The organism is Bradyrhizobium sp. LB11.1 (assembly GCF_040549385.1).
Lineage (GTDB): Bacteria > Pseudomonadota > Alphaproteobacteria > Rhizobiales > Xanthobacteraceae > Bradyrhizobium.
This window is the reverse complement of record NZ_JBEPTH010000012.1, coordinates 1-115,343: the sequence shown is the minus strand read 5'-3', so window position 1 is coordinate 115,343 and position 115,343 is coordinate 1. Positions and strand designations below refer to the sequence as shown.

Sequence of the window (115,343 nt, the reverse complement as noted above, 5' to 3'; positions counted from 1 at the left end):
GTGCGCTGGAGGCGGTGAAATTCCCGCGCGAAGGCGCAGGGCTACTGTCGTCATTGGTGGAGACTGACGGCCTGATCGAATTGGGCGAAGACATCACGCGCGTCGAGCCGGGCGAGAGCGTAGGTTTCCTGTCCTATGTGGACCTGCTCTGACGTCCTTGCGTTGACGTCATTGATCCCTCCCGCCATGTTGCACTCATGACCAGAACGACGCTCGATCTCACCGGACTCAAATGTCCGCTGCCGGCTTTAAAGACGCGCAAGGCGCTGAAACCATTGCAGCCGGGCGACCAGCTCGAAGTACATTGCACCGATCCGTTGTCGGTGATCGACATTCCGAACCTGATCCGCGAGACGGGCGACACGGTGGAGATCACCGAGCGCAACGAGGCGCGCATTGTGTTTTTGATCGAAAAGACCAATGGCTCGATAGAAATCGTGAATGACGCGCCGCACGCGTAGCCGCGCTCACCTATCGGATATCTACCATTTGTCTATCGACAGGGTTCACGTCTTCTGCCCCAATTGACATTGTCCGTGGCGACGCGGACGTTTGAGTCGTGCTCGTTACGCGGTGCAAGAGGCCGGCGAAGAAGCCTGCATCCGTGTCGGGCATAGACCCCTGCTGGAGGGGTTAACTTCTCGAATGTGCGCGACGATCGCGGCGCGCATCGAATGATTTGTGCGGGGCAACAGGGACCCAAGCTGCACCGCAACAGGGCTGAGGAACGCGATCGTAGCGGCAGTCTCGCTCAGAAGGGCGGCTGCAGGGGAGGAATGCATGGCTTCAATTGAGAGCGCTGGAACGATTTCAGGCGCCGGTGCAGGTTTACTTGATCGTGAGCGCACGATCGCCAAGGCTGGCTTCAATCGCTGGCTGGTGCCGCCGGCAGCACTGTGTATTCACCTGTGCATCGGCATGGCCTACGGCTTCTCCGTGTTCTGGTTGCCGCTGTCGCGCGCGATCGGAATCGCGGCGCCGAAGGCCTGTCCGGATATGTCGCTGTGGCAAGAGCTGTTCACCACGACTTGCGACTGGAAGGTCGCGAGCCTCGGGTGGATGTTCACCCTGTTCTTCGTCGTGCTCGGTGTCTCCGCAGCGCTGTGGGGCGGTTGGCTCGAGCGGGTCGGGCCGCGCAAGGCCGGATTCGTTGCCGCGCTGTGCTGGTGCGGTGGTCTGCTGCTTGGCGCCGCTGGCATCTACACCCATCAGCTCTGGATCATGTGGCTCGGCTCCGGCGTGATCGGGGGCGTCGGCCTTGGCCTCGGTTACATCTCGCCGGTGTCTACGCTGATCAAATGGTTCCCCGATCGTCGCGGCATGGCGACCGGCATGGCGATCATGGGGTTCGGCGGCGGCGCCATGATCGGCGCACCCTTCGCCAACCTTCTGATCAACTACTTCAAGAGCTCGACCGATGTCGGCGTGTGGCAAACGTTCCTGGTCATGGCCGTCGTCTATTTCGTCTTCATGACGATCGGCGCCTTCGCCTATCGGGTGACGCCGGCCGGCTGGAAGCCAGATGGCTGGACGCCGCCGAGCGAGAAGAAGACAATGATCTCCGAGCATAACGTCCATCTCGACAACGCGCACAAGACGCCGCAGTTCTGGCTGATCTGGTGGGTGCTGTGCTTGAACGTGTCGGCCGGTATCGGCGTGATCGGCATGGCCTCGCCGATGCTCCAGGAGATCTTCGCGGGCAAGCTGATCGGGCATCCGGAGCTCATCTTCGGTCAGCTTTCGGCCGACCAGAAGACCGTGATCGCCGGCATTGCGGCGGGCTTCGCCGGCGTGCTGTCGCTGTTCAACATTGGTGGTCGCTTCGTCTGGGCGTCGCTGTCGGACTACATCGGTCGCAAGAACACCTATTATACGTTCTTCATTCTTGGCATCGTGCTTTACGCGCTGGCGCCGACCTTCGCGGCGATGGGCTCGAAGCTGTTCTTCGTGCTGGGCTTCGGCATCATTCTGTCGATGTATGGTGGCGGCTTCTCCACGGTGCCAGCCTATCTCGCCGATATGTTTGGCACGCAGTTCGTCGGCGCCATTCACGGCCGGCTGCTGACGGCGTGGTCGACCGCGGGTATCATCGGCCCTGTTGTCGTCAACTACATCCGCGAGTTCCAGCTCGCGGCCGGTGTGCCGCGCGATCAGCTGTACAATACGACCATGTACATTCTCTGTGCGATGCTGATCGCGGGCATCATCTGCAACTATCTGGTCAAGCCGGTCGATTCGAAATGGTACATGAGCGAGGCCGAGGTCGCGAAGTTGCAGGCCGCGAACGCGGGTGCAGGGCCTATTCAGACAGGCTCGTTCGGGATCGGCACTGGCGGCCTCGACGCCAAGGCCGCGCTGTTCTGGCTCTTCGTCGGCATCCCGCTGGCCTGGGGCGTGTACAAGACGCTTGAGAGTGCGGTGAAGATCCTCTGATCGCAAACCCACATCGCCGCGGGATGCCGCATGTCGGCATCCGGCGGCACTCGCCTGACAAAATCATTGAAAATGGGACCTAGGGGGATTCCTATGCTTCGCACCCGTATCTGCCTTGCTGCCATGCTGCTGGCCGCGGGCCTCCACACCGCGTCTGCACAGACCGCAGCCGCACCCGCAACTCCTGCGACGACGGCCGCCAAGCCGCCGGGCAAGGTCAAGCTCACCATGCAGAAGTTGAAAGAGATGAAGGCCACGTGGGCGGCCAACAAGCCGAAGCTGAAGGCGTGTCGTGCCGAAGTGAAGGCCAAGGGGCTCATCGGCGACGATCGTTGGTTCTACATCCAGGATTGCATGGGCAAGACCTGAGGAGATACCCTATTCATTTCGGTGAGGGGCATGGGGCTTAGCTGAGCTGCATGCCCCTTAAATGCTTATTGGAACATACGAATTCTCTTGGCATCTGGTATGCCAAAAGGTAAGCTTGGACTCGTTCTAAGGAAGGTCTACGAGACGCAACGATGAGCCACGACGACGTTCACAAGGTTCGCGAATTCGAGCATCCGGGCGAGGGCCGCCGGCGCGCCAAGGCCACGCCCAAGGGCCGGCAGGTCGATCCAACCGCCTTATTTGAGATCGAGCAATTGCTCGGCGACAAGCCGCGGCGGCGCGATCTCCTGATCGAATATCTGCACCTGATCCAGGACAAATATCACCAGATCTCGGCCGCGCATCTTGCCGCGCTCGCCGACGAGATGAAGCTCGCCTTTGCCGAAGTGTTCGAGACCGCGACGTTCTACGCGCATTTCGACGTGGTGAAGGAAGGCGAGCCCGATATCGCGCCGTTGACGATCCGCGTCTGCGATTCGCTGACCTGCGCGATGCTCGGCGGCGAGAAGCTGCTCGCGGATTTGCAGAGCGCGTCGGGACCCGGCATCCGCGTCGTCCGCGCGCCCTGCGTCGGCCGCTGCGACACCGCACCTGCCGCCGAAGTCGGCCACAACTTCGTCGACCATGCCACCGTCGCCAACGTGATGGCGGCCGCGAAGGCCGGCGACAGCCACGCGCATCTGCCGGAATATGTGGACTACGACGCCTATGTCGCCGGCGGCGGCTACAAGCTGCTCAATCGCGTGCGCTCCGGCGAGTTATCGAAGGATGATCTCCTGAAGGCGCTCGACGACGCTTCGCTGCGCGGCCTCGGCGGCGCCGGCTTCCCCACGGGACGCAAATGGCGCGCGGTGCTCGGCGAGCCCGGACCGCGGCTGATGGCGATCAACGGCGACGAGGGCGAGCCCGGCACGTTCAAGGACCGCGTCTATCTCGAAAGCGATCCGCATCGCTTCATCGAGGGCATGCTGATCGGCGCGTATGTGGTGCAGGCCTCCGACATCTACATCTATCTGCGCGACGAATATCCGGCCTCACGCGAGATTTTGGAGCGCGAGCTCGCAAAACTGCCCGCGGATGGACCGACGCTGCACATGCGCCGCGGCGCCGGCGCTTATATCTGCGGCGAGGAATCCTCGCTGCTCGAAAGTATCGAGGGCAAGCGCGGCCTGCCCAGGCACAAGCCGCCTTATCCGTTCCAGGTCGGCCTGTTCGGCCTGCCGACGCTGATCAACAACATCGAGACACTGTGGTGGGTGCGCGACATCGTCGAGAAGGGCGCCGACTGGTGGAAGGGCAATGGCCGCCATGAGCGCCATGGCCTGCGCAGCTTCTCGGTGTCGGGCCGCGTCAAGAACCCCGGCATGAAGCTCGCACCCGCCGGCATCACCGTGCGCGAGCTGATCGACGAATATTGCGGCGGCATGGCCGCCGGCCATCAGTTCTACGCATATCTTCCGGGCGGCGCGTCCGGCGGCATTTTGCCGGCGTCGATGGACGACATCCCGCTCGATTTCGGCACGCTGGAGAAATATGGCTGCTTCATCGGCTCGGCCGCGATCGTGATCCTGTCGCGAGATGACAGCGTGCGCGCGGCGGCGCTGAACTTGATGAAGTTCTTCGAGGACGAGAGCTGCGGCCAGTGCACCCCGTGCCGCGTCGGAACCCAGAAGGCGGCGCAGCTGATGCAGAAGCCGGTCTGGAACCAGGCATTGCTGGAAGAATTAAGCCAGGCGATGCGTGATGCCTCGATCTGCGGGCTCGGACAGGCGGCATCGAATCCGCTCGCCACCGTGATCAAATATTTCCCTGACGAGTTCAAGGAAGCGGCCGAATGACGAAGATTACGTTCGAGCTCGACGGCAAGCAGGTCGAAGCGGGTCCCGGCGAGACGATCTGGCAAGTCGCCAAGCGCCAGGGCCGCGACATCCCGCATCTCTGTTACTCACCCGCGCCCGACTATCGCCCCGACGGCAATTGCCGCGCCTGCATGGTGGAAATCGAAGGCGAGCGCGTGCTGGCCGCGTCCTGCAAGCGTACGCCCTCGGTCGGCATGAAGGTGAAGATCGAGTCCGCGCGCGCGGTCTCCGCACAGAAGATGGTGATGGAGCTGCTGGTCGCCGACCAGCCGGCGCGCGCGACCTCGCACGATCCGGATTCGAAATTCTGGCATTGGGCCGAAACCACGGGCGTTACCGAAAGCCGTTTCCCCGCCGCCGAGCGCTGGGAGACCGACGCCAGCCATCCGGCGATGCGTGTCAATCTCGATGCCTGCATCCAGTGCGGCCTCTGCGTGCGCGCCTGCCGCGAGGTCCAGGTCAACGACGTCATCGGCATGGCTTATCGCAGCCATGGCTCGAAGATCGTGTTCGATTTCGACGATCCCATGGGCGAGTCCACATGCGTCGCCTGCGGCGAATGCGTGCAGGCCTGTCCGACCGGCGCGCTGATGCCGGCCGTGATGCTCGACGACAAGCAGACCCGCGTCACCTATGCCGACAGGAAGGTGGATTCGCTCTGCCCGTTCTGCGGCGTCGGCTGCCAGGTGACCTATGAGGTCAAGGACGAGAAGGTGATCTACGCCGAGGGCCGCGACGGCCCCGCCAATCACAATCGTCTTTGTGTGAAGGGCCGCTTCGGCTTCGACTACATCCACCATCCGCATCGCTTGACCAAGCCGCTGGTTCGGCTGCCGAATGCGAAGAAGGACTCCAACGACCAGGTCGATCCCGCCAATCCCTTCACCCATTTCCGTGAAGCGAGCTGGGACGAGGCACTCGACATCGCCGCCAAGGGCCTCGTCAAGATCCGTGACGAGAACGGCTCCAAGGCCCTCGCCGGCTTCGGCTCGGCCAAGGGCTCGAACGAAGAGGCCTATCTGTTCCAGAAACTGGTGCGTACCGGCTTTGGCTCGAACAATGTCGATCACTGCACACGGCTGTGCCACGCCTCCTCGGTCGCAGCGCTGTTCGAAGGCCTGAGCTCGGGCGCGGTGTCGGCGCCGTTCGCAGCCGCTATGGATGCCGAAGTCATCATCGTGATCGGCGCCAACCCGACCGTGAACCACCCGGTCGCCGCGACCTTCATCAAGAACGCGGTCAAGCAGAACGGCGCGAAGCTGTTCGTGATGGATCCGCGCCGGCAGACACTGTCGCGTCATGCGACCAGGCATTTGCAGTTCAAGCCGGGCTCCGACGTCGCCATGCTGAACGCGATGATTCATACGATCATCACCGAAGGCCTGACGGACGACCAGTACATCGCCGGCTATACCGAGGGCTTCGAGGATCTCAAGGAGAAGATCAAGGAGTTCACGCCGGAGAAGATGGAAGCGATTTGCGGGATCCCGGCGCAAACGCTGCGCGAGGTCGCGCGAACCTATGCGCGCGCCAAATCGTCGATCATCTTCTGGGGCATGGGCATCAGCCAGCACGTCCACGGCACCGACAATGCGCGCTGCCTGATCGCGCTGGCGCTGATCACCGGCCAGGTTGGTCGTCCCGGCACCGGCCTGCATCCGCTGCGCGGCCAGAACAACGTGCAGGGCGCTTCCGACGCTGGCCTGATCCCGATGTTCCTGCCGGATTACCAGCCGGTCGACCGCGACGACATGCGCGGCGCCTACGAGAAGCTGTGGGGCCAGGAGCTCGATCCCGTCCGCGGACTGACCGTGGTCGAGATCATGAACGCGATCCACGCCGGCGAGATCAAGGGCATGTATGTGGAGGGTGAAAACCCCGCGATGTCTGACCCCGATCTGCAGCATGCGCGCGGGGCGCTTGCGATGCTCGATCATCTCGTGGTGCAGGATCTCTTCGTCACCGAGACTGCGTTCCATGCCGACGTCATCCTGCCGGCTTCCGCCTTCGCGGAGAAGGAAGGCTCCTTCACCAACACGGATCGTCGCGTGCAACTCGCGCGCCAGGTGGTCAAGCCGCCGGGCGACGCGCGGCAGGATCTCTGGATCATCCAGGAGATCGGCAAGCGCATGGGCCTGCCGTGGAATTATTCCGGCCCGGGCGAGGTCTACACCGAGATGGCAGAGCTGATGCCTTCGCTCAAGAACATCAGCTGGGAGCGGCTGGTGCGCGAAGGCGCCGTCACCTATCCGGCCGACGATCCGAACAAGCCCGGCAACGAGATCATCTTCACCACGGGTTTTCCGACCGCCAGTGGCCGCGGCAAGATCGTGCCGGCCCATGTCATTCCGCCGGACGAGCTGCCCGACGCCGAATATCCGATGGTGCTGTCGACCGGCCGCGTGCTGGAGCACTGGCATACCGGCTCGATGACCCGCCGTGCGCAGGTGCTCGACCAGATCGAACCGGAGGCGGTCGCGTTCATGTCGCCGAAGGACATGCACAGGAAGAAGCTCGTGCCCGGGGATTTCATTCGCCTCGAGACCCGCCGCGGCGCCATCGAGGTCAAGGTCCGATCCGACCGCGACGTGCCCGAGAACATGGTGTTCATGCCGTTCTGCTACGCGGAAGCGGCAGCGAACCTGTTGACCAACCCTGCGCTCGATCCATTCGGCAAGATCCCGGAATTCAAGTTCTGCGCGGCGCGGGCCGAGCGCGCGGAGATGCGCGACGCGGCGGAATAGCAATCCGCGCAAAACAACCCCATGCACAGTAGAACGGGGTTGAAAGGCCGGAGGAATGTTCGGTCTTACCGAAATTGCTTGCGGCGTCGGGCAAAACACCTGTATAAAGGCATGATCACCAACAGCGCGTGGCTTCGCCGCCCGCACTGACGGTGGTAAACGTGACTCATGTCCAAAGTCACCCCAGCCACCCGCGCGCTCACAGCCGCCGGCGTCGCCTTCACCGTTCATGCTTACGACTACGATCCCGACGCCGAAAGCATCGGACTGCAAGCGGCTGCCGCCCTCGGTGAGGATCCGGCGCGCGTGCTGAAGACGCTGATGGCGCTGGTGGACGGCAAGCCGGTCTGTGTCATCGTTCCATCCGACCAGGAAGTTGCGATGAAGAAGCTCGCTGCAGCCGCGGGCGGCAAGTCGGCGCAAATGATGAAGCCGTCCGAAGCCGAGCGCGTCACCGGCTACAAGGTCGGCGGCATCAGCCCGTTCGGGCAACGCAAGCCGGTCCGCACCGTGATCGAGCAGAGTGCGTTCGCCCATGACCTGGTCTATCTCAATGGCGGTCAGCGCGGCCTGCAGGTGCGGATGAAGCCAACCGACGTGCGGGATGTTCTGAAGGCCGTCGCAGCAGACGTGCTGGCGTGAGCGCCTGCCCTATTGCTTCTGCAACAGCTTCAGCCGGCAGCGCAGCGCCTCGCGGATATGCCCGCGGGCGAGCTGCTCGGCCTTGTCGCCGTCGCGTGCGGCGATGGCGTCGATGATGGCCTGGTGCTCGCCATGGCTGGTCGAGGGACGACCCGTCACAGTGAAGGTGGTCGGGCCGAGCAGGGCGATCCAGTCCTGTAGCTCGCGCGAGGCGTTGTCGAGATAGCGGTTGCGCGCGGCGCGGCAGATCGCTTCGTGGAACGCGCGATTGAGTTTTGCCATCTCGGTGGCGTCGGTCTCGGACGTTTCGACAAAGGCCTGTTCGATATCGCGAAGCGCGTCGACCTCGGGTGCGGAGGCGTGCTCCGCGGCGAGGCGTGCGGCGGCGCCTTCCATGATCTCGCGCATGGCGTAGAGTTCGAGCACCTCGGAGATGTCGAGGTTGCGGACGATCAGGCCGCGTCCGCCGGCGGGCTCGACGAAGCCGCGCGCCGCGAGGCGACCGAGAGCTTCGCGCACCGGTGTGCGGCTGACTTTCAGCCGCTGCGCAACCTCTTCCTCGCGCAGGCGGTCGCCGGCGCGGTAGCTGCCGGCCTGGAGCGCCTCGCAAAGGGAGCGGAACACGGCTTCGCCGAGCGCGACGCCACTGCCGCGCGCAATCGATCCGCCTGCCTTTGCCGGGCGTCTGGCCATGATCCCTCGATGCGCATCCTGCCCATGCAGAGATGCCGCTTGCGCCACCTTTGTATATCTTTGTATACAAATGTACGCAATGGCTGTCAGCCTTGACCAAGGCCTTTTGCGGGCAGAATGTCTCTAACCTCGTCGCATCGGACGGACGACATGAGCGGCAAATACGATGTGCTGGTGATCGGCGGCGGCAACGCGGCGCTGTGCGCGGCGATCTCGGCGCGCCGCGGCGGCGCCTCGGTGCTGGTGCTCGAAGGTGCGCCGAAATTCTATCGCGGCGGCAATACCCGCCACACCCGCAATATGCGCTGCGCCCATGACGCCGCGACCGACATCCTGACCGGTCCCTACACCGAGGAGGAGTTCTGGGAGGATCTGCTGCGCGTCACTGGCGGCCAGACCGACGAGGTGCTCGCCCGCCACATGATCCGCGAGTCCAAGGACATCCTGAACTGGATCGTGGAGCAGGGGGTGCGCTGGCAGCCCTCGCTTGGCGGTACGTTGAGTCTCGGCCGCACCAACTCTTTTTTCCTCGGCGGCGGCCGCGCCATGCTGAACGCGCTCTATCTCACCGCCGAACGGCTCGGCGTGGACGTCGAATACGACGCCGAGGTCACGGACCTCGTGATCGAGGACGGCATGTTCCTCGCCGCGCGCGTGAAGCAGCCGATCAACGGCGAAACCGAGATTCGCGCGACCTCGCTGGTCGCTGCGGCCGGCGGGTTCGAAGCCAACATCGAATGGCTGAAGCAATATTGGGGCGATGCCGCCGACAATTTCCTGATCCGGGGCACACCCTACAATCGCGGTTCGATCCTGAAGATGCTGCTCGACAAGGGCGTGCAGGAGGTCGGTGACCCCACCCAGTGCCATGCGGTTGCGATCGACGCGCGCGCGCCGAAATTCGACGGCGGCATCATCACGCGGCATGACTCCGTCGTGTTCGGCATCGTCGTCAACAAGCATTCGCAGCGTTTCTATGACGAGGGCGAGGACATCTGGCCGAAGCGTTACGCGATCTGGGGCCGGCTGGTCGCGGCGCAGCCCGACCAGATTGCCTACATCATCTTCGATTCCACCGTCGTCACCTCGTTCATGCCGACGCTGTTCCCGCCGATCGCGGGGCAGACGATCGCCGAGCTCGCCGGCAAGCTGACGCTCGATCCGGCCGCGCTGGAAAAGACCATCACCGCATTCAACGCCGCGGTGCGGCCCGGCACCTTCGACCACACCATTTTGGACGATTGCGTGACCGAAGGCATCGCGCCGCCCAAGACGCATTGGGCGCGTAAAATCGAGACGCCGCCCTATCTCGCCTATCCGGTGCGGCCCGGTATCACCTTCACCTACCTCGGCACGCGTGTGAACATGGAGGCGCGGATGCTGATGGCTGACGGCAAGCCGTCGGCCAACATGTTCGCGGCCGGTGAGATCATGGCCGGCAACGTGCTTGGCAAGGGTTATGCCGCCGGCATGGGCATGACCATCGGCAGCGTGTTCGGGCGGATCGCAGGACGGGAAGCGGCGAAACATGCACGGAACTAGAATTCTGGACGAAGCCGACCGTCTGATGACGGTCTGTAATTCCTGCCGCTACTGCGAGGGTCTATGCGCGGTATTTCCCGCGATGGAGATGCGCCGCGCCTTCTCCGACGGCGACCTCAACTATCTCGCCAACCTCTGCCACTCCTGCGGCGCCTGCTACGTCGACTGCCAGTTCTCGCCGCCGCACGAATTCAACGTCAACGTCCCCCAAACACTCGCGGTCGCGCGCGCCGAGTCGTACGCGGCCTATGCCTGGCCGCAGGCGCTGTCCGGAGCCTTCGCGCGCAATGGGCTCGTCATTAGCATCGTGGCTGCGCTCAGCATGACCGCCTTCATCCTCGGCTTCGCCGCCCTGAACGACCGCAGCATACTGTTCGGCGTACACACCGGGCCAGGCGCGTTCTACAGGCTGATGCCGCACAACGCGATGGCCGCTCTGTTCAGCGCTGCCTTCCTCTATGCGATTCTCGCGCTGGTCATGAGCGTGCGCGCTTTCTGGCGCGATATCGGCACGCCGATCGGCGGACGCGCCGACGGTGGCTCGATCTTCCAGGCGATCCGCGATGCCGGCGAGCTACGTTATCTCCATGGCGGCGGTGTCGGCTGCTATAACGAGGACGAAAAGCCGACCGACCGACGCAAGCTTTTCCATCACCTGACGTTCTACGGATTCCTGCTTTGTTTCGCCGCGACCTCGGTCGCGACGCTGTATCATTATCTGCTTGGCCGCGAGGCGCCGTATCCGTGGTGGGATTTGCCTGTCGTGCTCGGCACGCTCGGCGGCATTGGCCTCGTCGTTGGACCGATCGGGCTGTTCATCGCGAAATCGCGGCGCGCGCCAGAACTTCTCGACGAGCACAGCTACGGCATGGATGTCGGCTTCGTCGCCATGCTGTTCCTGACCGGCTTCACCGGCATGTTGCTCCTTATTCTGCGCGAGACCGCCGCCATGGGGCCGCTGCTGGCGCTGCATCTCGGCGCGGTGTTCGCGCTGTTCATTACCATGCCCTATGGCAAGTTCGTGCACGGCATCTATCGCTTCGCTGCGCTGGTGCGTTACGCGCAAGAACGGCGGACGGAGGGCTAGCCGTCACGCCAGGCAAAACCGTCCGTCGTGCAGAAACGCGATCGTCTGCTCGATCGCAACGGCGTGACGCGGCAGCCCGGTATGCGACGCCCTCACGATGATGTGGTCGGCCATACCGTCCAGCTTCGCGCTCGCAACCGAAACCCGTCCGTCATTGGGGCGCGGCAGAACAAAGGCCGACGCGATCGGCGCGATGGTGCGGCATCCGGCGATGATGCCGATCGCATAATCCGGTGACGGCAGGTCCGCGAGCACCGGGTCTTGGGTGGTGGTAAGCTGCAGGCCGGCCGGGCCGAAAGCGGCGCGGTAGAGCGAGAGATCCTTCAGGAGATCGGCAACTTCGCTGCCTCCGTTGGGCGTCCCCAGCATGACGACGCGGCCGAGCCGCGCCGGTCGGTGTCGTGCGATGTAAACCCGCGTCAGCAGCCCGCCCATGGAATGGGCGACGAAGTGGACTGTGCCGTCGCATTGTTTGGCGAATGCGGCGATCGGCGCGTGGATCTCCTCTGCGAGTGCCTCAAGCGGATTCTTGCGGCTGGAATAGTCGAGATTGAGCGTCGCAAAGCCGCGATGCTGTAGCGCTCGATCCAGCTTCTTCAGCGTCCAGGAGCCGACGCCGATGCCATGCAGCAGCACCACGCTGTCGCGCCGCGCATGCGGCGGTGCGACAGCCATGGGTTGGACGTCACGCAACTTCCCGCTCCGATGCCGTCGCCTGCTCGCGGGCCATCGTCGTCGCCGTGACATAGTCGGTCTTTCCGGTGCCGAGCAGCGGCACCTTGTCGACGACCATGATTGCTGCGGGAACGGTCAGCTCGGACGCGCCGATTGTCTTGGCCTGGGCCTGCATCGCGCTGCGCTCGGCATTCTTCTGCGTCGTCAGCAGCACGATGCGCTCGCCCTTGCGTTGGTCGGGGATCGACACGGCGACCGATGCGGCCTGCGGCCACAGCGTCGTCGCGATGCTCTCGACCGCCGACAGCGAGACCATTTCGCCGGCGATCTTGGCAAAGCGCTTGGCGCGGCCCTTGATGGTGATGAAGCCGGCCGGGTCGATCGCGACGATGTCGCCGGTGTCGTGCCAGCCGTCGGCCAGCGGTTCGAGCACGCCGGGATTTTCGGCCCGGAGGTAGCCGAGCATCACGTTCGGTCCGCGCACCGAGAGGCGTCCGCCTTCCTCGATGCCGGGGACCGGATCGAGTTTACTTTCCATCAGCGGCGAGAGGCGGCCGACGGTGCCCGGGCGGTTGGCCATCGGTGTGTTCATCGCGAGCACCGGTGCCGTCTCGGTGACGCCATAACCTTCGAGAATGCGGATGCCGTAGCGCTCCATGAACACCTGCCGCGTCCGGTCCTTGACCGCCTCGGCGCCGGCGATCACCAGGCGCAGGGTGCGGAAGTCGTAGGCGTGCGCCGAACGTGCATAGCCGCTGAGAAATGTATCGGTGCCGAACAGGATCGTGGCGCCGGTCTGGTAGATCAGCTCGGGCACGATGCGATAGTGCAGCGGCGAGGGATACATGTAGATCGGAATGCCCGCGAGCATCGGCATCATCATTCCCCCGGTCAGGCCGAAGGAGTGGAACACCGGCAGCACGTTGAACACCTTGTCATTCGCGTTGGCATCGACCCGCGCCAGGGCCTGAGCGGCGTTGGCGAGGATGTTGCGGTGGGACAGCACGACGCCCTTGGGCGTGCCTTCCGACCCCGATGTGAACAGCACGACGGCCGGATCGTTCGCCTGGCGGCCGACGCGCGGCGCGGTGCCCGCGAGCAGACCCTTGATCTTGTCGGCCGCGCTGATCGAGGCGCGGACATCCTCAAGATAGACGATTTGCGCCTCGGCGGAGATCGCGGCCATCAGCTTGTCGAGCTTGCCTTTCTCGATGAAAGCTTTTGAGGTCAGCACGGTCTTGACTTGCGCCGCCTTTATGGCGGCGAGGACATTGACCGGGCCGGCGGAAAAGTTGAGCATCGCCGGGACCCGGCCGATGCTTTGCAGCGCCATGAAGACGACGGCGACGCCCGCGGAGTTTGGCAGCAGCACGCCGACATTTTCGCCGGCGGCCGTGCCGGTTTCGAGCTTGCGGCTCAGTACCTGCGCGCCGAGGATCAGCTTGCGATAGGTCAGCTTGGTGCCAAGCGCGTCCTCGACGATGACCTTGCCGGTGTCGCGGTCGCGATAGGCGTGTCCAAGCGCTTCGAACAGCGTGTGGTCGAGCATGGCGTTCTTGACCATCGCATCGATCATCACGTCCTGGAGCGCGGCGCCCGCGGCATTGCGGCGCGCCTTGCCTTTCAGGGCCGGATCGACCGGCAGCCTGACCGGCGGCAGGATCGTGACCGTCACCCGTGGAAACCAGGAGCGCTTGATCTGGCTGCTGTTGAGGTAGCTGAGATGGGAGCGCTGCGCGCCCTCGATGCGAACCGGCACGACCACGGCGTCGGCCTTGTCGGCAATCATCGCGGTGCCGTCATAGACCTTCATCAGCGAGCCGGAGACGGTGATGCGTCCCTCCGGGAAGATCACAACCGGCTCGCCGGCCGCGACGAGCTTGATCAGGTCGCGTGCGGCCAGCGGCTTGCTCGGGTCCATGGTGTAGTGCTTGACCACGCGCAGGAACGGCTTGGCCCACCAGGCCTTTGAGATGCCGGTATCGACCGCGAAGCTCGCGTCGATCGGCAGCACGGCGTGCAGCAGCGGGCCGTCGATCAGGCTGACATGATTGGGCGCGATCAACATGCGCGTGCCTGACGGTGGCAGGTTCTCGAGCCCGCGCACTTCGGTGCGGAACAGGGCGCGGAACAGCAGTCCGCCGAAATCGCGCACGCCTTCCTTGCCCCATTTCGTCAGCACGAACCACACCGCACCAAAACTGGCGACACCGAGGCCGAGGAAGATCCAGCCGACGTGGAGCCCAGCGGCCTGCAATACCGCGACGAACAGCGAGCCCAGCACCATGAAGGCGGCCTGCAGCACGTTGCCGGCGGCGATGATGCGGGCGCGCTCGTTCGGAGCCGACCAGGCCTGCACCGCGGCGAAGGACGGAACGACGAACAAGCCGCCGCCGAATGCGAAGACGACGAAGTCGACCAGCATGCGCAGACCCGCGAATGAGGTAGCGAAATCAACCGCCGCGATGTCATCGCCCTTGACCGTGACGCCGATGGCCCAGGCAAGGTCGATGCCGGCAAATCCCATCATGATGGCGCCGATCGGCACCAGCGCGAGGTTCGGGCGAACGTGGCTCAGGCTGGCCGCAAACAGCGAGCCGATGGCAATGCCGATCGCGAAGACCGCCAGACACAGCGTCACCACGCCTTCGCTGCCACCGACGACGTCCTTGACCAGCGCCGGCAGCAGCGACAGCACGATCGCGCCGACCAGCCAGAACCAGGAGACGATCACAGTGCCGTCCCACAGCCGGTGATTTGCGTACAGCGTCTTCAACAGGCAGAGCGTCGATGTCCAGGGATTGGCATCGACAGGCAGATCAGGCGCGGAGGGCGTTGTTTGCGGAATGCGGGAGGCAAAAGCCCACGACAACAGGGCCAGCACGACCACGGCGGATGAGACCCAGCCCATATGGGCGGAGCCGGCCACGAACTGGCCGCCGGCGACGGTGCCGAGCAGGATGGCCATGAAGGTCGCGCCTTCGACCAGCGCGTTGCCGGTCGCGAGCTCTCCGAGCCCGAGCTGGTCCGGCAGCATGGAATACTTTACGGGGCCGAACAGGGCGGCGATGATGCCGAACAGCGCAAGCGCCGTGAACAGCAACGGCACCGAGTGCAGGAAGAAGCCGGCGGCTGCGAAGGCCGCCGCGAAAATCTCGGCAAACTTCAATCGCCTTGCGACGACCGATTTGACGTATTTGTCGGCGAGCTGGCCGCCGAGCCCGGACAGGATGAAATAGGGGAAGATGAAGACGGCGCCTGCGACCGTCACCAGCGCGTCACCATGGCCGGTCGCGGCGCTGTAAAGCAGGATGATGACGAGTGCGTTCTTGAGCACGTTGTCATTGAGCGCCGAGAAGAATTGCGCCCAGAACAGCGGCGCAAAGCGGCGTGACGACATCAAATCCCTGATCATGACGAGTCCTGTTTTGGAAAGGCAGCTTGAGGTTGATACGTTGTAGGTCAAACGTCACGACCGGAAGGGTGTTGGAGGAACGATTGCAGGGTGACGACGGTCATCGGCCTGCTCTGTCCCCTCGGTCCCTCCGATCCTGTTGGTCTCCAAGTGGTCTCGTCAGGTTCGCAAATATCCGGTCGCGGCCGCAGTTTCGGGCAGAAATGCCGCGCCTGCGGGGATATTGCCCTGGCGGATAAGCAAACGCTGAACGGCATCTCTGACAGTCGGGGAGCCGGCCGGGAATGTCCGGGCATAGTAAGCCCTTTGTTGCGGTCGGTCCTCGCATTCGAGTGGACTCGCATGCGCATCGGCTTCGCCTCAGGTGAGGTGCGCAAGATGGCGAAAGGGGTTTAAGCGGCCGAACAGGCTGAAGCGGCGGCGCTCGCGGCCGGCACGGGCGCGGCTGGTCCGCCACATCCGGAAGGTCGCGCGGCGCTCGGCGAGTACGCCGGCAGTGTCGCAGGCATTTGCGATCCGGTCGATCGGGGCCATGACGAACTGCAGCAGGGCGCGGCCCAAGCCGCTCAAGAGGGCCGCGGCGTCGTCGACGAAGGTAGAGGCGATATCAACAGCGAGGGTTTGCATTTTGCAGGTCTCCAGGTTAAATTGAACAATGTTCATGTGAGTAACTTTAGAATGAACAATGTTCAAGAAGAATCGCTGCGGGACAGGAAAAAAAATCGACGGCGTCTCCAGATCCTGGAGATCGCCCGCAGCATTATCGCGACTAAAGGATTGAGATCATTGAAGGTTCGCGACGTGGCGGACGCCGTCGGCTGCGCGGTCGGCAGCGTCTATAACGAATTCGGCGACTTCGACGGGGTGATCTTGACGGTCAACCGGGAGACGGTTCAGGCACTGACGATGCGGTTGGGCGGCGTTCCGGCGGGGAATCCGGTCCGCCAGCTTTACGGACTTGCCGAGACCTATCTCGAATTCTTCGGCGAAAACGCCAATCTGTTGCGCTCGCTGTTCGAGCATCGGATGGAGGACGACCGTCCTTATCCCGACGATATTCTTCAGATGGTGATGGACGCCTTCGCGTTGATGCATCCGCCTCTGGTCCGTGTGCTACCGGATGCGGATGACGTGAAGATCGCACTGCTGTCGCGTACGTTGTTTTCCGCGGTACACGGGATCATCTCGCTCGGTCTTGAAGAGCGCATGGTCGCCGTGCCGCCGCAGATGCTGCGACAGCAGGTCACGCAATTCCTGGACGCGCATCTGCTGGGGCTCGGGATCCTGCCCGCTCGATAATGACGACCGTCATGCGCGCGCAGCCTCCCGCCGCGTCGCGACGAGAACGACGTCCGGTTTTCCGTTGTCGACCTGAACCCGGTTGCGCCCCTTCTCCTTGGCGTAATAGCAGGCGGCATCGGCCCGGCGCATCGCCTCTTCAAGCGTGGTGTTGGCGTCGGCAATGCAGGCAACGCCGATGCTGGCGGTCACCGCAAAGCAGCGATCATCCCAGGCGAAGTTGAAAATCTCGAGTGATCGCCGCAGCCGTTCGGCGATGTCGACGGCGTCGTAAGGCGCACATTGCGGCAGGATCAGCCCGAACTCGTCACCGCCGAGTCGTGCGACCAGATCATGCGACCGCCGGTCCTGCTGCAGCAGGCGCGCGACCTGACATAGCAGCCGATCACCGCCGAGATGGCCGAAATTGTCGTTGACGCTCTTGAACTGGTCGAGGTCGAGCAGGATCAGGCCGAGCGAATTTTCACCGCGACGATCGAGCTCGCTCTGCAGGCGCGCTTCGAAGGCGCGCCGATTGGCAATCCCGGTCAGCCAGTCATGCGAGGCTTGAAAGGCGAGGCGCTCCTTCTCGGCATGCAGCGCATCCTCGAACGCCTGCCGCTGCAGCACCAGTCGCCGCGTGTGCCAGGTCAGGAGCAGAATCAAGGTCGCGGCGGTGGCGATGTTGAGGTATGTCAGCGTCAGCTTGATGGCGCGGGAGCCTTCGCCCAGCACAGTCGAGAACCGCTCGGCATGCCCTGTGAACTGCCTGTTCAACTCCGAGAGCCGCGACGACAGGAATTGCAGACGGTCGCTATCCCCAATGGGACCGTCTTTTAGTTCACTCTTGATGACTTCACCGAAGACGCTGAGCTCCAGCAGCATCGGATCAGTGGCAGTCCACTCCCGGATCGCTTCGCGGAGGAAGCTGACCTGGTTGAAATAGCGGAACAGCCAGATCAGGTCGGGGACGTCATCGGGATGGTTGCCGCCTTGCAGGAAGCCGATGCGCGCGAGCTCGACGTCGACCGGATCTCGCTCGAGCGCCCATCTCGCATATTCGTCGCCGATCGGGACGGCGAGCGAGGTCTGGTATTGCCCGAACCGGCTAGCGTTGCCTGAATGCAGATAGAGATTGAGGAAGTAGACGGCGTTCTTCTGCGAGCGCGACCACATCGCCTCGCCCGCGACATAGGCGCGAACCGATGACATCACCTCCAAGCTGAATCCCGCGATCGTCGCCTGAAGCACGACGACCATGATGAAAGGCGAGACGAGCTTGATTACGTGAAGGAAGCTGCGTTCCTTCGCCAACGTTGCTGTTCTGCGAAACACTCTGCGTTCCCCAAATCACTCAGCGACCCCAGCTGAGCGTCGGCTGATAACGCGAACCAGGCGGGATCGCTGCTAGCTCGACCTGAAAAAGTCGAGAGACCGTCTTGCAGGGTGAAAGCGTCGTGAAGCGGATGCGCGCAGATCGCTGCAAATGTTACGCAGCCGGAACCGGCGCAGCATCGGTGCGCCGATCCATCGAATCCGGCCTTCGCGATTGACTCGGTTGAGAGAATTCGGTCCGGGTCTAGACCAACACCGGCTGACGCACGCGGCCGGCATCGCCGAACACGCGCAAATAGCGCTCGATCTCCGAAGGCATGCCGGTCGCCTTCTCTGGATTGTCGGAGAGCTTGACGGCCGGGCGTCCGTCGACCGACGACACCTTGCAGACCAGCGAGATCGGATCGAGATTGAACGAGCCGTCTGGTGGGCAGCCGACGAAATCATTGGTAAGGTTGGTGCCCCAGCCGAACGAGAGCCGTACGCGGCCGGCGAAGTGGTGATGAGTCTCCTCGATCGAGCCGACATCCATCGCGTCGGAAAACACGAGCAGCTTGTCCCTGGGATTGCGGCCCTTCTTCTCCCACCAGGCGACGATCTCTTCGCCGGCCTGGATCGGCGGCGCGCTGTCGGGGCGGAATCCGGTCCAATCGGCCACCCATTCCGGCGCATCGCGCAGGAAGGCCTTCGTACCGAACGCGTCCGGCAACGCGATCAGCAGATTGCCGCCATAAGTCTGACGCCACTGGTCGAGAATGCGATAGGGCGCCCAGCGCAACTCCTCGTCGTCCTTGGCGAGCGCCGCTGCGACCATCGGCAGCTCGTGCGCATTGGTGCCGATGGCTTCGAGATCGTTGTCCATCGCGAGCAGCACGTTGGAGGTGCCGATGAAGGACGAGCCCAGCCCTTCCTTCACCGCCTCCACGCACCAGCGCTGCCACAGAAAGCCGTGGCGGCGGCGGGTGCCGAAGTCGGAGAGCCATAAATTGTCCAGCTTGCGCAGCCGCTCGACCTTGGTCCACAGCTTGGCCTTGGCGCGGGCATAGAGCACGTCGAGCTCGAAGCGGGCACGGCCCTTCATCGCGGAGCGCGAGCGTAGTTCGTTGAGGATGGCGAGCGCTGGAATCTCCCACATCGTGGTGTGGGTCCAGGGACCGTGGAAATGCAGTTCGTATTGACCCTCGACTTTGCGCAGCTCGTATTCGGGAAGGCGGAATTCGGCGAGCCAGCGGATGAAGTCCGCCGAGAACATGTGGGTCTTGCCATAGAATGTGTTGCCGGCGAGCCAGATCAATTCCTTCTTGGTGAAGCGAATGGTGCGGGCGTGATCGAGCTGGGCGCGCAGCTCGCCCTCGTCGATGATCTCGGCAAGGCGCACATGGCGCGAGCGATTGATGACTGAGAAAGTCACCCGCTGATCCGGATACGATTCCCGAATCATTTGTAACATCAAGAGCTTGTAGAAATCGGTATCGAGCAGGCTGCGGATGATGGGATCCAGCCGCCAGCTGTGATTGTAGGTTCGGCTCGCAATATCGGTCACTGTCATGGCCGAATTCTAGCGTGACTGCCCGCGCGCAACCAGTGGATTTGACGAGGGGCAGGTCACCTCGGCGGCAGCCAACAAGCACTATCGTTACCGGCGCTGAAACAACTCCTTGGTCCACCGCAGCGGCGCGGTCACCCGCCAGGAGGTCGAGCTTTGGACCGCCGCCAGTTGGGCCCGCGCCTGATCCCGCTCCGACATGACCTTGTAACGATCGGCCAGGGCGGAATCCCGCCCCCCAGTGACCCAGTCGCGCATGGCCGCGTCCTCGCGCCACAGGCCGAACCGGCGCGCGATCACCTGACGCAAATCGGCATCGAGCCGTTCGCGCGTTGCGCGCGGATTTGTCGATGGACGCTGATCATTACGCGCAGCGAGCGTGCCAGTGTTCTTCGGCGTCTGATTGATCCCATCCTGAATGAAGCGGCCCCGTCCGATGATGGGGCCGTTTCTGTTGTCTCGATCCAGGGTAGCTAGAAGCCGGTCGGTCCCACCGCGCCGACCCAGTGCTTGACCTTGGTGAGATCTTTCTCGTCCATATAGAAGAAGTGGACCATCGTCGGTCTCACGGCTGCGATGTTGGGGTCGTCGAAGCGCATCGCGACCTTGCCGTGGAAGACCTTGAGCCCGGGACTATCCCAGAACTCGACGACGTCGTGGAGCGCCGTAAAGCCGCGGTCGATGAATTGCCGCAGATTGCTGCGGATCGCCTCGCGGCCGTGCCAGTCGGCGACGCCGAGATTGCAGATCGCATCTTCGGCGAAGCAGTCGAAACCCTTGCCAAAGGTCTTGTCGTCGATCTCCTTCCACATCGCGAGAAGCCAGTCCGGCGGTGCGGTCTTGGTGAAGGTCTTTGTGGTCATGGTCTCTCCTTTGCGTTGGTCGAGTGTGAGGTCTGGCGAACTAGCCGTTTGGGGTGGCGATCCCGAGCCTCGCGGCCACCCGTCGGGCGGTCGCGTCCCGCTTCGCCGTAATGTCGGCCACGGCACGTTTCGCCTCCTCGAGGATGGCGCGGGGTGCACGCTCCGGCGTACCGCTGTCGAACGGCGGCTCCGGCGCATACTGCATGTAGAGCTGGATCGCGCGCGCGACGTCGTCACCGCGGAGCTCCGCCGCGAGCCGCAAGGCTCCGTCGATTCCGGCGGTGACGCCGGCGGCAAAGATCCAGTTGCCCTCGACGACGACACGTTCGTTGACGGGAGTGGCGCCAAACAATGGTAGCAGGTGAAACGAAGCCCAATGGGTCGTCGCCCGCCGTCCGCGCAAGAGTCCTGCTGCGCCGAGGAGCAGAGCGCCCGTGCAGACCGAAAAGACACTGCGTGCGCCGGTTGCCTGCCGATCGATCCAGGCGAGAACCTCCTCGTCCTCCATCACGCCTTCCTGGCCGAAACCACCCGGCACATGAAGCACATCGAGCCGGGGTGCCGAGGCAAGCGTCGCATCAGGCGTCAGCCGCAAGCCCCTGACGTCGCGAACGGGGGCGGTCGTTTTAGCGTAGACGCGGTAGGTCGCGTTGGGAATGCGCGACAGCACCTCGAAGGGGCCGGTGAGATCGATCTGATCGAGGTCATCGAAAAGCAGGGATCCGATTTGCAGGTGGGTCTCGTGCGCGATCATGGGCTGCTCTCAATTCGACTGGACAGCGGCAACATAACCGGGCACGCTTTGGCGCAAATGCCAAAGACCCCTCGGTTCTCGCCAGGTTCCGTTTCGCGCGCTACGCGCAGTTCCGCGCGCGTGATCGAAGTGCTGGCTTACCCATCGGTGCAACTGCTCGACGTCACCGGGCCGCTCCAGGTGTTCGCGACCGCCAACGAGCAGATCGTGGAAGCGGGTGGAACGCCGCCTTATGCGCTTCGCGTGGTGGCGAAAGATCGCGCGCGTGTGACGGCGTCCTCAGGATTGGAGATTGCAACGGAGCCGCTGCCCGGCGCCGGTAGCGGACTGGACACGTTGGTGGTTGCGGGAGGTCCGGGCGTCGATGTCGCCGCTTCCGATCCGGTGCTGCTGAGCTGGCTGCGGCAGCGCGTGAAGAAGGCGCGGCGCGTGGCGTCGGTCTGCACCGGCGCATTCCTGCTCGGTGCATCCGGCACGCTCGACCGACGGCGTGCGGTGACGCATTGGTCGTATTGCGCCGAGCTCGCGCGGCGCTTTCCCGCCGTGCGCGTCGAGCCCGATCCGATCTTCGTGCGCGACGGCACAATCTGGACTTCGGCAGGCGTAACGGCCGGCATCGACCTGGCGCTAGCCCTGGTGGAGGAAGATCTCGGCCGCACCACGGCGCTCGCGGTGGCGCGCTATCTCGTCGTCTTCCTCAAGCGGCCGGGCGGGCAGGCACAGTTTAGCGAGGCGCTGTCGCTGCAATCGGCTGAGGATGAATTCGGTGCGCTGCATCAATGGATCAGCAAGCACCTCGCCGGCGATCTCTCCCTGTCCAGACTGGCACGCGAAGCCGGCATGAGCGAACGCAGTTTCAGCCGCCATTATGCCAAGGCGACCGGACTGACGCCGCTTCGAGCTATCGAGCGGTTGCGGGTGGAGGCTGCGCGACGGATGCTGTCGGAGACGCGTCTGCCGGTGAAGCGGATATCCCAGCGCTGCGGCTTCGGGTCGGAGGAGACCATGCGCCGTAGTTTCCTGCGCGTGCTTGCCACCGCACCGCAGGACTATCGCCGCCGGTTCGGTTCGTGAGCCCAATCAGCTTGCTAGTCGCCGCCATGAAGCTGCGCACGAAAGTCGCGCGGTGACAGCCCTGTGGCTGCGGCGTAGACCCGACTAAAATAGGCGGGATCCTCGAAGCCGAGCGCGTAGGCGATCGTCGAAACCGGCAGATTTGTATAGACGAGGTTGCGGCGCGCCTCGCGGATCAGCCGGTTCAGGATCAGGTGCGAGGCGGTGTCGCCCGTCGCCGCGCGCGTGACGCGGTTGAGATGGGTCGGCGTGATCGCCAGCGCGTTGGCGTAGTCCGCAACGGTCCAGCGCTCCAGATGATACTGTTCGAGCAAGGTTTCGAAGCGGCGGAACAGATTTGATTCAGAGCTGCTGCTGGTGCCGCTCTCGCCTGTAAGCGCTCGTGCCACGAGGCCGATCATGGCGGCCGACAACGCGCGCAGCACATGCGCGCGGCCGAAATCGCGCGCGGCGTGCTCGGCAAAGATCTGCTTCATCGTCGCGCGGATCTGCGGCGTGCCGCGAACGACTGCCGATCGGGACAGCACGCCGCGCAGGCCCTCGGCGGCGAGCAATGCCTCGTCCAGGATTTCCGCGGCGATGGTCAGCACCCAGCCCTGGGTGTCGGGCAGGAAGCGGAAGCCGTGGACGTGCCCGACCGGCACATTGACGGTCTGCATTGGCTTGAGCGGCACCACGCGCCCGTCGAGCGTCGCTTCGCCGCCGCCGTGCTCGATCAGCAGCACCTGGTGCAGCCTTGCATGGCGGTGCACCGCGAGCGTCCAGTTGTGTAGCACCGAACGGGACGCAATCGTCTCGCAGTGGACGACGTCCGGCAGGTCGCCGGCTTCGCCGAACAGATTATAGACCCGGATGGTCGGGGCGGAGGCTGCGGTTTTCATGTTCGAATAGTACAAGACAATGGCAAATCCCTCCATCGGTCCGCGACGAAAAATCTGAAAAAAGTGCGGACGGGAGGACAGAAAAATGAAAGTTCAGGTTTGCATCATCGGCGGAGGACCGTCCGGGCTGCTGCTGTCCCAGCTCCTGCACCTGAAGGGCATCGACACCATCGTGCTGGAGAAATACAGCCGCGACCACGTGCTGGCGCGCATCCGTGCGGGGGTGCTCGAGCACGGCTTTGCAAAACTGATGCGCGAGGCGCAATGCGGCGAGCGGATGGATCGCGAAGGCGAGATCCATCACGGGTTTGATATCGCCCATGACGGCGTGCTCTCCCACATCGATCTGCACAAGCATTCCGGCGGCAATTCGGTGCTGGTCTACGGTCAGACCGAGCTGACGCGCGACCTCTACGAGGCGCGCGACCGTCTCGGCGGCAAGGTCGTGCACAATGCCGAGGACGTGACACCGCATGATCTGACCTCCGACCGGCCCTGTGTGACATATCGATCGAACGGCGAGACGATCCGGGTTGATTGCGACTACATCGTCGGCGCCGACGGCTTTCATGGCGTCAGCCGCAGATCGATCCCGAAAGACGTGCTGCGCGAATATGAAAAGGTCTATCCGTTCGGCTGGCTCGGCGTGTTGTCGCGCACCAGGCCGGTGTCGCCGGAGCTGATCTACGCGAAGCACGAGCGCGGCTTTGCGCTGTGCTCGCTGCGTTCGCAAGTGCTAAGCCGCTATTACGTCCAGGTGCCGCTCACGGAAAAGGTCGAGCGTTGGTCGGACGATGCGTTCTGGATCGAACTGAAGCGCCGCCTGCCAGGCGAGGTCTCCGATCGCCTCATCACCGGCCCCTCGATCGAGAAGAGCATTGCGCCTCTGCGCAGCTTCGTCGCCGAGCCGATGAGTTATGGCCGCTTGTATCTCGCCGGCGATGCCGCCCACATCGTGCCGCCGACCGGCGCACGCGGGCTGAACAGTGCGGCCTCCGACATCTACTATCTGTACCACGCGATGCTCGCGCACTATCGGGATGGCGACGATTCCGGACTAAAGGGCTATTCTGCGAAGGCACTGGCCCGGATCTGGAAGGCGCAGCGATTCTCGTGGTGGATGACGATGATGCTGCACCATTTTCCGGATCGTTCCGAATACGAAGACCGGCTTCAGCGGACCGAGCTGGAGTATCTGCTGTCGTCCGAAACCGCGCAGCGGTTGCTCGCGGAGAATTATGTGGGGCTGCCGTTCTAGGAACGGTTACTTCCCCTCCAGCGTATTCACCGGTGTCCAGTCCGCCGGCGGTGGATTGGACGCCAATGCTCGGGCACGCTTGGCGAAATATCGGCACGGCGGATCGTCGACTGCGGCGCTTTCGAACAGCTCGGCCGCTTTGGCAAAGTCGCGCGCCCGCCAGTACGCAAGTCCCTCGGCGTAAGTCGCCGCGCGGTTGCTTTGCTCCTGCGTCTCCTTGTTCATGTCGGCGAGCGGCTCGTACACCCTGATCGGCTTGTCGCGTCCCTGCACCTTGACCGTGTCCAGCTCGCGCCAGGTATAGGCGCTACGGCTCTGGTTCACGGTCATCTCGGACGCCATGATCACGGTGCCAAAATACTTGTTGGCGCCCTCGAGACGCGAGGCGAGGTTCACGGTGTCGCTCATGACGGTGTAGTTGAAGCGCCGGCGCGAGCCGATATTGCCGACGACGGCTTCGCCGCTGTTTAACCCGATGCGCTGGGCGAGGCCGCGGCCGCGGAATGCGGGATGGCTGTCGTTGAGCTCTTCGAGCCGGTCGCGGCATTGCAACGCGGCGGCGACCGCGTTGCGTGCATGATCGGGATCGTCGGCCGGCGCGCCGAACATCGCGACGACGGAATCGCCGATATATTTGTCGACATAGCCGCCATGGCTTTCGATGATGTCGGTCATGGCGGAGAGATAGTCGTTCATCAACGCGACCAGCTCGCTTGGCGTCATCTTCTCGGCGATCGAGGAGAAGCCGCTGAGGTCCGAGAAAAACATGGTGATGTTGCGCATCTCGCCGCCAAGCACCGGCATTTTACCGGAAGCGACCATGCCGTCGATTACCTCGGGCGCGAGATAGAACGCAAAGCTCTTGCGCAGGAAGCGCTCCTCACGGTCGGCGATCACGAAGCGGTAGCCGATCATTAGCGCGAGCGCTGCGAGGCTCGCAAGCACGGGCTCGGCCAGGGGCAGCGCGAGGGCATGCGCGAACATGCTGACGGCGACAGCAGAGTAGGAGACGGTAAGCCCGAGCCAGGTGATCGCCGCGCCGGTCGGAGCGAGGAAGCAGGCGGCGGCGGCAATGATCGCCGCGAACACGATTGTCAGGATCGTCCGCTGTGGGAAGCCGAGTTCGGTGATGGCATCGTGCTCGATTAGATTTCGCACAACGGTGGCGTGGACGAAGACGCCGGCGACCGCACTGCGAGCTTGTTGCGCGATGCTCGCAGGCGCGGGAAGGGCGCATCGCGACCCCGGTGTTCCGTCATATCCTCCGGCCAGGCGCATTGAAGTGAGCTTGCGGTCATCGAAATTGAGGATGCTGCCGAGCAACACGACCTTGCCGTCGAAGGCGCGGTGGAAGAACTCGGTGTCTCCCTTTTCGACGCAGGCGCGCAAATCGGCGAAAGAATAGGTGGGGACGTCGCGGCCCATGCCGCGGAAGTTGAGCGTGAGCGTGTTGGGAACCGCGCTCGGGATCGCGTAGCCGGATAAATTCGTCGTCCCGGTCGGCCCGGTCTCGGGCTTTGCGCCGAGCGCGCGCGCGGCGAGTTCGACGGCCATTGCGGCCACCGGCTGACCTGTGATGGAAAAGCTCAGCGGCATTCGCCGGATGACGTCGTCGGCGTCGGTATGGACGTTGAGCGCGCGGATGTTGTTTTTCACGGCCAGTTGCTGCGCGCGATCTGGTCTGTCCGGATGGTCGTTGCTGAGAATTTCGCCGAGCACGAGCTCGCCGCTGTCGGAGAGCTTCCGCAGGGCGATGAGATAGTCCCGATCGAAGCCTTTCATACGGCTGCCGAGCGGGGCGTCGCCAAAGGGAATCGCCGACTGCTCGATCGAGTTCTTGAAGATGACGTCGAATCCGATGACTTTGGCGCCGCCCTCGGTGATGCTGCCGAGCACCCGGCCGATCTCGCGCGTCCACGTCTGGGTCGGCGATCCCTTGAAGGGCGGTGTATCGTAGGTCTCGCCGTCAATCGCCACGACGACAATCGGCGATGATGCGGGATCGCGGCGGTCCCCGATGAGTGTCCAGCGCAGCGCGGTGAGAATGTCGAGCGAGAGACCTTGCAGGTTCTGCAGCGGCGGAGACGTAAAAGCCGCGCCCGTAATGATCGCAATCACGATAGCCGCAACGATGTCCCGCCTGCCGATCCGCCGCATCGCTGCTGTCGCGGGCCGTCTATTCGAGCCGGAGCAGACGGCCGACGATCGGCGTCGGCGACGCGGTCGCACTGGCGTCGACCTGGAAGGCGTAGCGCTTGGTGCCGAGCTTCGCGAGATAGCTGCCGCCGGGCGTTAGCGACTTGCCGGCTTTCGAAAGGTCATAGAATTTTCTGGCGACCATGATGTCGCTCTTGAGCGGAAGGGTGATCGTGGGCTCCTTGCCGTCGGTGCGTTCGATCACCAGCGTGCTGCCGCTCTTGGCCTGAATCAGCGGCGCGACACCGTAGATCGTCGGCAGCTTGGCAGGCGCGCTGTTGGCGTCGGCTCGCATGCTGCGGAACGTGGTTGCCGCGCTCTGGTGGGCCTCGCGCTCGGAGAGCTGCACGGCGTTGGCGTCGCAGGGCACTTTGACGCGCTCGACGTTGCCGAGTTGCACGGTGCTCTGCTCCGCGCCGACCAGCACGACGCCTTCGGTGATGGTCTCGCGCAGGCAGGATTTGAGATAGCTGAGCGTGACGCCAGCCTTGGGCCCGAGCTTGATGATCTTGCCGGGCGCCACATAGTCCATGAATTCGATGCCGTCGACCTTGCCCTGCACGTCCTCGACGATGGCGGCGGGCGTCTCGGCAATGGCGGGAGCCGCGAGGCAAAACACGCCGGCGATGGCGCCGATCAGGCTTCTCATGATTTTTTCATCCAGTTCGAACGGTACCCGACTGATCCACGTCCCGGCGGGAGCCTAGCAGGGGATCGCCCAGGCAAGTGTGATCAGAATCACTCTTGGTATTGGTGCATCCCGACAGGAACAGGTTCAAACCTGTGATGGCAGAAAACGGTGCCGCGGCAAACCGTTACTGTCAACGCGATGTCAGACCGCCCCGGCGGCTTCACCGGCGCGATCCAGGTCCGGACGGCTCCAGGTCGCCTCTAGTATAATATAAAGGGTGCGAGGGCGGCCTCGGATTGCTGCGACGGCGTCGCAGTCTGCCCGGCGGCGATCCCCACCACCTCACCCCAGCGCGATAGAAAAGCCTCGACGCAGGCGGGGTCGAACTGCCGTCCCTGGTGCTCGACCAGATAGTCGCGCGCCACATCGAGGGGCATCGGCTCTTTATATGGGCGCCGCGTCGTCAGGGCGTCGAAGACGTCGGCGACCGCGACCACGCGCGCGGCAACCGGGATCTCGTCCGCTCTAAGGCCGTTCGGATAGCCGGCGCCGTCCCAGCGCTCGTGGTGACCTGCTGCAATTTGCGCACCGAGCTGGATCAGCTCGCAACTGGAGTCGGCCAGAATCTTCTCGCCGATCGTGGCGTGGGTACGGATCACCGCCATCTCATCGTCGGTCAGGCGGCCCGGCTTGAGAAGGATGTTGTCAGGAATGGCGACCTTGCCGACGTCGTGCAATGGGGCGGCGAGATAGATGTCGCGGCAGACCCTCGCGGGAAGGCCGAGCTGCTCGGCGATGATCCGGCTGTAGCGGGCGACCCGCAGCGTGTGCTCGCCGGTGTCGTTGTCGCGGTATTCGACCGCGAGCGCGAGCCGCAGGATGATTTCCTCCTCGCGCTCGCCGAGCTTGCGTGTTGCGGCCGCGACTTCGCTGGCCAGATGCGCGGCGCGGTCGTTGAGCTTGCGTACGGCTGCACCAAGCTGAATTAAATTCCGCAGCCGCACCGTCATCTCGACGCTTTGCGGCGCCTTGGGCAGGAAATCGGTTGCACCTGCCTGCAGCGCTTCCATTTTGATGTCGTCGGTCTGCCGCGATGTGATCATCGCGATCGGGATGTCGGTGAAGCCCGGCAGCGTGCGAAGCGTGCGGATGAAGCTGATGCCGTCCATGTGCGGCATCTCGTAGTCGACCAGCACAAGATCGAAGACGCGCTGGCGTGCGCAAGCCAACGCCTCGACGGGATCGAGGAAGGTGGTGGCCTCGACGAGGCCTTCCGCTTCAATATGACGTTTCAGGAAATTGAGGACAGAGCGGCTGTCGTCAACCAGAAGCGCTTGCGTCAGCATCGGCGGCCGGACTCGTTCGGATAGCGAGGCATGATCTCAAGGAATAGCCCGTGCGATTTAACGCGGAGCAAACATCCATGCTGCGGCAAACTGCCTCAACGTTGCGCCCAGCGCATGCGATTTGAGCGGGCCATGCACGCTTGCATGCCCACGCGAAGTTTTGGGGATTGTGACCCGTAGTTGTACGGGGAGGCCCATTAGGAGTTTGCATACTCTCCTACGCGAATAGTTGTCGTGCGGGATTCGCGCGATGCGTGCAGTGAATCCTGAGGAAATTTGGGGGACGAATGTCGTCTGATGTCACTGAGCCGAAGTGGTCCCTACGGCTGCCTGCAGATTGCAGCATTGCTGCGATCCGCAGTGTCTACGACCTGATCCGCGAAGCGTTCGGCCGGCAGGACCGGCTCGAGATCGATTGTTCCAGCGTCGACAAGGCCGACGTGACCTCGATTCAGCTTCTGCTGTCAGCCGCCAAGACCGGCGATGCCCAAGGCCGCCCGGTGGTGCTGACCTCATTCTCCCAATCTCTGCGCAACACCCTTCGCCGTGCAGGCTTCGCCAGCGACGCGATGATCGATCAGCACTTCCCGCTAAAGAAGGATGGCGTCTAATGGCCACGGTCCTGACCGTCGACGATTCGCCCAGCATCCGGCAGATGATCAAGGTCGTGCTCGAGCCGGCCGGTCACAGCGTGATCGAGGCCGGTGACGGCGCGCAAGGCCTCGCCAAGGCGCAGGCCGGCAAGCTCGACCTCGTCATCACCGACCTCAATATGCCTGTCATGAACGGGCTGGAGTTGATCAAGGCGCTGCGCAAGCTGCCGAGCGCGGTCGGTATGCCCATCGTGTTCCTGACCACCGAATCCAACGACGCGGTGAAGCAGGAAGCCAAGAGCGCCGGCGCCACCGGCTGGATCACGAAGCCGTTCAAGCCCGAGCAGTTGCTCACCGTCGTCGCAAAGCTGGTGCGCGCATGAACGCGATGGACCCGACCGAGGTCTTTCGCCAGGAAGCCAGCGAGCTGTTCGAGGTCCTTGAAGGGGCCTTGCTCGATCTCGGCCTGCGTCCCGACGACCGCGAGCTGGTCGATTCCGCCTTTCGTGCCCTGCACACCATCAAGGGTTCGGGCGCGATGTTCGGCTTCGACAAGGTCGCCTCCTTCACCCACGAATTTGAAACCGCCTTCGACCGCGTCCGCAAGGGCGAGATCAAGCCGACCCAGGAGCTGATCTCGGTCGCGCTCGCCGCCAAGGACTATATCCGCGCCCTGATCGAGGATCCGCAGTCGACCGACGATATCATCGGCGAAGCCATCCTCGACGACCTCAAGCGCTTTGTGTCGTCGGATCAGCCTGTCGCGGCCGCCGCCGAGATCGTTACAGCGCCGCCGCTGGCCCCTGTCGAGAGCAAGCAGGCCGGCTGGCACCTTTACCTGGAATTCGAATCCCACATCCTGCGCAACGGCTCGAATCCGCTCGATCTGCTGGAAGATCTCTGCAAGCTCGGTCCCTGCTTCGTCGTACCTGTGACCGACGGCATCCCGTTCCTCGACGAGATGGATCCGGAAGACTGCTATCTGAAGTGGGACGTCAAGCTGCACGCGGCCTGCGACAAGGCCGCGATCGACGACGTCTTCATGTTCGTCTCGGACGAGATGAAGCTGACGCTCTCGCCGCTGGAGCAAGTCGAGGCGCCCGCACCGGCGCCGCTGTTCCTTCTCCTCGACGAGGAGCCGGTCGCCGAAATGCCCGCGCCGGTGGCCGAGACTGACCCGGTGTCCGTCGCCGCGCAGCCCACCGCAAAGGCGGCGCCAAAACCTGAAGCCAAGCCTGAACCGAAGGCCGAAGCCAAGCGCGACGATCGCGGCATCGCTACCGTCCGCGTCCAGGCCGAGCGCCTCGACGAGCTGATGGACCGCGTCGGCGAGCTCGTGATCGCCCAGGCGCGGCTGACCCAGCTCGCAGCCTCCGGCTCCGATCTTTCGATCAAGATCATTGCCGAGGAAATCGAGCGCCTCGCTTCCTCCTTGCGCGACACCACGATGGGCGCGCGCATGGTGCCGATCGGCTCGCTGTTCGGCCGCTTCCGCCGCCTGATCCATGACCTGTCGCGGGACTTGTCGAAGCCGGTCGAATTCATCACCACGGGCGAGGATACCGAACTCGACAAGACCATGATCGAGTGCCTGGCCGACCCGTTGGTACACCTGATCCGCAACGCCATCGACCACGGCATCGAGGACACCGCAACCCGCACCGCCAATGGCAAGACCGAGCAGGGCCGCATCGAGCTCGCCGCCGTCCATTCCGGCGCGCAGGTGCTCGTCACCGTGAAGGACAATGGCGGCGGTCTCAACACCGCGCGCATCCGCGCCAAAGCCGAAGAGCAGGGACTTATCGCGGCCGGTGCCGTGCTGTCCGATCACGAGATCCACCAGTTCCTGTTCCATCCGGGCTTCTCGACCGCACAGACCATTTCGGCGCTGTCCGGCCGTGGCGTCGGCATGGACGTGGTCAAGCGCACCATCGAGAACATGCGCGGCTCGATCGACCTGTCGACCAGGCAGGGCGAGGGCACCACGGTGACGCTGCGCCTGCCGCTGACGCTCGCAATCATCGAGGGTCTTCTGATCCGCGTCGGCGAGGGCCGCTACATCATTCCCCTGTCGGCCGTGGAGGAATGCATTGAGCTGACGGTCGAGGACGAGCGCTCCCGCGGCCGCAACTTCCTCAACGTGCGCGGCAACCTCGTACCCTTCCTGCGTCTGCGCGAGATCATGTCGTCGTCGGGTATGCCTGATCGGCATCAGAAGACGATCATTATTTCGACCGGTGAGACCCACGTCGGCCTCGTCGCCGACCAGATCATCGGCAACCACCAGACCGTGATCAAGTCGCTGTCCAAGCTCCATTCGGACGTCACGATCTTCTCAGGCGCGACCATCCTGGGGGACGGCACGGCGGCGCTGATCCTCGACGTCGCGCAGCTTGTCGCGCTGGCGCAGTCGAAGGTCGAGAAGCAGCATATCAGCGAGGCGGCGTGATGACCGAAGGTTTGGCGGGTGAGCACCAGGCCGATGCGATGCAGGTCGTGATGATCGGGCTCGGCGAGGAGAAGTTCGCGCTCGACGCCGGCCTCGTGCGCGAGATCATCGATCCCGTGCCGGTGACCAGGGTGGCCGGCGCGCGGGCCTTCGTTCCCTCCGTGATCAATGTCCGCGGCAACGTCATTCCGCTCGCGGATTTGCGCATCCGTTTCGGCATGCCGCAGCCCGAGGACTCCGCGGATACGCGCATCGTCGTCATCGAGATCGAGCTCGACAACGAGCCGGTGCTGGTCGGCGTCACCGCCGACAAGGTCTATGAGGTCACCGAGATCTCGCAGACCGACGTGCAGCAGACGCCGCGTGTCGGCATGCACTGGAAGCCGGAGTTCATTCGCTTCATCGCGAAGTGGCGTGAAGAGTTCGTCATCGTTCCCAACATGGAACGCATTCTGAATTGAGAGCAAGTCTCGGGGCGAGACTGACTGGGGGCTGAAGATGAGATTTACGGTCAAGGCAAAGCTTGCCAGCGCGTTCGGCCTGGTCATCGTCCTGTCGATGGTTGCCGGCGGCGTCGCCTACATGAAGCTCGGCGACATGATGGCGACGGCCGACAGCATGGTCCTGCGCGCCAAGCGCATGGAGAAGGCGACCGAAGTCGAGAAGGATATTCTCGTTCAGCTTCGCGCAGAAAAGAACGCCATCATCGGCAACGAGAGTGAGGTCGATCAGGCCGCCGCCGATGCCGCCAAGCGTCGCGAGTCGGCCTTGAAGACCAAGGACGAAGTCTATGCGCTGGCGAGCGAGGCCGGCAAGAAGCTGCTCGACGGCTTTGGCGTGGCCTACGCCAAAATGAATGTCTATCAGGAAGAGACGATCCGGCTCGCGAAGACCGACAAGGCCAAGGCAACCGACCGCTCGATGAACGAGGGGCGCAAGGTTGTGAACGAAGCGCTCGACTCCATGGGCGCTTATGTTGATAACACCAAGAAGCAAATGGCCGGCCAGGCCGTTCAGTCGAAGGAAGAGGGCCACCAGGCGCAGTTTCTGTTGCTGACGCTCCTCGGCGTCTCGCTGATGGTTGCGATCGCTGCAGCGTTGTGGATTTCGATCTCGATCAGCCGCTCGCTCGGCCGTGCAGTCGGTCTTGCCGGCGCCGTAGCCAATGGCGATCTCAACCAGACGATCCCCTCTGGCAGCAATGACGAGATCGGCGATCTCACCAAGTCGCTGAACGTCATGGTCGAAAAGCTTCGGCAGATCGTCGAGGAGGCCCTGACCGCTGCGCAGAACGTGTCCGCCGGCAGCCAGGAGCTCTCCGCAAGCGCCGAGCAGCTCTCGCAGGGCGCGACCGAGCAGGCTTCGTCCGCCGAGGAGGCTTCTTCTTCGATGGAAGAGATGGCCTCGAACGTGAAGCAGAACGCCGACAATGCCAACCAGACCGAGAAGATCGCGGCGCAGTCGGCCAAGGATGCGGAAGCCAGCGGCGTCGCCGTCGGCCGCGCCGTCCAGGCGATGCAGACCATCGCCGAGAAGATCACCATTGTGCAGGAGATTGCGCGTCAGACCGACCTGCTAGCCCTGAACGCTGCCGTCGAAGCCGCACGCGCCGGCGAGCATGGCAAGGGCTTTGCGGTGGTCGCCTCCGAAGTGCGCAAGCTTGCCGAGCGCAGTCAGGCTGCCGCGGCCGATATCGGCACGCTGTCGAGCGAGACGGTCAAGGTCGCCCAGGAAGCCGGCGACATGCTGTCCAAGCTCGTGCCCGACATCAAGAAGACCGCCGAACTGGTGCAGGAGATCACCGCAGCCTGCCGCGAGCAGGACGTCGGTTCCTCGCAGATCAACCAGGCGATCCAGCAGCTCGACAAGGTCGGCCAGCAAAACGCCAGTGCCTCCGAGCAGGTGTCCTCGACCTCGGAAGAACTGGCTTCCCAGGCCGAGCAGCTGCAGTCGACCATCTCGTTCTTCCGCATCGAGCAGGGCGGGCGTGGCCAGATCGCCGCGACCGCGCCGATCGACCGCGCCGTCACACAGCTCCGCGGCAAGGCGGGGCAGATGCAGGCCGCGGATCGTGGCGCGAAGAAGCCCGCGCCCGCTCGCAAGCCGGCGCGCGCAATGAAGGTCGCAAATGGCGGCGGCTTCGCTTTCGATATGCATGATGGCGAAGACGATCGCGACGCCGAATTTCAGCGCTGAACATCAGAACCAACTGACCCTGGACTGAGCAATGGCCGCAACCTCGCAATATCTGACGCTCGGGCTCGCCGGCGAGACGTTCGGCATCTCGATCCGCAACGTACGGGAAATTCTCGACATGCGGCCGATCTCGCGTCTGCCGCACGCGCCGAATTTTCTGCTCGGCATGATCGACGTACGCGGCGCCGGCTACCCGATCGTGGACCTCCGGACCAAGCTCGGCTTGCCGGCCGTGCCAACGACCGAGGCGACCCGCATCATCATCCTCGATGTGCCGATGAAGGACCGTCTGGTCGGCGTCGGCTTCGTCGCCGACTGCGTGTTCGAGGTGACCGACATCGACGAGCAGGCGATCGAGGCCATCCCCGAGGTGGGCGGCAAATGGCAGTCCGACTACGCCGCCGGCATAGGCCGCAAGGGCGAGAAATTCGTCGTCATCTTTGATCTCGCCAAGCTGATGGCGAATGATGAGCTACCGGGCGAAGCGCCTCGCGCCGCCTGAGTTTTACGAGAGTAAGCGTTTGCGTGCGTAAGCACCCGAAATTCGAACCAACGAGACTGAAATGAGATTTACCGTCAAAGCCAAGCTCGCGAGCGCGTTTGGCGTCGTCATCCTGCTGTCCATGATTGCCGGTGCTGTCGGCTTTCTCAAGCTCTCCGATATGGTCGGAACGGCGGAACATCTGGTCGCTCGTGCTGGCCGGATGGAAAAGGCCGCGGAACTCGAAAAGGGCATCCTGGCGCAGGTGCGCGCCGAGAAGAATGCGATCCTGGCCTCCGATGCGGAGTACGATCTTGATACCGCCGACCTCGCCAAGGTCCGCGAGTCCCTGCAGAAGTCGAAGGATGAGATCCATTCTGCTGCCAGCGAGAGCGGCAAGAAGATGATGGATGTCTTCGTCGCCGCCTACGCAAAGATGAATGCCTATCAGGACGAAACCGTCAGGCTGGCGAAGACGGACAAGGCCAAGTCGATGGATCGTTCCATGCATGACGGCCGTAAGGTGGTCGCCGACGCGATGGACGCCGCGAGCGCCTACGTCACTTATGTCAAGAAGGCGATGGCGGATGAAGCCGAGCAAGCGAGACAGGACGGTAACCGGGCGGAAATCATGCTGATCAGCCTCGTGCTCGCCTCGCTGCTGATCGCCGCGGTGGCCGCGACCTGGATTGCGCTCAATATCAGCCGCGGCCTCGCGAACGCCGTTGGCCTTGCCGACGCGGTCGCGATCGGCGACCTCAGCCAGAAGATCAATGCCTCCAGCAATGACGAGATCGGCGATCTCATCAAGTCGCTGAACGCGATGACGGTGAACCTCAATCAGACCGCGGCCCTTGCGAACCAGATCGCGCAGGGCGACCTCACCGTCGAAGCCAAGGCGCTGTCGGACAAGGATACGCTCGGCCTCGCGCTCGAACGCATGGTGGAAAAGCTCCGCCAGATCGTCTCCGAAGCCCTGACCGCGGCACAGAACGTCTCCGCCGGCAGCCAGGAGCTCTCTGCCAGCGCCGAGCAGCTTTCGCAGGGCGCGACCGAGCAGGCCTCGTCCGCCGAGGAAGCATCGTCGTCGATGGAAGAGATGGCTTCGAACGTGAAGCAGAACGCCGACAACGCCAACCAGACCGAGAAGATCGCGGCGCAGTCGGCCAAGGACGCCGAGGCCAGCGGTGCTGCGGTAGGTCGCGCCGTCAACGCGATGCAGACCATCGCCGAGAAGATCACCATCGTGCAGGAGATCGCACGCCAGACCGATCTGCTCGCGCTCAACGCGGCGGTCGAGGCCGCGCGCGCAGGCGAGCACGGCAAGGGTTTTGCGGTGGTTGCCTCCGAAGTGCGCAAGCTCGCCGAGCGCAGCCAGGCGGCTGCCGCCGAGATCGGCACGCTTTCGGCCGAGACCGTCAAGGTTGCGCAGGAAGCAGGCTCCATGCTGTCCAAGCTCGTTCCTGATATCAAGAAGACCGCAGAGCTCGTCGAAGAGATCACCGCGGCTTGCCGCGAGCAGGATGTCGGCTCGGCTCAGATCAACCAGGCGATCCAGCAGCTCGACAAGGTCGGCCAGCAGAATGCGAGCGCTTCGGAAGAAGTGTCTTCGACCTCCGAAGAGCTCGCCTCCCAGGCGGAGCAGCTTCAGTCGACGATCGCCTATTTCCGGATCGAGCATGGCGGAAAGAGCCATGCGCCGGCGCCGATCGACCGGGCCGTCAATCAGCTCCGCACCAAGGCTGCGACCATGGCGGCGGCCGAACGTCCCGCCAAGAAGCCGCAGGCCAAGCCGGCGCGCGCCATGAAGGCCGCGGGCGGCGGCTTTGCTTTCGACATGAACGACGGTGAGGATGATCGGGACGCCGATTTTCAGCGCTGAAAGTCTTCGGAGATACGTCCGTCCGTCTTTGGGCGGACCTGTTCTCTTCTGCTGTTCTGTGAACGCGTAGGACTCGAAATGGCCCGTTTGGCCCGATATTCATTGTATGCGGGCCTTCGGGGCCGGGGCTGGCGGCCGTGATGCACGCCATGCAGGATACGGCCGTGCATTTGTCGGACCGTCATTTCCGGACCATTGCCGAACTGATCGAAGGGCAGGTCGGCATCAAGCTGCCGCAGGGCAAGCGGCTGATGCTGGAGGGACGCCTGCACAAGCGCGTGCGCGCCCTGAATTTCTCCGACTTGAACGAATATGTCGACAACCTGTTCGAGGCCGGCCATTTCGACACCGAGCTGACGCATCTGATCGATGTGGTGACGACCAATAAGACTGACTTCTTCCGCGAGCCGCAGCATTTCACCTTCATGCGGGAGATCGCCGTCCCGGCGCTCCTAAAGTCGCACGGCCGCAAGAATGCGAACCTGAAGATCTGGAGCTCGGCGAGTTCCACCGGCATGGAGGCCTATACGACGGCCATGGTGCTGGACGATATGACGCGGAGCGGATCGCGGTTTCAGTACCGTATCCTAGGAACCGACATTTCGACCGCCGTGCTGCGCCTCGCCAAGACCGCGATCTACGCCCGCGACGTTCTGGCGCCGGTACCGGAGCCATTCCTGAAGAAATATTTCCTGTCTTCGCGCGACAGGTCGCGCGGTGAGGTGCGGGTGGTGCCGGAATTGCGGAGCATGACGCGTTTCATGCGGATGAACCTGATGGATCCGTCCTATCCCGTCGACCGGGACGTCGACATGATTTTCTGCCGCAATGTGCTCATCTATTTCGACAAGCCGACGCAGCGCAAGGTCGTCGAGCAGCTTTGCAGTCATCTACGGCCGGGAGGATATTTGCTGGTGGGGCATTCCGAGTCGATGATTCACAGTTCCATTCCAGGCCTGAAGCAAGTTCAGCCGACCATTTTTCAAGTCTGATTGGGAGCGCACTCAACATGCCGAGGGAGAAAGTTCGCGTACTGATCGTGGACGATTCGGCGTCGGTGCGCCAAATCCTTCAGACGATCCTCAACGACGATCCCGACATCGAGGTGATGGCGACGGCGTCCGACCCGTTCGTGGCGGCGCGGCGTCTCCAGGACGAAATCCCCGACGTCATGATCCTCGACATCGAGATGCCGCGCATGGACGGCATGACGTTCCTGCGCAAGATCATGGCGCAACGTCCGATCCCCGTGATCATCTGTTCTTCGCTGACGGAGGAAGGCTCGAACGTGATGTTCGAGGCATTCGAGGCCGGTGCCGTCGACATCGTGCCCAAGCCGAAGATTGACACCAGGCAGGCATTGCTCGAGTGCTCCACGCGGCTACGCGAATCCGTGAAGTCGGCGGCGCGCGCGCGCGTGCGACCGCGCACGGAGCGGCGGGTGATCGAGAAGAAGCTCACGGCCGACGCCATCATCCCGCCGCCGGTGCAGGGCAAGGTTCGGCCGACGACCGAACGCATCGTGTGCATCGGTGCATCGACGGGGGGAACGGAAGCGCTCAACGACGTCCTTGAGATGCTGCCGGCAAACTGTCCTCCCATTCTGATCGTTCAGCACATGCCGGCGGGTTTCACCGCTGCTTTCGCCAAGCGTCTCGACGGCGTCTGCAAGATCCGCGTCAAGGAGGCGGAGGACGGCGAGGCTGTGCTGCCGGGCTGGGCCTATATCGCGCCGGGCGCCCGCCACATGCTGCTCCAGCGCATCGGCCTGCGCTATCAGGCCGCGATCAAGGACGGCCCGCCGGTGTCGCGGCATCGCCCCTCGGTCGACGTGCTGTTTCGCTCGGCGGCCCAGCACGCCGGCGCCAACGCTCTCGGTGTCATCATGACGGGCATGGGCGATGACGGCGCGCGTGGCATGCTGGAGATGCGCAAGCTGGGCGCCTCGACCCGGGCGCAGGACGAGGAGAGCTGCGTGGTGTTCGGCATGCCCAAGGAAGCCATTGCCCATGGCGGGGTCGAGAAAGTGGTCTCGCTGAACCACATTCCGCGAGAGATCATGCAGTGGTATCAGGCCGGGCACGTGGCGGTTGCGGGTTGATCGCGATGTCTGCCACTCCGGCCAGAAATTTGACTGATGCGATCGCTGCGGTCGAAGATGTCTCGTCGCGCATCGAGGACGTGTTCGCGCGCGTCGGCAACGCGCTCGGTCGTGGCCACATCATCTTCAAGGAGCTGAATCAGGGGCTCGCGTCTCTCTCCGGAGAACTCTCCGGCGCCGAGATCGAGGGCGCCGCGACCGCGCTGCAGGAGATCGCGGCGCGGCTGAGCGAGCTGGCGCGGGCTTTGCCGGCCGAGAGCGCTTTGCTGGCGACGATCGGCAGGAGCACGACCGAGGCGTCCGCGCTGCTCAAGCCGCTGTTCAAGCATATCCAGATGATCACCATCATCGCGCGCAGCGCGCGGATCGAGGCGGCATCGCTCGACGGCGACCGCGAGGGTTTTCTCACCTTCACGCAGGAGGCCTACGATCTCGGCAAGGCCGTACAGGGCTCGATCGAGGGGTGCGCGCGGGACCAGCAGCGCCTGTCGGAGGCGGTCGCCACCGCATCCGGCCGGCAGAAGGATTTCGAGCGAAGCTACGGCGATCAGCTGGTCGCAGAAAGCGCCGAACTCGGTGCTGCCTATTCCGGCCTTCGCGATCAGCGCAGCAAAAGCAGCCATCTCGCCGATCTTGCCAGCGGCAGCACGCGGAAGATCGCCGAGGCGGTCGGCGGCGCGATCATTTCCTTGCAGGCTGGCGACAGCACGCGGCAACGCCTCGAACATGTCTGTCATGGCTTGCGCCTCTCGTCCGGCTCGGGGCCGAGCCTCGTCCCGGAACCGGTCGCAAGCGAAGACGGCGCGCATGCGATCCGCCGGCTCCAGGCCGCTCAGCTCAGGGACGCGCAGCACGAGTTCGGCGGTGACATCGGCCAGATCATCCGCGCGCTGTCGGCGATCCTGAATGATGCAAGTGGCATCGTCGGTCATGGCCGCTCGCTGTTCGGCGGCGAGAACGGCTCGTCGTCGTCGGCCCTCGCCCGCATCAACCATACGCTGGCGCAGGCTTCGACCCTGATCGGCACTTGCGAGAGCGCGGGACGCTCGGTCGACGAGGCGCTCGCGGTCGTCGAGGATACGCTGTCGAAATTCCGCCAGGCCATTGCGAGCCTGGCCGAGGCCACCGTCGACATCACGCTGATCGGCATGAATGCGGGCCTCAAGGCGAGCCATCTCGGCAGCCGCGGCAGCGCCTTCGTCGTCATCGCCAACGAGCTCAAGGCGACCGCCGACCAGGTCTCGGCTGGCGCCGGGCGCTTGCGGCCGGTCCTCGACGGCATCGAGCGCTCCGCCAACGAATTGAAGGAGCTCCGCGTCCAGGGCGATCCCACGCAGCTCGCCAACCTAGAGCCGCAGATTCTCCACGCGCTGCGCGAGGTCGAGGCCGGCAACGAACGGCTCGGCAAGCTGATGAGTCGGCTCGTCGACGAAGGCGCCGAGTTCGAAGGCCTGATGAATTCGGCGCAAGGCCTGATGAGCTCGCTCGGCGAGAGCTCTGCAACACTGCCGACCGTCGCTGCAGGCCTGGAGACGGCAAGCGCAGGCACGCATCGGCCGCAGCTGCAGGACGAGGCGGTGCTCGACGATCTCTTTGCGCGCTACACGATGGAGCGCGAGCGCAACGTCCACCGGGAGTTTTTGCAGGCCCTCGGGCTGTCGTCGAGCGCCGCCGCCAGCCGGGTCGAGGCGGTCGAGCCTGCGGATGACGGCATCGAATTGTTTTGAGTTGCGACCGGCGTCGCGCATGCGACACCGGCAATTTGACGAATTGGTTTTGCGAGGCGTTAACCGTGGCGAAATACGCGCCGTCTCGGTCATTGTCGTGCCCCAGAATTAGCTGCAAATACGTTTGAATATTACGACGGATGTTTTTCATGTTGAGAGACGGCAAATACGCTGCCTGGTTCAGAACCCCGCGTGGCCAAGGCACAGGCCTTGTCGAATTGATCGAGGGGCGGATCTCGGGCCGCGACACCTTCTTCACCTACGGCGGCTCCTATCAGGTGGATCAGCAGCGCTTCACGGCCGTCCTGACAGTGAAACGGCATGCCGAGGGCAATCCGAGCGTGTTTGGTCCTGATCAGGTCGAGGTCAACCTGACCGGCCTATGCAGCGGCGCGGTGGCGACATGCTCGGGCACGGCGCAAGAGGCGCCCGAGGTCAGATTCGAATGCACGCTGATCTACAGCCAGGAAGAAGCGCTGCCAGCCGACGCCAAATGCGCGGTCCTCAAGCTTAATCCCGACAAACTGCCGAAGGGACTGGACAGCCGGTCGCGGCCGCGGTCGCCGTTTACGCCCTCCAGGCCTCCCACGTCCTGATGCGTCCTGCAGCTTAGCTTTGTGTTGACGCTGTTACCGCGAAACCGCCTGAAGACCGCACCGCGGCAAGGGTGCTTTTAGATGTGAAATCTAGGTTGAGGCCCATAACAAAGGGCGGACAGGGACATGCCTCAGATCTGGATGACTTATGACGAACTCGCGACGCTCAGCGGCTGCAGTGCCGCCGAGGCCAGGGTGCAGGCGCTGCACCTGTCGCTCGTTCGCCGCAAGAGTCGCGATGGACACACCCGCGTCAAGCTGGACTTCGCCTTGATGGCCCGATTCTTCGAAACCATTCGTAAAGGCGAATTCGGCCTCGATGACGCGATCGCGGCGTTGCGGGAAACCCACCGGCAGATGTCCGGCGGCTTCAGCTCCGATCAGGACGGCTTCAGGCGTGGCGTCGCGTAAGTCCGCCGCTCCGGCAGCAGTCGGCTCCCTTCGAATCAGGCATAATCAGCCAGCCGGAATTTGGCGCGACCTCTAGTGTTTCACACCGGAACAGGTCGAAGCCATCGGGATCCGGACTGGGAGGTTGCCATGATGAGAGCCGTGTGCCTGGCGGGGGCGTTGGTTTTTGCGCTCCCGTCTCTTTTCGCGACGGCCGCCAGTGCCGAAGTGATCAAACTGCGAGCGGAACTCAAGGGCAGCAACGAGGTGCCGCCCAACACGAGCTCCGGCTCCGGCAAGGCCGAGGCTTCTTTCGACACCGATACCAAGGTCCTGACCTACACGGTCACCTACGCCAATCTGACCGGTCCCGCGCTCGGTGCGCATTTCCATGGGCCGAGCGAGTCCGGCAAGAATGCCGGGATCGCGCTGCCGTTCAAGTCGACGCAAAGCCCGATCCAGGGCACCGCGATCCTTACCGAGACGCAGGCTGTCGCTCTCTTGGCCGGCAAATGGTATGCGAACATCCATACTGCGGCCAATCCAGGCGGCGAGCTGCGCGGGCAGATGGCAAAATAATCTATCGGACTGCGCTGCACACCGCGCCCCGCGATGTGATCTGACGCCGCTTGCGTCAGAACGGGGGTCTGGGCAGGAAAGCCAGAATGGTCTGGGCGAGACTCACGCCGAGGAGGCCGCCGGCAGCTTTTTGCAGCACGTCGATGAATCGCGGATCGCGGTCGGGCACCATCGCCTGCAACATCTCGAGCCCGACGGCCACGGCGATCACGAATGCGCAAGCCAGCGTGAAGCGTCCCGGCAGCAGGAAGGACAGCAGGAAACCCAACAGGCAATAGGCGCTGAAGCGCTCGATGACGACGACCCAATAGGCCTCGGCATGGCCGATCAGCACCGGCCTGCCTGCCAGCGTTGCCAGCGTGGCATAGATGATCAGCGCAAGGCAGATGGCCGCAGCTGCGATGAGAGGATTTCGGCGCATTGCAGCATCATAGCCGGTCGACCGGCGTGCCGCTCTCGAAAGCGGGGAATATCGTTAAGGCGCGCGCATCGTCGGTGGCAATTTATGACCCGTGGTTCGCACCGGGACATGTTCGGATGGCGGCTGTTCGAATTCGGGCCAGCCGGGCAAATTACGCCACCAGTGCGGTGTCGCGGGCCGGAGCTGCGACTGCGGTCGTGGCCCGCCGTGATGCCATCAGTTCGCTGAATTTCGCAAGCGGCAGCGGCGCGGCGACGAGATAGCCCTGACCCTCTTCGACGCCGCACGAGATCAGCGCGCGGACCTGCTCCTCGGTTTCGACGCCTTCCGCAACCACGGTCATGTGGAAGTCCCTGGCGAGCACCACCAGCATCTCCACGATCGTCGTGGTCGAGGCGTCCACCGTGATGGTGTCGACGAAGAACTTGTCGATCTTGATCGTATTGGCGCCGAGCCCCTTCAGCCGCGACAGCCCGCTATGGCCGACACCGACGTCGTCGATGGCCACGCGAAAGCCGTAGTCGCGCAACTCCCCCACCACGGCGGCGGCGCGCGCCAGATCGTCGAGCTCGTCGCGCTCGGTCACCTCGAGCACGATCTGCCGCGCGGACACACGTGCCGCAGCGACGGTGCTGCGGAGCGTTTCGACGAAGCCCGCGCCGAGCATGTGCCTGGGCACGACATTGAACGAGAGCTTGAAATCCTTGTCGGCTTTGAGTTGCGGCTGGAGGTCGGCCAGCGCGCGGCCGAGCAGCTGCCAGGTCATGGCTTCGATCCGTCCGCTGGATTCCGCCAGCGGAATGAAGTTCATCGGCGGCACCACCGTGCCGTCTTCGCGCAGCCAACGCGCCAGGATCTCGCAGCCCCTGATCTCGCCTGTGCGGAGATCGAAGATTGGCTGGAAGTAAGGCTGGAATTCACCGCGCGCCAGCGCGCGATCGAGATCGGCGACGGGCCCCTCCACGCGCCGCGTCCGCGACAACAGGACACCGAACAGCACGCCGAGCATCAGCGCGACGGCCATTGCCGGCCAGTAGATCTCGCTGTTCCATGTCGACAGCACCGACTTGTCAATGCGGATGACCGCGCGCAACGGATAACGCGCCGAGCTTTTCTCAAAATCAGTCGGATGCGCCAGCGTCTTGTCGGCGTCGAGCGCGAACTCGCCGAGCTGTGCGCCGTTCTTGAGCGCAAGCAGCACTTCGCTATGGGCGCGCAGCTCGGCCGGCATGATGTCGAACAGGCTGGAATTGATGCCGAGAATGGCGACCAGTGCCTTGTTGTCGCCGATGTCCCTGAGCACGCCGAGCGCGTCGCCGCCGAACTGCTCGACGCGGAACAGCATCAGTTTCGCATCGCCCGACGCAAGCATGTCGGCCCGATCGACCCAACCCTTGTCGAACTCGAGCGTCTCCGAATAGGCCGAGCAGATCACCGAGCCGTCGGAATTGACGAGGCGGACGTCCTTCACGGCGGAGCGTTGATAGACGTGGAGGCGGATCGCCTGAAGCGAGGCGGGGGCGCACGTGACGAGCCCGCGGCCGGCCAACTCGTCAAGGCTCGCGGTCGCAAAGTCGACGGCGAATTCAGACCGGCGCAGCACGACTTCGGTCAACTCGTCGAGCCGGCGCGCCTGCTGATCATGAATGAACCGTGTCGCCGCGATGTGACCGGCAACGCCGAACGCAACCATGCCCGCAAGCACGAGCACCGCCAGTCGAAGTTTTGGCCGTGCTGCTTTCATCCGGCCCGCGGAGGTTAAGAGAATATGACCGGAACTGTAACCTCGGAGGCCCTAAGATAGGGTTTAAGGCGATCGCATGCGGTTGCGTGGACGTCAGTTTTCGGTTCAGCCGACGGGGCAGCTCCCGAGAGGAGACTCCGTTGCGATCGGTGGTCTCTGCAGCGTTAGAGGTGGCAGCGCAACTGCGATTTCACGCTGACGGGACTGAAATGGCGACCGCCGGTGCCCATTTTCCAGCTATCCGGCCTGGTTACCCACAATCGCCACGCCACGAACAGGATATTGGCGGCGAACCAAATCGACATCACAATTAGGAAAGAGTTTGCCATGATGAGCTCCGCCTCCAGCATTCCTTTAGGGAACAATGCTGAGGCGGACCGAGAGTTTCGCTTGTCGAGGTTGGGCAAGCGATCGGCGCCGCCCAAATTCTCGTCATCCGCGGGTCTGGCCCGTCGGGGCAAGCGCGGCGACGATCAACTCACCGCAAGACGATGGCCCTGGCAGGGTGCGGCGTTCAATGGCAATTGTAGGACCGGCCCTTGCGGCTGCATTCGGCTGGTGCCGACGGCGTTGGCCCGCATCCACGAATTGTCGCTCGCCCGGCGCGCGCCCGCTAGCTCTTCTTTGCGGCCTTCGACTTGAGCGCCAGGCCGAGACGCAAGGCCATGCGCTTGATCGCGTCGGGCGATCGCCCGAGCTGCTTCGCCGCCGCCTCCAGCGACGTCGAAGACTTGGCCAGCTCCATGAGCCGGCGATCTTCCTTGAACGACCAGGGCTTCCGCGTCATAACCGAAATGATCCTCTTACATCGACACAACGACAAAGCCGCCAAGCGGACCCATGTCGCTCGACGGCTTTGCTTGGGTGGGGCCGGGCTCTTGGGGGAAGCCCGGTGCGAAGATGGATATGCGATCGGCTAGACTTCGCAACAAACAACGGGGATTAAGCTAACTCCTCAACCTTACCGCGAGGAATTCGGCGCCGGGCGCTCCGTACAATTCCGGGGTTTTCCGGATCTCGAGCCGATCAGCGGCGGTCGGAGCCATCAGGCCTGATGCCCCGCGACGACGTCCGGTTGCCGCCGCAACCGGTCCGCTCTCCCTGCAAGATCGCTTGCGGGATATTCACATACAGGCGAAAGATCGAAAAGAATTGTTCCGTCACTCGATGGTGCGCGCCGCATCGATTCAAAATTCGTTGAAGATCAATGCCGGGAAGGGGCCCGCGCGCGCATCGGCCGATTCTCGTCTGCATCGTCACGTCGGCCTGCAGTCACTTCTTGCCGGACGGCAGCTGCCACGACGCGGTGGTCGATCCGCTAGCCGAGGCCGATGCGCTTCTGCTGATAGCCGCGATCGAGAATGGCCTGCCACCAGTTGCGGTTGTCGAAGAACCAGCGAACCGTCTTGGTAAGGCCGCTTTCGAAATTCTCGTCAGCGCGCCAGCCGAGCTCGCGCTCGAGCTTCGACGCATCGATCGCATAGCGGCGATCGTGCCCGGGGCGATCGGCAACGAACGAAATAAGGCCGCGCCGGGAGGCTGCCGTCCGCGGCGACATTTCGTCCAGCAGGTCGCAAATGCTTTCAACGACGTGCAAATTGGTACGCTCGTTTCGGCCGCCGACATTGTACGTTTCGCCGATCGCACCGCGCTCGAGCACGAGTGTGAGCGCCTTGGCGTGGTCCTCGACGTAGAGCCAGTCGCGGATGTTCTGTCCGTCGCCGTAGACCGGCAGCGGCTCGCCCGCGAGCCCCTTGATGATGATGTGGGGAATCAGCTTCTCGGGAAAGTGATACGGTCCGTAATTGTTCGAGCAGTTCGTCACCATCGTCGGAAGGTCGTAGGTCTCGCGCCAGGCGCGAACCAGATGGTCGGAGGATGCTTTGCTCGCCGAGTAGGGCGAGTTGGGTGAATAGGATGTGGTCTCGGTGAAGTAACCGTCCTTGCCGAGCGATCCGAACACCTCGTCGGTGGAGATGTGGAGAAAGCGGAATTGCGCGCGGCGATCAGGGCTCAGGTCCCTCCAGTATCGCAGCGCCTCCTGCAGCAGCGTGAAGGTGCCGACGATATTGGTCTGGATGAACTCGCCGGGGCCGTCGATCGAACGATCGACATGGCTCTCGGCCGCCAGATTCATCACCGCTGCGGGCTGGTACTTCTCGAACAGCTTGCGAAGCGAGGCTGCCTCGCAAATGCATTGCTGCTCGAACGCATAATGTGGGTTTGCCTCGGCGTCAGGAATGGACTCGAGGTTGGCCGCATAAGTCAGCTTGTCGATGTTGACGACGCGCGCATGCGTGTCGCGGAGGAGGTGACGGACGACTGCGGAGCCGATGAAACCCGCTCCGCCCGTGACGAAAATCGTGGAGCCTTCGAAACGCATGTGTGATCTGCCTCAGTCTTGAGCGGCGAAGGAGCGGGCAACCGATTGCAGATACTCGCCGTAGCTGCTCTTGGCGGTCCTCTCTGCTACCTTCTTGAAGGCTTCGAGAGAAATGTAACCGCGCCGCAAGGCGATTTCCTCGGGGCATGCGATGCGCAACCCCTGGCGTTGTTCCAGGATCTGAACGAAATGGCTGGCCTCGACCAGCGAGGCGTGCGTGCCGGTATCGAGCCAGGCAAACCCGCGCCCGAGCACTTCGACGAACAGGTCGCCACGCGCGAGGTAGGCATTGTTCACGTCGGTGATCTCGATCTCGCCGCGCCCCGAAGGTTTGATCCCCGCAGCGATGTCGACCACGCTGTTGTCGTAGAAATAGAGGCCGGTGACGGCCACATTCGACTTCGGCTGCTTGGGCTTCTCTTCGATCGAGCGCGCACGTCCGTCACTGTCGAGCTCGACCACGCCGTATTGCTCGGGTGAGTTGACGACGTAGCCGAAGATCGTGGCACCGCTCTTGCGGGTTGCCGCCCTGGCCAGCATCTCAGGAAGTCCGTGGCCGTAGAAGATGTTGTCGCCGAGAACGAGGGCGACTGAATCCGATCCCACGAATTCGCGGCCGACGATGAAGGCGTCGGCAAGCCCGCGCGGAGTATCCTGCGTGGCGTAAGAGAAGTTAACGCCGATCTCCGATCCATCGCCGAGCAGGCGCTGGAACAGCGGCTTGTCCTGCGGCGTCGAGATGACGAGAATGTCCCGAATGCCAGCGAGCATCAACGTCGACAGCGGATAGTAGATCATCGGCTTGTCAAAAACCGGCAGCAATTGCTTCGAAACAACTGTGGTCACTGGGTAGAGGCGCGAGCCCGTTCCACCAGCGAGAATGATGCCCTTCATGGTCCCTCGCAAATCCAGCGGCAAACTATCAGATAGTGTGCGACGCACAAGTTTGATAAAGTCGAAACGGTAGGTATTGATTGTCAGGACTAAGACCGCAAATGCAAGTTGTCCCAACAGAATTGCCGGAGGTCCTTGTCATTGAGCCGAAGCTATTCGGGGACCAGCGAGGCTTCTTCATCGAGACCTACCATTTGAGCCGTTACGTGGAGAGCGGCGTAGTCCGCCCTTTTGTGCAAGATAATCTGTCGCGGTCGAGTTATGGAGTGCTCCGTGGCCTGCATCTGCAGAATCCCTTAGTGCAAGGAAAGCTCGTAACGGTTTTCCGGGGGAATGTGCTCGATGTGGCCGTAGATGTTCGCATAGGCAGCCCAACCTTCGGGCGACATGTTGCTATCGAGCTCAGCGAGGAAAATCGCAAGCAGCTCTGGGTTCCTCGTGGCTTTGCCCATGGCTACGTCGTTCTCTCGGAGACTGCGGATTTCTTCTACAAATGCGACAACACATATAGTCCTAAAGATGAGGTGTCAGTACGTTGGAATGATCCAGCGCTCGGGATCAGTTGGGGTATTTCAAATCCATCGCTTTCAGCGAAGGACGCGGTGGCCCCTCTGCTTGCTGACGTCAAAAATCTTCCTCTCTATGGACAGGTCTAATGCGAATTCTGCTAACAGGAGCCGCGGGGCAGGTGGGGAGCGCGTTGGCTCCCTTGCTTCAGAGGGAAGCTACGGTGCTTACACCAGCGCTCGAAGACTTCGATCTGTCGAGGCCCTCCGAGCTGTCAGCCAAGCTAGATCGCTTCATGCCGAGTTTGATCGTGAACCCAGCTGCTTATACCGCAGTCGACGCGGCGGAAGACGAGCCGGAACTTGCGTTCAGAATCAATTCCCAGGCTCCAGCCGCCATTTCACACTGGGCTGCGTGTCATCATGTTCCGTTGATGCATTTTTCGACAGACTACGTCTTCGATGGTTCCGGCGGCGAGCCTCGGCGGGAGGATAGTGCCACCGGACCGCTATCGGTCTATGGGGCGAGCAAGCTTGCCGGCGATACAGCCGTTGCGGCTTCCGGTGCGCCATATTTGATCGTTCGCACGTCTTGGGTCTACGCAGCTAGCGGCACAAATTTTCTTGGGACCATCGCACGTCTGGCGAAGGAGCGAAAAGAACTTCGCGTCGTTGCAGACCAGGTCGGCGCGCCGACCTCGGCAAAGACAATCGCTGACGTTGTGGCGAACATCATTCTCAAGGACCGCCCCAGCATGAACACCGTATTTGAGCAACGAAAGGGTGTCGTTAACGTCGTCTGTCGAGGTGAGACAAGCTGGCACGGTTTCGCCACCGCAATTGTCGACGGCCTGAAGGCGCGTGGTTTGGATTTGGGGGTTCAGTCGATCAGCCCCATCCGAACGGACGAGTTTCCGGTCAAGGCGAAGAGACCAGCAAACTCGCGTCTCAGCCTCGATCGCCTACGCCGCGATTTCGGGATTGATACACCGACATGGCAGAACGCTCTCGAACGAGAACTGGACATCATGGCGGGTGTCGCCGTCTAACTTGCCCGCCAGATATCGCCCTTACGGCCGTGCGATCTTTCGAAGGTGTGCGCAGCCCCTAACTTGTTCGAGCAGGACACCGAACACGTCGAGCAAAAATTTCCGCGGCACCGATCTTGATGCCGTCACAACGACAAGATGAAATACTCGGGGAGGAACGTTCCAGAAAAATAGGAACATTCCAATGGCAGCTAACTTGGCTTTTGGTTTGAAGTTTATTCGCCGCGACTGCGGATTTTGAAGCGCTGGACCTTCCATCGATGAATGCCGATCATGCCGTGATCAAAGATGACGTGAGCGAAGGGGACGTTGCAGCTGGCGAAATCCGATGGCTCGAGCTTTGTTCCAAGCACGAAACGGCGTAGCTGGTGTGGTTGGTGGAGAGTCGGGCGGAGCAGGCGGAAAATTCAGGCTTTGTTAACTACGTCTGACCGATGGTAGCGGCTCCGAAAGCCAGAAGTGGGATGGCCCAAATGTTTCAGCTGTTCCTGAGGGCGCGCGCGCACAATCTTCTCAACTCCCGCCGCGAGGACAAGGGCTTCAAAGCCCGCTCGGCGGAGCGTGATTCTGCGACCGATCGTATGCGGATCGAGGCGGTGATAACCGCGATCGAGACCGCGCTGCACGAGGCTGAAAGGGAGCAGGCCGGCCTCAATCGGCGCGTTGACGACGCGCTCGCGCGTGCATCCGTCACCTTCGGAAACGGCACCGATGAATACCTCGAGCGGGAGCCGCTCGACAATTACCATCAGGATCTGTTTGCCACCGACATCTCGAACGGCCAGCGACGGCTCAAGGAACTGATCAGCACGATCTCGCACCTGAAATTCGTCAAGGCCGCGATGCTCACTCGCTTCCCAGATTTCAAGCCGCCGCTCAACAGCTAGCAATTGGTGCTTCCGTGACGGTCATCGTGCCGTGGTCCGGACGCTCAGCGACATCAGCCAAGGCACATTTCCTCAGCCTGGTTTGCGCTGCGGCCCAGGACGGGAATCCATCCACGCCTCCATTCGGCTCAGCTTTGATGTTTGGCTCTTCTGTCCTTTTTGATATGGTTTGCTCCAGCGTTCTTGGACGGATTGAAGGAGCGAGCAACGTGGCTCTCAGAAATTTACAAAAGTTGGTTGGACTGGCGCTTGTATTGGTTTTTGGGGCACCGGTAACTGCTTCGGCAGTCACTGCCGAAGTGGCGCGCGCATGTGACGCGGCGTCGGCCAAGGCCTTTCCGCCAAAGCAGATCGGCAATCCCGCTGCCGGCAGCAGCAAGGGGACGGCCAAGGAGCGGCGCGACTATTTCAGCAAATGCGTCGCGAACAACGGTAAGGTCGACGACGGTTCGGCGGACACGCCCAAGGACAACAAAGCCACAAAATAAGCGGAAGACGAGCGTCCCTCGATCATGATCCGGAACAGGGCGCAGCGGCTTTCCGAAGACCAAGCTCCAACAGGAGCCTAAGGCGATGAGGGCTTCACCCCGATCCCATCGACTTTAGCGTCGTGGCGGCGGGCAGGGGGAGTAGAACGCGCCGTTCGTTGCATCGATGCGTTCGACGCATTGGTTGGGATCAGAGACTGTCCCCGCCACAGTGAAGTCATAGCCCATCCCTTTGACCACCACGACGTAGCGGCCTGGCGGAAGCGCGAAGCCGTCCTGCTCGGGCTGCAGCGATAGCATTCTCGGCTGATCGTCGACGGGGCCTGCCTTGTAGGGGTAGAACATGCTGCGAATGACCCAAGAGTCGCCGGCGGCGACCATGGCGGCTTTCCCGGTGGCATCGACGCCCATCGCCCGGGAGATCTTCGCCACCACCCGAACCTCGGTCCCGCTTGCATCGACACCACCGTCGGGCCTGAACACAATGAAACTGACATATCCGCTCGTCAGCGTCGTCGCGCTCGGCGTGTTAATTGGGGCTGAGATCGCGACACGGCGATCCGGGATCTTTCCCGGGACCGGCTTGAGCTCCTGGAGCTGGCCCTCGCTCAGGGCGTAGACGCCAAAAGTTGTCGGCAAAGGCATCGAGGGGTGCGCAGCTGGCGCCGGCTCCTTTGGATGATCGGGCGTCCGTTCGGCTGTCTCACTGCCGGGAATCGGCGGCTCGGTCGGTTGAAGGGGGCTTGTCATGGTGTGCTCGGGCGATGCCGCGAACTGCCGCAGGGCGATGAATTGTGTCCGCAAGCGCGGCCAATAGGTGACCGCCGCGCTGGCGCCCGCAACGACCAGGAGCATGGCGATTAATCGAACGAGAGAGACGAAGGCGCCGCTCCGTTTGGCTCGGTTAAGAGGTGCTGGCGGTGCGGCAGGACGGCGCGGGATTTCCGCAGCCTTCGGAAGGGGCGGCGAAGTCGCAACGGGCGCCCCGGTGGGAGGGGCCGAAATGACGACCGGCGCTCCGCTTGATGGTGCGGACGCAACGTTGCGCTCAGCAGCGCTGCGCTCAAATGAACGTTCAACCTCCGCTACGGCGCGTTCGAGTACCTGCTGGAGCTCACGAGATTCCCGCGCGCCGGCATCGGTGAATTGTTCCAGAAGCTTGACGCGCGCCAACTCGTAGACGATCTCCCGCATCTGCCGCGGGTCGTCAGATATGTCGCGGATACGGCCGGACAGAAGACGGACGAACCCGGCTTTGATTTCATGCGTATTCGGAGCACTGGGGTCGGCGGGGTCGGTCATCAAGACGATCCACTAACCCGGAAAAGGGCTGTTTCGCCAGACTTTTCCCTTCGATCGTCTCGGCGCCGGCAGCTCGGCTCCAAGGTAAGGCTCGCAAAGACCTGCTCTCGTCAGAGGAAAGGCGCTTGCTTTTGAGCAAAAACCTGTGACATTTCCTCAATCTCCTCGTTCCGGTGTTTGATCATGCGCGGCTTTCTCTCAGCACTCCTTTTTTGTGCCTTCCTGATGCAGCCTGCTTTTGCGCAAGGGATCAAGGATCCGGCCAATGTGACCAGCAACAGCATACTGACGACGCCGACGAAGAAGACGCAGGCCACCCAGACCGCCTCGCGTCCCACCGCCGTCCGGAACCTCGCCGGGAGCCTGCCGCCCGGAAAGTCCGCCCAAGGCGTCTGGAGGGACGGCAAGCTGATCGCGGTGCCTCGGTAAGTGCAATCAACCGAGGGAACAGTGATCGCTCTCTGACGTTCCTGCTCGGGAGATATCGCATGAAACGGACAATCTTGATCGCCGTCGCGCTTCTTGTGCCAGCCAGCACCCTGGCACAGGGAGTTAATGACCCATCCACGCCCAATCGCAATGTGATTGTCGTCAACCCGTCGCAGCCGTCGCCGAGCACGGCCACACCGAATATTCCAAGCCGGATTCAGGCGCCGCCCATCAATGGGTCGCGCGCCCGCCCCTATTACGGGAGTAGAACCCGGGGCAGCGGATCGAGCAGGCGATGACGCTCCCGTCAGATGTCAGCGGTCATTTGGCATCATGCCGCCGCCCGCCGGGAAGTTGCTGGATTTGAGAGTCATCCCGCTGACGCGGAAGCGGACACTTCCCGTCAAATATAAATAGTCCGAGGTCGTGCTGGCGACCGTGCGCACCTCTACGTAGGTGAGGGTGATCGAGCCTACGCTCGGGGTTACCTGGGTGATATCGACAAAGCGGGCCCCCGGGAAAAGCTTCTGGTCGAGGCCATAGAAGATCTTTTCACGCTCGGACCACAGCACGAAGTGACCACCGGCCTTCGGATCGACAGCTTCGTATTGCGTATGGATGACTTGCGGGTATTCGATCTGGCCTGCGGTTGCGGACTGGATCCCAAACCAGATGACCAAAGCCAAAGAAGCAATGCTGCGAACCACGGTTAAAATCCTCACGAGCTAAAGCGGAAAGCTTGCCCGTGAATTCGCTTTGTTGCAATCGGCAAAGGTATAGCCTGAAGAGGACGTCCTTCTGCCCGGCCTTTGGAGTTGTCGGCATGCGACCCCCTCGGCGTGACCACTCGCTTGAGTTCACGTGGCGGTTTGCGGCGCTGTCTCGAGCGCTCACCATTGCAGGTTCCCTAGCCCTTTGTCTGTGCTGTTCGCGCCCTTGTCTTGCTCAAGCGGAGCCGTCGCTCAATAACGAGCTTACGCCGAGCCAGCCCGAATTGACGCGTGACGAATGGCGGCAGCGGATCGAAGATGCAAGACGACGGGCCAAGGACGCCGCGCGCGAGCGGCGCGAACATCCCGAGCTCTATATGCCGGTTCCGGAAGATCCGGAGATCGTCGCGACTGAACGTGTTCTCAATGACGAGAGCCTGCAGCGGGGCGACATCATCGCGACCAAGAGGGGCATGTTCGTCTACCAGGGAGGACCGGAACAACCTCGTCGCGAGCAGGACTTTGTGCCGATCGCCCCAAAAACAGCGCGTTGAAAAATCCGCGGCAAGCCAGGCTCGGAAGCCAAAGCGCACTCCAACGTCAGTACCGCCGCAAAATCTCATTGAACTTGGGATCGGTCACCTGCGTGGCCTCCAGAAGGAGCGACTTGCCTTGCGGCGTTGCCCGCACGTAGGCCGCGACCAAAAGCGGCTCGTAACGAGAGCGGTTAGCAAGCACCGAGCGGATGTCCGATTGCGCCAGGAGCTTGACCTCCTCATCGGTCGCGGCCGCGCTCGACGTCACCGTTTGGACCCTTGAGAAGGCGACGCCGACCGGCACGGCCCCCGCGAGGTAAGACATTTTCACCGCGGGCGTCGCCGGCTCGCCGAGTTGAGCTTTCAGCGTCCCGAGCGTGAGCCATAACGCAGGGCGAATGGGTGATATCTTCAAGGCGGCAACCACAGCGTCTTGGGCCGCCTTGCTCTCGGTAGCCCTGCCGTTCGCATCGGCCGAGGGATGGTGAAAAATGCCTGCAGCTTTCGCTGCCGCATAGTTCGCAAGCAAGTCGCCATCGAACGAAAAAGCCGCCGGAACTCCCGAGGCAGCTAGATCGACCTTGTCGGGCGGAATCTCGTCCAAGAATAGATCGCTGGCCCGAAAGTTCGGCCGCATGAGATCACCAAAGAACCCCAATCCTGCATGAAGCAGCAAGACCACTGCGATGCAGATGCCGACGACGCGAAGCAAGATCATGCGGTTCATGATTGAATTCGAAATACCGAGGTGAGGCGACCAGAGTCGGGCCGACAACTCCGCAAAAGCCCTAAATCGCGAGCAGACTATCGCCCTGGATCGTGAGCAGCGTCAAGTTGCCGGTTGCGTAAGCGCCGGTATCGATGTTGATCCGGTTTGGCCGAATGTCTGGAGCGCTGACCGGGGTATGACCGTGGACGACATATTTGCCGAAGCGTCTCTCGGACTCCAGGAATTCCTCGCGGATCCAGAGCAGATCCTCTTCCTTTTGACGATCGAGGGCCACCCCCGGCTTGACGCCGGCGTGAACGAAAAAGAAATCGCCACACACAAAGGAGGAGGGGAGTTGCTGAAGAAACGAAAGGTGCTCCGCCGGAAGCGCGCGCCTCAACCCTTTGATCAACTCGATCTGCTCCTCTCCGGTCGGGTTCATCGTCGGGTTGATGCCATAGGAGACAAGGGTCAGCAGGCCTCCGTAGTGGCGCCATTCCTGCAGGCGCGCTGGATCCTTGAGAACCTCAAGCAGGAAGACCTCGTGGTTGCCTTTCAGACAAACGGTCTCATGCGACTTCGAGCGCTCGATGAGGAGATCAAGTACGGCGCGTGAGTCCGGGCCGCGGTCGACGTAGTCGCCAAGAAAAACCTGGATGGCTCGTTCGGGAGCAGAGCGAGCCAGATCGGCATCGATCACGGTTAAGAGCGATTGAAGCAAATCGGCGCGTCCGTGCACATCGCCGATGGCATAGACCCGCACGCCGTCGGGAAGCCGAGGCTTGATCGTCTTACGAAAGCGCTTGGAAAGGCCCATCAGTTGGTCGAATCGCATCTGGCGTCATGAACCGACGTCGTGATCGCTCATAGCAGAACAAGTTACGGACCGGTATTCTTAATTGTTTCTGACCGACTCGCAGCGGTTTTGATTAAAGAACCGCTCGGCCTTTGAGTCGTATTTCAAGACGTCTCGCGTAGCTTTTCCCCCAGCAAGAACGGGGAGCGCGACATGCGCAAAGTTTTTAAGTTGCTGGCGGCTGCGGCCGCTGTTGTGGTGGCTGCTGGGGTCCAGCACAGTGCGAAGGCCGCCTTCGTTGGTGCGCCGATGGGGCTGCGCGGCGCTATTCAATACATCAAGTTCGACCAGCCGACGCTTCCGCCGATGGCGTTCACGCTCTTTTGCCTGAAGTACAAGGACGAGTGTAAGCCGCGGCCGCAGCACATCGTGTTCAGAGGTGGTCGTCTGAAGCTCACGGCGGAGCGTATGGCCCAGCTTCAGGAGGTCAATCAGCAGGTCAACATTGCGATCCGGCCGGAGCCCAATCTGGAAGGGCTGCGCGGTGAGAAATGGCTGCTGCATCCCGCCAGCGGCGACTGCAATGACTACGCTGTGACAAAGCGCCACGATCTGATCGCCAAGGGGTTCCCGGCGCGGTCGGTGTTGCTCAGCGAGGTCGTGGTGCCTTGGGGTGAGCATCATCTCGTGGTCGTGGTGCGGACCTCCTCCGGCGATCTCGTGCTGGACAACCTCACCGGGCATATTCTGCCCTGGTCGAAGAAGTCCTACCGCTGGGTTCGCATTCAGTCCCCCAAGAATCCGACTTACTGGGCATCGCTTGCCGGTCGCGAAGTCTAATCCTGCGCCTATCGTGAGGACTGGCTGACGCTCTGCGACAATCCCAGTCCCACGATCACTGAAAGGCAAAGGATTGCTGCGGGGTACAGCAATCCTGGACTTGCGAAGCCCTGAATAAGCGCAAAGACAAGGCAGGCCGCCGCTGCCGCCGGGAAGAACGAGTCGCGGCCGCGCTGCAATGCGCCGAAAAACAGGCGCAGCAGAGCGACGACGCTCAACATCAGCGCGGCGGCCAAGCCGAGCCATCCGGTATCCGCAAAGATCGCGGTGGCGGCTGATGGCGCCAATAGAGCCGCACCGGGATCGCTCTGGTAGATCCTGCCGACGGCCGAAAAGGTCCCTGCGCCCGCACCGAACCATCGTGTGTCGGCCAACATTCGTTCAAGTGCGGCTCTCGTTTCAGCCGCCATATCCGGGACAAGCCGCAAGAGGATCGGTCCGGAACTCTTCTCGAAGAGGAAGCTCAGGACTATCGTAGCTCCGACCAGTGCCGCGACCGACATCGCGCCTGCAGCCAACGGTGATAGGTCGAGCCTGCGAATGACAAGGATCAGCAGGATCAGCACAAGGCCGAAGGCGGCAGCGAACGCGCTGTTCGTGCCGGACAATCCAAAAATCGCAACCGCGCTGGCCAGAGCGCCCACAAGACCGCAAAGCCCGATCGCAAGCGAGCGAACGACCGAGTGGCGCGTTTCGGCCCGCTCAGCGGCCAGCAGCATGACAGACAAGTTCAGCATGATCCCGAGGCCGGCAAAGGTTGTCGCTAGGTCGGAAGCGGCGCCCACAAGTCCCGGCGAGAGCCAATGCAGATTCAAAGTTAGGGCGCCGACTGTTGCTATTCCGCTCAGGACAAAGAGAACCAGCTCGGCGCGGCCGCGGTCGCGGACCACCACGATTGTAACGCCGACCAGAGACAGAGCAGCAAGCGCCAAGAACAGCGCGTTCAGCGTCAAGCCGACATCGGCCGTGATTGGTCCAAATGGCAGACCACCCAAGGCGTCGTGAGTCCCCGCCCAGATCGGGTGCGCTAAGCTCAGCCAGAGCGGCGCCAGCTGGGCTGCGATACAAAGCGGAATGGCGATCAGGACCCATCGGCACCAGGCCGTGGCACGCAGATAGTGCTCGTAGTCGGCCTTTCCTGCGCTGAAGGCTGCTGCCAACAGACTTAGTGCCGCAGCCATCATCCCGAGCTGTGCGCCGAATTTGGCGCCGGCAATTTCGAGAGCTGAAGCGGAAACGATAGCGACTATGAGGGCAAAATAAGCGAGGGACAATCAACGCGCTCGAAAGGAATCCTGAACCAGTCAGGCCACCATACAAGCCGTCGGTCTGATTTGAAACAAAGCTCTGCGGTCAACAAAGGGAGAGCTTCACCAACGGACGGGCGAAGCAAGCCAAACGGGGCCGGCGCTTCGCCAAGCGTTTCTCTGAGTGCGCTCGACCCAGAAGGAGTACTTGCGGAAGATCGAGGAGATCAGCGGGCCGTCCTGACCGGACGGGGGAACACGCGGGCGGTCCGGGCGGCAGCGAGACCGAAGCGCGCGGCGGAGCCAAAGAGATAGCCGGCTTGCAGGGCAATGGCTGCGAACGCTGCGGCCTTCAGACCTTCGAGAAAGCCAAGGCTGGTCATCAGGCCAACCGGAAGGACCGTGAGTACCAGAAAAAGGGTTACTGGCAGGAGAATCAGGACGCGGAAGCGTTGGCCCAAGACGGCGCCTGCGAGAAAGCTGAAAATCAAAAGCTCGGTCATCCGAAACACTCCCTGCTCCGGACCCTAGGTTCCGCCCCCTAAAAAGACCCTTAAGTCCTATGGCTAAATTTGGCCTATTGGCTGCAATTCGGCAAAAGCGAGTTATATGCTGCCTGGAGCCCATTCAGGGCCACCATGCCTTTGATCTCGCTGTCGCTTTCCTTGACCACGACCGAGAGCGACGCCGTGGACTGCCACTTTCCAGCGGCAAAGGCCGAGACCTCATCGGGCAGCTGCACGGCGGCTCCGGCGGCCGCCATGGTGGCCTCGAACGCGAGGGTGCCGCCGTTGCTCGAGGTGATGGTGACCTGGGGGCGGCGCCGGGGCGGGAAGGGGCGGATCAGGGCTACCAACACGTCGACCTTGCCCCTGGGCGCACATCGGACGATCAAGCCGGCGAAGTCCGGGTCCGATTGGGCGGTATCCGCCGTTTTCATGATGGCAGCCAAGCTCTCACCCTCTTTAGGGCCTTGGGTTCGGATGAATTTCCAGGGGGAGGAGGCCGTCACCTGAATGATGGGCAAGCAATCCGTCCGGGATAGAGCCAAGCAGTCGTCAGCCGCTTCGGAGGGGCGGGTCCCGCCAGCCACCAGCCACCCAATTATTGCAACTGCGAAAAAGAGCACGTCAAACGTCCATCCAAAGAACGAGAGCCGCATACCATAAGCGCTTCGCTTCTGGGAGTTGTGCACATTGCCGACGCTGTCTGCCCGTCATTCAGGCTGATCACTTACAACAAATGGTCATAATGGCTTAGAGCCTGTCCCAAGAAGTTGCTTTCGGGCAACACCCGCCGACATACCGCGCCATTAACCCTTCCTTTGCGGCGTGTAGTCTTGCCGCACCGCGCACCCGGCCGTACCAATTGTCCTCAATTGGAACCACCGGGCGAGATTCATGCATTCCATTGCCAAGACTCATGTATTTCGGCCTGCGTTGTTGGCAGTCGCCCTTGCGCTTGGAGCCTGTTCGACCAATCCGGGTTCGGGCCCTCTGGTCGACGACGTTAACAATCATGTTCAGACGGCGAGCGCACCGGCGTATGAGCTGGTGCCGATCAACCCGGCCACGGTCAACATCTTGCACACCCATGAGCCGGCGGGCCTCGCGGGCGCCTTCACCGACCGCCGTCCGCCGGCCAGCATCGTGTTCGGCATTGGCGACGTCGTCAGCGTCACCATCTTCGAAGCGGCCGCGGGCGGTCTGTTCATCCCAGCGGAAGCCGGCGTTCGTCCGGGCAACTTCGTGACGATTCCGGATCAGTCGGTCGACAATGACGGCTTCATCACGGTGCCCTATGCCGGCCAGGTCAAGGCGGCGGGCCTGACGGCGGTCGCAATCCAGCGCGCGATTGTGGACAAGATCGCCAATCGCGCCATCGAGCCACAGGTTGTTGTTGCGATGTCGTCGCAGCGGACGCAACTCATCAGCGTGCTCGGCGAAGTCAATGCGCCCGCGCGATATCCGGCGAGCGCGGCTGGCGCCAAGGATCGCGTGCTCGATGCGATCACGCGCGGGGGCGGCATTAAGGGCCAAGGTTTCGAGACCTGGGTCATGCTGGAGCGTGGCGGCAAGCGGGCAACCGTGCCATTCGAAAACCTGGTCATGAGCCCGGAAAACAACATCTACGTGCGGCCTGACGACAGCATTTACGTCTATCGCGAGCAGCAGAAGTTCCTGGCGTTCGGCGCGAGCGGTCAGAGCGGCGAGTTCAACTTCGACGCTTGGCGCATCAATCTCGGCGAAGCGGTCGGCAAGGCCGGTGGTCTCCTGGACGGCCAAGCAGAGCCGGCTGGCGTATTCCTCTATCGCCGCGAGCCGCGTGAGGTTGCCGCCCAGCTTGGTATCGATGTCAACAAGTACACAACCGAGACCATCCCGGTCATCTTCAGCGTGAACCTGCGCGATCCCGGCGGCTTCTTCCTCGCCACCAAGGTCATGATGAAGAACCAGGACATCCTTTACGTCTCCAACTCGCGCAACGTCGAAGTTGCCAAGTTCCTCACCTACCTGCGTGTGATCATGGCGACCGGCAGCGATGCGGTGAACCTTGGAAACGACGCGCTGATCTTCCGCAACAACATCAAGTTGGCGCCGTAAGGCGAAGCCAACCTGATCCGCGACAAGCGATGGCACCGGGGCTTTGTCCCGGTGCCATTTTCGTTTAGCGATCGAGGCGGTCCTGTTCGGCTAGGGATCAACGACCACTGAGCAAGGCCCGCCGGTCATCGGTCACCCCGCAATGTTGCAAGGGGCTTCATGCGCTTTGGACGACAAGCATTCTGGTGTTCTCTGACCCTCGTCATCTCGGGGCCTGTTCTACTTGAACAGGCTGCCGGTGCGGCAGGGGAGCTCGGTGTACGTCACCGGATCGATGTGGTGGTCTCTGCCGAACCCGATGCGCCAATCTTTCAGCGCCTCCGGGGTGCCAAGGGCGAACTGTCCTTCACTGTCCGATTGTCGGCGAACGCCAGGGAGAGCCGATTCTTCGGGATGCTCCACTCATCCTTCACGGATATCCGTGTGCCGGATGGCGCGGGCCAACCCCTCGTCCCACAGGCAAAGTTATGGGAGGAGGAGGTCTGCCATCAGCGGCGCGGACTGCCGAAAGTTACTGTCACGCAGCTTCTGGGGCATTTCGGCGAGGGGGAGCGCCGGGTCGAGATATCCGGCATCAACCGCCACATCGGGCTTCTGGTCCCGCCAGATGAATTGACCCCGGGAATAAAACTGGACACGGGGACTGATAATCTCGGTTCGTTTTACGCCTTTCGGGCGCAAACCCGAAGCAGCCATTTGAACGTGGATCTCAAGATCTATCCAATCGACTGTCGCCTCTAGGGAAGCCCGTCACCACGTTCGCGCGAGGTAGCTTCCAGATTTGGATGAGCTATCGAGCCGCGTGCGTGTCATACCAGCTCGCCGGCGGAAACGTCGGGAAGCGGTAATCCTTTCGCCCGGCCGCGCGCACCAGCGCTTCCTGCACGCCGCCAAGCATGCGGAACAAACTCTTTCGACCCCAGAAGATACCCGCGTCTCCCGCTAGCGCATAACCGCGGAAGATTCCTTTGTAGACTTCCAGCGCTTCGAACATGTCCATCCACCGTCCGGGCAATTCGGTACCAAACAACCCGCTGCTGCCTTCCTCGAACCTATGAGTCTCGAACGACCCTTCAGTTGCCGGCTCAAGTGTTTGCTGTAGGGGAACGAGCCTTTGATCGATGATCTTAAATCTGGAGTAACCTAGGCGTCGCAGTAGCTCGAACTCCTTTACCAGATCATCCCAATTCTCCTTTTCGGATTCGATTGAAACAAATCGTGGGGGGGCAGGAATGCACTCGAGCGATGACAACGCATCGAAATCGTTGCCTTCGATATCGATCTTGCAATACCTGGGAACGCCATGCTCACGCATGATGTCAGTCAGCCGCTCGGCTTTCACGGTTGTCTTTTGAAAGCTTCCAGCGCCCATCATTTGATTTCGCTTGGCCCATCCCAGATTTGCCGTTCCCCATACCGAATGTTTGGTGTTGACGTAAAAGTCAATTTCTCCCGGGGTCTTGGCCACGGCCAGGTTGAGGATTTTCAGTTTTCCTGTTGCGACCTCTCGGGAAAACTGTTCGCCGAGCGCGATGCAAAATTCCGGGACGGCTTCGATGGCGACGACATTGAAGCCCTTCTTGAGATAGAACCCGGTATCTTCACCTTTGTGGGCGCCTAGATCGTAAATGAGATTGTCGTCAATCATGATTTCCCTGCCGTACCCTGCTGGCTGACATGTGGTGATGCGCGGAATCCGCCCGAACCCTTCTAGCTATGAAAGGACATGATTTTGGTCGGATGCATTGATCCGACAATCAGATCAGCTAGTGCGGCGAGATTTCCGGCAAGCCTTCCGCGATAATCAATCATCGGATGCTCCTGGATTGACCGCAATGCGTTGGACGCAAGCGCTCGCGTACAAAAATATGCGCACTGTCTGAGTGTGACTGTTCCTTTGCGCGCGAGATAGAGCGGATTGGAGATTTGCGAGTACCCATATTTGTAACCGCTAACCCGTCCAGACTTTGATCCAAGATGTACTCCGATCAAGTCTGAAGCCCGATGAATGTCTGAAAACTTTCTAATCTGTCCGGAGAAATCGGTATCCTCTAGCCAGCCATACAGCGGCAGATTCTCGTCGAATGCACACCGATCGAAAATCTTCGCTCTAACCGCCATATTGCATCCGTACAGGCCCTGTTTCCACTTGCTGTGCCCGATCTGGTCGGCGGCCGGACGCGCGGCCAGCAGGTCCGAAGCTTGATCTTCGGTAATGGCGAAGCTGGCTCTTGCTCCGTCCATGATCACCATTCCTGTCACAGCAAGCACCTGGGGATCCGCCGCAAACAACGCTTCGCACCTCTGCAGCCAATCGGCTGCAGGCCTGAAATCATCGTCAAAGAAGACAATGATCTTCGTGATCCAGGCGTCCGGAGAGCTTGTCCTTCTGGCAGCCTGCACGCCGTAGTTCCTCTGCGACGTCAGCCCGGGCCGGGGAGAGATCAGCTCGTACACGCTCAGGTCGTCCTGGACGGAGGCAATACGGGGTAAATCTCCGGGTTCAGTCCCCACAACGATGACGTTATCGGGAGCGCGTGCTTGAAGTCGAAGCTGGTCTAAAAGGACCCGAACATTCTCAGGTCTGCCGCGTGTCGCTAAAATGACGTCGATATTCAATTTGTCCCTCGCAGAGAAATGGCCGGCAAAACACGTCAGCTGACGTAAGATCTTCGTGGAAACGTCGGAGCAGAAACAGAATGTTCTCCCGGAAGCAGACCTCCACGCGGTCAGGATTCGTCTGCCTGCAATTGGCGACGTGTGGCCTTAGCGTGCAGCGCCGGCGCGAGCCGTACCCGGCAACGTTACTGAAATCCACCGTAGATCAGTGCGTTTATGAGCGTCCAGCCCTTTCATAGGATATGGCTACCGGACTACAGTGTAACATCGGCCCCCATTTGGGCGAGCTCGGGATGTGAACAATATAGGAATGCGGAAGCGACGCAGTCCGAGGTAAACATCGCGAGGAAAGGACCGGTCAAGTTTTCGAGGTTCAGTGCCACTCGGACTAGTTGACGCCAGAAATTAAGTTCTATAGGCGGGGAGCGGTTCGAAGATAGTTCATTGGTCGCCGCCAAGATCCGAGCGGGTCGCTTGCTTGGACGCTTACGGGGTACGCCGCTGCATTTCCACTGGGGGTCGTCAGACGAAAGTGATGGGCCGTGTTTCGCTGAACATCCCCTGGTCGGCTGATCTCGTCGCCAGCTGTCTGTTGTTCTTTGTCGTAGCGAGCGCGCCATTCCCGTTTGGCTCGACCAGCAATCTCGCCATCGCCTTCTGGTGCGTTTGCCTGGGAGCTGCCTTGATCGTTGCGCCGACGACAGCCTTGCGTCGCCCGCATCTCTGGATCATCGTCGGCATCTTGATCCTCGTTGCAGCTTACGCGGGCGTGCTTCACGAACAGTTATCCGACAGTCCGTGGATTGCATCCTACCATCCGATGTGGACGCAGCTTGGCTCTCTTCTCGATCCACCCGTCGCGCCATCGGCCTCGATCATCAAACACGAGGCGTTCTTTGCTCTGGGGGCGCCGCTAGCGAATATCCTGGCTGTTCTGCTAGGGCTTATCGTTGGTGCCAGCGCCCAGCGTGCACGCCAGATGCTGTTGGTAATCGCGGTCTCGGGGAGCCTTTACGCGGCATATGGCGTGCTCTCCTTCCTTATCGACCCGACCGCGATCCTGTGGCGGGATAAAAACGCCTATCTTAGCAGCGTCACCGGCACCTTCATCAATCGCAACACCGCGGCTGCCTATTTCGGCTCATGTGCCGTCGCGTGGATACTTCTGATCTTGATCGACGTGCGCTACCGTCTGCCTGGACGGCGTTTCAGGTGGAGCAATCTGTCGCGCGATCTGACTAAAATTTCGCAGGGTACACTGGCGCTGAAGTTCACCGCGCTATTGATCTGTGTCATGGCGATGTTCATGACGGGGTCGCGGGCAGGCGTCGCTGTTTCGCTCATTTCCATGATCCTCGTTTTTGTTGTTTTTTTGCGGAAGGACCTTCCGCCGCGCTCCGGCATCTGGATTGCGCTCGCGGCTGGCATCTTGGCGGCGCTCGTTCTCCTGGAATTGCTCGGTGGCCGTGTCACCAGCCGCTTCGATAGCCAGGGACTGATCGACAATGGCCGGCTGGAGGGGTGGAAATCGTCGTTGCTCATTATCGCCCATAATCCGTGGTTCGGCACCGGGATGGGGACCTTCCAGTCGGCGTTTCCGCCCTTCCGCAGTCCCGATATCTCGATTCGCGGCACCTGGAATGCAGCCCATTCGACCCCTCTGGAGGTCGCTCTGGAGGCAGGGATTCCGATGGCGCTGCTGCTGGCGGCCGGCTGGGCGATCATGATCGTGGTGCTTGCGCGTGGTGTGTTCAGCCGCAAGCGCGACGCTTACATTCCCTTGGCAGCCGTCGGCATCGCTTTGCTGGCGCTGCTGCATTCTTGCGTTGATTTCACGCTACAAATACCCGGCTATAGCATTCCCTTCTTTGCGCTTTTTGGGGCTGGTTTGGCTCAATCCTTCCGTTCCGGCGAAAGGACAGGTGAGCCGGACGCTGTGGCCGCAAATGCCGTGCCGACCTGTGCTCGTGACCCGGAATCGCCAAAACAGTCTAGTTTTGAGACCCTTGGCCTTTAACCATTCCTTTAGAATTGGTGGACAGGGCTACCTCTTTCCACTACTTTCTCATTGTTTTTCGTTTCAGCCATAAAGCCAACTAGTTCTTGAGGAAATCATGAGCCTTATTAAGTTTTCGGTTCGGTTCGCCGTGGCTGTTGCGGTCGCAGGCTTGATGTCCACCGCTGCCAGCGCAGCTGTCTATCCACCCAGTCGGCAGCTGCAGCCCCAGATCATTTCCGATTTCAAGGGAGCTCCTGCAACGCTGTTGCAGCAATATCCCAATGGCGGTCCGCAGCTGATTTCGCGGGTGCGCGACCTTGGTGCGTCGGATCCGACGACGGTCCCGGGCCTCATCGAATTGTTGAAGAACCCTGCGACGACGAAGGATCAACTGCGCGCGATCGTTGCCGGACTTGCACAGGTCGCTCGTATGGCGGCCCAGACCGATCAGGCGTTCGCAAATGAAATCCAGTCGGCGGTCGCAGGATCGAACAATCCCGACGTGATTGCTGCGTACCAGGCCGCAACCGGCGACGTGGCGATTGCTGCGGCCGGCGGCGGTGGCGGGTCCGGCGGAGGGGGCCCAACGACCGGCCAGGGATCGGCCTTCGGTGGGGGAGGCTCCGGTGTCCAGAACTTTGGTGGGCTGCACTACGCGAACACCAGTACGAGCTATACAGGGTCGGTAACTCCTTCGACCGCATATCAGGCGGTCAGCCCGACCCAATAGCGTTGTAGGCTTCGACTCCCGTTTTTCTTACGATAAATTTACCAAGGCAGCGTGTCATGCGCTGCCTTGCGGTCTTCTGCTAAGGCTTGCGCAATATACTGGTTATGAAGCGTACGGTGCGCCTTAGATCGGTTGATGCTTCGATAGCTATGCTTGATTTGTGCGGATATGTGAGTCCGTGCCGCTCCATCGGCCAAATCACGATCTTTGATTCACCTCAGGAATTGCTGGATGTTGCAGCTGAACAAGCCTACCGCAGAGATCAATCGCGAATTCCCTGAGGCGCAAGGCTCTCCGTTCCAGTCCCTGACTTCGCATTTGGACGTCGTCCGGCATCAGTTTCCGACGATTGTGGTCATTGTATCAACCTGCGTGATTTTGGCGCTTCTTTACCTGTTCACCGAAGCTCCGCAATTCACGTCCACCGCCTCGATCGTCATCGACACCCGCAAGGCTCAGCTGTTTCAGCAGCAATCGATGCTCGCTGATGTGGCCCCCGACTCTGCGTCGGTAGAAACGCAAGTCGAGATCCTCAAGTCCGAGAACATCAGCCTCGCGGTAATTCATGACTTGCGGCTGACGGAAGATCCGGAATTCCTCGGTAGCGGTGGAAGCCTGATAGGGTCGGTTGCCAACTTCTTCTCCGATTTGTTTTCGAGCGGTCGTAGTTCCGAGTTTAGATTGGAGCGTAAGGCCCTGCAGCGTTTTGAGAGCAATCGCACCATCAAACGTCTCGGTCTCACATACGTCATGGAGATCGGCTTCACGTCGCGAGATCCAGCGAAAGCTGCGCAGATCGCCAATGCGATCGCCGATGCCTATATCGTCGACCAGCTTGAGGCGAAGTACCAGTCAACGCGGCGCGCGAGCGTTTGGCTGCAGGATCGCATCAAGGAGTTGCGTGCTCAAGCATCTGCAGCACAGAAGGCGGTTGTCGACTTCAAAACGGCCAACAACATTGTCGACACTGGTGGGCGCTTGATGAATGAGCAACAGCTCGCCGAAGTGAACAGCCAGCTGGTCGGAGCGCATGCTTCCACTGCCGAGGCTAGGGCGCGGCTTGACCGCCTCAACGATATCTTGAAGCGCGAAATCCCAGACGCGTCAGTGGCGGACGCTCTCAAGAACGAGACCATCGTCAAGCTCCGGGGACAGTATGTCGACATGGCTGCGAAGGAGGCGATCTGGGCAGCCAAATATGGCCAAGATCACCTTGCGGCGGTCAACTTGCGCCGCCAGATGGACGAGATCAAGCGGAACATCGTCGACGAGCTCAAGCGCATACAGGAATCCTACAAGAGCGACTACGACATTGCCGTTACTCGTGAAGAGAGTATCAAGGCGAGTCTCGCGAACGTGGTCTCGGAATCACAGCTCACGAACCAGGCGCAGGTTCGGCTGCGCGAGCTCGACAGCAATGCGCAGTCCTATCAGGCGATGTACGACAATTTCCTGCAGCGCTATATGGAATCGGTCCAGCAGCAATCCTTTCCGATCAGTGAAGCGCGCGTGATCAGCGCGGCGACGACTCCTCTGGTGAAGAGCTATCCAAAGACTCTGATCGTGCTGGGCGCGGCGCTATTTGGCGGCTTGGTGCTGAGCTTCGTCCTGGCGATCGCCCGTGAAATGATGGACCGGGTGTTTAGGACGACTCAACAGGTCGAAGAGGTGCTGGGTGCGAGCTGTATAGCGCTGCTGCCGACGCTGAACGTCGCCCCTACGAAGGACGCCGGGGCCAAATTGTTGCGCTATGTCGTTGATCATCCTCTATCGAGGTTCTCCGAGGCGGTGCGCACGACGAAGGTGGCGGTCGATCTAAACTCGATTGTGCGAGAGAACCGCGTGACAGCAGTCACGTCGACTCTTCCGAACGAAGGCAAGAGCACGCTTTCTGCCAACCTTGCGCAATTGATGGCCCATGGCGGTGCGCGCGTCCTCCTAGTGGATTGCGATCTCCGTAATCCCTCCCTCTCTCGCGCGCTTATGCCGGACGCGCAGGTTGGTTTGGTGGAAGTCCTCGCGCATAAGGCTGACTTCGAGCAGGCATTGACGGTCGATCCGCAAACGGGTCTCTCGATGCTGTCGGCAGGTACGACCTCCAAGCTCCTGCACACCAACGAGATATTGGCCTCGAAGGTGATGTATGGCCTAATTGGTGAGCTGCGGGCCAAATTCGATTACATCGTGCTTGATATGCCCCCCATGGCACCGGTCGTAGACGTGCGTGTGACGTCATCCTTCGTCGACTCTTACCTATTCGTTGTAGAGTGGGGCAAGACCCTGATGGATGTGGTGAGACATAGTCTGCATGGCTCGCCGGAGATTCATGACAAGCTGCTTGGGGTAGTTCTCAATAAGGCCGATACCAAGCGGCTGGCTCGTTACGAGTCCTATCATAGCCGCTACTATTACAAGAAGAACTATGCCCGTTACGGCTACGTCGAATAGCATGGACGCGCCTTGGCAGAAATATTGCCGTGGCGTGTCGGTTCTGGCGGGACTTGCTGGCGTAGTCTGGTCGCTGATCGCGTTGCCGCCTTTCTGGGCCGAGGCGCAAGTCAGCTCCGTGGCCGTGCGGATCCTGGTCGGTGAACAATTCAAGCCAGGCACTCTGGATCCGATCGCGTCGCGCATCGATGCCAGCTCCCAACTAGCTCGCTGGTATCCTGACCTGGTACGAGCCCGGGCGCTGATTGCACTTCGCTCCGCCGAGGAGGCGTTGCAGGCAAGGAGTCTCGGTGACCCCGATCGCAAATTGGCGGCCGCGGAGGACAAGTTGAAATCGTCGTTGATGCTCGCTCCGGCCGACGCCTTTCTTTGGCTGATGCTGTATTGGGTGAAGAACGAGCGTTATGGTTTCGACGCAGGAAATGTCCGCTATCTCGAGCAATCGTATGCAGCCGGACCAAACGAAGGCTGGATCGCACTCCGCCGTAACAGATTGGCGCTCGCGATATTCCCGTTGCTTAGTGAGGAGCTGCAGCGGAAGGTCGTTTCCGAGTTTGCCGGCATGGTTGAGAGCGAGTTCACCGATGATGCGGCACGCAACCTGACTGGCGTCGGTTGGCCCCAGAAGGACAGATTGTTGGCGAGTCTCGGGCGGGTTAACATGGTCGCTCGAGAAGCCTTCGCAAAAAAGCTGGCATACGACGGCGTGAAGGCTCACGTGCCAGGAGTCAATTTGCCTGAAAGGATGTGGCGGCAATGATTCGATCGCTCTTTCGGCTCGTCCTGCTGACCTGTATGGTTCTTGCATTGACTTTGATCCACGACCTGCCGGCCTACGCGCAGAGCGCGGGACCCGCATTCAGGATGCAAGGGGCCGCGGACACGTCGGACACGCCTGTCATCCGTGACGCCGCCAATCGTCCCTGCCTCGATGTCGAAGCCGCTGCTAAGGGGCATGTCATGAACGGCGAGCTGATGGACCATATCGTGAGTGTAAAGAACAACTGTTCTCGAATGATCAGGGTCAAGGTTTGCTATTACAACAGTGATCACTGCAACAATGCGACCGTCTACGGCTATCAGCGGGTCGACATAATTCTCGGAATGATGAAGATGTCGACCTTTCGATATTCGCTATCTCAAAAATGAAGGTTGTCGCGGACGCCGGCTCATGTAATCGCGTGGCCCTCGAACAGTCCTATAAAATTCGCGGCGTCGCCCTCGCGCTGAACGAGCAACATTGCGCGATGGCTCTCGGCTTCGCTCAGGATGGCTTGAAAGGCAACGCGTGACTTTTGCCAAGCGAGGATCTGGGCGACGATCTTGTCCAGATCTGACGCGCTTGGATCCAGCAGCAATCCTTGCGGAACCATGTTCGAAATGCATCCGCGGCTGGAGGCGGCAACAATGACCCCCGCCACCTGGGCCTCATAGATGACGAGAGGCTGCGCCTCGTTAACGTATCGCGTCGGAAATACCAGAACGTCTATCGAGGAGAGAAAGCGCGCCTTGGCATCATCGTACACGGGCCCCACATATTCGATTCCGCCAATCTCGCTCGCACGGCGATTGATGTAATTCTCCATTTCGAGATCGGCGCATGGACCGGCGATTCGTCCCGTCAGGTCGCATTCGTGCTCTCTCAGCTTGGCCATCAGATCGAAAAACCGGTCGATTCCCTTTTCAAACGAGATGTTCGAAAGATAGCCTATGGAGCGGAGTTCACGATCGCTACTTCGCCATCCGACCGTCGGCAAATCGAAAAACGCCAGATTGGAAATGATCGCGGGTTTCAGTTGCCGGCCGTACAGCTCGGAAAGTGTTGCCGCCATCTTGGGACACAGGGCAATATGAATCTGATTGGTACCGGCCACGCGGACAATGGACGCCAGGATAGCGCTACGCTTCGTCAGGTACGCAAAACTGTGGTGATGGAACGCGATCCTCTTGCCCCGCAACCTCGCAAGGGCGACCAGCACGAGGTCATAGAGCAGTCCATATCCTCCGGACAGTGACAAGTAGACTGCAGAGGCTTCCCGTCGACGAACGATAGTTCGCGCGCATCGGACGTATGCGCGTACACGATTGAAGTGATGCCGCCACCGGCTGCGCGCGTCGCCTGGCGAGGTATCGCAGAGTGCGAGCTGAAATCCTGCGACGAGCAAACTGTCAGCGACTCGCCTGGTGATGAGAGCCGCGCCATGAACCGGTGGAGGAAGAGGACCTGCCAAGACGATCATTTTACAAGCCACCAGATCATCGGTCCCTTAGCGCCAGAAAAGCTTCTTGGTCGGCCGCAGCATCCTCCAAGGAGTGCCTTTGGTGCCAAATCTTGGCCGTTGCGGATCAGGGCCGTTATATTCTCTGAATGTCACATTACTGTAGCAACTGTACGGTGAAAGATCTTGGCGTTCTTGGAAATGTCTCGCTGGTGAACCGCGGGATTCCCGCCGATCATCGAGTACTCCTGTTGCGCGACGTGAGTTACAACCGCACCAGAGGCCACCACGCAATTATCCGGGATGGTAACGCCCTGCAAGATGATCACCCCCGTGCCGATCATCGTATTTGCGCCGATCGTAATTGGAGAGCATGTCTGCCGGGCTGATATTGGATTGACTCCGTGAGTCAGCAATTGGCTACGGAAGCCAGCAAGACCGCAGAACGGACGAAACTCGATACGGTCTGTGCAGTCGATGTAGTGCTGGCTCATCACCAAACTCGCCTTGCGCATGATTAGATCGGAACGTCGCTTCGCTTTGGTCCGGAAGGCCGGTGAGTTCAGACGAGTTGACAATCCTCCGATCCAGTTCAAGTTGCCGATCACCGCATCTTCATCCATCTGCAACCGATCGAGCCGGCCGATATAGTTGAGATGCCCGATATAGGTCTTTGATTCCAGGACGCATTCGTCGGCGCGAATCAAGGAGAGACCGACCCGTGCATCGCGGTGGATGGAAAAACCGGGGATCGCGTTGAGGGCCAGCCGACGGATCTTCCAGGGGAAAAATAGGAAAAGAGCTTGAATGAGAATCTTCAACATAGTCGTTCCTCGCACCGATCCAAGATAGCCGAAAGTGCGACAGTTTGTTCAAATCTAGTCTTTAAGGTTTATTTCGAAAGTGTATCGCGGCCGTGCGCCCCTGAGGGACATGACGTTCGCTAACGGTCGGACTTCTTCCGGATGAAGACCATCAAGACCGTCTTGAAGGCGGGAGGGGTCAGCGATTGAACGAGCTGGAACGCCCGATACACGCCGCGATTGTTGGCGTGGTAGGCGGGCTCAGCGTCCCAGGCATATACAAAGTGATCGAAACGCGCCGGCTGGAAGTACCTTTGTAGGGTAGCCGGCGTATTCAGGCGGTAAACCGCGGGAAAGATGTCCTTGTCCTTGCGCTCGGGTTGCGCCGAGCTGAGGATGGTTCGGCTCAGTCCGTTGGGGATTAGTCGATTGGCCAGCGCAATGTAGCCGTGCCTGTTTGGCGTCCGCGCACAGATCCAGCCGCCGGGCTTCAACAACCTATCCATTTCGGCGGTGCTTCGAGCCGGGTCGGAAATATGCTCGAATGTGCAATCCGATACGATGATATCGGCGCAGCTCGCTGCCAGAGGCGCGCGCCCCGTTGAGTCGAAAAGCATTGCTTCATCGAGCGACGGGTTGGTCAAGACCGCGTCATCGACGTCCAATCCAATGACTCTGGCGACGCGTCCCTTGAAATTGCAGAGGTTGCGACGGTAGTCTGAGGTGGTGTCCTCATGTATCGCGCCCCGGCCTGCGCCGAAATCGATCATGGTGGTACTTGGTGTCACAAGGGCACTCACGCGTTGGTAGAACGCAATCGTACCGTCGATTCTCGAGAAGCCGCCAGCAGCTAATTCCGGAAAGAAGGTTGAATGCATGCAGGAACTCATTGAAGCTGTCGCGCAAAGGGAGATGATGATCTCAATTTATCAGTAATCCTGCTGTCCCTGTCGAACAGATGATCGAAAAATGCTAAACGGGCGGACGGGAAGACGAGCCGGCGTGATAGAGCAAATCCTGGTACGTCGACGTCTCGCGGATTTCGTACGCGCTCGGGAGGGATATGACTGTCGCGTTTTCGCGGCTGAGCTGAAAACTCACCCTGCCAGGCACCAAGGGAATCCGAAACGACGTAATTCCGGCTTTCGCGTTCAGGCTCTTGGAATCTTTCGCTGTACTGATCGTGAGCTTGCCCGGCTCCTTGAGGAGCGCGAGCAACTCGATTTCGTTTTGGGGCGGATCAGCGAAGCGGCTGACCAGATTGGTCGCGAATCTGAAAGGTTGAGCAGTACCCGTTCCACGCGCCTCGGTAGACTCGATTCGATGAAAATAGAAAATGACGTCTTCAGTGATCGGCGGCATCGTGCCCTTCTTGAACCAGGCGATATAAAACGCGGCGAGATCATAAAACGCATATTGAATGCTGGTAGACGGTCGAATTTCGGATCCTTCGGAATAGTCGTTCCAAGTGGCGATGTTGACCACATCGGACTCGATCTCCATCGCCGCGGTCCATGAAACCCGGAACAGTTCACTGTTGCGGCATTCCGAGAACCACCGGTTATGAGGCCGGAAGTCCTGAGGCCACACGATGGATGCCCAGACCTTTCCAGCTTGCTTGACCAGCCTTCCCACCCGCTTGAGCAGGGGGACGTCGCTCAACTTGTCGACCCCCCACATCGATGCGCCATCGATCAGCTCCATGAAGTCGATGATCTTGCGCGCATCGAGAAACGTAGGAAAAAAGAAAACCTTCTCTCCGCCCCTGGTCAGTCGTTGCAACAGCTCTTTCCAGCGCCCGATGTCCCACTGCTCGGGCGAAAAGGCGCCCAGCACCAGCCGGCCGTCGGTGTGCCGCGCGACGTGGGGGGTCTGCGCCAGCTTGAGGATGGCGTCAGCGATCGCTTCAACCGGCGTCTTCACCAGGATCACCGTATCGATTGACAGCACAATTTCGAACCCCGGCGGTCCTTTTTGGGCGGCCTCAAGCATATTGCGCAAATTCACCATGTAGGGCGAACCGTCGTCTATGCCCCCCATGTTGAACAGGAATCCGTTGAGCCCGATGTGGTCCGCCGTCTTGATCTCCTCGAGCATATCCAGCACGGCCCAGTTCGCTTCGGGTCGTGGAGGGCGAGGCAGAGGCCGTTCCCGGATGAAACCGCCTTCGGACTTAAGTTTGCCCTGGGATCCGTCTGGCGACATGTAGTCGGCGTACTGATCCTTCTCCGGAGGCCAGTTGTCGAACGACGTCGGAAACCAGTGCCAATGTGCGTAAACCTTCTTCGTCGGCGCTCCTGGCTTCGTCCCAGCCTCCGCCGGGTCCGCCAGAGCCGGCATCGAGGATGCTCCGGCAAGTAGAATCCCGGAGGAAAGAAGTTGACGCCGGTTCACAGAGGTGTGCCGTGCAAGGAGTTCGCAAATCCGGGTCGAGGGAATCGACATTTAGGAAATATTTCGTTGATATCTGTTAGGTTATGGGAAATATCTTACTTGAACTTCGGCTGCAAGGTGAGCGAGTTCGGATCGTTAATGCGACAGGGATATCCTCTATCGAACGATCTGCGCCGAAGTCGACTGCAGGTCGAACGTGCTGTTCCTGCGCCGCTTGCGAAAGTCGAAGTTGTTGAGGCATGATTCGGTTCTCGCACAGCACAGCCGCCTCTCAGATGCACGTGACGCCCAAAAGCGTCTTCGACTACGTCGTGATCGGCTCAGCCGCGGCCTATTTATTCCTTTCGTTCACGGAAGCCTGGGATAACCCACGTGCATCGCTGGTCGCTGCCGTGGTACTCGGCGTGAATGGGATCGTAGCCCTGTTCGGATTGAAGATCGCTCTGGCCAGATCATACCTGCTGTTTGTCGTCTTTTTCGTCTTCAACCTCCTGTTCCTGGCGGTGGCGCCGCTTCAGCAGATCGGAAACGACTTCGACCCAGTTTTCACCGATCTAAGTCTCGTCGTATTGGCCAGCTTCCTTTCGACGTTTATGACGATCGTGGGCCTGTGCTTCGTGATCTATCGTCCATTTCGTGCTCCCGAACCCCGCTACAATCGCTTTTTGGACAGGAGCCTCGCCGCCGAACCAAACCCGAACTACGTACTATTGGCGGTTGCGTCCGCCGTCGTATCGCTCGGATTGATCGGTTATCTCGGCTCGTCATTACTTCAGGTCAATCGTGAGGCCTTCGGTTCGGTGGTCGGCGAAAGCAAGATGATCAACATTCTGGTCACTGCATTCTTTCGGCCATTCACGCTGGTTGCTCCGGTCATTGCCGGGAGCGTCGCTCTTGCTCGCCGGAACATGGGCTGGGCAACGTGTTTTGCGATCCTGCTCTTGGTGGGTCTGTTCATCAACAATCCGCTCATCTCTGCACGTTTTCGCTCCTCTACGTTGATTGTATTCTGCGTTCTTGTGCTATTTGATCCTCGAAGCGTCCGGCTGTTTCTCGTCACCTATTTCGCGGGCTTGCTGGCGTCTCCGATATTCGGATCCATTTTCCGGTACGCAAACGTCACTCTCGACCAGCGGCCGTTTTCCCAGTTCTTCGTTCATCCGGATTTTTCGGGCCTCGACCTGTTCTGCTATGCAATCATGTGGGTCGATATGAAGGGCCTCGAATACGGATCGAATATCATCGGTGCGTTGCTGTTCTTCGTCCCGCGCGACCTGTGGGCAGGAAAGGGAAGAACGGTCGGTGAGATCATGCACGATTACATTTTCATTCTGAAGGGCTTTGGCACCGATAACGTTTCGGCTCCGCCGCCCGTGGAGGGATATTTCAGCTTCGGGATTGTCGGAGCGATGCTGATGTCTTGCGCGATCGTCTACGTTCTCGACCGGGTCGAACGTCGCGGGCTCAGTGCGCAAAAACTGTCGCCATTGTACTTCATCTTGTGTCTTTCGCCGATGCTTTGCATGATTTTGCTTCGAGGTCCGTTTCAGGTGGGCTGGTCAGAATGGGCGATCCATAGTTCCACCGTCGTGGCTTCGGCAGTCCTGCTCCTCGTTACGAAGCGCGCTGTCTATGCTCGTCGAGCGCCCCCAGCACGCCACGGGATCACTCCGGAAGCGTCGCTCGAGTAATTAGCTAACCCGGTTGCATTCGGATGCGGCGCGAAGTGCCCCTAAATGCCACCCAAAGCGCCGCGGCGCCATTGGCTATCGCCAGGGATACGAACGCACCGGTAACACCGAGCGCCGAGCAAATTGGAAGCGCGATGACGGCCGTTATCGCTGCGGAGATCAGGCCGCCGGCTTGCATCAGTCCCAGGCGGGCATTGGCCCTCAACCACATTCCAATAGTTGCAAGCGCGAGGGCGAAACTCGTGGAAATCAAAGCAACGGGAATGGATGCTCCCAGCGCGGCATACTTGGCGCCAAAGATGAGAGTGGCCGCGTCGCTGCCGAACCAGATTGCGGCTACGGCCAATGGCAGCGGAGCGAAGACGATCAGGGCCAGGATGAGTAGGTGAGGGGTTTCAATCTGACTGATCCTCGCGACGGCAATGCGCGGCGTGATAAATCCCGAGAGCCCACCAAGCAACTGAGCGAACGGGGCTATCACGGCGAACATCAGTCGATAGCTTGCAACGGCTTCAGGCGAGTTCAGAAACACGAAAACGAACGGATAGATGTTGGTCGTCGCCAGGCCAAGCAGGTTGCTTATCAGGAACGAATATCCAGCCCGGAAATGGGATTTCAGCGAGATGTTCTGGTGATCGTCGGTCTTCGGCGGGACGTTTCGCCTCCCCGACACCAGAAAGATCAGATTGCCGAGGATGAAGGGTACCGTATAGGCAAAGTGCGATTCCAGATTGACGTGCGGCAGCATCCAGGCCGAGAAGATCAAAACCGTTGCATACGCCGCTGCCGCCACAGCCGATGCCTGCACATGCCCCTGAATGTGCATAATTCGGCGCATGAATTGAACCGGACCGGCAAAGCTGAAGAACAGGAAAGCGAGAGCTGCAACCGTAAGCGTTTGCATTTCGTGAGTGTGGCTGTTCAACACGAGTGCGCATCCTGCGACCAACGCCAGGCAGCAAAAGATGACGTTGACCGTCCATAGGCGCCGCAACAATGACTTTTGGCTTTCCTGCTCCCTGATTCCAGTCGCGATGATGGGATCGCAAATAAGGGCGTGATGTGCGCCAATGAGAATGAGATAGCAGGTATATCCAAGGGTCAGCTCGGCGAATTCAGCCAGCGGCAGCCGGCGAGCGACCACGGTCAAGTAGAGAAAGTTCGACAAGCTGAAAATGACCTGCTCGCAGCTCAGAACGAAATACTTAATGAAGTAGCTTTTCATCTTCCTGAGATTGGATTGCTGCTGCGGGCGATAGGTCTGTCGAACAATGGTGCCTCGGTCCCTCAAGGTTATAGGGGGAGGCGGAGCCCCAGGCTATTTCCTTGGGGGCTGATGCGAGCTTGTTTGAAGGACAAAGTTAACTGCCCAGGCTTCTCGGTTTGAGCGTGCAGATTACGTCCTGGCGCGCCTGTAACGCTTGCCGACTCGGTTGATTCAATAGGCCGGCTCCAGTTACGGGGAGGGGTAGTGCGAAGGGTCAGTAGGCCACTGGATCACTGGTCACCTGCACTGTCGTCCGCAAGATGATTCTAGCGTCGAGCCAGATGCTCCAGTTGTTGATGTACCACAAATCCAGATCGACCCGGGAGTTCATCATGTCGAGCGTCAGCGTCTCGCCGCGATTGCCGTTGACCTGGGCCCAGCCAGTGATGCCCGGTTTGACATGCTGGCGGAACGCGTAATTGCTGATAACTTGCTCATATTCCGAGTTGTGGGCAGCAGCGTGGGGGCGGGGGCCGACCAGCGACATGTCGCCCAGGAGGACATTGAAGAGCTGCGGCAGTTCGTCGATCGACGCCTTGCGCAGCCATCTGCCGACCGGTGTTACGCGCGGGTCGTTCCTGCGGGCCTGCACAATGATCGGTCCATCCTCGAGCACGCGCATGGTGCGAAATTTGAAGATCTTGAAGGCGCGGCCGTTGAAGCCGTTGCGGGTCTGTCGAAAGAGCACCGGCCCCTTCGACGTGGCTTTGATCATGATCGAGGTCACTAGCAAGACCGGCGCGAATATCACCAGCCCAAGGGTGGCGCCGATCAGGTCGAATGTGCGTTTGACAGCCCGTTCCGCGCGCGAGAGCGGCGCACGCCGGAGCTCTGCGATCAATGTGTTTCCGACATTAGTCAGCGGGTAGCGCAAGAACCTCGAGACGTTCGGGTCCGGTACGAGATTTATCGGTATCGGAAGGATTTTCAACGCGTCGACGACCTTGTCGATCGCTTGCCGATGGTCCCACTTGAACATCAGGAATATCTGCTCGATCTTGTTCTCTCGCGCATAAGCGATGAGCTCCTCGAGGCGGGGGGCGATGGACGGAATGAGCGACGGCAAACTGAGCCATTCCGAACGAATCTCCATGAGCCGAGTGATCCGGTAGCCATGCTGTGCGAGTTCTGCCATTTCCTCGGATGAAGCCAGCCCAAGCTCGGCAATTGCCACGGCGCGCCGCTTGGCAAAGGCACCGGTACGCACCGCCGCCTTGACAAATCGCGCTATGGCAGCCTTCGACAGCAGAAGCAGGACCGGGCCGACGAGGTAGAACGAGATTATCGTGCCGCGCGAGATTTGGCTGCTGGCCTTCATCGCGAAGATTATGACAATGAGCGCGCCGAACAGGCCGGTCCACGTTGCCAGTGTCTGTTTGAATATCCGCGGCAGGTTAGTGAAGTTCTTGAGGCTGTACCCGTGCTGGACCTTGATGAGGAGTGTGAAGTTCAGCGCAACGAACAAGCTTAGCGCGATGTAGACGTCCAGGTGGTCGTGCGCTGACCGTGCGTAGATCTGGTAGCCAACAGCACAAGCGACGCCGCTTGCCACGAGAATGGTCGCGTCGGCGAACGGAGCCAGCAGTTCGACAACGTTGGGGCGTAACCATCTCAGTGCAAGGCTAGAGCGTGTGGAGTTAAGCTCGTCGAAAATGCGAATTTCTACCGGAGAATCCGCAGCCGAGGTGGGGCGAGCCGATGCAATTGTCATGATTTCAAACTCAAGACCACGAGAAAATCGCGTGCGCGTGCTATCAGTGAATGCCGCAGTCCAAAAAGACGAAAGATAAAATAACCTTACTTTTGGTGACGTTGTATCGCACTTTTGTCGTTTCGAATACAAGATTGAAGGTGGAGGGTTTCCTGCATGGGTTACCGACGGCGATCGGGACCAAGATTGACCCGCGGTATGGCCATCAGCCTCGTCGCGCTCCTCGCAACAGGTGTTGTGTTCGCCTTGGTCCCTGACGTTACGCCAGCCGACGTCCCAGCCGAGTCCTCCTTTCAGGCCAGCCTCTTCCTGGATGGCCCCTACGCCGCTCGTTTCGCTGGGGAAATGATTGCGACCAAGGAGGGCTATTTCAACCCAGGAGTCGTTGTGCGGGCGCTTCCGGACGATCCGAACTTCGTCGAAACAGTTGCACGAGAGAAGGCAATCGGCGTTACGACGGGCCAGAAATTCCTGCTGGCGCTTTGGCGGGGCGCTCCTGTTACGGCCTTTGCCGCGAGCTTTCTCGACACTTCGGTCGCTATTTTTGCGCTCAAGCAGTCGGCTTTGCATCGTCCGGACGACCTTCTCGGCAAGCGCGTTGGTTACCGTGCGGGGAGTGAGGCAGAGGTCATCTTTGACGCCATGATCGCCAGCCTTCGATTACCACGTAGCCAGATCGTGAAGGTCCCCGACCGGGCCGACTTCCAGGCGCTACGATCTGGGGAGGTGGACGCGATTATCGTCCCGATCAATCAGCAGCCGAGCCCGACGAGCGCGAACTACGTTCCATTGACCGTCATAAAACCTCAGGACTACGCGATTCACGTGCCTGGGCAGGTTTATTTCGCCAGCAACGACTTGCTTCGGGACCGGCCGTCGGAAATTGCCGATCTGTTGCACGGCTTGGTGCGAGGTTGGAAATTCGCTTATGCTGATTACGGTAGGGCCGTGCCGGTCATCGTCGATTTTGACCGGTCGGCGCTGGCTCCCGAGCGGGTCAGGTTCGAACTGGAGCAGCAGCGGTCCCTGGTGCTGCCGGTTGGGGCCCGTATCGGCGAATACGACGAAAGTCGGTGGCGAACTCTGCGCGACATCCTCGTCTTCGCGGGCCTTGGCAGGGAGAATGCTCCGCTGTTTCAGGCCGTCAGCACCCAGTTCATTCGTGGCGAATACCGGCGAGCGCCAGCTAAGGACGGGACGGGGGCCTTTAGCGGACCTGATTAGGCGTGACCGGCTGGGAAAACAGGCGCGCTGCGGTCCGTTTGCCTTTTCCCCGTCCGATTGCTAAAAAACGGCTGGACGGCTGGCTGATGTTCGAATCGTTGTGCTTGGACGAGATTTGGCGCCAGATTGGCAAGGGCAGGGGGACGTGATGGCAAAGCAAATAATCCCGCGTTTGGGACTGTTGGTATCGGCGATATTCTTTTCGGCCGGGCAGCAGGCATCGGCAGCAATGCAGTTGCCAACACCTGCAGCTTCCATGCAGGTCGAATACGCAACCCCGGTCACATTCTGGGCTCACTCATATCCCTACCGCTACGTGCCGCGGCGCCGCTGCCCGCAAGCTCGCGTCGAGACGCCCTACGGCTGGTATTGGGACCGCGTCTGCGTGACTGCGACCGGTCCGATTCTACGCCGAGCTTATTAGGCAGCATGCTTCGGGAGAGGCTCCCTTTCGCAGGCCCCGCCTCAGATTTCAGGCAGCGCGCGTTCATCATTAAAATGTTCATGTCTTTACTCTGCTCAGGAGAGCTGCCACTCCGCTAGGAACGGAAGCCTCGGGATAACATACTGCCCTGTTAGCGATTTCGGATGCGCTTCTTGAGCAGGAAATTTAAGGACCGCGACGCTGGCGTCGGCCAGTGGCTAGCCGGCCTGTTGGGCAGAAACGTGCCTGGTCGATACTATTTCGCGCGAAGCCGCGTCTGTATCCAGCCTGGTGACCTGGATATTGCGCCTGAGAAGCCCACGGGCCGAGGCCGCGAAAGATTTAGCGGTGACTATGAGACCAATGCGCCCATTCATTGGCTGGTCGGCGGCGAGTTTTGGTTACGAGAATATTTATCCAGGGTTTGAATTGAATGCGTATTCTTTTGGTTGGCATCAATTACGCTCCCGATCTGGTCGGCGTGGCGAAATACAACACCGAGCTTTGCGAAAGTCTTGTTGCCGAAGGCCATGAGGTCAGGGTCATCACGGCGCCTCCCTACTATCCGGCCTGGAGCATCCCTGCTGGTTCCGATTTCTCCTATTTCAGGCGCTCGACCATTGGGGGCGTTGGCGTCGTGCGAACGCCGATCTACGTGCCTAAGCACCCGACCGGTATAAAGCGTCTGCTTCATCACTTTTCTTTCGCCCTGACGAGCCTGTTACCGGTGGCGATCGAGGCATATTCTTGGCGGCCTGACATCGTTCTCTCCGTCGCGCCGTCGTTGATGTCGGCTCGATTCGTCTCCTTCGTTGCTCGTCGCATCGGCGCCAAATCGTGGCTTCATGTGCAAGACCTCGAGATCGATGCCGCATTTGGTCTCGGATTGCTCCGGAATCGGTCACTGCGCAAGGTGATGCTCAGGATCGAAGCGGCAATACTCCGCTCGTTTGATCGCGTCTCCAGCATCTGCCCGCAAATGGTGGAGCGTTTGTGGGACAAGAACATTGATGCGCAGAAAACGACTGAGATCAGAAACTGGATCGACACGGATGCTATATTTCCTTGTTCGAAGGAAACGAAATATCGCGAAGCCCTCAATATCGACAGAGATGACGTCGTTGCACTTTACTCCGGCACGATGTCGACCAAGCAAGGGCTTGATCTCCTGATCGAAGCCGCCGCTCTTCTTCAGGGCAATCCTCGACTCCATTTCATCTTGGCTGGCGAAGGGCCATACAAGGCAAAATTGGTCGAAATGGCTTCTGAGAATCCGAGAGTTCATTTCCTGGGGCTGCAGCCTAACGAGAGTTTCAACCAACTGCTGGCGACGGCTGACCTTCACGTTCTACCGCAGAGGCCGGAGGCGGCAGACCTTGTGTTGCCGTCCAAATTGGGGGCGATGTTTGCGTCCGCGCGCCCAGTCATCGCCATGGCGGAACAGGGCACCGGTCTTGCCGTCGAAGTGCAGAGTGCAGGTTGGGTCGTTCCGGCGGGAGACGTGCGCCTTATAGCAGATGCCATTCTCCAGATGAGCGAAGATCCTTCTCTTCGCGAGAGGCTCGGTGCAGAGGGGCGTAAGCGTTCCATTGAGCATTGGGATCGCCGTACTATCGTGCGTCGTTGGATCGACAACATGAGTTCGATATGCGGTCTGCCGGACAGGTGCGAGGACAGTCCTGGTGCAGTTAACGAGCGGACGGCGACTTCGCTCAATAAAGCTCTTCCTCTACCCTGACGTGCGGCACGTCGGGAGATGTCCGGCGTTAATGATCACTTCCTGCGAGGATTGACCTGCGTGGAAGATGGCTTCTACATGTCCCGACGGTCGAGCTATTCGATCGGTCTGGTTTCTTTTCTCGGCGATCAAAGGTAGGATCTCGCGTATGAGTGGACGTACTGCGCTGATCACGGGCGTTACCGGACAAGACGGTGCCTATCTTGCAGAGCACCTCATCTCGCTCGGTTATGTCGTTCACGGCATCAAACGACGTTCGTCTTCTTTCAATACCGCTCGTGTAGATCATCTCTATCGCGACCCGCACCTCGGCGAAGTGCCCTTCCTCATGCACTACGGCGACATGACGGATTCCACAAATCTGATTAGGCTGGTGCAGCAGATCAGGCCGACGGAGATCTACAATCTCGCCGCGCAGAGCCATGTCGGCGTCAGTTTCGAGAGTCCCGAATACACCGCGAACGCCGACGCCATCGGTGTGCTGAGGCTCCTGGAGGCGATCCGCATCCTGGGCATGGAGAAGGAGACGCGGTTCTACCAAGCGTCCACCTCGGAGCTCTATGGGTTGGTGCAGGAGATCCCGCAGCGCGAGACCACGCCGTTTTATCCGCGATCGCCCTACGGCGTCGCGAAGCTCTACGGATACTGGATCACGGTCAATTACCGGGAAGCCTATGGGATGTTCGCCAGCAACGGCATCTTGTTCAACCATGAGAGCCCGATCCGGGGTGAAACATTCGTAACCCGCAAGATCACCCGCAGCGTTGCCCGCATCGAGGTTGGGATCGAGGACACGCTTTACCTCGGTAATCTCGAGGCGAAACGCGACTGGGGGCATGCCAAGGACTATGTCGAAGGTATGCACTTGATCATGCAGGCGGATAAGCCGGACGATTTCGTGCTCGCTACCGGCGAGACGCGCTCCGTGCGCGAGATGGTTGAACTCTCGTTCAGGGAGGTGGGGCGTGAGATCGAATGGCGCGGCAAGGGCGTCGATGAGACCGGCATCGACAGAAGCAGCGGCAAGACGGTGGTTCGAATCGATCCGACCTATTTCCGGCCTACCGAAGTGGATATTCTGGTCGGCGACGCAAGCAAAGCGAACAAGATGCTGGGTTGGAAGCCGAAGCGGACTTTCGGCCAGCTCGTGCAGGAGATGGTGGAAAGCGATTTGAAGATTGCAAGGCGGGAGCGCTCCGGTGGCACCCACCCGGTTTGAACTGAATGGCAAGAGCGTCTACGTCGCCGGGCATCGCGGCATGGTCGGCAGTGCGCTGACGCGTAGGCTGGCGAAGGAAAACGTGCGATTGCGCACCACTGAGCGGAGCGAAGTCGACCTGATCAATCAGGCGCAGGTGTTCGATTGGTTCGCAAAAGTGCGGCCGCAGATCGTGTTCGTGGCCGCGGCCAAGGTGGGAGGCATCGCCGCCAACGACACGCTTCGCGCCGAGTTCATCTACGAGAACATCGCAATCGCAGCCAACGTCATCCATGCTGCTCATGTCAACGGTGTCGAAAAGCTGATGTTCCTCGGCTCGTCCTGTATCTATCCAAAATTTGCGCCTCAGCCCTTGCGCGAAGATTCGATCTTGACTGGGGCGCTCGAGCCGACCAACGAGCCCTATGCGGTCGCCAAGATAGCTGGCGTCAAGATGGCCGAGGCCTATCGGAGCCAATATGGCTCGGACTTTATCAGCGTGATGCCGACCAATCTCTATGGCCCGGGAGATAACTATCATCCGGAATACAGCCATGTTGCAGCCGCCCTGATCCGGCGCTTTCACGAAGCCAGGGTCGCGGGAAGCACGAGCGTCGTCATCTGGGGGAGTGGATCGCCGCGCCGCGAATTCCTCTTCGTTGATGACATGGCGGACGCCTGTATTCACCTGATGAAGACCTATTCGGGCGCCGAAGCGATCAACGTCGGGACTGGCAGCGACATCACGATTGCCGAACTCGCTCATGTGGTTGCCGACATTGTAGACTATCAAGGGGGGATTGCTTTCGACCCGACCCGTCCTGACGGGACGCCGCGCAAGCTGCTCGACGTCAGCCGTCTGTCAGAACTCGGGTGGCGGGCACAGATCCCATTGAAGGCCGGGATACGACGCGCCTATGAGGCTTACCTGGCGAACCAACGATCGGCCAACGTCAATCGGCGAACGTAGCCTTCCCTCAATCCGTCGAGCTTACCACAATGCGCGAATTCCAGAAGTTGGATCAATTTCGGGTACCGCCGGGGTTTCGCGGACGTGGGGCGGTCGTCGTGCTGCTTTGGCAGCTCGTGCAGTCTACACTCTTCGCACTTTCGCCTCAGCCGTTTTTTGCATGGCGGCGCTTTCTGTTGCGCCTGTTCGGAGCGAAGATCGGCCGTAAGGTGCTGCTGCGACCGACAGTGCGCGTGACTTATCCCTGGAAAATCAGGATAGGTGACTTCTCCTGGATCGGTGATCACGTCGAACTCTACAGCCTGGACCACATTTCGATCGGCTCTCATTCCGTAATTTCGCAGCGCTCTTATCTCTGCACGGGATCGCATGACATGGACGATATCTCGTTCAGCTACGTCACCGCGCCGATCGTGGTTGACGATCAAGTGTGGATCGCGAGCGATGTGTTTGTTGCGCCGGGGGTGAGGGTCGGCAGAGGCGCCGTCGTGGGCGCGCGGAGCACGGTGTTCAAGGACATATGTCCCGAGGCCATAGCCGTCGGCGAGCCCGCGCGGGTCGTGCGTAACCGCCGTGGATTTGATGGAGACAAACTTCGCAATGCAATCTAGATGCGCGCCGTTTGTCGGCTTGAGCTCCAAGTCTCATCGCCAGCTGACAGCAACACGAACCACGCCAACGTAGCCAGAACTGAGAAACCGAGTACGCAAGCCACGGAAATGCTTTCAGGGGGCAACATAATCTCGGCCTCGAACACCGCACTCGGTTGCTCGACCAGCGCTGCCGCCAACCATTTGTGAACGAGGTGGCGAGCGCGCATCTGATGTCCTGCACGGTGCGGCGCATCCGAGCCGCCGGTGAAATGGCGTCGGTCCTTCAGATTGAACCACACGATATGATGTAGCGCATCGACGCCGCTTGTCTGGACGAAACGAACCGGATCTTCTGTTGGCGCCGTCCTTGCGCCAGTTTGAAACAGTAACGCTCCAATCGCACGGGAATCTCAGTCCTTTCTGCAGCCATCAGGTCTCGCGCATAGACTTGCGCTTGCGATAGGTGGAGGCAAACTTCGAGCGAGTGAGCGGCGGCAGCGGCTACTCATCTAAAAGTCACAATTTAAAGCCACAAGGAACTAGAACCAAAAGCCCACGAAAGAACCGCGGCGCGTCTCTATCTCTTCAGAGTTCCTGCCTCGTCTTCGATGCCGCTCCCCGAGTGACTTCAACGTGTCCCGGTACTCAAACGGAGTGAGCTGGAAGGAACCTACTGGCCGGCAAAGATGATCTTCCGCACAGTCAAGTTCTATACGAGAGAGTGGCCTGGTGATCGTCGCACAGGTTACACCGAAGATCGAAGCGAGCTAGATGTAGTCTCTCAGGAGGTTGTCCATCCGGTCTGAACTAAGGAAACTGAGGTTGCGAAGCTTCAGTGTTCCAAAGTTTCAGTGTTCCAAGGAGAGGCCGGAGTACTTCCACAAGGATGCGCCTTTGACGCCCAAAGGTCGAGAGGCGATGGTGCGAAGCGTGGTCCAAGGCGGGTTGAAAGCAGTCGACGTGGCTCACCTATTCAACACGACGCCGAAGACCGTCGCAAAATGGGCCAAGCGGTTCGGCGCGGAGGGTGTGGAAGGATTGCGTGATCGCTCCTCCAAGCCCCCATTCATCGTCGAGCCAAACCCCGCTAGCCACGTGCACGGCCTAGAGGCAAAGCCGAAGGAACGGCTGATGCCGAGAACTCTCCAGGAACAACTGGACCAGGTTGAGCGCGAAATCGAACTATACCTGGAATTTGATAAGGTTCAGAAAGGTCGGCTCAATCGCGAGTCCTACCTGTGGACCGCAGAAGATCGCATTGAATGGCAGGAAATGCAGTCCGCCAGTGCTCAAAGGGTTCGCGAATTGCGCGAAGAACGTGACGCTCTGCGCAAGCGCTTGGGCCTGTAGCCGGCGGCGCAAAAATGTAGCTTTCAACCAGGCGCCCCGACGCTGCGCGCCTTGAGGCTGATCGGTGAGGTTATCAGCGCGCGCCATTTGTCGATCGGTCACGCAGCCGAACCCCTTGCCGTTCAAGGTAGGTTGAAATGCTTGACCCCCGGCCGGCTTGCTGGGGAGTCGAGCGCCTGACATCATGACGAGCAGGTAGAGAGTAAGCACTCGATTGGGAGTGCGATGCTGGATTTGAACCAGCCGTTCCGCATGGCTCGCTGTGCCTTCTCTTTCGATTTGATGGCCGGTCATCGCTGCTAGGCTTGGGTTCCGGAGTTCGGGCCGCGTGCGCTCGGATGAGGGGACATTGCGGCGAGCCTTTCGCGATCGGGCAATCTTCGTTTCCCGCTAAAAGCTTGGTCAATTTCCCGCTTCCAGGTCGCGGGAATTAGGCTTCTAACCCCTTGATTTGCGACATTTCTTCCGCTCTTCCGATCGGAAAGGGCGCCGCCTTTGGTAGACTTGCCTTGTTAATTCCCGTTCGTTGGGGCCGACGAATAGACCGGACAGCTTCCGGCCGCCGTGTTACAGCCGGGAATGAGGAAAATCATTCTGGTGATGCTGTTCGTCATCACGCCTATGTCCGCGCAAAGCGAACCGCTACCTCCCAAGGCACCATTAACCGATCGCGAACAGGTCCAGGCCGATCGCGCGCGGGCGGTCGTGGAGGAAAAGAACGCCCCGACATCGCGCCCTTGGGACAGGGGGGCGGATGGCAAGCGGCCTTGGGAGCGGGGTGCGCCACCGAAGTAGTGGCCTTCTCAGCGACACGGCGCTACCGCACAGTCACTTCCACAATGATGACCGAGGATCCGCGCTGTCTGCGATTTTCGCCCGACACCGCAGTTCGAAACCGGTCAGGTCCCGGGTTTGAGGGAGCCTGGTAGCGAAACGACGGGCCGGCGATCGTCACGATGACGGCATGCGGCGCTTCTACCAGTTTAACTTCGTCCAAAAGGTGCGTCTTGCCGCGCAGGCCTTGTAGGCATTCCGTCCCGGATGGGATCGAAGCAGTCAAGCGGCCCAAACAAAACTGCCGCCACCGACTGCTTGGTGTTGCGGCGGTTCAGAGTCGAACGCAGCTGTTGGCTAAACGCCCTTGCGTTCACCGAGCGTACCAATATCCCCACCAGCGATGGGACACCGGTCGTGCCTCCGCCTTCATGGCCGCAACTTCCTCCACCGAGCGAAGTTGGGGGCCATAGATCGCAGGTGGGTAGACCTCATCCCAAAACACGTAACCGGTTCGGACGTAGGCCGCACGGTGATGCACCGGAGCAAGCGCGAGCTCCGCGGCTGGAGCTGCGGTCGCGACCAAGGCGACGCCAAGAACAGAAAGAGCAATGATTGGAGCAAAGGTGCGGAAGTTCATAGGATCGATCCCTCTCAAAATAGGAGAGAAATAATGCGACGCCTTCCTAAAGGTTGCAAGCACGACGTGCCGCAGATTGGCTGCAAGTCCAATTTTCAGGTGCGCTGGTTCTGCTCGATGACGGGATAATTTCGACCGAACAGTTTCAAGAGCAACCTTCGGCTTGGATGGATCGGTGCAGCGGGCTAGGGATCGCTCAACGGCTGGGCATGAAAGATGCTGCTGCTGATACGGGATCAGGCGTGAACAATCTTTCGGCGCCGACAGCCATCATGAATCATGATGTCGACACACTGCTCGATGCAGATGGCCAAGCACCACTTAGGACGACTCCATGGCTTCTGCATTTGTCCCCGCTTTGATCTTCTGCGCTGGCGTTCCGTTAGAATCCGCGCTTCGCGCCTGGCGGCTGCAACGAACGACGGCCCCGCGCGGGGAGCGGCGCCCGGTTCTTGCTGATGAAAGGTGGGCATAGGACATGACCGAGCCAAAGAAGGACGCTCCGCGACGGTACATCGTTGATGGCGGCGGACAGCGTGTCCTTGTCGGTCTGTCCATTGCGGAGACCATCGAGTTCGAGACGTTGGACAATCCCGACGCTCTTCCAGGCGCGGATCGTCGTATTGATCAGGACAAGCCTGGGCAGCGGTGGCTGGAGCTCTACGCCAAGCATGAGCAAGCCTGGAGCAACTGGATGGCCCAAACGGGAGCTCGGCGGGAAAAGCCGCACGCCCTCAACTAGGTGAATCCCTCGTCGCGTCCCAGCCCAGCTCGATCCTTCGGGCGAATGATCTTCGTGGCCATGAGCAAACGTTTGCTGACTGCTCACACGGCGAGCATGCGGCTGCCTTGTATGCTCATGAGAGTCAGATTGCCCGTGGCATAGGCGCCGGTATCGATATTGACGCGGTTCGCCAGGATTTCTGCGGCACGGACCGGGGTGTGGCCGTGCACGATGTACTTGCCGAACTGCTCTTCGCTCCGAAGGAATTCTTCTCGAATCCAGAGCAGGTCGTCTTCTCTTTGCTCGGCTAAAGGAACACCGGGACGGACGCCGGCGTGGACAAAGAAGAAGTCGCCACAGGTAAAGCTGAGCCGCAAAGCGTCCAGGAATTCCAGATGTTCGCCAGGCATTGTGCGGATCAAGTCGCGCAGTATCGACACGGGATCGTTACGCTTCAGATCCGGCGGCGCGAGCCCATAGGACATCAGTGTCTGGGCGCCGCCGACGCGAAGCCAATCTTCGAATAAGGATGGGTCTTCGAAGACCCTCACCAGAAATGACTCGTGATTTCCCCTGAGGAAAACCGCGTTTCCTCGCCGGCTTCGTTCGATCAGGATGTCGAGGGTGGTACGCGTATCCGGCCCGCGATCGATATAGTCGCCCATGAACACTTCGATCGCATGGCGCGGTCGACTGTGGGCAACGTCAGCGTCGACCACCCGCAGCATGGGCTGCAACAAATGCGAGCAGCCATGAATATCCGAGATCGCGTAAATCCGAACGCCGTCTGGCAATTGCGGCTTGTGAATTGGCGGGTTTGATCGGGCAAGAGATATCATGGCGCGTACTCGGTCTGTTGGTAGGGGATAGTTTTGCCAAGTCGGTCCGCGGCAGGAGAAGATAAAAAGGGAAGCCCGCTTCTCTGACAGCCTGATTTTGTCCACGGAAAGCGTGATGTTTGCTCGCTTGCTTAGCTTGTCGGCACGGGTCGAGCAAATCAGGCAATCTCGCGGATGCAGCTCTAGATCGCAATTCATCGAAATTCGCGTAATCGATTCGGTTGTCTCTTTCGAGCCACGTACGCAGGACGCGCGGTAGAAGATATCAGAGACGAACCAGCAGTCTTCATATCAACTACATCGAGTCCGATGTGGAACTTGATTCAAAATGGGGCAGCAAGCTGGATCGTATGTCAGCACTGTGACGCATTCTTCATCGCGCAACGAACCATCTCAAAAAATCGAGATGTATTTCTGCGTTGCAAAAGTTTTGCGTGCGACGCCACAATATCGCTGTGTTCACTTCACAGGTTGGCTTCGGGGAAGTGACGGATCTTCAGCATCACGGATCAGCGTCAGGCACTCTCGATAGCAGAGGTTCGAATGGCTGTTGCAACTTTTGGTTCTGAAAACGCTGGCGCGCTGTCATCAAGGCGCGCCACGGCTCTTCAGAGGCCATTTCAGATCGTCGTCATCGCCGCTGACTTCTTGCTGATCTTGCTCAGTTATGGTGCTGCGGCAGAGCTCTATAGCGCTGTGATTGCTTCCACAGTCGAGGGCGTTTCGATGGGTGCCGGCCTGATTGTCGGCGTTGTGTTCGTCTCGGTGGCATATTTCCAAGATGTCTATGCCACCCATCGTTTGCTGAATCTCGTCTGGCAGCTTCGCAAGGCCGTGTTCATATGGTTGGCGTCGTTGACGATCCTCGCTGTCGCGGCATTTTTGCTGAAATCGACGGATAATCTGTCTCGCGGTACAGTGATCACTTTCGCCGCAATTGGCGGCGCTGGATTGATCAGTCTGCGTTTTATCTGGCAGTTCGTACTGGGGACAAATTATGCCAGGAGCAGGTTGGTCGATCGCAAGGTGATTCTGCTGAGTCTGAAGCCGCTCGATTTCACCTCGAGCCGCTTCAAGGATCTGCGCAGGAACGGCTTCGATGTCATGCGCCACTTCGTGCTCGGGATCGACAGCGGCGATGGCAATTGGGAGCGACAGATACGGGATGTTATTCGTCAGTCGCGTCAGGCGGACGTCGACGAATATCTCGTCGCGATCGATTGGAATGAATTGCCTATGATTCGAAAGCTCGGGCCGTACCTGCGCGCGGTGCCCCAGCCGGTGCGTCTTCTGCCGGACGATTCGATGGCTGACCTCGTGTCGCGCCCGTTCCTACCCGTCGGTGGGACCGTGGCGGTGGAGATTCAACGGCCGCCCCTCAGTGTCTTCGAGCGGCTGCAAAAGCGCTGTCTCGACATTGGGGTCGCCTTGTTTGCGCTGATCATACTCGCGCCGCTCCTGTTGACCGTCGCCCTATTGGTCAAGCTTGGTTCACCGGGAACCGCCATCTTCCGGCAGTCGCGCCGCGGGTTCAACGGCAAGCCTTTCGAGATATGGAAATTCCGCACCATGACGGTTTGCGAAAATGGGCACACGATTGCGCAGGCAACCAGGCAGGATGCGCGCGTCACCAAGATCGGCCGGTTCCTTCGGATGACGAGCATCGATGAATTGCCGCAGCTTTGGAACGTCTTGCGCGGCGAGATGTCTCTGGTCGGGCCACGTCCGCACGCGCTCGCCCACGACAATTACTATGACGAACTCATCAGCAAATACGTCTACCGCCATCACATGAAGCCGGGCCTGACAGGCTGGGCTCAGGTGAACGGCTTCCGGGGAGAGACGCCGACGATCGATCTCATGGAAAATAGGGTGGAATACGACGTGTGGTACGTCAGCAATTGGAGCATCTGGCTGGATCTGAAGATCATGGCGCGCACGGCGTCAGCGGTGCTGTTCCAGGAAGCGTATTAGGCCCTGAGTTTAGAGGAGAGGCCGTAGACGACCCTAGTTTTCGTTTCCAGACCTTTTCCTGAAAAGGCGGACGATTGCATCGCGTAGCGCTAGCAGTGGCGGCACAAGAACGAAGAATGCGCCCATAGCCACTGAGGCGACCACATGGCGGAGCGAGAAGGGCTCATCTTGCTCGATTTCTCGGCGGTTCGGGTCAAGTGGGGCAGCGGAGAGAGTGGCCGCCAGTGGTCGCGATTGGCGCCGCGGCTTGCGGGGGGGAACCACGGTCAACACGAAGAGGATGTTGAGCAACAGCCAGATGCTCAAGACAATGAGCACGATCACCATCGGAACCTATCCAAAAAGTACAAATAGTATGAGCTCACATTAGCCTTAGGGAACTCAGAAGGAAAGGTGCCCAAAAGGTCAACAGGCCTAAAGCTTCACCGAGGATCGGCAAAGCCCTTCGTCTTGAGGAGAAGCTGGCGACTACGGTTCTATCTTGTCGCCCCAGCCGCCCTCGTCAACCTATGCCTTGGGCTATGGCAGAGATCGCAATTTGTGGATTCCGGATGAATACGGACATCAGGCGGCGGGCGGGTCGGTCGCGGTCCGGCGTCCCTTGCGGGTCGGTTCTTGCCGTCGCGGGGAACCCAGGCCTGGTCGAGCCCGCTGACGCATCCGGCGTCCTGAACAGCTAACTTTGGGGCCGCGTTGTCCGACCGGCCACAGGAGCGGTGGGCGGTGGTTCCAGTGACATCCCTACGAGCTCGGCAGCTGAGGAATTCGTGGCGGCCGTCAGCAGAGTATGTGGAAAGGGGGGCGGTCTCGCTGACCGCGCCCCTTCGCTTCAGGCTTGCTCGACGTAATAGCTGTTGCGGTGCTTGCCCTTATACGCCTCGATACGCCCGAGCATCTTCGGGTTGGCGCGGTTGAGAACGGCGCCCAGGAGTTTCTTCTGAAGGATCTCCGATCCCGAAATTGATTCTTGAAGCGCGGTTCGCGTGGTCTCTCCCCATTCGATCACATAGACCATTGCATCGATCAGGACGCTGAACGCCTTGGAGTCGGCCACCGGCATCACCGGGGCGAGATCGATAATGATATATTCGTATTGCTGCCGTAGCACCGTGAGCAGGTCGGCCATCGCCCTTGAGGCGATGACGTCGGCCGAATTGACCATGCGAGAAGCAACGATGGAGGGCATGAAATCGAGACCCGTCTCCTTGCTTCGTTGCACGTGATAGCCGAAGGCGGTCGGATCACCGAGAGCCTCGACCAGTCCGCTGTTGGCGTCAGGTGCAAGCTCGCGCGTGAGTGAGCGCGTATGCAAATCGCCGTCGATCAGGATAGTGCGATGCCCCGTCATGGCAATCAATTGAGCGAAATTGGCAGCCACCGTCGTTTTTCCCTCCTTCGGGAGCGACGATACAATGCCAATGACCTTGATCTCTCGGTTCAACCGCGCCACGTCGATCGAAACCTTGATGTTGCGCAAGGTTTCGGCAAACCGCGAGAACGGATGATCGACCACGTAGCGAGATAGCCCAGGTACGTTGATCTTCGCGGGCGTCGAAAGCAATGCGCGTGTCCTCGCCGCGGAGCGAATATCTGGCAGGACACCGAGGCACTTCACACCGAGTTCGTCCTCGACCTCCCCGGGGGTCCGCAAGACGTCGTTCAGCAATTCACGCGCAAACGCGGCTCCGAAGCCGAGACAGAGGCCACCGACCAGGCCACCCACCAGCGCCAAAACCGTTCGTGGCGAGCTTTTGCGATCCGGCTTGGTCGCGGTACTGATGAGACGGGCCTCGCTGAGCGGAAAGCTCTGATTCTGAGTGGCGCTTTGCAATTTCTCGAGGAAGGTATTGTAGAGATTCCGGTAGGTGTCGGCCGCGCTTTCGAGGTCGCGCAGCTTGACTTCTGCCTGGCCGGTATGACCGGCTTGGGCCACGAGTTCCTTTACGTTCTTATCAAGAGACGCTTCTCGGCTCTTGGCGATTTCGTAATCACTGCGATAGGCGTCACCAATCCGATGGATTTCATCGGCAATGTTCTTGCGCAGTTCTTCCATCTTGTTGGCGAGGTTGACCGCTGCAAGGTGAGTCTTGCCGTAACGTCTTGACCAGTCGGCATACTGAGCCGCCAGGTCGAGATACTGCGCCCGCAGGCGCGTAATGACAGGGTTGTTGAGCGCGTCGGTCACGGTCGTCTGGGCGACGTCCTGATCGGAAATCGCTTCAATCCGGTCGAGGCGCGCCTTCGCTTCGGCCGTCGCGGCCCGAGCTTGAACCAGCTGCGTGTTCAGGTCCGACAATTGCTGCTCGGACATCAGGCCACGGCTGGTGCCGACGATGTTGTGCTCGGCCTTGAAGGATTGCACCGCGCGGTCGCTTGCTGTCGCCTGCTCACTGAGCTCGACGCTTCGCTGCTGGAGCCATTCGGTCGCTCGCTTGGTGGATTGGTATTTGGCTTCCAACGCGCCCACGAGGTAGGCGTCGGCAATGGCATTGGCTATTGTGACCGCCTTGGCAGGATTATGTGCACGATAGTTGAGCGACAGCACGTATGTGGTCAGGACCCGCTCGACCCTTAGATTCTTCTGAATCATTTCGACCACGGCGTGTTCGATCCGCTCCTGTGAGGGCGGCTCGCCAGAGTCGAACAGTGACGTGATCTTGCCGATAAGGGTGGTCAGAAGTCCGGGATTGGAGCCGTTGAACTCCGGATCCTCAGTCAGCCGCAGGCGGCGAACGACAGAAAGGATGAGATCGTCGGAATTAATGACTTCAACCTGGCTATCGACGAAGCCTGTGTCGATCAGGGCACTGTTGGCGCCGCTATCCTTGTCCAGCACCTGGGTCTGTCGGGTGTCCATCATAATGCGGGCATTCGCCGTGTACATCGGCTTCGCCAAAACCAAGTAGACGATGACCAGCGCCAGCGAAGCCCCGACCGCCGCGATGATGAGGGGCCATTGGCGACGAAGGACGTCGGTCACACGGTCGAAGCTAAGGACCGCACCGCCAAACTCGATGCCAAATCTGTGTGCCGACTGGAACTGTTCTCTGGGCTGATACATCTGCAAATTCGCTGCCTTAACGGTCACGGATCAATTCGGAAGGGGAACAGGCTTGAACGGGTCGGCAAGTTTTGTCTTCCACTCGCCTTCCAAGAGAGCTCCTCCTGGAGACGGCGGGGTCGGTCCCTTATTTTGCCGCTGCAACTGGGTGGCGGACTCATCTTCGCCTGCCTCGGAATAGCCCGCTTGCACAGTGAGATCGCTCACCCGCTGTGTAAAATCCTTGATCTTGCGCGCGGCGTCCGGCTTCGTCGACGTGCACATCGCTTCCGCGAGCCGCAGCGCCGCGCCGATCGCCGATCGATCCGAGGAGGCCGACTCGGAAATAAACGTCTGCACCGACGGCAACACCGACGGATTGGTGGCAATATACGTGGCAAGCCGCGACCGCAGCTTCTCTTTGTCGTTGCGCAGTCGTTCCAGCAGCGAAGATGGCGACTTCACGAACGCGTCGAGCTCCATTTGCGAGGCGCGGTCCGAGAATCCGACGCATTGAGCTTGGGATGAACCAACGCTTGATGCGATCACAGCCGATGTTGTCAAGATGATCGGCAGCCATCTCGGCGTCGCACCACGACGTGCTGATCCGCAGCTCATTCATGTTCCTTCGTTGTTGCTCGAAGTCGTTGCTCGAAACAATTGCGCGCCAAGCTTGGCAGGCAACTGTGTCAATTGTTGTGCGGCGCAAAAAATCTGGTTCAGCCGATCACGTCTCGGTCGGTTGCGAACTCACTGCCCGTTTTCTTGCCGGTTGTGGAAGTACGATCTTCAATGCCTGCGAGAGCAGCATGCTGCCGCCCACCAATGTTGCAGTTTGAAGTCAAATGAGGCGAGTCCGACACGCCGTCGCCACATGCGTAGGCACGCGAATTGTTCCAACACATTTGCGATCACGCACGACAGTTCCGGGTGATTCATCGCAACATCGCCGAACTTTGCGCATACTTCGCGCGCAAATGCGCGCGAGCACTGCGCTGCGGATTCAGTCGAATCCTCCTCATGCTCTCGTAAAGCAAAAATGTCGCAAACTTGTCGCGCATATGTCGGAATGAAAGTGAGCGATGAAATTTCCGCCGGTCGTCATGTGCCCAAGGCGAATGCTCAATCGTGAAGATTGAATGCGCTAAAAATCTGATACAGACTGCCGCGGTGCAATAGATACGGATGTCGATGTGACGGAGTTACTTCATCGTGAAAAAGCGCACGTCCTGCCGCTCGACAGCATCCGTGGCATCGCTGCGACATCTGTGGTGATCCACCATCTTCTGCTGATGCCGACCTTTCTGGCGGTGTTCCCACACAACGCCTGGATCAATTGTTCGTTTTTCAGAAGCGCGTGGCTACTGGTCGACTTGTTCTTTGTTCTCAGTGGCATCGTGATGTCGTTGAGCTATGTCGAGGGCGACTTCGGACGCTTCTCGCTGCGAGATTTCATGGTGCGGCGTCTCGCGCGGGTCTACCCGCTGCACATCGTGATGCTGTTCGCGAATCTCCTGTTCCGCCTCTTGCGTATCGGTTTGGTCATGGCCGGTGTTGTGATGGCTGCACCGGCGGCCTTCGAGGTGAACAATGCGTATTCCTTCATTCTCAATGTCTTTCTTCTGCACTCGATGGGATTCATCGACTATCTCAGCTGGAATGCGCCGAGCTGGAGCATTAGCGTCGAATTCTACACTTACCTGGTATTCGGTCTGATTGTCCTGGTTGCCCAGCGCTTGCGTTCGTTGCTGTGGCTTTACGTCCTATGCGGACTGCTGGTGGCCGGAAGCCTTATCTTCATCGTGTTCGTGCTGGACAAGAGGAGCCTCGGGCTCCAGACCGACTACGGCATCGTGCGCTGCTTTGTGAGCTTCTTCCTCGGCGTGTTGACGGCGAAGGTCGTGCATGGGCTGCCGGGCAAGCCGGGGCCGGCTCTCCAAGGTGTGCTGCAATTTCTTGCCATGATTGCGAGTATCGCGATGGTGTGTGTCGCGGAGACCAATCCGACGGCGACCTTCCTTGCGCCGCTGACTTTCGCGATCTTCCTCGGAAGCCTGCTCGCCTTTCCGGACGCCTTGCTGGTGCCGCGGATACTGGTGGCGCAGCCCCTGGTGTGGCTGGGACGCCGATCTTACTCCATCTATATGGTGCATGCCCTTGTGGTTCTCTTCGCCGAGTACTTCGTGCGGGCTGTCGGGGCGCGGACGATCGGGACGCTCGATTCATTCTGGCCTGGACTGCCGGCCACGTTGAATCTCGTCGTCTCGCTGGCAGCTGTGTTGGCGGTTTCGCACTTCAGCTATCTCTACATCGAGATTCCCGGTGGAAAGTGGCTGCGGAGCGCTTTTGGAAGCCGGCCCGATTTTGCGGCATCCCCCGCGCCATCGGCGCGGCTGACGAACTGAGCCGCACATGACCGCCCTCGCGCTACAGCGCCCCCGGATCACGCTGATCAGTCTGAACATCGAGGCGATCGCCCTTGGCGTTTATCTGGTTCGGGATGCCTTCGGCGGCGTGATACGCTACTACACCAGCGTTTTTCATGTGGATACGCTCTGGTACCTGCCCGACGCCGTCGCGCTGCTGTGTCTGGTCCAGTTCTTCGTGCATTGCATTCTGCGCAATCGTAGCACGCTGGCCCTTCTGGTGTTCGTGCAGCTCACACTATCCCTGGTGCTCGGCTACTTCATGCTGGGCACCGCGACCGCGGCGATCTCATCATTCAAGATGATGCTGCCGGTGTTTGTCGGATTTTGCTTCTGCGATTCGAGCCTCGGCTCTTACCGAAAGTTGCTCTCGGTCGTCGCCGTGACCTTCTATCTCTCGGTCATCGGGGTGTTGCTGACGAAGTTCTACGTCATGCCCTGGGTCGGATACAAATATGAATCTTTCGGCGCCGTGCGTGAGGCCGGCCGGCTGTGGTGGGCCTATGGCGGCGATGATCAGCGTCTCATGGGCTTTGCTGCCGACAATACCATGGCCGCGTTCTTCATCCTCGTATCGTTTGCGATCACGTCGATTCGCAAGAGCACAGTTTGGTGCCTCCTGTTCGGCTCCCTTGCGGTCTACGTCATTCGTCTGACCACCAGCAAGACGACCATGATCGTCCTCGTGCTGTACCTGGCGCTGCTGGTGATCGTGCGAATGCTGCCGGAAAGGTCGCGCCTCCCTGCGATCCGGGGCATCGGGCTCTGGTCGTTCGCTGCGATCCTGGTCCCGTTCTTCATGATCGTGGTCGCATCAGGAACCGCGGCAGTGCCGCACTCGACACTGTTCAGCATTCTCGACCGGATCAACAACAGCTGGCAGTTGCCGTTCGTCTACATGAGCCAACTCATGCCGATCGGCTTGGTGACGGGGTGCGGCGCGGGATGTTTCAACTATCCGCAGAAGCTGTTTTCGCCGCTCGCGGCGTACTGGGTGCCCGTCGACAACTTCTACATCGGGACGTACCTGATGTTCGGGCTCCCGTTCGTTGCTTTCATGGTGATGGTGTTCCGGGCGAACTTCGGGGCGACCGACGTATACAAGCTGACGCTGATCTTCGTCGTCAATCTGTTCACAATCACGGTGTTGAACTACGGTCCGGCATCGGGCCTCCTGATCATCGCATTGAGTTTCAGTGAAGTATTCTCCCGACGGGTGACGTCCGCGCGGGCAGTTGGTGCTGTCCCGACGGAGGCGCCGCAGCCGATCCGCTCGCTCGAAGGTCTCGGCGTGGACATGCCCGGGTCGGTGGCGGGCGGGAGCAGGTGAGACCAACCATGCATAGACGGCTCGCATTCATCGATACGCTGCGCGGCATCGCCGTGTTGGCTGTGCTGTTCCAGCACGTGCTCGAAGTGATCGTCCAGAAGCACCCGACCGGCGCGTATTATTGGGTCTTCCACGACGCGATCGGCTACTACATGAATTTTGGCCGGTTTGGAGTCGTGCTGTTCTTCTTCGTGAGCGGTTTCGTCATCCCGTTCAGTTTTCCGAACAGCGCGACTCCGGTGCGTGATTTCGCGATCAGCCGCTTCTTCCGGCTCTATCCGGCCTACTGGACCTCGCTCGTGATCGGGCTCGTCACGATGCAGGTGCTGGAGTCCAGGGCCTATCCGCTGTCGCAGATCCTCGTGAACGTGACAATGCTTCAGACCTTCGTCAACGTCCCGAACCTCTGGGTCTTCTACTGGACGCTGGCGATCGAGCTGCTGTTCTACGTCGGATGCACCATTCTCTTCGCGACGGGATTACTGAACCGGCGCTTTACCGCAGTTGCGATTGTGATTGCTGCCGCGCTGATCGGCACCGCCGCGGCGGTGCTGGTCGAGAACAGGACGGTTTCATCGCTGATGGAGGTGGGGCTTAACCTCTCGGCGATGTTCCTGGGCAAGGTCATCCGCGACACGGTCATCGGCGGGAAGCTGCGATGGTCTCACGTCGCCGTTTGTACGGTTCTCTATGCGATCTTCGCGATCACGCTGGCCGACAGGCGGTTCGGTGGCGTCTATCAGGAGAATTTCTTCTACAGCTATTCGATCGGCTCCGCCTATGTCTGCGCGGCGCTCGTCTTTATCGTCTTTGCCAGGTTCGGTGAGAGGATGGCTTGGCGCTCGGTGGCGTTCGTCGGCGTGATTAGCTATTCCGTCTACCTGATGTCCCCCTTCGTCCTCGTCTTGATTCATCGCCTCGTCTGGATCGGCGACGGACCGCTGGGATGGTCGGCCTTCGCCCTTATGATCATGGCGCTGTCGATCCTGGTTAGCTGGATGACGTATACGTTCGTCGAGAAGCCCAGCATCTCCTTCGGGCAAAGGTTCCGCTCGGAGCGCAGAAAGCCGGTCGTTCTCGATCCCGCGCTCAGCACGCAGGGTGCCGCAGAGTGATGAAAGCTGCGCACCAGGCCGGCACTGGGCCAGACGGATCGTTCGTTCCGTCCGTCCAGGGGCTTCGGGGGATTGCGGCCCTGAGCGTGTTGATGGATCATTTCTACGACATGCCGAAGGGCGGCATGTACGACATTCCGGATCCCGGCTTCCTGCCACCGCTCTGGCTCTGGCTGCAATCGCTGATCAATGTCGGCGGCCATGGCGTCGAGCTCTTCTTCATGATCAGCGGCTTCCTGATCCCGGCTAGCCTGGTGCGGCACGGCTCGCTGCCACGATTCTTCTTCGATCGTATCCTGCGCATCATGCCTGTATTCGTCGTCCTGCACCTTGCGCTGTTCACGATCGGACCGGTCGTCGGCTACAAGTTCTTTCGTGGAATCGATCTGACCAGCTATCTCGGAATCTTCGCGGCGAATCTGTTTTTCGTGCAGGACGCGCTTGGCTTGCCCATCGCGCAGCAGAATGCCTGGACATTGGCCTACGAGTGGGCATTCTACATCTGGTTCGCGCTGACATTCGCCGTATTGCGGTTCGGAAGCAGGATGCTGGCGGCGCCGCTGGTCCTGCTCGGTATCGCGTGCGGCCTGCACTGGCCGATCACCGCGTTTTTCTGCATCGGGATGCTTTTCAGCGCCACGCGTTTCCGCATTTCCATTCCAGGGACGGTGGGCTTGATCGCAGGCGTGGCTTGCGGTGCCGCCATGTATGCCTGCCTGGTGCTCTTTCACACCTTCGTTGCTCTTGTCCCCGGCTTCCTGCTGTTCGGACTGGTGCTCGCGCCGAATTCCGGATTCGGCAAAGCTCTGAGCCAGCCGTCTCTCCAATATGTGGGCAAGATCAGCTACAGCCTTTATCTGGTGCACCCCTTTGTGCTGTTCCCGTTGCAGATGGCCGGGCTGAAGCTGGTTGCCGTTGGCGTTGACCGCTGGCTGCTGTGGACCGCGTTCATTCTGCTGGGCTTGGTGATGTCGCTGGTGGCGAGCGCGATCAGCTATGAACTCATCGAGGTGAGGCTGAGGCGCCTCCTGGATAGTGCAATCCGCTCCGTGTTCTTTCGTCCGCTACACAAGGCGGAACAATCCGCGTAGAGGACGCGGTGCCGCCATGCTGCGCTCAGCTGACGGCGGCGATGTTGCGATAGGACACCAACAGCCGCTCGGCGATGCGATCCCAGTTCAGGAGGCCTTCCGCTGTCTGCCGTGCGCCCGCTGTCAGCGTCGCAGCGAGCGGCTTCGAGGTCAGCACGCGTTCAAGCGCATCGGCCAATGCGCCGGCATCGCCGGGCGGAACCAGGAGCCCATTAACTCCGTCGGTCACGACGTCGGGAATGCCGCCCGCGGCGCTCGCGACGACCGGACGAGAATTTCCGTAAGCGGACGCAAGCACGCCACTCTGCGTCGCATCCTTATAGGGCAGAGCGACCACCGTTGCTGACTGAAACAATCGCCCCGTATCCGCCGGAGAAATATAGGCGTTGATCATTTTGACCGTCGGCATCGCCTGCATACGCGCCGCAAGCCGCGTCATCTCGGGGCCGCGGCCGGCGACGACAGCCTCGTGCGCCACGCCGCGCCGGGCCAGCATATCGATCGCATCGACAAAGACATCCAGCCCCTTGTAAGCCCACATTCGGCCAAAAAACAGAATGCGTGCGGGTTCGGATTCAATGTCCGCGGCCTGCGTTGGCGGGACCATGAGCACGCCGTGCATGCTGGATACGATCTCTCCCGTGAAGTCCGGCGAGGCGCGGCGAAAATCCGCAATGCAGCTGTCACCGTGCGTGGTGACGACCGAGGCGGCTGCGCGCATGCGACCGCGCCAGCCGTCCTCTCGTGCGGAGGTGCCGGATCCGCCCTCCGAATGCGGGATTGCGTCATGCACTGTCAGCACCACGGGAATCCTGAAGGGACGCAGGAGCTGAATCAGCCTTGACGTATAGATTTCGGGAACTTCGTGACAATGAACTACGTCCGGACGAAACGAAATTATGTCCAGGAAGGACGCCGGTATGCCAACGACGCCGCCGCGGCGCAGGCTAAGATCACGAATCCGCGTATCGAAAGAAGTCGACGCGGCGATATCCGCCAGTTCCCATTGCTGGTTCGCATCCTTGCGGTTGAGTACGAGTCGGACGTCGCAGTGGCGCGCCAATCCTGATGCGAGCCGGTAGGAATATTCCGCAAAATGCGGTGCGTAGATCGCCACGCGCAAGCGCCTGGAGTTGCGAGCGGACGGTGGAGCGGACGAATTCATCAAGGCATCCATTTTGCATCATATGGCTGAGGCCGATCGGAGTGTAGTCCACGATTTGAACTCACTTCCACGATAAATCGGATGATCAATGGCGCTCATCTGATTGCCATGAGACCGTCGTACTGTTGCACGATTGCGGCCGTCATCGTCATTGAGACAGCTGCACGCGCGATAATTGATTGCCTGGTTTCTAGCGGGCGATTGTGACTGGATCTGTCGGAATTGGGTCGATTTGTTGATGAACGTCACTCCGGTTAGACAACACCAGGTCGTGGTGGCATTGCTATGGTCGCTCGCGCAGAATTGGGGCGGCCGTGCGCTGTCGTTTGTTCTGTTCCTGATATTGGCGCGGCTGCTCGATCCCACGGATTTCGGACTCGCGGCGCTGGTTACCTTCATTCTGCTGCTCCTGAGCTCCATCTCTGAGTTCGGGTTTGGTGACGCGTTGATCCAGCGCCGCACGCTCGAGCCTGCGGATGTGACCCTGCCATTTTTTTGTTCATTGGCGGCATCGTCGATTCTTGCGGTTCTCATCGCGCTGCTTGCGACCCATATCGAGCATTGGCTCGACGTGAAGGGTCTGGCGCCGCTATTGACCGCCGCGAGCCTCTCGCTTCCGATCGGCACTGCTACACTGTTTCAGGAAGCGCTCTACAAGCGCCAGATGGACTTTCGCGTGCTTGCGGTCAGGACCATGGTCGCCACCGCCATCTCCGGCGTGGTGGGGATCGCTTGCGCTTATGCTGGGTTTGGCGCCCTCAGCCTCGTCATCCAGGTGGTCGTTCAGAGCGCGGTCAGCGGCCTGTGGCTTTGGAGCCAGCCGCGTTGGCTGCCGATGCGCGGCCGCAATCTCAAGAGCTTTCGCGAGCTCGCCGGCTACAGCATCCACGTCGTCTCGAACAGGGTGCTGGATTTCGCCATCGTGCGTACGATCGACATGATCATCCTGTCACTCTACGGGGTTGCGGCCCTTGGCATCTATACGGTGGGCGCGAGAGTTTACATTATCCTGATGCAATTGCTGACCCAGGCGGTCATGGATGTCGCGCTGAGCGCGCTGTCCAAGATCGCTCATGAGCGTGACCGTATTGCAGATGCCTATCTGCGCAGCGTCAGTCTCGGGGCACTGATCGGCTCTCCGGCCTTTGTGCTCCTTGCGGCGATCGCGCCGGAGTTCTCACTGCTGCTGTTCGGTGCAAAATGGAGCGGCAGCGAAGCGGTAATGAGACCGCTGATGCTGATCGGCGCTATTCAGACCGTGCAGTTCGTCAACAGCGCGTATTTTGGCGCGCTGGGCAAGCCCAACTACGTGTTCATGCTGAACATCCTCAAGTTCTGCACGGTGGTACCGGCAATGTTTCTGCTGCCGTCGCACAACATAGCTCAGCTGGCTACCATCTTCGCTGTCGCGCAGCTCGTGGTAACGCCCGTGACGTTCGCGCTGGCGCTCCGGCTATTGGGCCTGAGCTGGGGCCAGTTTCTGCGGCCCGTCGCCGGCTGCTTGTGCGCGATTGTTCTGGCCTATGGCGCGGTTGCGCTATGCCGCGAAGCGACAGCAGACATAAATCCCTATTTGCGGATGGGACTGCTGTCGTCATGCTTTGGGGCGACCTATTTGATGAGCATCTTGCTATTCTGGCGGAAGCAGCTGTTCTCCCTGATCGCTTTCGTCGCGAAACGTGGTGTGACCGCCTGAAGAAGACGAGGAAGACGTCGTGAAACAATTGATTCCGGTACCTGTTCGCAAGCATCTCCGAGGCTGGCTCAACAGCGCGAAGAATACGCCCTTTGCGGTCGATCTGCTCGAGTTGCGCAGGTGGCAGATCGCCAGGAAGGGTATCGGTGCCAACGCTGCGCCGCGCAACAACCCGCCCCGGCTCGTCCTGCTGCCTTCCGACCCCTGGAGCATTCATCAGTCGCGCGGCGATGAGGCTATGATCGAGGCGGCTGTCGGCGAGATGAAACGGGCGCATCCGGACATCGAGGTCTACATTGTCACCGCCACCAGAGCGGCAAGCGCGGAGGTGCGCGCAATGGGGTTCAAGCCGCTCGAGTTTTGGCGACAGCCATTCTCCTATGAAACCGTGGCGCGGGAGCTGTGCCTCACCAGGCCCGATTTTGGGATGGTTCTGGGGGCCGATGTGCTCGACGGTTATTATTCCCCCGTCGATGCCGCTCGCATGCTGCTTGTTGCCGATCTCATGGCGGCGTGCGGCGCCAAGGTCAGCGTGCTCGGATTCAGCTTCAACTCCCATCCGGCCAAGGCGCTGCGTGAGGTGTTTCGGCTGCTGGAGCCGGGCGTGGTCTTGAATCTGCGCGATTCAGTATCTCTTCAACGCTTCAACGATTTCGCCAAGAATCGTGCGCAGCTCGTCGCCGACGCTGCGTTCATGCTGGTGCCGCAGGAGGAGACAGCAGCGGTGAAGCGGATTGCGGCCGGGATAGCGGAGCAGCGCAGCCAAGGGCGCAATGTCTTTGTCTTCAATATCCACCCGATGTTGTTCAGGACGCCCGAGCCGGCCAAGTTGCAGCAGATGATCGAACTTGCGGCGAGCGCAATGGGGCGCCTGTCGAGGGAGCATCCCGTAAGCTGGGTGTTGCTTGCGCACGACTATCGTCCGGAGATCGCTGACGACAACTGCCTTCGACCGCTGGCCGATCGCTTGCGCGGAACGGTTGGCGACCATGTCCATCATGTCGAGCAGGTTCTGTCGGCAAGGGAGATCAAGGCCGTCGTCGGTCTGGTGGACGGCGTCATCACCGGCCGCATGCATCTGGCGATCGCGGCTCTTGGGCAGGGGACACCCGTTGCGGCGATAACATACCAGGACAAGTTCCAAGGCCTGTTCGCTCATTTCGGCGTCAGTGAATCGCTCCTGCTCTCGCCGGCGCAGCTTCTCTCCGGCGATAATCTCGAGCAGTTCATGCTGCGGTTCCTTGATGCGCACAAAGCCGCCGGCGCGCTGGTCCGCCGCATGCTCCCGGGGGTCATGGAGCTGTCTCGCGCCAACATCGCTCCTCTGCTGGGCGATGGCTTGATGCGGATTGTCCCAGAATCCGATGGTAAGGTCGCTTGAGCGGAATCAGGCGGAAAACACCATCGGACGTCAGTTGGCCGCCTGCTCCGTCTCCTCGAAACGCAGGGACGCCTCGGCGGATTGCACCTTGCGGGGCGATCTCAATCCGACGTCGGACCAGCGATTGATCAGTCGTCGCGCCGGATTCTCGAAATAGGCATAGGTGCGGTCGGCGATGATGGTCAGGACCGCGCAGCACGCCAGGGCGAAGAGGCCGAATTGATCGGGACGCAGCCCAAGCGCGGTCCACAACGGTTTGAACACGGCGATGAGAACGGCATCGTGCAGCATGTAGATGGCGTATGAAGTGTTGCCGAGCCGCCCAAGCAAGCGGCTACCGGGAATTTGCGCGAAGGCGCTCTCGCCGACTGCGGTGAGCAGGATGGCGCAGGAGAACAGCACAATGGCCAGATCGGGCTTGGCGAAGACGTTCAGGACAAGGACGGAGATCCCAAACATCGCGATACCGGCGAAGACGACGCGCTTCTGTCGGTAGGGCTGCGATAGCCTGAACAGAATGGCGAGCAAGATGCCGTTCAGAAAGCTCGGCAGCGCACGGAGCATCCCGAAATCGTAGTTGGCTCCATACATCTGCGATCGGTCTTGCCAGATCGGCAGGTGGCCGTGGGCCAGGATCAGGTAGAGCGCCGCAACGATCGCGGCCAGCACCAGCGGGTGGACCTTGCGTGCAAGTAGCATCAACAGCGGAAAGATCAGGTAGCAGAAGAATTCCGCGCTGATCGACCATGATGGCGAGTTGAAGCTGAGGTGATTGGTCACGCCCCACGCTTGAAGCAGCACAAGGTTATACAGGAAGTCCAGCGGGGTCGATCTTGCCGATCGATCCAGACCGGACCCAATGAGCAGAACGAACACCAGCAATGTCAAAAAATGCAGGGGATAAATCCGCCCAATGCGGCGGATCATGAACCGCGAATATGCCCTGAGGCCGTGCGCGTCAGACGGATAGGAATAGGAGATCACGAACCCGGACAAGATGAAGAACATGTCCACGAACAGGCCATAAGAACCGTTCCAGACCGGTGCAATGCCGTCGTCGAGGGTCTTGAGATGGAAAATGAAAACGCCGAGGGCGGCAACGAAGCGATAGAAGTCGAGAACGACAAAACGTCTTGCTTCATTGGCTTCCATCGAGTGTCGATTTCCTTGCGTGGCGTTGCCACTTCCTAGCGATCAATTGTGACGCAAGTTCGCTTGGCCGCGCACTTCACGGCGGGCGATTCGTCATTGTGCGGCTTGTGCCAGTCGACAAGGCAGCCGCTCAATTGATGAGCAGCGCCGAGATCTGCCGTAGCAGTTCCCGGCGCTCGAGATAGTGATGCAATCGTGCGGACAATTCGCCGTGTTCAGACGAACAGGAAGTCGTGGCTCGTCAGGCTGGCCACATTGATGTTCTTCAGGAGAATGGAGTCGTTGGCCGACAGCGTGACCAGTGCGTTCGCGCCGGACTGTGTGACCTGAAGATGACCATAGTCCGCAACCAGGAGCTTCGAAATCTCGACGGTGTCGTGATTTGCGACGTCGCCGGCGTGGAAGTTGAGGATCTGGTCCTGGCCGTGATTGTAAACGACGGTGGTCGAGCCCGGGGCGGTCGAAAATACGTCGTTGCCGGTTCCGCCCTGGATTGTCTGTCCGGCGGCGACGGCCGTGACGTTGTGCGTGCCGTCCGTCTTGGTGTCATCGAAGTACTGCAGGGCGTTGGAGTTGTTATAGTGCTCGTGCTGTGTCGTTCCGGTCTGTCCGTTGAAGTTGAACAGGAAGACGTCCTTCGAGCCGTCGACATTGTTGGCGGTTTCCTGGGTCTTTGAACCGGAGGCGTCGTAGATGTCGGTCAGCTTGCTGCCGTCGTTGTGGATGACCTGGCTATAGTCCAGAGTGCCGTCGGCATGGGTCCGGGTCACCTCCACGATATGGCCAGAGGCATCGAGGTGCTGATGTTGGGTGGTATAGGGCTGCCCGGTGATGTTGTAGCCCCAGTTGTCGGACGTGCCATCGGCGTTGGTAATGTAGGCGGCGCTCTTCACACCGTTGGTGTAGGCGATCGTGGAGTTATAGCCGTCGTTCTTGCTCGTCACCTCGCTGGTGAGAACGCCCTTGGCATCGTACCAGTCTGAGGTCTTGGTGCCGTCTGAGCTCTGTACAAGCGTGAACGCCAGGCTGTTGTCGGCGTGTGTGCGCACGATGTCGGTGAGGAAGCCCGTCGAATCATAGCTGTCGTGCTCGCTCGTGTAGGTCTGCCCCGCGACATTGAGCTGGAATACGTCTTTCGCGCCGTTGGCGTGGTAATCGGTCTCCGTCATCTTGAGGCCGGAGGCATTGTAGTTGCTCACCACGCTGCTGCCGTCGCTATTGATGACCTGCGTATAGTCGAGCGAGCCGTCGGCATGCATGCGGGTGACTTCAGTGGTCTGGCCCGACGCATCGAGGTGTTGATGCTGCGTCGTATAGCTCTGACCGGTTATGTTGTAGCTGTAATTATCGTGGCTTTGGTCGGCATTGGTGATGTAGAGCGCAGTCTTCACGCCGCTGGTGTAAGTCGTCGTGGCGCTGTAACCGCTCGCCTTCTGTAAGACCTCGCTGGTGAGGGATCCGCTGGCGTCGTACCAGTCGGACGTCACGGTCCCATCGCTGCTCTGCACCAGCTTGAAAGCTGGGCTGCCATCGGCGTGGCTGCGCACCAGCGTGGTGAGGAAGCCGGTCACATCGTAGATGTCGTGCTCGGTCGTGTAGTTCTGGCCGGTTACGTTGAAGAGCCAGATGTCCTTGCCGCCATCGGCATTGTAGTCGGTTTCCTTCGTCCTCGTCCCCCCTGCATCGTAGTTGGTGACGATGCTGCTGCCGTCGCTGTTGATGACTTGCTTATAGTCCAGCGTGCCGTCGGCGTGGTTGCGGGTTACGGCCGTGACCTTGCCGGATGGATCGACGTGCTGGATCAATGTGCTGTAGCTCTGGCCGGTGATGCCATAGGCGTAGTTGTCCTGGCTGCCGTCCGCGTTCTTGACGTAGGCGTTGGTTTTGACGCCGTTGCTGTAGAGCGTCGTCGAGTTGAAGCCGTTGGCCTTCTCTACGACCTCACTGGTGAGGTTACCGGTGGCGCCGTACCAATCGGTCGTCTTGGTGCCATCGGTCGCCTGCGCCAGCCTGAAGGCAAGGCTGCCGTCGGTGTGGAGGCGCGTCAGGGTGGTGAGAAATCCGGTTGTATCGTAGACGTCGTGCTCGGTCGCATAGCTCTGGCCCTTGATGGCGTAGGTCCAGACGTCCTTGCTGTGATCGGCATGATAGGCGGTCTCGACCAGCTTGACCCCCGCGGCGCTATAGGTGGTGATCACGCTGCCGCCGTCGCTGTTGTAGACCTGCGTCGAATCGAGTGAGCCGTCGGCATGGCTGCGGACTACGGAAGTCACCTTGCCCGTGGTGTCGAGGTGCTGGACCTGGCTCGTGTAGCTCTGTCCCTTGATGTTGTACGTGTAGTTGTCCTGGGTGTGGTCGGCATTCCTGACATAGGCGGCGGTCTTCACGCCGTTGGTATAGATCGTGGTCGAATAATAGCCGCTCGACTTCTGCACGGCTTCGTTGAGAAGAACGCCGGCTGTGTTGAAAGTGTCGGTCGTCTTGGTTCCGTCGGTTCCGGTATGGACGGAGGTGGTCTTTACACCGGCGGTGTAGCCGATCGCATCCTTGGAGCCGTCAGTGTAGGCAATCGTGGTCGAGATTGGCTGTCCGCTGGCATTCAGGCCGGTATCCGAAGTCGAGACGAGCTTTCCGCCGGCGTCATAGGTCTTCGTGTTGGTCCAGATCGCGGCCGAATTCGTCACGGAGAACGAGTATCCGCCCTGGATTTTGGACAACGCGTCACCGTAGTGGGCGATGATGTAGTCCATCGTCGCTTTCGATGCGACTGGCAGGACGTGCGTGTCGGTCAGCGTGATCGTCTGCAGCGCTGTTGACGCGCTGAGGTCAGACAGTTGCGGCACGATCTCCGCCGCCGTTCCGGTGATGCTGGCCTGGGTGCTCGGCGGCGTTGGCGTGGTGGCGGGTGCGTCAATCTCGATGATGAGCGGATGATCGCCAACGGGGATGGTGATCGTGCTGACATCGGTGTAACTGGCGATCGCCGATGTTCCGGTCAGAGTATCATAAACCTTCACGGAATGATGCACGCTGCCGAGGTTCACCGTGACAGTCTGGGTCGGATTGGATATTTCGGAATCGGTGGCGTCATTCCAGAGCTTGGGTTCGGCCCAGACGACGAGCTCGTAGCCGCCGTTGCTCTTGCCGAGCACCATGCTGCTACCTGAGGCCGGCATGTTGCTCAGTGTGTAGTTCAATGGTTCAGTCGGTTGCTGCCCGCCCTTGCCGTCATCGGCCAAAATGGTCGTCAGATTGTGAATCGCCGTGGCGGCGAGCTTCGGCGTCCCGTCGGAGTTGAACAGTCCGAAGTTGGCTTCCGGATTGGTATTGCCGGCGCTCGAGTCCCGGTCGAACATCTCGTAGAGATAGGTCGCGCTCACGCCATCCTTGTAGGCGTCGACCAGCGTGTTCAGGATTGATTTGGCTTGCACCGTCTCGTCGACGCCCAGATATTGGGTGTTGGCTTGCGTGGTATAGCCGGTTTCCGTGATGACGACGGGCTTGCCGGGCGCTGCGGCCGCGACAGCACTCAACGTGGCAGCGAGCGAGCTGCTCGGAGACGTGCCGGTGTTGACATAGGCGTGCGCGTTGACGAAGTCGACCGAACCCGACATGTCGCCGAGCTGGCTGTAGCCTTGAGGATCATTGTAGGCGAGCGACAGGTTGAAGACCGGGATGCTGGCGAGCCCGGCGTCTCCTTTCACCGCCTGATAGAGCGCGCTTTGGTATTGAGCGGCGGCGCTCAGGCTCGAGCTGCCATTATAACTGAAGGGCTGATGATTGGCTTCGTTCAGCCCCTCGATCGCGCTGATGCTGCCCGGGTGGCTCGCCGTGAATTTATCGAGCGACACGATATAGCTGGCAAGTCCCGCGGCACCCAGCGAGGGCAGGGCGGACGATACGATGAAGTCGAATTTGTAGCCGGCAGCAGCCAGGCCGGCGACGACCGGTTGTGCGGCGGGACTGGTCGCCATCGCATCGCGGAGATGGGTGACGCCGAGATATTTCAGGTCATCGGCCATCATCGCGAGGTTGTTGTAGTCGGTCCACCCGAAGCCGGCATGCGTATTGACGCCGATGGAGTTGATGAAGCCGCTTGCGGAGAGAACGGTTTGATCTGACGACATTTCACACTCGAATTTCTGCGCGAACGAAATTGCTCGCAGGGATTGCGTTCAACCTTCTGTGTCGAGTGTGAATTTCAGATAAAAATCGATGCTACAAATCGAAAGCGAATAGCGGTTCCTTGTACGGGAACAGGCTTTGCTCTGATCTTGCAGAATAGTGATGGGATGCCGGCTCAGCATGACGTGAGGAAGGCGCTTTCAAGATTTCCACGGCCTTCACTGCTGAATGTATGCGCAGCTGACCCGATCAATCTGCGCGTTCGATGCCCGATCGCTTTGCAATTGCCGTGATTGGAGGCGAGCAAGCCAACAATGATAAGCGTATTGGTTGTGTCTGCCGAATTGCGATGCGGACCTTCGACCAGGGTTTCACTGTGGGAACTGGAGGACGTGCGTTGCCGAACGAGCCAAGGATGATCAGCCGCGGCGGGCCAACATCAGAAAGTTTCCCCTCCAGCCGATAATGGCCGTTGCCGCAGCGGCGACAACGATCTTCCCGGCGAGCCATGTCGCGGGCTCCGTCGGCATGGAACAGAGCGATCCGATCAGGAGAGCGGCCATTACGGCTTGAATGACCAGAGACCAGCGCGGAAACGCCTCGAACCTGAGCGTAGGGCCAAGCGCGGCCAGAATTGCCGCGAGCGTGGCGATCGAGGCACAGGCGACCGCTCCTTGGGGTGGCAGGCCCGCGGACACCGCGACCAGGGAGAAAGCTGCAACCATCGCGAGCTGGCCGGCAGCGACGACAACGAGCCTGGTCGCGAGCTTTTCGAGATGGGGGACGACCGCGATCGTCGCCTGCAGGTGGGTATGCAGGAAATAGAACGCCGCCACCGTCGGCGCCGTCGTCATGAATCCGTCCAGGCTTTCGGGCGGGACCAGGATCCGGGCCGCGTCCGGAATGAAGGCCAGGAGTCCGCCAAGCAGCACGAGGGTGGTGCAAAGCATGAACTCGAACATGCGTCGTGTCGATTGAACCGATGTCGCGACACTCCCGTGTTCGAAGTCATTGACCACGTCGGGATAGCTCACGGTGTGGATTGCCGCATTGAGGACCCAGAAGGGGCGTTGCAGCAGGTCGAGCGCAATCGAAAACCCTGCGCCGGCTCCCGTTGCGCCGAGTCGACCGATGACGATGATGCGGAGCAGCACCGGCACTGACAGATGGATGACGGAGGCGCCGGCCGCGAGCATGCCGTAACGCGAGAAATCCTTCCAGTCAGCCATCATGCTCCGCAGCGAAACGCGCTCAAGCGGCGTGCGATATGCGGCAAGGCCGGCGAGGAGGCCGAGCGTGTGACCCGACGCAATGCCGAGCAGCGCCGCTTCGGCCGTTCCTGAAATCGCCGCTCCCGTGAGGGCGCCGGTCAGAAGCGCCGTGGCACGCAACGCAAGCAGAAATGATGCGGTCCCCAGCCGATCGGACAGACGGATCGACAGGAAATACAGATCGGTCAAGCCCTGGAGGACGGCCACGCCCAGGCCCAGGGCGACGAGGCCTGGCGTGAGACCGCTGATCAGGGATGCGCAGCTTCCGACCGCGACCAACGCGCCGGCGCTGAACAGCCCCGCTGCAAAGAGCGACGATCTTAGTCGAGCCGCCTCGCTTTCCCGGGCGGCCGCCAGAAAGCGCAGGCCGGCGAGCTGCAACCATTCGAACATGAGAACGCAGAGCAACTGGCTCGAGGCCATTGCAAAGGAAAAGCCGGTATAGTCGGCAGCGGGCAACAAGTGACTGATCGCGAAGATCAGGATGATCGCTGCTGCGCTCTGATAGACATAGCCAGCAAGCGCGAAGAGGCGGATCATCTCGGAATGAGGCTGCTCTTTGCGACAGCAGGCCCTTGCGGCGCCTCGGCCGTTGTCGTGCGCACGGACGACATCCGTTGCTCGCGCAATTGCTCATACAGGGTCTTGTACGACGACAATACGTCGGAAAATATCCACTTGTTCGTATCCGCAATAAGTCGCCGGCTGATCTCATCGATTTTGTGAGGATCCGCCGCGATCTCACGCATGCTCTTGGCGAGAGATTCTGGATCGGCTTCAGTCAACCAACCCGTTATGCCGTGCACGATGACCTCCGGCATGCCGCCAAAGCGCGTCCCAAGCAGCGGTCTGCCGGCAGCCTTGGCATCTGCGACGACGAGAGGGCCGGGATCGTGCCAGATGGATGGTGCGATCACGACGTCGACTTGCCTGTAAAATTCGTCGGGCGACACAAATCCCATGAACTCGATCCGCGCATCCGGTGCCAGCGTCCTGAGGCGCTGCTGTTCCTGATCGCTGACGCGGCCGGCGATCAGCGTCCGGATCCGGTCATTTGGCAGCATTGCGAGCGCTAGCATCAGATTGTCGATGCCTTTCTCCTCGGTGAGCCGTCCGATGAATCCGAACGTCACTTCCGTCGTGCAGACGGGACGGGGATAAGGCGAGCGCGGCGGCTCGGTGGAAGCATTGCGGATCACGGTGCGGATCGGCGTCTCGGCAAACATGCCCATATCGGTGTGAATGGAAAGGACGCGTTCGCTGACGCCGACCACGGCACTAAGCCAGTGCGTGGCGCGCTTGCGGTGGTAGCTCAGGATTCCACAGCTCGTACAAGTGCGCTCGCAAGACCGCCCCTTGTCAAAGCGCGAGCAGCGAGGACACGTCAAATAGTAGTCATGAAGCGTATGAAGCACCGGGACGCCGAGCCGGGCGGCTACCCGCCAGATTGCGGTGGTCAGGCCCGATAGATTGTTGGAGTGAAGCACATCCGGCTTGAAAGCCCGAATACGCTCCGCGACCATCGGCGCCTGGATCTGCCAATCGTCAATCGCATGCCAGATGCTTCGCTTTACGACGTTCTTCTGCTCCGCGAATGGCGCATAAACGTTTCGCACCGGCGCGGAATAGACGTTGATGCCGCTGCATAGTTCACGCGCTTGCTCGGGCGCGGATGCGGCGCGTATCACTTCCACCTCATCGCCGCGCTGGACGAGACCCTCGGCAAACCTTCGCGCAAAGATCTCGGCTCCACCGACGATCTTTGGTGCCTGGGGCGTCGGATAAAGTGTGGACGTCATAAGAATTTTCATCGCGTCAACCTCTTGTCGGCAATCTCGGCTACCGCGCCGGCCGTATTTCCAGTGCGGGAATCGCAGCATGATTGGCGGTGATCAGGACCGGTGTGCTCGAGACCGGCATCCAGACCCCCGAAGCCGGCCTTGCAGCCGAATCGCACGGCGCAGCAAAGGTCGCACCTGGCACATCCCCTTTGAGCCGGACTTCGTAATGTCGGTCCGGGTCCTCGGACCAGACGGCAACCTTGCCGCCGGTTGTCGACGACGCTCCAATCGACGCGACGCCGCTGGCGAGGCTTCTTCGTTCTGCATTCAGACTGGAACGGATGAACGCCCAGGCGCCGCGCGCGGCGCAGGCGACGGGCTTTGGCGAATTGTCGAAACGATAGAGTCCGAAATTGTCCTCCAGCTCGGATGGATTCTGGCCACTGTTCTTGAGTTCATAGATCCACATCCCCTTGAGCCAGCGCGCCGCCGTCGACGACCACAGGATGAGCTGGGCGGTGTTGTCGGCTTGAGCCTGCTCACTGACCCCGCATTTGTTCGCTGCCGTGGTCCAGCCCGTCTCGGTCACGTAGATGGGAAAGTCGGGATTACCGCTGGCTTGACCGACGAGGCGATGAAACGCCGTGAGCCGGTCGATAATTTCGGTCGAAGTGCGCTTCGCCGGCGCCATGCAGAAATTGTAAAGATGAATCGAGGCGCCGTCGGCGTATTGAAGGATTCCGGTTTGAAGCATCTTCTCCGTCCAGCTCCAACCCGGATCGTCGCCGATCGCGCCGACCACGAAAGGTGCATTCGGCGCGGCCCGCTTGACCGCCGGTTGTGTCGCCTGGGCAAGCGCAAGGTAGTTTTCGGGCGAGAATGCAGCGTCTTTCTTCGCTGCCAGATTCCACTCGTTCCAGAGCTCGAAAATCGGGTGCTGCGGTGCTACCGATTGGGCTGCCGCAGCCGCATAGTCGGCGAACCGCCGCCGGGCTTCGTCGGTCGTCGGCGGTGAGGAATTTGGAACGAGATGGTGTCCGAACGCGAGAATGAGGAGTGGGCGGGCGACGCCGGACTGGATCTGTGCATCCAGCCTGGCGAGCCGCGGCGTGAAACCCATCCGGCGGCCCGCCAACTCGAAATCAGACCAGGGAAAATCATCGCGAAACGCGTTGAAGCCCAACTGCTTGATCTGGCCGATGTTCACGGAAGGCACGTAGCCTCGCGGACTCACCGGACCACCCAGCCCCTGATGGGTACCGGTACCCATCAGGAATCTGGTATCGAGCGGCTGCGTCTGTTGAGCGCATACGGGGGCGGATAGATTAACGGACGCGACAAGGCTTGCGATACAGAGAAGCCTGTTGCGACCCAAGGTGCGGTGGCCTGCCATCGTCTAGATCATACTCGCGATCAATTCCGGTGTGCCGCGGCTTGCCTCAAAAGGGCTTCGAGAGATCCGATTGCAGTTCGGTCGTCTCGCCGACGCGGGTCTTTCTGTCGTCCAGGAGTTCGACATAGACCTGCTGCAATTGGCGATGTGTCTTCTGGACGTCATAAAACTGCTTGAACCGATCGTAACCGCGCTGACCTAATACCTTGAGATCGAGATCGAGCATGCGTCGAAAGCCGTCGACGAGTGGCTGAACGGCGACCGGCTCGCAAAGTACGCCGGTGACACCGTCGACGACAATTTCAGGCAACGCGCCGCTATGAAAGGCCAGGATCGGCTTGGCTGCCCTCATCGCTTCCAGGGCGACGAGGCCGAAGGCCTCCCAACGCGAGGGGATGACGACGAGGTCGGCCGCCTCCAGATGGGTCTCAATCTGCTGACGATCCAGCCAGCCTAGCAGAGAGACGTTGGGGGGAACCGCGCGGGCTTCGAGTTTACTGATCACCGAGGCGCCGACAATGCGCACATCCAAGACGTCCTCGAGCGATCGGGCCGCTTCGATCAGGAGGTCGAACCCTTTTTGTCGGTCCAGCCGACCAATGAACAGGACCTTGGCTTTCGTTGAAGTCCAGTCTGCCGCAGCGGAGTGGGGCAGCGGGCGGCTCCTGGAGATGCCGTTGTGCACCAGAGTAAGGCGATCAGCCGGAATTCCCGCTCGAATTGCTTCATTGAATTCATCGCCGGATATGCAGATGATGCGGTCCGACGTGCGTGCGAGAATATTTTCTGCAGCTTTCGTCACCAGATGGCTCAGGCGGCCGGTCTCACGCGCGAATGCCCAGCCGTGCGGGCAATAAACCACACGGGGGGCCTCAGAACGCGCAGCCAGCGCGGGACGGAGAACAAGTCCGGCAAAGGACGAATGGAGATGCACGACGTCAGGCCGGAAGGCGTCGAGCGCTTGCATGCTCGCGCGCAGCATCTGGAACAACCCGGAGACGCTGCGGCCAGATCTCCCGAACGTGGTGATCTGGCTGTCATCAACCCCGATGAGGTCGTTGCGATGATCCGATGGGACGACATAATGCACATTGTCGGCACCGAAGCCCGCTTGCTGCTGCGGATGTAACTCGTTCAGGTAGCTCGCAATCCCACCCCGGATCGTTTCCGCGACGTGCAGCACTTTCAACGGCTGCCCTGCCGAGGATTGCGTTGGCGATCTGGACATCGTGCATCCTTGGTTGAGCATCAACTGATGCGGTCACAATCCAACCGATCCGTAGCGATATTTAGGCGGGGATGTGGTGATGTTGCGAAGGGTTCGTGCATCATCGCCTGGCTTCATCCAGGCTGACAATGTCGAGGAACCAATCGGCGCCGGGTGTTGTGAGCGTTCCGGCTTGAAGCTGCGCAAAAATTGAGCGCACTTTGCTCCACAGCAGGCTTCGTTAAGCGCGGGGTTGCGCTAGAAAATCCAGCAGCGCCCGCGCGGAATTCTGCCATGAGTATAATGCGAGGCGATGTTGCTGCATTCTGCGCTCCTCATTCGAGATGGCGCCAACGGCCAGCCTTTCGATCATGAGCTGTTTCAGCGCTTGAGTATCGCTGGCGCGAAAATAAGCAGCCGCGTCACCGCATGTCTCGACAACGGCGTCAGCGGTGGACGCAATGACCGGACAACCGAAGATCATGGCTTCAAGCGGTGGTACCCCGAATCCTTCGTAAAGAGAGGGAAAAACGAACGCCAATGCGTCGGCATAAAGGGCGGCAATCTCGCTGTCTGTCAGGCGTCCGGCAAGAAGCAGGCTCGAATCGGTCTCGCCCAAATTGTCTTGGAACACCCTGCTATTATCGCCTCCCACAATGACCAACGGTATGTCTCCCCTCCCGAGCAGCCGAGCGGCGTCGATCGCAACGGCGAGGTTCTTGTTCTTGGTTCTGGAACCTACAAAAAGGAAGTATTTGCGCGGTTGAACCCCTAATCGTGCGAGAATTTTTACGTCAGGCGTTGTGGCCGCGAAATGTTCTGCGCTGTTTGGGAATATCGGAATGTCGGCTTCTGCCAAGCCGAGCATCGCAGCCAACTCTTTCCGAGAAAAGGCTGAGACCGTCGCGACCGTTGCCCGTCTCGCGAGCAGCCTGTCCATCGTCCGATGCACGGCCAGGTAGCGCCAACTGAAGAAGTCGGGGCGGCGGAAGACCTGCGCGTCATGAATGACGATGACGTGATCACGATGGAACACAGGACCGGAGTTGGCGAGGCTGATGAGCCGCCCAGGGGCAGCGGCCCGTGCAAGATCGATTTGGTCCCAAGCATGGCCGGTCAGGCGTCCAATTTTTCGGATCTTGATTCGGTCGAGACGGAGCGTTTCGCTCGTATTGCTTGGTACCAGCAACTCCCATTCGGCCTGCCGAAGCGAGGCGGGCAATTGGTCCGAGACCAGCAATGCATCGATTGCTTTGACCATTTCCGCGGCATAACGCTGAACGCCGGTCAGGTTCTGCGATAGAAAGCGGCCGTTGATGAAGAGCTTCAAGTCATTACCGCTGAAATTGGTGCCGTCTGGTTCAAGGATGGTGTTTCGATAAGGACTCGGTAGTGCCCAAAGATGACCGGAGTGCGATGTATTTCTCAGTTGATATGCTTGCTCTCGTTGCAGCAACGTACTCGACAAAGCCGCACTGTTGCCATGTTAAGCTCGGGATGGACGAATTAGCGGCGCTTTCGTGGAGCCGGTCATGTTGCGACGTCCTAAGGGCGAACAAGCCGCTGCGGCTCTTTAACCATGGCAAAATGCGCCGCGACTTCACCTATATTGACGACGTGACCCGTGTCGTATCCAGGCTGATCGATCTTGTGCCCGCGGA

The 115,343-nt window shown here is 60.6% G+C and carries 101 protein-coding genes and 1 pseudogene (1 of these 102 running past the window's edge); 55 read left to right on the top strand and 47 right to left on the bottom strand.

Going from position 1 to position 115,343, the window contains the following annotated elements:
• The 7 genes from ABIA96_RS27380 to ybaK form a co-directional block, all read left to right on the top strand.
• Positions 1-152, top strand: the 3' portion of a protein-coding gene (locus ABIA96_RS27380) for a molybdopterin molybdotransferase MoeA (protein ID WP_354140151.1). It extends 1,105 nt beyond the left edge of the window; only the last 152 of its 1,257 coding nucleotides appear in the window; the start codon falls outside the window, past its left edge; its stop codon occupies positions 150-152.
• Between the two features lie 45 nt (positions 153-197).
• Positions 198-461 (top strand): sulfurtransferase TusA family protein, encoded by a 264-nt coding sequence (locus tag ABIA96_RS27375; protein WP_354140150.1) that lies wholly within the window; start codon positions 198-200, stop codon positions 459-461.
• 319 nt (positions 462-780) lie between these two features.
• Positions 781-2,433 carry an OFA family MFS transporter gene (locus ABIA96_RS27370; protein ID WP_354140149.1) on the top strand — a complete coding sequence of 551 codons (1,653 nt, stop codon included), beginning with the start codon at positions 781-783 and terminating at the stop codon, positions 2,431-2,433.
• 93 nt (positions 2,434-2,526) lie between these two features.
• Positions 2,527-2,802, top strand: coding sequence for a hypothetical protein (locus ABIA96_RS27365; protein WP_354140148.1), 276 nt, complete (start codon positions 2,527-2,529; stop codon positions 2,800-2,802).
• A 152-nt stretch (positions 2,803-2,954) separates the two neighbouring features.
• Positions 2,955-4,661 carry an NADH-ubiquinone oxidoreductase-F iron-sulfur binding region domain-containing protein gene (locus ABIA96_RS27360; protein ID WP_354140147.1) on the top strand — a complete coding sequence of 569 codons (1,707 nt, stop codon included), beginning with the start codon at positions 2,955-2,957 and terminating at the stop codon, positions 4,659-4,661.
• Positions 4,658-7,426 (top strand): formate dehydrogenase subunit alpha, encoded by a 2,769-nt coding sequence (fdhF, locus tag ABIA96_RS27355; protein WP_354140146.1) that lies wholly within the window; start codon positions 4,658-4,660, stop codon positions 7,424-7,426. Before ABIA96_RS27360 ends, fdhF begins: the two co-directional genes overlap by 4 nt.
• Before the next feature lie 168 nt (positions 7,427-7,594).
• Complete coding sequence (gene ybaK, locus ABIA96_RS27350; protein ID WP_354140145.1) at positions 7,595-8,068, top strand: Cys-tRNA(Pro) deacylase; 474 nt, start codon at positions 7,595-7,597, stop codon at positions 8,066-8,068.
• A gap of 9 nt (positions 8,069-8,077) precedes the next feature.
• On the opposite strand, the gene ABIA96_RS27345 is transcribed toward ybaK, so the two are convergent.
• Positions 8,078-8,761: a GntR family transcriptional regulator gene (locus ABIA96_RS27345; protein WP_354140144.1), complete on the bottom strand. Its 684-nt coding sequence runs from the start codon at positions 8,759-8,761 to the stop codon at positions 8,078-8,080.
• 150 nt (positions 8,762-8,911) lie between these two features.
• Between ABIA96_RS27345 and tcuA the strand changes: the two genes are divergently transcribed.
• Both tcuA and tcuB read left to right on the top strand, forming a co-directional pair.
• On the top strand, positions 8,912-10,303 hold the full coding sequence (tcuA, locus tag ABIA96_RS27340) for an FAD-dependent tricarballylate dehydrogenase TcuA (RefSeq protein WP_354140143.1): 1,392 nt from the start codon (positions 8,912-8,914) through the stop codon (positions 10,301-10,303).
• Positions 10,290-11,390, top strand: coding sequence for a tricarballylate utilization 4Fe-4S protein TcuB (gene tcuB / locus ABIA96_RS27335; RefSeq protein WP_354140142.1), 1,101 nt, complete (start codon positions 10,290-10,292; stop codon positions 11,388-11,390). Before tcuA ends, tcuB begins: the two co-directional genes overlap by 14 nt.
• Before the next feature lie 3 nt (positions 11,391-11,393).
• Here the strand turns inward: tcuB and ABIA96_RS27330 are convergent, their stop codons facing one another.
• From ABIA96_RS27330 to ABIA96_RS27320, 3 genes are all read right to left on the bottom strand, one after another.
• Positions 11,394-12,065, bottom strand: coding sequence for an alpha/beta hydrolase (locus tag ABIA96_RS27330; protein ID WP_354140141.1), 672 nt, complete (start codon positions 12,063-12,065; stop codon positions 11,394-11,396).
• Between the two features lie 10 nt (positions 12,066-12,075).
• Entirely contained in the window at positions 12,076-15,480 is a 3,405-nt protein-coding gene (locus ABIA96_RS27325; RefSeq protein WP_354140140.1) for an acyl-[ACP]--phospholipid O-acyltransferase, read from the bottom strand.
• A gap of 360 nt (positions 15,481-15,840) precedes the next feature.
• Positions 15,841-16,107: a hypothetical protein gene (locus tag ABIA96_RS27320; RefSeq protein ID WP_354140250.1), complete on the bottom strand. Its 267-nt coding sequence runs from the start codon at positions 16,105-16,107 to the stop codon at positions 15,841-15,843.
• Between the two features lie 51 nt (positions 16,108-16,158).
• On the opposite strand from ABIA96_RS27320, the gene ABIA96_RS27315 reads away from it, so the two are divergent.
• Entirely contained in the window at positions 16,159-16,779 is a 621-nt protein-coding gene (locus ABIA96_RS27315) for a TetR/AcrR family transcriptional regulator (protein WP_354140249.1), read from the top strand.
• A gap of 9 nt (positions 16,780-16,788) precedes the next feature.
• On the opposite strand, the gene ABIA96_RS27310 is transcribed toward ABIA96_RS27315, so the two are convergent.
• From ABIA96_RS27310 to ABIA96_RS27290, 5 genes are all read right to left on the bottom strand, one after another.
• On the bottom strand, positions 16,789-18,093 hold the full coding sequence (locus ABIA96_RS27310; RefSeq protein ID WP_354140139.1) for a GGDEF domain-containing protein: 1,305 nt from the start codon (positions 18,091-18,093) through the stop codon (positions 16,789-16,791).
• 244 nt (positions 18,094-18,337) lie between these two features.
• A complete protein-coding gene (gene pncB / locus ABIA96_RS27305) occupies positions 18,338-19,642 on the bottom strand; it encodes a nicotinate phosphoribosyltransferase (protein ID WP_354140138.1) in 1,305 nt (434 codons plus the stop codon).
• Between the two features lie 87 nt (positions 19,643-19,729).
• The gene (locus ABIA96_RS27300; RefSeq protein ID WP_354140137.1) at positions 19,730-19,948 is read right to left on the bottom strand and encodes a hypothetical protein; all 219 of its coding nucleotides are present in this window, start codon (positions 19,946-19,948) and stop codon (positions 19,730-19,732) included.
• Positions 19,949-20,112: 164 nt separating this feature from the next.
• Positions 20,113-20,502: a nuclear transport factor 2 family protein gene (locus ABIA96_RS27295; RefSeq protein WP_354140136.1), complete on the bottom strand. Its 390-nt coding sequence runs from the start codon at positions 20,500-20,502 to the stop codon at positions 20,113-20,115.
• Positions 20,503-20,542: 40 nt separating this feature from the next.
• On the bottom strand, positions 20,543-21,256 hold the full coding sequence (locus tag ABIA96_RS27290) for a DJ-1/PfpI family protein (protein WP_354140135.1): 714 nt from the start codon (positions 21,254-21,256) through the stop codon (positions 20,543-20,545).
• A gap of 123 nt (positions 21,257-21,379) precedes the next feature.
• On the opposite strand from ABIA96_RS27290, the gene ABIA96_RS27285 reads away from it, so the two are divergent.
• Positions 21,380-22,330, top strand: coding sequence for a GlxA family transcriptional regulator (locus ABIA96_RS27285; RefSeq protein WP_502918854.1), 951 nt, complete (start codon positions 21,380-21,382; stop codon positions 22,328-22,330).
• Positions 22,331-22,344: 14 nt separating this feature from the next.
• Here the strand turns inward: ABIA96_RS27285 and ABIA96_RS27280 are convergent, their stop codons facing one another.
• A complete protein-coding gene (locus tag ABIA96_RS27280) occupies positions 22,345-23,247 on the bottom strand; it encodes a helix-turn-helix domain-containing protein (RefSeq protein WP_354140133.1) in 903 nt (300 codons plus the stop codon).
• Between the two features lie 49 nt (positions 23,248-23,296).
• Here ABIA96_RS27280 and pobA point away from each other — a divergent pair, with 49 nt between their 5' ends.
• Positions 23,297-24,469 carry a 4-hydroxybenzoate 3-monooxygenase gene (gene pobA / locus ABIA96_RS27275; RefSeq protein ID WP_354140132.1) on the top strand — a complete coding sequence of 391 codons (1,173 nt, stop codon included), beginning with the start codon at positions 23,297-23,299 and terminating at the stop codon, positions 24,467-24,469.
• 6 nt (positions 24,470-24,475) lie between these two features.
• Here the strand turns inward: pobA and ABIA96_RS27270 are convergent, their stop codons facing one another.
• The 3 genes from ABIA96_RS27270 to ABIA96_RS27260 all read right to left on the bottom strand — a co-directional run bounded on the left by ABIA96_RS27270 (position 24,476) and on the right by ABIA96_RS27260 (position 28,642).
• On the bottom strand, positions 24,476-26,626 hold the full coding sequence (locus ABIA96_RS27270) for a CHASE2 domain-containing protein (protein ID WP_354140131.1): 2,151 nt from the start codon (positions 26,624-26,626) through the stop codon (positions 24,476-24,478).
• A gap of 19 nt (positions 26,627-26,645) precedes the next feature.
• Positions 26,646-27,314, bottom strand: coding sequence for a hypothetical protein (locus tag ABIA96_RS27265; protein WP_354140130.1), 669 nt, complete (start codon positions 27,312-27,314; stop codon positions 26,646-26,648).
• 242 nt (positions 27,315-27,556) lie between these two features.
• Positions 27,557-28,642, bottom strand: coding sequence for an HD domain-containing phosphohydrolase (locus ABIA96_RS27260; RefSeq protein WP_354140129.1), 1,086 nt, complete (start codon positions 28,640-28,642; stop codon positions 27,557-27,559).
• Positions 28,643-28,929: 287 nt separating this feature from the next.
• Between ABIA96_RS27260 and ABIA96_RS27255 the strand changes: the two genes are divergently transcribed.
• The 13 genes from ABIA96_RS27255 to ABIA96_RS27195 all read left to right on the top strand — a co-directional run bounded on the left by ABIA96_RS27255 (position 28,930) and on the right by ABIA96_RS27195 (position 41,636).
• Positions 28,930-29,253, top strand: a complete 324-nt coding sequence (locus ABIA96_RS27255; RefSeq protein ID WP_354140128.1) for an STAS domain-containing protein — start codon at positions 28,930-28,932, stop codon at positions 29,251-29,253.
• Positions 29,253-29,618 carry a response regulator gene (locus tag ABIA96_RS27250; protein ID WP_354140127.1) on the top strand — a complete coding sequence of 122 codons (366 nt, stop codon included), beginning with the start codon at positions 29,253-29,255 and terminating at the stop codon, positions 29,616-29,618. The genes ABIA96_RS27255 and ABIA96_RS27250 overlap by 1 nt, the downstream gene beginning before the upstream one ends.
• Positions 29,615-31,684 carry a chemotaxis protein CheA gene (locus tag ABIA96_RS27245; protein ID WP_354140126.1) on the top strand — a complete coding sequence of 690 codons (2,070 nt, stop codon included), beginning with the start codon at positions 29,615-29,617 and terminating at the stop codon, positions 31,682-31,684. Before ABIA96_RS27250 ends, ABIA96_RS27245 begins: the two co-directional genes overlap by 4 nt.
• The gene (locus ABIA96_RS27240) at positions 31,684-32,145 is read left to right on the top strand and encodes a chemotaxis protein CheW (protein ID WP_354140125.1); all 462 of its coding nucleotides are present in this window, start codon (positions 31,684-31,686) and stop codon (positions 32,143-32,145) included. Before ABIA96_RS27245 ends, ABIA96_RS27240 begins: the two co-directional genes overlap by 1 nt.
• A 37-nt stretch (positions 32,146-32,182) precedes the next feature.
• Positions 32,183-33,880 (top strand): methyl-accepting chemotaxis protein, encoded by a 1,698-nt coding sequence (locus ABIA96_RS27235; protein ID WP_354140124.1) that lies wholly within the window; start codon positions 32,183-32,185, stop codon positions 33,878-33,880.
• A 31-nt stretch (positions 33,881-33,911) separates the two neighbouring features.
• Positions 33,912-34,382 carry a chemotaxis protein CheW gene (locus ABIA96_RS27230; protein ID WP_354140123.1) on the top strand — a complete coding sequence of 157 codons (471 nt, stop codon included), beginning with the start codon at positions 33,912-33,914 and terminating at the stop codon, positions 34,380-34,382.
• A gap of 61 nt (positions 34,383-34,443) precedes the next feature.
• Positions 34,444-36,243, top strand: coding sequence for a methyl-accepting chemotaxis protein (locus ABIA96_RS27225; protein WP_354140122.1), 1,800 nt, complete (start codon positions 34,444-34,446; stop codon positions 36,241-36,243).
• 137 nt (positions 36,244-36,380) lie between these two features.
• Entirely contained in the window at positions 36,381-37,235 is an 855-nt protein-coding gene (locus tag ABIA96_RS27220) for a CheR family methyltransferase (protein WP_354140121.1), read from the top strand.
• A gap of 17 nt (positions 37,236-37,252) precedes the next feature.
• A complete protein-coding gene (locus tag ABIA96_RS27215; RefSeq protein WP_354140120.1) occupies positions 37,253-38,344 on the top strand; it encodes a protein-glutamate methylesterase/protein-glutamine glutaminase in 1,092 nt (363 codons plus the stop codon).
• 5 nt (positions 38,345-38,349) lie between these two features.
• On the top strand, positions 38,350-40,071 hold the full coding sequence (locus ABIA96_RS27210; RefSeq protein WP_354140119.1) for a methyl-accepting chemotaxis protein: 1,722 nt from the start codon (positions 38,350-38,352) through the stop codon (positions 40,069-40,071).
• Positions 40,072-40,220: 149 nt separating this feature from the next.
• A complete protein-coding gene (locus ABIA96_RS27205) occupies positions 40,221-40,667 on the top strand; it encodes a hypothetical protein (RefSeq protein WP_354140118.1) in 447 nt (148 codons plus the stop codon).
• Positions 40,668-40,793: 126 nt separating this feature from the next.
• Positions 40,794-41,078 (top strand): hypothetical protein, encoded by a 285-nt coding sequence (locus tag ABIA96_RS27200; RefSeq protein ID WP_354140117.1) that lies wholly within the window; start codon positions 40,794-40,796, stop codon positions 41,076-41,078.
• 129 nt (positions 41,079-41,207) lie between these two features.
• Complete coding sequence (locus tag ABIA96_RS27195; RefSeq protein WP_354140116.1) at positions 41,208-41,636, top strand: CHRD domain-containing protein; 429 nt, start codon at positions 41,208-41,210, stop codon at positions 41,634-41,636.
• A 55-nt stretch (positions 41,637-41,691) separates the two neighbouring features.
• On the opposite strand, the gene ABIA96_RS27190 is transcribed toward ABIA96_RS27195, so the two are convergent.
• The 6 genes from ABIA96_RS27190 to rfbA all read right to left on the bottom strand — a co-directional run bounded on the left by ABIA96_RS27190 (position 41,692) and on the right by rfbA (position 47,078).
• On the bottom strand, positions 41,692-42,057 hold the full coding sequence (locus ABIA96_RS27190) for a VanZ family protein (protein WP_354140115.1): 366 nt from the start codon (positions 42,055-42,057) through the stop codon (positions 41,692-41,694).
• A 151-nt stretch (positions 42,058-42,208) separates the two neighbouring features.
• Entirely contained in the window at positions 42,209-43,801 is a 1,593-nt protein-coding gene (locus ABIA96_RS27185; protein ID WP_354140114.1) for an EAL domain-containing protein, read from the bottom strand.
• Between the two features lie 164 nt (positions 43,802-43,965).
• A complete protein-coding gene (locus ABIA96_RS27180) occupies positions 43,966-44,226 on the bottom strand; it encodes a hypothetical protein (protein WP_354140113.1) in 261 nt (86 codons plus the stop codon).
• Positions 44,227-44,414: 188 nt separating this feature from the next.
• On the bottom strand, positions 44,415-44,588 hold the full coding sequence (locus ABIA96_RS27175) for a hypothetical protein (protein WP_354140112.1): 174 nt from the start codon (positions 44,586-44,588) through the stop codon (positions 44,415-44,417).
• A gap of 531 nt (positions 44,589-45,119) precedes the next feature.
• A complete protein-coding gene (gene rfbB / locus ABIA96_RS27170) occupies positions 45,120-46,184 on the bottom strand; it encodes a dTDP-glucose 4,6-dehydratase (protein ID WP_354140111.1) in 1,065 nt (354 codons plus the stop codon).
• A 12-nt stretch (positions 46,185-46,196) separates the two neighbouring features.
• Positions 46,197-47,078 (bottom strand): glucose-1-phosphate thymidylyltransferase RfbA, encoded by an 882-nt coding sequence (gene rfbA, locus ABIA96_RS27165; RefSeq protein ID WP_354140110.1) that lies wholly within the window; start codon positions 47,076-47,078, stop codon positions 46,197-46,199.
• 101 nt (positions 47,079-47,179) lie between these two features.
• Here rfbA and rfbC point away from each other — a divergent pair, with 101 nt between their 5' ends.
• The 4 genes from rfbC (at position 47,180) to ABIA96_RS27145 (ending at position 50,008) form a co-directional block, all read left to right on the top strand.
• Entirely contained in the window at positions 47,180-47,734 is a 555-nt protein-coding gene (rfbC, locus tag ABIA96_RS27160; RefSeq protein ID WP_354140109.1) for a dTDP-4-dehydrorhamnose 3,5-epimerase, read from the top strand.
• Positions 47,734-48,633 carry a dTDP-4-dehydrorhamnose reductase gene (gene rfbD / locus ABIA96_RS27155; RefSeq protein WP_354140108.1) on the top strand — a complete coding sequence of 300 codons (900 nt, stop codon included), beginning with the start codon at positions 47,734-47,736 and terminating at the stop codon, positions 48,631-48,633. The genes rfbC and rfbD overlap by 1 nt, the downstream gene beginning before the upstream one ends.
• A 473-nt stretch (positions 48,634-49,106) precedes the next feature.
• Entirely contained in the window at positions 49,107-49,520 is a 414-nt protein-coding gene (locus ABIA96_RS27150) for a hypothetical protein (RefSeq protein WP_354140107.1), read from the top strand.
• A 14-nt stretch (positions 49,521-49,534) separates the two neighbouring features.
• Positions 49,535-50,008 carry a hypothetical protein gene (locus ABIA96_RS27145; RefSeq protein WP_354140106.1) on the top strand — a complete coding sequence of 158 codons (474 nt, stop codon included), beginning with the start codon at positions 49,535-49,537 and terminating at the stop codon, positions 50,006-50,008.
• Positions 50,009-50,122: 114 nt separating this feature from the next.
• Here ABIA96_RS27145 and ABIA96_RS27140 read toward each other — a convergent pair whose 3' ends face one another.
• A complete protein-coding gene (locus ABIA96_RS27140) occupies positions 50,123-51,310 on the bottom strand; it encodes a hypothetical protein (RefSeq protein WP_354140105.1) in 1,188 nt (395 codons plus the stop codon).
• A gap of 183 nt (positions 51,311-51,493) precedes the next feature.
• Between ABIA96_RS27140 and ABIA96_RS27135 the strand changes: the two genes are divergently transcribed.
• Entirely contained in the window at positions 51,494-51,739 is a 246-nt protein-coding gene (locus ABIA96_RS27135) for a hypothetical protein (RefSeq protein ID WP_354140104.1), read from the top strand.
• Between the two features lie 314 nt (positions 51,740-52,053).
• Here ABIA96_RS27135 and ABIA96_RS27130 read toward each other — a convergent pair whose 3' ends face one another.
• A complete protein-coding gene (locus ABIA96_RS27130) occupies positions 52,054-52,446 on the bottom strand; it encodes a hypothetical protein (protein ID WP_354140103.1) in 393 nt (130 codons plus the stop codon).
• A gap of 287 nt (positions 52,447-52,733) precedes the next feature.
• Here ABIA96_RS27130 and ABIA96_RS27125 point away from each other — a divergent pair, with 287 nt between their 5' ends.
• Positions 52,734-53,003, top strand: a complete 270-nt coding sequence (locus ABIA96_RS27125; protein ID WP_354140102.1) for a hypothetical protein — start codon at positions 52,734-52,736, stop codon at positions 53,001-53,003.
• A 46-nt stretch (positions 53,004-53,049) separates the two neighbouring features.
• On the opposite strand, the gene ABIA96_RS27120 is transcribed toward ABIA96_RS27125, so the two are convergent.
• Complete coding sequence (locus ABIA96_RS27120) at positions 53,050-53,712, bottom strand: hypothetical protein (protein ID WP_354140101.1); 663 nt, start codon at positions 53,710-53,712, stop codon at positions 53,050-53,052.
• A gap of 61 nt (positions 53,713-53,773) precedes the next feature.
• A complete protein-coding gene (locus ABIA96_RS27115; protein ID WP_354140248.1) occupies positions 53,774-54,511 on the bottom strand; it encodes a metallophosphoesterase family protein in 738 nt (245 codons plus the stop codon).
• 192 nt (positions 54,512-54,703) lie between these two features.
• Here ABIA96_RS27115 and ABIA96_RS27110 point away from each other — a divergent pair, with 192 nt between their 5' ends.
• Complete coding sequence (locus ABIA96_RS27110) at positions 54,704-55,330, top strand: transglutaminase-like cysteine peptidase (protein ID WP_354140100.1); 627 nt, start codon at positions 54,704-54,706, stop codon at positions 55,328-55,330.
• An 8-nt stretch (positions 55,331-55,338) separates the two neighbouring features.
• On the opposite strand, the gene ABIA96_RS27105 is transcribed toward ABIA96_RS27110, so the two are convergent.
• From ABIA96_RS27105 to ABIA96_RS27095, 3 genes are all read right to left on the bottom strand, one after another.
• Positions 55,339-56,604 carry a hypothetical protein gene (locus ABIA96_RS27105; protein WP_354140099.1) on the bottom strand — a complete coding sequence of 422 codons (1,266 nt, stop codon included), beginning with the start codon at positions 56,602-56,604 and terminating at the stop codon, positions 55,339-55,341.
• Positions 56,605-56,804: 200 nt separating this feature from the next.
• Positions 56,805-57,080 carry a hypothetical protein gene (locus tag ABIA96_RS27100; protein WP_354140098.1) on the bottom strand — a complete coding sequence of 92 codons (276 nt, stop codon included), beginning with the start codon at positions 57,078-57,080 and terminating at the stop codon, positions 56,805-56,807.
• Between the two features lie 74 nt (positions 57,081-57,154).
• On the bottom strand, positions 57,155-57,604 hold the full coding sequence (locus ABIA96_RS27095) for a hypothetical protein (protein ID WP_354140097.1): 450 nt from the start codon (positions 57,602-57,604) through the stop codon (positions 57,155-57,157).
• A gap of 373 nt (positions 57,605-57,977) precedes the next feature.
• On the opposite strand from ABIA96_RS27095, the gene ABIA96_RS27090 reads away from it, so the two are divergent.
• A complete protein-coding gene (locus ABIA96_RS27090) occupies positions 57,978-59,180 on the top strand; it encodes a polysaccharide biosynthesis/export family protein (RefSeq protein WP_354140096.1) in 1,203 nt (400 codons plus the stop codon).
• 159 nt (positions 59,181-59,339) lie between these two features.
• Positions 59,340-59,921 carry a hypothetical protein gene (locus tag ABIA96_RS27085; protein WP_354140095.1) on the top strand — a complete coding sequence of 194 codons (582 nt, stop codon included), beginning with the start codon at positions 59,340-59,342 and terminating at the stop codon, positions 59,919-59,921.
• Positions 59,922-59,970: 49 nt separating this feature from the next.
• On the opposite strand, the gene ABIA96_RS27080 is transcribed toward ABIA96_RS27085, so the two are convergent.
• Both ABIA96_RS27080 and ABIA96_RS27075 read right to left on the bottom strand, forming a co-directional pair.
• A complete protein-coding gene (locus ABIA96_RS27080) occupies positions 59,971-60,828 on the bottom strand; it encodes an FkbM family methyltransferase (RefSeq protein ID WP_354140094.1) in 858 nt (285 codons plus the stop codon).
• Positions 60,829-60,890: 62 nt separating this feature from the next.
• Complete coding sequence (locus ABIA96_RS27075) at positions 60,891-61,799, bottom strand: glycosyltransferase family 2 protein (RefSeq protein WP_354140093.1); 909 nt, start codon at positions 61,797-61,799, stop codon at positions 60,891-60,893.
• Positions 61,800-62,334: 535 nt separating this feature from the next.
• Between ABIA96_RS27075 and ABIA96_RS27070 the strand changes: the two genes are divergently transcribed.
• The 5 genes from ABIA96_RS27070 (at position 62,335) to ABIA96_RS27050 (ending at position 68,125) form a co-directional block, all read left to right on the top strand.
• Positions 62,335-63,816: an O-antigen ligase family protein gene (locus ABIA96_RS27070; RefSeq protein WP_354140092.1), complete on the top strand. Its 1,482-nt coding sequence runs from the start codon at positions 62,335-62,337 to the stop codon at positions 63,814-63,816.
• A gap of 97 nt (positions 63,817-63,913) precedes the next feature.
• Entirely contained in the window at positions 63,914-64,528 is a 615-nt protein-coding gene (locus ABIA96_RS27065) for a hypothetical protein (RefSeq protein ID WP_354140091.1), read from the top strand.
• Positions 64,529-64,759: 231 nt separating this feature from the next.
• The gene (locus tag ABIA96_RS27060) at positions 64,760-66,976 is read left to right on the top strand and encodes a polysaccharide biosynthesis tyrosine autokinase (protein WP_354140090.1); all 2,217 of its coding nucleotides are present in this window, start codon (positions 64,760-64,762) and stop codon (positions 66,974-66,976) included.
• 1 nt (position 66,977) lies between these two features.
• Entirely contained in the window at positions 66,978-67,736 is a 759-nt protein-coding gene (locus tag ABIA96_RS27055; RefSeq protein WP_354140089.1) for a hypothetical protein, read from the top strand.
• A complete protein-coding gene (locus tag ABIA96_RS27050) occupies positions 67,733-68,125 on the top strand; it encodes a hypothetical protein (protein ID WP_354140088.1) in 393 nt (130 codons plus the stop codon). Before ABIA96_RS27055 ends, ABIA96_RS27050 begins: the two co-directional genes overlap by 4 nt.
• 20 nt (positions 68,126-68,145) lie before the next feature.
• Here ABIA96_RS27050 and ABIA96_RS27045 read toward each other — a convergent pair whose 3' ends face one another.
• From ABIA96_RS27045 to ABIA96_RS27030, 4 genes are all read right to left on the bottom strand, one after another.
• On the bottom strand, positions 68,146-68,994 hold the full coding sequence (locus tag ABIA96_RS27045; RefSeq protein WP_354140087.1) for a glycosyltransferase family 4 protein: 849 nt from the start codon (positions 68,992-68,994) through the stop codon (positions 68,146-68,148).
• A 353-nt stretch (positions 68,995-69,347) separates the two neighbouring features.
• The gene (locus tag ABIA96_RS27040; RefSeq protein WP_354140086.1) at positions 69,348-70,019 is read right to left on the bottom strand and encodes an acyltransferase; all 672 of its coding nucleotides are present in this window, start codon (positions 70,017-70,019) and stop codon (positions 69,348-69,350) included.
• A gap of 119 nt (positions 70,020-70,138) precedes the next feature.
• Positions 70,139-70,876: a class I SAM-dependent methyltransferase gene (locus ABIA96_RS27035; protein ID WP_354140085.1), complete on the bottom strand. Its 738-nt coding sequence runs from the start codon at positions 70,874-70,876 to the stop codon at positions 70,139-70,141.
• A 94-nt stretch (positions 70,877-70,970) separates the two neighbouring features.
• The gene (locus ABIA96_RS27030; protein WP_354140084.1) at positions 70,971-72,338 is read right to left on the bottom strand and encodes an endo-1,3-alpha-glucanase family glycosylhydrolase; all 1,368 of its coding nucleotides are present in this window, start codon (positions 72,336-72,338) and stop codon (positions 70,971-70,973) included.
• 293 nt (positions 72,339-72,631) lie between these two features.
• Between ABIA96_RS27030 and ABIA96_RS27025 the strand changes: the two genes are divergently transcribed.
• Positions 72,632-74,083, top strand: a complete 1,452-nt coding sequence (locus tag ABIA96_RS27025) for a hypothetical protein (RefSeq protein ID WP_354140083.1) — start codon at positions 72,632-72,634, stop codon at positions 74,081-74,083.
• A 4-nt stretch (positions 74,084-74,087) separates the two neighbouring features.
• Here the strand turns inward: ABIA96_RS27025 and ABIA96_RS27020 are convergent, their stop codons facing one another.
• A complete protein-coding gene (locus ABIA96_RS27020) occupies positions 74,088-75,308 on the bottom strand; it encodes a lipopolysaccharide biosynthesis protein (RefSeq protein WP_354140082.1) in 1,221 nt (406 codons plus the stop codon).
• 256 nt (positions 75,309-75,564) lie between these two features.
• Positions 75,565-77,061, bottom strand: coding sequence for an undecaprenyl-phosphate glucose phosphotransferase (locus ABIA96_RS27015; RefSeq protein WP_354140081.1), 1,497 nt, complete (start codon positions 77,059-77,061; stop codon positions 75,565-75,567).
• Between the two features lie 198 nt (positions 77,062-77,259).
• On the opposite strand from ABIA96_RS27015, the gene ABIA96_RS27010 reads away from it, so the two are divergent.
• The 6 genes from ABIA96_RS27010 (at position 77,260) to ABIA96_RS26985 (ending at position 84,558) form a co-directional block, all read left to right on the top strand.
• Positions 77,260-78,285, top strand: a complete 1,026-nt coding sequence (locus tag ABIA96_RS27010; RefSeq protein WP_354140080.1) for an ABC transporter substrate-binding protein — start codon at positions 77,260-77,262, stop codon at positions 78,283-78,285.
• Between the two features lie 857 nt (positions 78,286-79,142).
• Positions 79,143-80,447: a WcaI family glycosyltransferase gene (locus ABIA96_RS27005; protein WP_354140079.1), complete on the top strand. Its 1,305-nt coding sequence runs from the start codon at positions 79,143-79,145 to the stop codon at positions 80,445-80,447.
• A gap of 148 nt (positions 80,448-80,595) precedes the next feature.
• Positions 80,596-81,666, top strand: a complete 1,071-nt coding sequence (gene gmd, locus ABIA96_RS27000) for a GDP-mannose 4,6-dehydratase (protein WP_354140078.1) — start codon at positions 80,596-80,598, stop codon at positions 81,664-81,666.
• Entirely contained in the window at positions 81,647-82,615 is a 969-nt protein-coding gene (fcl, locus tag ABIA96_RS26995) for a GDP-L-fucose synthase (protein ID WP_354140077.1), read from the top strand. Before gmd ends, fcl begins: the two co-directional genes overlap by 20 nt.
• 29 nt (positions 82,616-82,644) lie before the next feature.
• The gene (locus ABIA96_RS26990) at positions 82,645-83,226 is read left to right on the top strand and encodes a putative colanic acid biosynthesis acetyltransferase (RefSeq protein WP_354140076.1); all 582 of its coding nucleotides are present in this window, start codon (positions 82,645-82,647) and stop codon (positions 83,224-83,226) included.
• Positions 83,227-84,102: 876 nt separating this feature from the next.
• Positions 84,103-84,558: a helix-turn-helix domain-containing protein gene (locus ABIA96_RS26985; RefSeq protein WP_354140075.1), complete on the top strand. Its 456-nt coding sequence runs from the start codon at positions 84,103-84,105 to the stop codon at positions 84,556-84,558.
• A 1,147-nt stretch (positions 84,559-85,705) separates the two neighbouring features.
• Here the strand turns inward: ABIA96_RS26985 and ABIA96_RS26980 are convergent.
• Entirely contained in the window at positions 85,706-85,972 is a 267-nt protein-coding gene (locus ABIA96_RS26980) for a hypothetical protein (protein WP_354140074.1), read from the bottom strand.
• 478 nt (positions 85,973-86,450) lie between these two features.
• Here ABIA96_RS26980 and ABIA96_RS26975 point away from each other — a divergent pair, with 478 nt between their 5' ends.
• The gene (locus ABIA96_RS26975; protein WP_354140073.1) at positions 86,451-86,714 is read left to right on the top strand and encodes a hypothetical protein; all 264 of its coding nucleotides are present in this window, start codon (positions 86,451-86,453) and stop codon (positions 86,712-86,714) included.
• 83 nt (positions 86,715-86,797) lie between these two features.
• On the opposite strand, the gene ABIA96_RS26970 is transcribed toward ABIA96_RS26975, so the two are convergent.
• Entirely contained in the window at positions 86,798-87,535 is a 738-nt protein-coding gene (locus tag ABIA96_RS26970) for a metallophosphoesterase family protein (protein WP_354140072.1), read from the bottom strand.
• 543 nt (positions 87,536-88,078) lie between these two features.
• Between ABIA96_RS26970 and ABIA96_RS26965 the strand changes: the two genes are divergently transcribed.
• Positions 88,079-89,509, top strand: a complete 1,431-nt coding sequence (locus ABIA96_RS26965; protein WP_354140071.1) for an undecaprenyl-phosphate glucose phosphotransferase — start codon at positions 88,079-88,081, stop codon at positions 89,507-89,509.
• A gap of 33 nt (positions 89,510-89,542) precedes the next feature.
• Here the strand turns inward: ABIA96_RS26965 and ABIA96_RS26960 are convergent, their stop codons facing one another.
• The 3 genes from ABIA96_RS26960 to ABIA96_RS26950 form a co-directional block, all read right to left on the bottom strand.
• Positions 89,543-89,836, bottom strand: coding sequence for a hypothetical protein (locus tag ABIA96_RS26960; protein WP_354140070.1), 294 nt, complete (start codon positions 89,834-89,836; stop codon positions 89,543-89,545).
• Between the two features lie 502 nt (positions 89,837-90,338).
• On the bottom strand, positions 90,339-92,570 hold the full coding sequence (locus ABIA96_RS26955) for a Wzz/FepE/Etk N-terminal domain-containing protein (RefSeq protein ID WP_354140069.1): 2,232 nt from the start codon (positions 92,568-92,570) through the stop codon (positions 90,339-90,341).
• Between the two features lie 30 nt (positions 92,571-92,600).
• Positions 92,601-93,032 carry a hypothetical protein gene (locus tag ABIA96_RS26950; protein WP_354140068.1) on the bottom strand — a complete coding sequence of 144 codons (432 nt, stop codon included), beginning with the start codon at positions 93,030-93,032 and terminating at the stop codon, positions 92,601-92,603.
• A 710-nt stretch (positions 93,033-93,742) separates the two neighbouring features.
• Here ABIA96_RS26950 and ABIA96_RS26945 point away from each other — a divergent pair.
• From ABIA96_RS26945 to ABIA96_RS26930, 4 genes are read left to right on the top strand one after another with little or no spacing between them, the layout of a single operon-like run.
• Complete coding sequence (locus ABIA96_RS26945) at positions 93,743-94,954, top strand: acyltransferase family protein (RefSeq protein ID WP_354140067.1); 1,212 nt, start codon at positions 93,743-93,745, stop codon at positions 94,952-94,954.
• Positions 94,955-94,961: 7 nt separating this feature from the next.
• Positions 94,962-96,305, top strand: a complete 1,344-nt coding sequence (locus tag ABIA96_RS26940) for a hypothetical protein (protein ID WP_354140066.1) — start codon at positions 94,962-94,964, stop codon at positions 96,303-96,305.
• Between the two features lie 8 nt (positions 96,306-96,313).
• Complete coding sequence (locus ABIA96_RS26935; protein WP_354140065.1) at positions 96,314-97,420, top strand: acyltransferase family protein; 1,107 nt, start codon at positions 96,314-96,316, stop codon at positions 97,418-97,420.
• Complete coding sequence (locus tag ABIA96_RS26930; RefSeq protein WP_502918851.1) at positions 97,417-98,511, top strand: acyltransferase family protein; 1,095 nt, start codon at positions 97,417-97,419, stop codon at positions 98,509-98,511. Before ABIA96_RS26935 ends, ABIA96_RS26930 begins: the two co-directional genes overlap by 4 nt.
• A gap of 25 nt (positions 98,512-98,536) precedes the next feature.
• On the opposite strand, the gene ABIA96_RS26925 is transcribed toward ABIA96_RS26930, so the two are convergent.
• Entirely contained in the window at positions 98,537-99,628 is a 1,092-nt protein-coding gene (locus tag ABIA96_RS26925; protein WP_354140063.1) for a glycosyltransferase family 4 protein, read from the bottom strand.
• Positions 99,629-99,914: 286 nt separating this feature from the next.
• On the opposite strand from ABIA96_RS26925, the gene ABIA96_RS26920 reads away from it, so the two are divergent.
• Both ABIA96_RS26920 and ABIA96_RS26915 read left to right on the top strand, forming a co-directional pair.
• Complete coding sequence (locus ABIA96_RS26920; protein ID WP_354140062.1) at positions 99,915-101,372, top strand: lipopolysaccharide biosynthesis protein; 1,458 nt, start codon at positions 99,915-99,917, stop codon at positions 101,370-101,372.
• 238 nt (positions 101,373-101,610) lie between these two features.
• Positions 101,611-102,753: a polysaccharide pyruvyl transferase family protein gene (locus ABIA96_RS26915; protein WP_354140061.1), complete on the top strand. Its 1,143-nt coding sequence runs from the start codon at positions 101,611-101,613 to the stop codon at positions 102,751-102,753.
• Positions 102,754-102,783: 30 nt separating this feature from the next.
• Here the strand turns inward: ABIA96_RS26915 and ABIA96_RS26910 are convergent, their stop codons facing one another.
• The 7 genes from ABIA96_RS26910 to ABIA96_RS26880 all read right to left on the bottom strand — a co-directional run bounded on the left by ABIA96_RS26910 (position 102,784) and on the right by ABIA96_RS26880 (position 115,012).
• Complete coding sequence (locus ABIA96_RS26910; RefSeq protein ID WP_354140060.1) at positions 102,784-103,905, bottom strand: acyltransferase family protein; 1,122 nt, start codon at positions 103,903-103,905, stop codon at positions 102,784-102,786.
• 215 nt (positions 103,906-104,120) lie between these two features.
• Positions 104,121-108,032, bottom strand: coding sequence for an RHS repeat protein (locus ABIA96_RS26905; protein ID WP_354140059.1), 3,912 nt, complete (start codon positions 108,030-108,032; stop codon positions 104,121-104,123).
• 417 nt (positions 108,033-108,449) lie between these two features.
• Positions 108,450-109,841, bottom strand: a complete 1,392-nt coding sequence (locus tag ABIA96_RS26900) for a hypothetical protein (protein WP_354140058.1) — start codon at positions 109,839-109,841, stop codon at positions 108,450-108,452.
• Entirely contained in the window at positions 109,838-111,112 is a 1,275-nt protein-coding gene (locus tag ABIA96_RS26895; RefSeq protein ID WP_354140057.1) for a glycosyltransferase family 4 protein, read from the bottom strand. Before ABIA96_RS26895 ends, ABIA96_RS26900 begins: the two co-directional genes overlap by 4 nt.
• Before the next feature lie 28 nt (positions 111,113-111,140).
• The gene (locus ABIA96_RS26890; protein WP_354140056.1) at positions 111,141-112,289 is read right to left on the bottom strand and encodes a cellulase family glycosylhydrolase; all 1,149 of its coding nucleotides are present in this window, start codon (positions 112,287-112,289) and stop codon (positions 111,141-111,143) included.
• Positions 112,290-112,521: 232 nt separating this feature from the next.
• On the bottom strand, positions 112,522-113,703 hold the full coding sequence (locus tag ABIA96_RS26885; protein WP_354140055.1) for a glycosyltransferase: 1,182 nt from the start codon (positions 113,701-113,703) through the stop codon (positions 112,522-112,524).
• 220 nt (positions 113,704-113,923) lie between these two features.
• Entirely contained in the window at positions 113,924-115,012 is a 1,089-nt protein-coding gene (locus ABIA96_RS26880; protein WP_354140054.1) for a glycosyltransferase family 4 protein, read from the bottom strand.
• Positions 115,013-115,242: 230 nt separating this feature from the next.
• On the opposite strand from ABIA96_RS26880, the pseudogene ABIA96_RS26875 reads away from it, so the two are divergent.
• Positions 115,243-115,343: pseudogene (locus ABIA96_RS26875) on the top strand (UDP-glucuronate 5-epimerase); the annotation flags it as partial.

What these genes read in the sequence shown, in the direction of transcription:
- ABIA96_RS27375 (WP_354140150.1), top strand. Translation starts at nt 198, where the DNA reads ATGACCAGAACGACGCTCGATCTCACCGGACTCAAATGTCCGCTGCCG.
- ABIA96_RS27370 (WP_354140149.1), top strand. Translation starts at nt 781, where the DNA reads ATGGCTTCAATTGAGAGCGCTGGAACGATTTCAGGCGCCGGTGCAGGT.
- ABIA96_RS27365 (WP_354140148.1), top strand. Translation starts at nt 2,527, where the DNA reads ATGCTTCGCACCCGTATCTGCCTTGCTGCCATGCTGCTGGCCGCGGGC.
- ABIA96_RS27360 (WP_354140147.1), top strand. Translation starts at nt 2,955, where the DNA reads ATGAGCCACGACGACGTTCACAAGGTTCGCGAATTCGAGCATCCGGGC.
- fdhF (WP_354140146.1), top strand. Translation starts at nt 4,658, where the DNA reads ATGACGAAGATTACGTTCGAGCTCGACGGCAAGCAGGTCGAAGCGGGT.
- ybaK (WP_354140145.1), top strand. Translation starts at nt 7,595, where the DNA reads ATGTCCAAAGTCACCCCAGCCACCCGCGCGCTCACAGCCGCCGGCGTC.
- ABIA96_RS27345 (WP_354140144.1), bottom strand. Translation starts at nt 8,761, where the DNA reads ATGGCCAGACGCCCGGCAAAGGCAGGCGGATCGATTGCGCGCGGCAGT.
- tcuA (WP_354140143.1), top strand. Translation starts at nt 8,912, where the DNA reads ATGAGCGGCAAATACGATGTGCTGGTGATCGGCGGCGGCAACGCGGCG.
- tcuB (WP_354140142.1), top strand. Translation starts at nt 10,290, where the DNA reads ATGCACGGAACTAGAATTCTGGACGAAGCCGACCGTCTGATGACGGTC.
- ABIA96_RS27330 (WP_354140141.1), bottom strand. Translation starts at nt 12,065, where the DNA reads ATGGCTGTCGCACCGCCGCATGCGCGGCGCGACAGCGTGGTGCTGCTG.
- ABIA96_RS27325 (WP_354140140.1), bottom strand. Translation starts at nt 15,480, where the DNA reads ATGATCAGGGATTTGATGTCGTCACGCCGCTTTGCGCCGCTGTTCTGG.
- ABIA96_RS27320 (WP_354140250.1), bottom strand. Translation starts at nt 16,107, where the DNA reads ATGCAAACCCTCGCTGTTGATATCGCCTCTACCTTCGTCGACGACGCC.
- ABIA96_RS27315 (WP_354140249.1), top strand. Translation starts at nt 16,159, where the DNA reads ATGAACAATGTTCAAGAAGAATCGCTGCGGGACAGGAAAAAAAATCGA.
- pncB (WP_354140138.1), bottom strand. Translation starts at nt 19,642, where the DNA reads ATGACAGTGACCGATATTGCGAGCCGAACCTACAATCACAGCTGGCGG.
- ABIA96_RS27295 (WP_354140136.1), bottom strand. Translation starts at nt 20,502, where the DNA reads ATGACCACAAAGACCTTCACCAAGACCGCACCGCCGGACTGGCTTCTC.
- ABIA96_RS27290 (WP_354140135.1), bottom strand. Translation starts at nt 21,256, where the DNA reads ATGATCGCGCACGAGACCCACCTGCAAATCGGATCCCTGCTTTTCGAT.
- ABIA96_RS27280 (WP_354140133.1), bottom strand. Translation starts at nt 23,247, where the DNA reads ATGGAGGGATTTGCCATTGTCTTGTACTATTCGAACATGAAAACCGCA.
- pobA (WP_354140132.1), top strand. Translation starts at nt 23,297, where the DNA reads ATGAAAGTTCAGGTTTGCATCATCGGCGGAGGACCGTCCGGGCTGCTG.
- ABIA96_RS27270 (WP_354140131.1), bottom strand. Translation starts at nt 26,626, where the DNA reads ATGCGGCGGATCGGCAGGCGGGACATCGTTGCGGCTATCGTGATTGCG.
- ABIA96_RS27265 (WP_354140130.1), bottom strand. Translation starts at nt 27,314, where the DNA reads ATGAGAAGCCTGATCGGCGCCATCGCCGGCGTGTTTTGCCTCGCGGCT.
- ABIA96_RS27260 (WP_354140129.1), bottom strand. Translation starts at nt 28,642, where the DNA reads ATGCTGACGCAAGCGCTTCTGGTTGACGACAGCCGCTCTGTCCTCAAT.
- ABIA96_RS27255 (WP_354140128.1), top strand. Translation starts at nt 28,930, where the DNA reads ATGTCGTCTGATGTCACTGAGCCGAAGTGGTCCCTACGGCTGCCTGCA.
- ABIA96_RS27250 (WP_354140127.1), top strand. Translation starts at nt 29,253, where the DNA reads ATGGCCACGGTCCTGACCGTCGACGATTCGCCCAGCATCCGGCAGATG.
- ABIA96_RS27245 (WP_354140126.1), top strand. Translation starts at nt 29,615, where the DNA reads ATGAACGCGATGGACCCGACCGAGGTCTTTCGCCAGGAAGCCAGCGAG.
- ABIA96_RS27240 (WP_354140125.1), top strand. Translation starts at nt 31,684, where the DNA reads ATGACCGAAGGTTTGGCGGGTGAGCACCAGGCCGATGCGATGCAGGTC.
- ABIA96_RS27235 (WP_354140124.1), top strand. Translation starts at nt 32,183, where the DNA reads ATGAGATTTACGGTCAAGGCAAAGCTTGCCAGCGCGTTCGGCCTGGTC.
- ABIA96_RS27230 (WP_354140123.1), top strand. Translation starts at nt 33,912, where the DNA reads ATGGCCGCAACCTCGCAATATCTGACGCTCGGGCTCGCCGGCGAGACG.
- ABIA96_RS27225 (WP_354140122.1), top strand. Translation starts at nt 34,444, where the DNA reads ATGAGATTTACCGTCAAAGCCAAGCTCGCGAGCGCGTTTGGCGTCGTC.
- ABIA96_RS27215 (WP_354140120.1), top strand. Translation starts at nt 37,253, where the DNA reads ATGCCGAGGGAGAAAGTTCGCGTACTGATCGTGGACGATTCGGCGTCG.
- ABIA96_RS27210 (WP_354140119.1), top strand. Translation starts at nt 38,350, where the DNA reads ATGTCTGCCACTCCGGCCAGAAATTTGACTGATGCGATCGCTGCGGTC.
- ABIA96_RS27205 (WP_354140118.1), top strand. Translation starts at nt 40,221, where the DNA reads ATGTTGAGAGACGGCAAATACGCTGCCTGGTTCAGAACCCCGCGTGGC.
- ABIA96_RS27200 (WP_354140117.1), top strand. Translation starts at nt 40,794, where the DNA reads ATGCCTCAGATCTGGATGACTTATGACGAACTCGCGACGCTCAGCGGC.
- ABIA96_RS27195 (WP_354140116.1), top strand. Translation starts at nt 41,208, where the DNA reads ATGATGAGAGCCGTGTGCCTGGCGGGGGCGTTGGTTTTTGCGCTCCCG.
- ABIA96_RS27190 (WP_354140115.1), bottom strand. Translation starts at nt 42,057, where the DNA reads ATGCGCCGAAATCCTCTCATCGCAGCTGCGGCCATCTGCCTTGCGCTG.
- ABIA96_RS27185 (WP_354140114.1), bottom strand. Translation starts at nt 43,801, where the DNA reads ATGAAAGCAGCACGGCCAAAACTTCGACTGGCGGTGCTCGTGCTTGCG.
- ABIA96_RS27175 (WP_354140112.1), bottom strand. Translation starts at nt 44,588, where the DNA reads ATGACGCGGAAGCCCTGGTCGTTCAAGGAAGATCGCCGGCTCATGGAG.
- rfbB (WP_354140111.1), bottom strand. Translation starts at nt 46,184, where the DNA reads ATGCGTTTCGAAGGCTCCACGATTTTCGTCACGGGCGGAGCGGGTTTC.
- rfbA (WP_354140110.1), bottom strand. Translation starts at nt 47,078, where the DNA reads ATGAAGGGCATCATTCTCGCTGGTGGAACGGGCTCGCGCCTCTACCCA.
- rfbC (WP_354140109.1), top strand. Translation starts at nt 47,180, where the DNA reads ATGCAAGTTGTCCCAACAGAATTGCCGGAGGTCCTTGTCATTGAGCCG.
- rfbD (WP_354140108.1), top strand. Translation starts at nt 47,734, where the DNA reads ATGCGAATTCTGCTAACAGGAGCCGCGGGGCAGGTGGGGAGCGCGTTG.
- ABIA96_RS27150 (WP_354140107.1), top strand. Translation starts at nt 49,107, where the DNA reads ATGTTTCAGCTGTTCCTGAGGGCGCGCGCGCACAATCTTCTCAACTCC.
- ABIA96_RS27140 (WP_354140105.1), bottom strand. Translation starts at nt 51,310, where the DNA reads ATGACCGACCCCGCCGACCCCAGTGCTCCGAATACGCATGAAATCAAA.
- ABIA96_RS27135 (WP_354140104.1), top strand. Translation starts at nt 51,494, where the DNA reads ATGCGCGGCTTTCTCTCAGCACTCCTTTTTTGTGCCTTCCTGATGCAG.
- ABIA96_RS27120 (WP_354140101.1), bottom strand. Translation starts at nt 53,712, where the DNA reads ATGAACCGCATGATCTTGCTTCGCGTCGTCGGCATCTGCATCGCAGTG.
- ABIA96_RS27115 (WP_354140248.1), bottom strand. Translation starts at nt 54,511, where the DNA reads ATGGGCCTTTCCAAGCGCTTTCGTAAGACGATCAAGCCTCGGCTTCCC.
- ABIA96_RS27110 (WP_354140100.1), top strand. Translation starts at nt 54,704, where the DNA reads ATGCGCAAAGTTTTTAAGTTGCTGGCGGCTGCGGCCGCTGTTGTGGTG.
- ABIA96_RS27100 (WP_354140098.1), bottom strand. Translation starts at nt 57,080, where the DNA reads ATGACCGAGCTTTTGATTTTCAGCTTTCTCGCAGGCGCCGTCTTGGGC.
- ABIA96_RS27090 (WP_354140096.1), top strand. Translation starts at nt 57,978, where the DNA reads ATGCATTCCATTGCCAAGACTCATGTATTTCGGCCTGCGTTGTTGGCA.
- ABIA96_RS27085 (WP_354140095.1), top strand. Translation starts at nt 59,340, where the DNA reads ATGCGCTTTGGACGACAAGCATTCTGGTGTTCTCTGACCCTCGTCATC.
- ABIA96_RS27080 (WP_354140094.1), bottom strand. Translation starts at nt 60,828, where the DNA reads ATGATTGACGACAATCTCATTTACGATCTAGGCGCCCACAAAGGTGAA.
- ABIA96_RS27070 (WP_354140092.1), top strand. Translation starts at nt 62,335, where the DNA reads ATGGGCCGTGTTTCGCTGAACATCCCCTGGTCGGCTGATCTCGTCGCC.
- ABIA96_RS27065 (WP_354140091.1), top strand. Translation starts at nt 63,914, where the DNA reads ATGAGCCTTATTAAGTTTTCGGTTCGGTTCGCCGTGGCTGTTGCGGTC.
- ABIA96_RS27060 (WP_354140090.1), top strand. Translation starts at nt 64,760, where the DNA reads ATGTTGCAGCTGAACAAGCCTACCGCAGAGATCAATCGCGAATTCCCT.
- ABIA96_RS27055 (WP_354140089.1), top strand. Translation starts at nt 66,978, where the DNA reads ATGGACGCGCCTTGGCAGAAATATTGCCGTGGCGTGTCGGTTCTGGCG.
- ABIA96_RS27050 (WP_354140088.1), top strand. Translation starts at nt 67,733, where the DNA reads ATGATTCGATCGCTCTTTCGGCTCGTCCTGCTGACCTGTATGGTTCTT.
- ABIA96_RS27040 (WP_354140086.1), bottom strand. Translation starts at nt 70,019, where the DNA reads ATGTTGAAGATTCTCATTCAAGCTCTTTTCCTATTTTTCCCCTGGAAG.
- ABIA96_RS27035 (WP_354140085.1), bottom strand. Translation starts at nt 70,876, where the DNA reads ATGCATTCAACCTTCTTTCCGGAATTAGCTGCTGGCGGCTTCTCGAGA.
- ABIA96_RS27030 (WP_354140084.1), bottom strand. Translation starts at nt 72,338, where the DNA reads ATGCCGGCTCTGGCGGACCCGGCGGAGGCTGGGACGAAGCCAGGAGCG.
- ABIA96_RS27025 (WP_354140083.1), top strand. Translation starts at nt 72,632, where the DNA reads ATGATTCGGTTCTCGCACAGCACAGCCGCCTCTCAGATGCACGTGACG.
- ABIA96_RS27020 (WP_354140082.1), bottom strand. Translation starts at nt 75,308, where the DNA reads ATGAAAAGCTACTTCATTAAGTATTTCGTTCTGAGCTGCGAGCAGGTC.
- ABIA96_RS27015 (WP_354140081.1), bottom strand. Translation starts at nt 77,061, where the DNA reads ATGACAATTGCATCGGCTCGCCCCACCTCGGCTGCGGATTCTCCGGTA.
- ABIA96_RS27010 (WP_354140080.1), top strand. Translation starts at nt 77,260, where the DNA reads ATGGCCATCAGCCTCGTCGCGCTCCTCGCAACAGGTGTTGTGTTCGCC.
- ABIA96_RS27005 (WP_354140079.1), top strand. Translation starts at nt 79,143, where the DNA reads ATGCGTATTCTTTTGGTTGGCATCAATTACGCTCCCGATCTGGTCGGC.
- gmd (WP_354140078.1), top strand. Translation starts at nt 80,596, where the DNA reads ATGAGTGGACGTACTGCGCTGATCACGGGCGTTACCGGACAAGACGGT.
- ABIA96_RS26990 (WP_354140076.1), top strand. Translation starts at nt 82,645, where the DNA reads ATGCGCGAATTCCAGAAGTTGGATCAATTTCGGGTACCGCCGGGGTTT.
- ABIA96_RS26980 (WP_354140074.1), bottom strand. Translation starts at nt 85,972, where the DNA reads ATGAACTTCCGCACCTTTGCTCCAATCATTGCTCTTTCTGTTCTTGGC.
- ABIA96_RS26975 (WP_354140073.1), top strand. Translation starts at nt 86,451, where the DNA reads ATGACCGAGCCAAAGAAGGACGCTCCGCGACGGTACATCGTTGATGGC.
- ABIA96_RS26970 (WP_354140072.1), bottom strand. Translation starts at nt 87,535, where the DNA reads ATGATATCTCTTGCCCGATCAAACCCGCCAATTCACAAGCCGCAATTG.
- ABIA96_RS26965 (WP_354140071.1), top strand. Translation starts at nt 88,079, where the DNA reads ATGGCTGTTGCAACTTTTGGTTCTGAAAACGCTGGCGCGCTGTCATCA.
- ABIA96_RS26960 (WP_354140070.1), bottom strand. Translation starts at nt 89,836, where the DNA reads ATGGTGATCGTGCTCATTGTCTTGAGCATCTGGCTGTTGCTCAACATC.
- ABIA96_RS26955 (WP_354140069.1), bottom strand. Translation starts at nt 92,570, where the DNA reads ATGTATCAGCCCAGAGAACAGTTCCAGTCGGCACACAGATTTGGCATC.
- ABIA96_RS26950 (WP_354140068.1), bottom strand. Translation starts at nt 93,032, where the DNA reads ATGGAGCTCGACGCGTTCGTGAAGTCGCCATCTTCGCTGCTGGAACGA.
- ABIA96_RS26940 (WP_354140066.1), top strand. Translation starts at nt 94,962, where the DNA reads ATGACCGCCCTCGCGCTACAGCGCCCCCGGATCACGCTGATCAGTCTG.
- ABIA96_RS26935 (WP_354140065.1), top strand. Translation starts at nt 96,314, where the DNA reads ATGCATAGACGGCTCGCATTCATCGATACGCTGCGCGGCATCGCCGTG.
- ABIA96_RS26920 (WP_354140062.1), top strand. Translation starts at nt 99,915, where the DNA reads ATGAACGTCACTCCGGTTAGACAACACCAGGTCGTGGTGGCATTGCTA.
- ABIA96_RS26915 (WP_354140061.1), top strand. Translation starts at nt 101,611, where the DNA reads ATGATCGAGGCGGCTGTCGGCGAGATGAAACGGGCGCATCCGGACATC.
- ABIA96_RS26910 (WP_354140060.1), bottom strand. Translation starts at nt 103,905, where the DNA reads ATGGAAGCCAATGAAGCAAGACGTTTTGTCGTTCTCGACTTCTATCGC.
- ABIA96_RS26905 (WP_354140059.1), bottom strand. Translation starts at nt 108,032, where the DNA reads ATGTCGTCAGATCAAACCGTTCTCTCCGCAAGCGGCTTCATCAACTCC.
- ABIA96_RS26900 (WP_354140058.1), bottom strand. Translation starts at nt 109,841, where the DNA reads ATGATCCGCCTCTTCGCGCTTGCTGGCTATGTCTATCAGAGCGCAGCA.
- ABIA96_RS26895 (WP_354140057.1), bottom strand. Translation starts at nt 111,112, where the DNA reads ATGAAAATTCTTATGACGTCCACACTTTATCCGACGCCCCAGGCACCA.
- ABIA96_RS26885 (WP_354140055.1), bottom strand. Translation starts at nt 113,703, where the DNA reads ATGTCCAGATCGCCAACGCAATCCTCGGCAGGGCAGCCGTTGAAAGTG.